The sequence below is a fragment of the Catenulispora sp. EB89 genome, from assembly GCF_041261445.1.
Classification (GTDB): domain Bacteria; phylum Actinomycetota; class Actinomycetes; order Streptomycetales; family Catenulisporaceae; genus Catenulispora.
In genome coordinates this window covers 400,218-500,865 of sequence record NZ_JBGCCU010000007.1, presented here as the reverse complement: position 1 = coordinate 500,865, position 100,648 = coordinate 400,218, and the positions used below count along the sequence as shown (strand labels likewise).

At 72.3% G+C, this 100,648-nt stretch carries 54 protein-coding genes and 3 pseudogenes; 32 read left to right on the top strand and 25 right to left on the bottom strand.

The window, feature by feature from the left end:
- Positions 1 to 67 precede the first annotated feature (67 nt).
- From ABH920_RS18690 to ABH920_RS18680, 3 genes are all read right to left on the bottom strand, one after another.
- Entirely contained in the window at positions 68 to 949 is an 882-nt protein-coding gene (locus ABH920_RS18690) for a substrate-binding domain-containing protein (protein WP_370350276.1), read from the bottom strand.
- 19 nt (positions 950 to 968) lie between these two features.
- A complete protein-coding gene (locus ABH920_RS18685) occupies positions 969 to 2,426 on the bottom strand; it encodes a benzaldehyde dehydrogenase (RefSeq protein ID WP_370350275.1) in 1,458 nt (485 codons plus the stop codon).
- A gap of 87 nt (positions 2,427 to 2,513) precedes the next feature.
- The gene (locus ABH920_RS18680) at positions 2,514 to 3,443 is read right to left on the bottom strand and encodes an integrase (RefSeq protein WP_370350274.1); all 930 of its coding nucleotides are present in this window, start codon (positions 3,441 to 3,443) and stop codon (positions 2,514 to 2,516) included.
- Between the two features lie 361 nt (positions 3,444 to 3,804).
- Between ABH920_RS18680 and ABH920_RS18675 the strand changes: the two genes are divergently transcribed.
- Together ABH920_RS18675 and ABH920_RS18670 are read left to right on the top strand one after the other, a co-directional pair.
- Positions 3,805 to 5,262 (top strand): hypothetical protein, encoded by a 1,458-nt coding sequence (locus ABH920_RS18675; RefSeq protein WP_370350273.1) that lies wholly within the window; start codon positions 3,805 to 3,807, stop codon positions 5,260 to 5,262.
- A 115-nt stretch (positions 5,263 to 5,377) separates the two neighbouring features.
- A complete protein-coding gene (locus ABH920_RS18670) occupies positions 5,378 to 6,076 on the top strand; it encodes a hypothetical protein (RefSeq protein ID WP_370350302.1) in 699 nt (232 codons plus the stop codon).
- Between the two features lie 11 nt (positions 6,077 to 6,087).
- Here ABH920_RS18670 and ABH920_RS18665 read toward each other — a convergent pair.
- A pseudogene (locus ABH920_RS18665) lies at positions 6,088 to 6,216 on the bottom strand (methylisocitrate lyase); the annotation flags it as partial.
- Between the two features lie 192 nt (positions 6,217 to 6,408).
- Between ABH920_RS18665 and ABH920_RS18660 the strand changes: the two are divergent.
- The 5 genes from ABH920_RS18660 (at position 6,409) to ABH920_RS18640 (ending at position 11,343) form a co-directional block, all read left to right on the top strand.
- Complete coding sequence (locus tag ABH920_RS18660) at positions 6,409 to 6,948, top strand: EF-hand domain-containing protein (RefSeq protein ID WP_370350272.1); 540 nt, start codon at positions 6,409 to 6,411, stop codon at positions 6,946 to 6,948.
- 90 nt (positions 6,949 to 7,038) lie between these two features.
- Complete coding sequence (locus ABH920_RS18655) at positions 7,039 to 7,791, top strand: (5-formylfuran-3-yl)methyl phosphate synthase (protein ID WP_370350271.1); 753 nt, start codon at positions 7,039 to 7,041, stop codon at positions 7,789 to 7,791.
- 36 nt (positions 7,792 to 7,827) lie between these two features.
- Positions 7,828 to 9,240: an aldehyde dehydrogenase family protein gene (locus ABH920_RS18650; protein ID WP_370350300.1), complete on the top strand. Its 1,413-nt coding sequence runs from the start codon at positions 7,828 to 7,830 to the stop codon at positions 9,238 to 9,240.
- Positions 9,241 to 9,247: 7 nt separating this feature from the next.
- The gene (locus tag ABH920_RS18645; RefSeq protein WP_370350299.1) at positions 9,248 to 10,354 is read left to right on the top strand and encodes an NAD(P)-dependent alcohol dehydrogenase; all 1,107 of its coding nucleotides are present in this window, start codon (positions 9,248 to 9,250) and stop codon (positions 10,352 to 10,354) included.
- A complete protein-coding gene (locus tag ABH920_RS18640; protein ID WP_370350270.1) occupies positions 10,351 to 11,343 on the top strand; it encodes a class I SAM-dependent methyltransferase in 993 nt (330 codons plus the stop codon). The genes ABH920_RS18645 and ABH920_RS18640 overlap by 4 nt, the downstream gene beginning before the upstream one ends.
- Here the strand turns inward: ABH920_RS18640 and ABH920_RS18635 are convergent.
- On the bottom strand, positions 11,315 to 12,148 hold the full coding sequence (locus ABH920_RS18635; RefSeq protein ID WP_370350269.1) for an SDR family oxidoreductase: 834 nt from the start codon (positions 12,146 to 12,148) through the stop codon (positions 11,315 to 11,317). The genes ABH920_RS18640 and ABH920_RS18635 overlap by 29 nt on opposite strands.
- A 102-nt stretch (positions 12,149 to 12,250) precedes the next feature.
- On the opposite strand from ABH920_RS18635, the gene ABH920_RS18630 reads away from it, so the two are divergent.
- A complete protein-coding gene (locus ABH920_RS18630) occupies positions 12,251 to 13,093 on the top strand; it encodes a helix-turn-helix transcriptional regulator (RefSeq protein WP_370350268.1) in 843 nt (280 codons plus the stop codon).
- A 128-nt stretch (positions 13,094 to 13,221) separates the two neighbouring features.
- Here the strand turns inward: ABH920_RS18630 and ABH920_RS18625 are convergent, their stop codons facing one another.
- Positions 13,222 to 13,602, bottom strand: a complete 381-nt coding sequence (locus ABH920_RS18625; RefSeq protein WP_370350267.1) for a hypothetical protein — start codon at positions 13,600 to 13,602, stop codon at positions 13,222 to 13,224.
- 237 nt (positions 13,603 to 13,839) lie between these two features.
- Here ABH920_RS18625 and ABH920_RS18620 point away from each other — a divergent pair, with 237 nt between their 5' ends.
- Both ABH920_RS18620 and ABH920_RS18615 read left to right on the top strand, forming a co-directional pair.
- Positions 13,840 to 14,364, top strand: coding sequence for an RNA polymerase sigma factor (locus tag ABH920_RS18620; protein ID WP_370350298.1), 525 nt, complete (start codon positions 13,840 to 13,842; stop codon positions 14,362 to 14,364).
- Positions 14,357 to 15,211 (top strand): DUF4232 domain-containing protein, encoded by an 855-nt coding sequence (locus ABH920_RS18615; protein ID WP_370350266.1) that lies wholly within the window; start codon positions 14,357 to 14,359, stop codon positions 15,209 to 15,211. The genes ABH920_RS18620 and ABH920_RS18615 overlap by 8 nt, the downstream gene beginning before the upstream one ends.
- Positions 15,212 to 15,238: 27 nt before the next feature.
- Here ABH920_RS18615 and ABH920_RS18610 read toward each other — a convergent pair whose 3' ends face one another.
- The 4 genes from ABH920_RS18610 to ABH920_RS18595 all read right to left on the bottom strand — a co-directional run bounded on the left by ABH920_RS18610 (position 15,239) and on the right by ABH920_RS18595 (position 18,360).
- A complete protein-coding gene (locus ABH920_RS18610) occupies positions 15,239 to 15,706 on the bottom strand; it encodes a histone-like nucleoid-structuring protein Lsr2 (protein WP_370350265.1) in 468 nt (155 codons plus the stop codon).
- Between the two features lie 32 nt (positions 15,707 to 15,738).
- Entirely contained in the window at positions 15,739 to 16,356 is a 618-nt protein-coding gene (locus ABH920_RS18605) for a hypothetical protein (RefSeq protein ID WP_370350264.1), read from the bottom strand.
- Entirely contained in the window at positions 16,353 to 17,756 is a 1,404-nt protein-coding gene (locus tag ABH920_RS18600; RefSeq protein WP_370350263.1) for an MFS transporter, read from the bottom strand. Before ABH920_RS18600 ends, ABH920_RS18605 begins: the two co-directional genes overlap by 4 nt.
- A 436-nt stretch (positions 17,757 to 18,192) precedes the next feature.
- Positions 18,193 to 18,360 carry a hypothetical protein gene (locus ABH920_RS18595; RefSeq protein ID WP_370350262.1) on the bottom strand — a complete coding sequence of 56 codons (168 nt, stop codon included), beginning with the start codon at positions 18,358 to 18,360 and terminating at the stop codon, positions 18,193 to 18,195.
- 291 nt (positions 18,361 to 18,651) lie between these two features.
- On the opposite strand from ABH920_RS18595, the gene ABH920_RS18590 reads away from it, so the two are divergent.
- From ABH920_RS18590 to ABH920_RS18575, 4 genes are read left to right on the top strand one after another with little or no spacing between them, the layout of a single operon-like run.
- Positions 18,652 to 25,842: a SpvB/TcaC N-terminal domain-containing protein gene (locus tag ABH920_RS18590; protein WP_370350261.1), complete on the top strand. Its 7,191-nt coding sequence runs from the start codon at positions 18,652 to 18,654 to the stop codon at positions 25,840 to 25,842.
- A 44-nt stretch (positions 25,843 to 25,886) separates the two neighbouring features.
- Positions 25,887 to 35,417, top strand: a complete 9,531-nt coding sequence (locus tag ABH920_RS18585; protein ID WP_370350260.1) for a neuraminidase-like domain-containing protein — start codon at positions 25,887 to 25,889, stop codon at positions 35,415 to 35,417.
- Positions 35,417 to 36,670, top strand: a complete 1,254-nt coding sequence (locus tag ABH920_RS18580; protein ID WP_370350259.1) for a Kelch repeat-containing protein — start codon at positions 35,417 to 35,419, stop codon at positions 36,668 to 36,670. The genes ABH920_RS18585 and ABH920_RS18580 overlap by 1 nt, the downstream gene beginning before the upstream one ends.
- 41 nt (positions 36,671 to 36,711) lie before the next feature.
- Complete coding sequence (locus tag ABH920_RS18575) at positions 36,712 to 37,959, top strand: Kelch repeat-containing protein (protein WP_370350258.1); 1,248 nt, start codon at positions 36,712 to 36,714, stop codon at positions 37,957 to 37,959.
- Between the two features lie 127 nt (positions 37,960 to 38,086).
- Here ABH920_RS18575 and ABH920_RS18570 read toward each other — a convergent pair whose 3' ends face one another.
- Both ABH920_RS18570 and ABH920_RS18565 read right to left on the bottom strand, forming a co-directional pair.
- Positions 38,087 to 40,339: a BTAD domain-containing putative transcriptional regulator gene (locus ABH920_RS18570; RefSeq protein WP_370350257.1), complete on the bottom strand. Its 2,253-nt coding sequence runs from the start codon at positions 40,337 to 40,339 to the stop codon at positions 38,087 to 38,089.
- Positions 40,340 to 40,483: 144 nt separating this feature from the next.
- On the bottom strand, positions 40,484 to 40,900 hold the full coding sequence (locus ABH920_RS18565; RefSeq protein WP_370350256.1) for a barstar family protein: 417 nt from the start codon (positions 40,898 to 40,900) through the stop codon (positions 40,484 to 40,486).
- A gap of 24 nt (positions 40,901 to 40,924) precedes the next feature.
- On the opposite strand from ABH920_RS18565, the gene ABH920_RS18560 reads away from it, so the two are divergent.
- Positions 40,925 to 41,263 (top strand): sortase domain-bontaining protein, encoded by a 339-nt coding sequence (locus tag ABH920_RS18560; protein WP_370350255.1) that lies wholly within the window; start codon positions 40,925 to 40,927, stop codon positions 41,261 to 41,263.
- A gap of 20 nt (positions 41,264 to 41,283) precedes the next feature.
- Here ABH920_RS18560 and ABH920_RS18555 read toward each other — a convergent pair whose 3' ends face one another.
- Together ABH920_RS18555 and tatA are read right to left on the bottom strand one after the other, a co-directional pair.
- Positions 41,284 to 41,748, bottom strand: coding sequence for an N-acetyltransferase family protein (locus ABH920_RS18555; protein ID WP_370350254.1), 465 nt, complete (start codon positions 41,746 to 41,748; stop codon positions 41,284 to 41,286).
- A gap of 6 nt (positions 41,749 to 41,754) precedes the next feature.
- A complete protein-coding gene (gene tatA, locus ABH920_RS18550) occupies positions 41,755 to 41,982 on the bottom strand; it encodes a Sec-independent protein translocase subunit TatA (RefSeq protein ID WP_370350253.1) in 228 nt (75 codons plus the stop codon).
- Between the two features lie 248 nt (positions 41,983 to 42,230).
- Between tatA and ABH920_RS18545 the strand changes: the two genes are divergently transcribed.
- The 8 genes from ABH920_RS18545 to ABH920_RS18510 all read left to right on the top strand — a co-directional run bounded on the left by ABH920_RS18545 (position 42,231) and on the right by ABH920_RS18510 (position 65,247).
- Positions 42,231 to 43,022, top strand: a complete 792-nt coding sequence (locus ABH920_RS18545; RefSeq protein ID WP_370350252.1) for a ferritin-like domain-containing protein — start codon at positions 42,231 to 42,233, stop codon at positions 43,020 to 43,022.
- Positions 43,019 to 43,912, top strand: coding sequence for a ferritin-like domain-containing protein (locus tag ABH920_RS18540; protein WP_370350251.1), 894 nt, complete (start codon positions 43,019 to 43,021; stop codon positions 43,910 to 43,912). Before ABH920_RS18545 ends, ABH920_RS18540 begins: the two co-directional genes overlap by 4 nt.
- Positions 43,913 to 44,067: 155 nt before the next feature.
- Positions 44,068 to 44,511, top strand: coding sequence for a cupredoxin domain-containing protein (locus ABH920_RS18535; protein WP_370350250.1), 444 nt, complete (start codon positions 44,068 to 44,070; stop codon positions 44,509 to 44,511).
- A 39-nt stretch (positions 44,512 to 44,550) separates the two neighbouring features.
- Positions 44,551 to 45,906, top strand: a complete 1,356-nt coding sequence (locus ABH920_RS18530) for a condensation domain-containing protein (RefSeq protein ID WP_370350249.1) — start codon at positions 44,551 to 44,553, stop codon at positions 45,904 to 45,906.
- Positions 45,907 to 46,068: 162 nt separating this feature from the next.
- Positions 46,069 to 49,932 (top strand): hypothetical protein, encoded by a 3,864-nt coding sequence (locus ABH920_RS18525; RefSeq protein WP_370350248.1) that lies wholly within the window; start codon positions 46,069 to 46,071, stop codon positions 49,930 to 49,932.
- Complete coding sequence (locus ABH920_RS18520; RefSeq protein WP_370350247.1) at positions 49,929 to 51,503, top strand: hypothetical protein; 1,575 nt, start codon at positions 49,929 to 49,931, stop codon at positions 51,501 to 51,503. The genes ABH920_RS18525 and ABH920_RS18520 overlap by 4 nt, the downstream gene beginning before the upstream one ends.
- The gene (locus ABH920_RS18515; protein WP_370350246.1) at positions 51,500 to 63,433 is read left to right on the top strand and encodes a hypothetical protein; all 11,934 of its coding nucleotides are present in this window, start codon (positions 51,500 to 51,502) and stop codon (positions 63,431 to 63,433) included. The genes ABH920_RS18520 and ABH920_RS18515 overlap by 4 nt, the downstream gene beginning before the upstream one ends.
- A gap of 65 nt (positions 63,434 to 63,498) precedes the next feature.
- Positions 63,499 to 65,247 (top strand): serine/threonine-protein kinase, encoded by a 1,749-nt coding sequence (locus ABH920_RS18510; protein WP_370350245.1) that lies wholly within the window; start codon positions 63,499 to 63,501, stop codon positions 65,245 to 65,247.
- Between the two features lie 9 nt (positions 65,248 to 65,256).
- Here the strand turns inward: ABH920_RS18510 and ABH920_RS18505 are convergent, their stop codons facing one another.
- Positions 65,257 to 66,159 carry a LysR family transcriptional regulator gene (locus ABH920_RS18505; protein WP_370350244.1) on the bottom strand — a complete coding sequence of 301 codons (903 nt, stop codon included), beginning with the start codon at positions 66,157 to 66,159 and terminating at the stop codon, positions 65,257 to 65,259.
- A gap of 76 nt (positions 66,160 to 66,235) precedes the next feature.
- On the opposite strand from ABH920_RS18505, the gene ABH920_RS18500 reads away from it, so the two are divergent.
- The 3 genes from ABH920_RS18500 (at position 66,236) to ABH920_RS18490 (ending at position 70,109) form a co-directional block, all read left to right on the top strand.
- Complete coding sequence (locus ABH920_RS18500) at positions 66,236 to 67,312, top strand: 1-aminocyclopropane-1-carboxylate deaminase/D-cysteine desulfhydrase (protein ID WP_370350243.1); 1,077 nt, start codon at positions 66,236 to 66,238, stop codon at positions 67,310 to 67,312.
- 42 nt (positions 67,313 to 67,354) lie between these two features.
- Positions 67,355 to 68,272 (top strand): NADP-dependent oxidoreductase, encoded by a 918-nt coding sequence (locus ABH920_RS18495; RefSeq protein WP_370350242.1) that lies wholly within the window; start codon positions 67,355 to 67,357, stop codon positions 68,270 to 68,272.
- 457 nt (positions 68,273 to 68,729) lie between these two features.
- Positions 68,730 to 70,109, top strand: coding sequence for a hypothetical protein (locus ABH920_RS18490; RefSeq protein WP_370350241.1), 1,380 nt, complete (start codon positions 68,730 to 68,732; stop codon positions 70,107 to 70,109).
- Positions 70,110 to 70,264: 155 nt separating this feature from the next.
- Here the strand turns inward: ABH920_RS18490 and ABH920_RS18485 are convergent, their stop codons facing one another.
- The 3 genes from ABH920_RS18485 to ABH920_RS18475 are packed head-to-tail and all read right to left on the bottom strand — an operon-like array spanning position 70,265 to position 73,384.
- A complete protein-coding gene (locus tag ABH920_RS18485; RefSeq protein WP_370350240.1) occupies positions 70,265 to 71,089 on the bottom strand; it encodes a MarR family transcriptional regulator in 825 nt (274 codons plus the stop codon).
- Positions 71,090 to 71,144: 55 nt separating this feature from the next.
- A complete protein-coding gene (locus ABH920_RS18480; RefSeq protein WP_370350297.1) occupies positions 71,145 to 72,770 on the bottom strand; it encodes an FAD-dependent monooxygenase in 1,626 nt (541 codons plus the stop codon).
- A complete protein-coding gene (locus tag ABH920_RS18475; RefSeq protein ID WP_370350239.1) occupies positions 72,770 to 73,384 on the bottom strand; it encodes a PadR family transcriptional regulator in 615 nt (204 codons plus the stop codon). The genes ABH920_RS18480 and ABH920_RS18475 overlap by 1 nt, the downstream gene beginning before the upstream one ends.
- 192 nt (positions 73,385 to 73,576) lie before the next feature.
- Between ABH920_RS18475 and ABH920_RS18470 the strand changes: the two genes are divergently transcribed.
- The gene (locus ABH920_RS18470; RefSeq protein ID WP_370350238.1) at positions 73,577 to 74,374 is read left to right on the top strand and encodes a hypothetical protein; all 798 of its coding nucleotides are present in this window, start codon (positions 73,577 to 73,579) and stop codon (positions 74,372 to 74,374) included.
- A 171-nt stretch (positions 74,375 to 74,545) separates the two neighbouring features.
- Here ABH920_RS18470 and ABH920_RS18465 read toward each other — a convergent pair whose 3' ends face one another.
- The 3 genes from ABH920_RS18465 to ABH920_RS18455 form a co-directional block, all read right to left on the bottom strand.
- Positions 74,546 to 75,217 carry a class I SAM-dependent methyltransferase gene (locus ABH920_RS18465; protein WP_370350237.1) on the bottom strand — a complete coding sequence of 224 codons (672 nt, stop codon included), beginning with the start codon at positions 75,215 to 75,217 and terminating at the stop codon, positions 74,546 to 74,548.
- Between the two features lie 148 nt (positions 75,218 to 75,365).
- Entirely contained in the window at positions 75,366 to 83,795 is an 8,430-nt protein-coding gene (locus ABH920_RS18460; RefSeq protein WP_370350236.1) for an RHS repeat-associated core domain-containing protein, read from the bottom strand.
- A gap of 19 nt (positions 83,796 to 83,814) precedes the next feature.
- Entirely contained in the window at positions 83,815 to 84,210 is a 396-nt protein-coding gene (locus ABH920_RS18455) for a hypothetical protein (RefSeq protein WP_370350235.1), read from the bottom strand.
- A 477-nt stretch (positions 84,211 to 84,687) separates the two neighbouring features.
- Between ABH920_RS18455 and ABH920_RS18450 the strand changes: the two genes are divergently transcribed.
- Positions 84,688 to 85,908, top strand: a complete 1,221-nt coding sequence (locus ABH920_RS18450; protein ID WP_370350234.1) for a hypothetical protein — start codon at positions 84,688 to 84,690, stop codon at positions 85,906 to 85,908.
- Between the two features lie 95 nt (positions 85,909 to 86,003).
- On the opposite strand, the gene ABH920_RS18445 is transcribed toward ABH920_RS18450, so the two are convergent.
- Positions 86,004 to 88,940, bottom strand: a complete 2,937-nt coding sequence (locus ABH920_RS18445; protein ID WP_370350233.1) for a BTAD domain-containing putative transcriptional regulator — start codon at positions 88,938 to 88,940, stop codon at positions 86,004 to 86,006.
- A 145-nt stretch (positions 88,941 to 89,085) separates the two neighbouring features.
- Between ABH920_RS18445 and ABH920_RS18440 the strand changes: the two genes are divergently transcribed.
- Positions 89,086 to 90,270, top strand: coding sequence for a hypothetical protein (locus ABH920_RS18440; RefSeq protein WP_370350232.1), 1,185 nt, complete (start codon positions 89,086 to 89,088; stop codon positions 90,268 to 90,270).
- Between the two features lie 59 nt (positions 90,271 to 90,329).
- Here the strand turns inward: ABH920_RS18440 and ABH920_RS18435 are convergent.
- Together ABH920_RS18435 and ABH920_RS18430 are read right to left on the bottom strand one after the other, a co-directional pair.
- Positions 90,330 to 91,602: pseudogene (locus ABH920_RS18435) on the bottom strand (ATP-binding protein).
- 714 nt (positions 91,603 to 92,316) lie between these two features.
- A pseudogene (locus tag ABH920_RS18430) lies at positions 92,317 to 93,246 on the bottom strand (endo-beta-N-acetylglucosaminidase H); the annotation flags it as partial.
- A gap of 390 nt (positions 93,247 to 93,636) precedes the next feature.
- On the opposite strand from ABH920_RS18430, the gene ABH920_RS18425 reads away from it, so the two are divergent.
- The 3 genes from ABH920_RS18425 (at position 93,637) to ABH920_RS18415 (ending at position 99,510) form a co-directional block, all read left to right on the top strand.
- Positions 93,637 to 94,890, top strand: coding sequence for a hypothetical protein (locus ABH920_RS18425; RefSeq protein WP_370350296.1), 1,254 nt, complete (start codon positions 93,637 to 93,639; stop codon positions 94,888 to 94,890).
- 237 nt (positions 94,891 to 95,127) lie between these two features.
- Complete coding sequence (locus ABH920_RS18420; RefSeq protein ID WP_370350295.1) at positions 95,128 to 96,525, top strand: glycoside hydrolase family 76 protein; 1,398 nt, start codon at positions 95,128 to 95,130, stop codon at positions 96,523 to 96,525.
- Between the two features lie 573 nt (positions 96,526 to 97,098).
- Entirely contained in the window at positions 97,099 to 99,510 is a 2,412-nt protein-coding gene (locus ABH920_RS18415; protein ID WP_370350231.1) for a ricin-type beta-trefoil lectin domain protein, read from the top strand.
- Between the two features lie 65 nt (positions 99,511 to 99,575).
- On the opposite strand, the gene ABH920_RS18410 is transcribed toward ABH920_RS18415, so the two are convergent.
- The gene (locus ABH920_RS18410; RefSeq protein WP_370350230.1) at positions 99,576 to 100,463 is read right to left on the bottom strand and encodes a hypothetical protein; all 888 of its coding nucleotides are present in this window, start codon (positions 100,461 to 100,463) and stop codon (positions 99,576 to 99,578) included.
- Positions 100,464 to 100,648 lie beyond the last annotated feature (185 nt).

Genomic DNA, 100,648 nt, shown 5'->3' with positions numbered 1-100,648 from the left:
TGGCGGAAAAGGTCGCGCACGTTGTCGCCGACGGTCATGTCGAACAGGAAGCCGTCCTGCGGCACCATCACCATGCGGGAGCGCAGCGTTTCGAAGACCCCATACCGATCGTCCGCACCAGCGACTCCACCGCCGCCGCCCCAATCGCCGCATGGTCCTGCGCCACCGTCGTCAGCCCCGGCCGCACCAGCGACGCGGCCTCGACGTCGTCGAAGCCGATCACCGACACCTCCCCCGGCACCGCCACGCCGAGGTCCGCCAGCGCCCGCAGCGCGCCGACCGCCATGCGGTCGTCGGCGGCGAACAGCGCGGTCGGCGGGTCGGCCAGGGCCATCAGGCGCCGCGTGCACTCGTAGCCGCTCGCCTCGGTGTACTCGCCGGAGACCACGTACTCCGGCCGCACCGGTGTGCCCGTCCTGGCCATCTCGAAGCGGTAGCCGACCAGCCGCTCGACGGCCGGCATCAGCGAGAGCGGCCCGGTGACCGTGGCGATGGCGCGGTGTCCGAGGCCGTGGAGGTAGCCGACCGCCGACGCGGCCCCGGCGCGGTGGTCGGAGGCGACGTACGTCGTACGATTGCGATACAGCGGCAGGTCCACCGCCACGCACGCCAGCCCGGAGGCGGTCAGCGCGGTGAGCGCCGGGTGCCCCTCGTCGACGCCCATGACGATCACGCCATCCAGACCATGCCGGTGCGCCGCGTCGACGTACGCGTCCACGCCATCCTGCGGACGCGCGGCAGCGAGCATCACCAGGTCGGTGCCCATGGCACTCAACCTCCGCCGGATGCCGGCGAAGACGTCGACGAGCAGCGGATCGCGCCGCCGCTCGGCAGCGCCGCCGCCTCCACCCCCGTGCGCGTCCGCGTCCGCGTCCCACACCATGCCGACAGCAACGCCCGCCGGCTCCGCGACGTGAGGGGTCTCGGTGGTCTCGGTGGTCTCGGTCATGCCCGGCACCGTACCCGGTTCAGAACGGATACCGAGCCTGACTGCCCCGCGCCGTGATCCACCGCGTCTCGGTGAACGCCTCGACATTCGCGCCACCACCGAACCGCACCCCGGTCCCGGAAGCCCCGAACCCCCCGAACGGCGCCACCGCCTCGTCATTGACGGTCTGGTCGTTGACGTGCACCAACCCGGTCGGAATCCGCTCGGCGAGCTCCAGCCCGCGCATGACGTCGGCGGTCAGGATGCCCAGCGCCAACCCGTAAGGCGACGCCGTGGCCAACGCGACGGCTTCGTCAAGGTCATCGAAAGCCCGCACCGGCGCCACCGGCCCGAAGACCTCCTCCGCATACGCAGGCGAGCTGTCGGTCACGTCCGCCAACACCGTCGGACGATAGAAGAGCTCTTCATAAGTCCCGCCGGCCGCCAACCGGGCACCACCGTCAACACTGGCCCGAACCAGCCCATGAATCTTGTCGCGCTGCCCGGCGTCGATGATCGGCCCCAGCGCCACCTCCTCCAGCGCCGGATCCCCGACCGGCAGGTGGTCAGCCTTCTCCGCGAGACGCGCGACATACTCGCCGGCGATGGAGCGGTGCACCAGGTGACGTCCGGTCGTCATGCAGACCTGCCCCTGATGGAAGAACGAACCCCACGCCGCCGTGGAGACGGCGAGGTCCAAGTCCGCATCCGGCAACACGATCAACGCCGAGTTGCCGCCCAACTCCAGATGAGCGCGCTTGAGATGCTCAGCCGCCGCAGCCCCGACCTTGCGGCCGGCCGCCGTGGAACCGGTGAACGAAATCACCCGCACCCGCGGCTCGACCACCAACGCCGCCCCGGTCTCGGCACCGCCCGGCAGCAAGCTGAGCACCCCCTCCGGCAGCCCGGCCTCCTCGAACACCCGCTGAATCGCCACACCGCCCGACACCGCAGTCCGCACGTCCGGCTTGAGAATCACCGCGTTGCCGAGCGCGAGCGCCGGCGCCACCGAGCGAATGCCGAGAATCAGCGGCACGTTGAACGGCGCGATGACCCCGACCACCCCGGCCGGCACCCGCCGCACCAGACTGAGCCGAGGCTCGGCCGACGGCAGCAACTCGCCCACCGGACGCGAGGCGAGCGCCGCGGCCTCGTAGCACTCCTGAGCCGCGGTGACCGTCTCGAAAGCGGCCTTGCCCGGGATGCTCCCGGCCTCCCGGATCAGCCAACCCTGGATCTCGTCGGCGTGCCGGCCGAACAGATCACCGGCCCGCCGCAGCACGGCGGCGCGCTCGGTATACGGCAGCCGCGCCCAGGCGATCTGGGCCTGCGCGGTACGCTCCGCCGCGACGGCGACGTCGTCAGGGCTCGCGATGCCGACGTGCTCCAAGACCGAACCGGTCGCGGGCTCGACGACGGACGCGGTACCGCCGGAAACGGCGGTCCACCCGCCGATGAACGCTTTCCCAGACCATATGGCGGGATCGAGAAGGGACATGCGGGGCTCCTGTTCTCGGGTTGACGAGAGTTTCGCAGAGCTCTGCCGTGTCGTCTACGCGGCGGACGCGCGCCGGATACACGCCGTCTACGCCCCGAGGGCGGCTCCGATACCGGCGCGCACGGCAGCGCGCGCCAGCAGCTCGCCGACGGCCGCCGGAGACAGGCCGTCGGCGAGAAGCCGACCGTGGCGGTCTATACGGCGGAACGCCGGGCCCTGCGTATCGGCCCCGAGACCCGCCGCCTCGTACCAGGAATGCCAGGCGGTCACAGCGCACGTGACCGGGTTGGATCCGCGGAAGACGGCCACGGTACGCGGGTTGGTCTTGGTCGCGCGGATGTCGACCAGGAGCCCGGCGGGGTCGGTGCTGACATCGCGGACGAGCAGCCCCGCGATCTCGGCACGGCGCCCGGTGACGGCGAAGTTCAGCAGCAGCAACGCGCGGTCACGCTTGCCGGCCAGCGTGTCGGGACAGGCGGCGCTCATCGCGCGCAAGTCGGCCGGCAGCAGCGGCACGGCCCGACCGCGGCCACGCTTCGGGGCCCGCGTGGAGCCGGCGGCACGGACCAGATCGCGGAGCAGCTCGCGCGCGGCGGTGACGTCAGCGGGATCGACCAGCACGCGGTGCTCGCGACGCAACGTGGCCACGGTGCCGGTCAGGCGCCGGTGCACCGTCGTCGGAGCGGCGGCCTTCTCCGTCCAGAGCCAGCGGACGAATCCCCGCAGCGTGCCGCGCCGGGCCGCCAGGACCGGGATGCCGCCGGCCGCCGCGTACTCGCACCAGGTGCGCCAGTCGTCGGCGTAGCCGCGGACGGTGTTCGGCGGACGCAGGGCCGCGGCGTGGGCGTCGCTCGCGGCGTCCAGCTCGGCCAGCATCGCCTCGGTCGTCACGTCGAAGACCGCGGCGGCCTCGCGGTCCGGTGCTCCGGGTGCGCCGGGCACATCGAGTGCGCCGGGCGCGCCGGGCGCCCCGAGCCCCCCGGACCCCCGGGGTGCGGCAGCGGCGTGGGCGTTCATCAGATGATCCTCCCCGGTCTCCGGTCACGGTTCTGACCCCTCAAGCCCGAGATATCGGTGGATTATCAGGGGTCAGAATCGGTCGGAGCGGGCTGCGGACGGGGTTTCCCTCGGACGGTTCTTCATCATCACCATCTGCGAATTCCCATTGCCACGCAACCGGAATCCACCCTGTTTCTCCGAGGCAATTCCGGCTCGAAAAGCTCTTACGAGTGCGCATGAATATGCTGCGTTACCCCGAACGGAGTCACCCCGGTCGCCGGGCACCTCAGAGCGACGAAGAGTGTTCGTGGTCGCACATACGACCACCCGGGCACCGCATAGCACGCCCGGGGCAGACCACTCCCATTGAGGAACCGCTATGAGCCAGTCAGATGTGCGGGCGCCAAGCGCCACGCCAGATCCCGGCGAACCCGAGCCGGTGGACTTCCTGCAAGGTTTCGAACTGGAGGAAGCCGCCGAAACACAGCATGTCTCGACGGACCCTCCGCCGGAGCCGGCCACGACGGAGATAGACGACGAATCCGTCGACAACTACGAGTTGCTCGGCGAGGAGGACAACAGCGCCGAGTTCGGCGTGACCGCCGTGATGACCGTCCAGGCGTGGTTGAGCCCGGTCTACGGTCTGGTCCAGCCGGGCCGGGTCTTCCTCTTCCCCGGCTCGTTCGACGCGACCGCCCGCTGGCGGGGGCGGCTGCCCAGGCTGAACGGACAGGAACACCAGCCGCTGCGCACCACCACCGGCGGCATCCCGCTGCATCGACAACTCATCGACCTGCTGGGCGGGGTCACCGAGAACTTCATCGGGTTCGCCATCGCGTACCCGTTGAGCCCCCGCGCGATGGGCTACAACAGCGGCACCTGCAACAGGTACTGGTTCAACGGCAGCCGGACGCTGCCGCAGAACTGGCAGGACATCGTCTGGAGGACCGCGCTGACGTACCTGGGCCGATCCGCCGCCCGGGCCTCGGCCTCCATCTCCACCCTCGAAAGGACCGCTCAGATGACCAGCGTCACCGAACTGCGATCGACCGACGTCGACGCCAACGCCAACGCCGACAGCGCCGAGGTCGGAGCCGGGGCCGCCCCCACCGACTACAGCATCAACATCGGCATGACGGACAGCACCGCGCAGAAGCTGAAGGACAACGGCTTCTACCTCTACGCGTTCAAGGCCGTCCAGTCCAGCATCACCAGCGGCCTGCCGGTCGTCTGGTTCCGCTCCTCGACGTACGGCCCGGACACCTCGGTGGACTGGCAGGAGCAGTACAAGGCGTACTGCTCGACCTCTGAGATCATCTCCGGCGGCCGGATCACCGCCAGCGGGTCCTACCCCATCGCCCTGGGCCAGACCCTGAAGGTGCTCACCGCCAACACCGGCGAGGTCACCGGGCAGCCCGACGGGCTGAAGCCGGTGTACGTGGAGAACACGACCACCACGCAGTACACCGCGGGCCTGTCGCAGATGCAGAACGGGACGTTCGTGCCGTTGTGCGCGCTGCCGCTGTTCGGCAAGAACACGCTCACCATCAAGCCCATCCAGAAGGTGCTGCTGATGTTCGCCAACGAACCGGTGAACACCGGAACGATCATCTCGCAGTCGTTCAGCGAAGGTGCGCTCATCGACCTCACCGACGACCCGAGTCGCGACGTGACCTTCGACATCAACAAGAGCTGGGGGCCGACCACGGCCGGGTGGCTGCGGATGGTGCCGTCCGGCACCGCTCTGCAGAACCTGCTGATCCAGCGGCCCTCCTCGCAGCTGAACGCGTCGTACATGCGATCGAAGCAGCGCGAGCTCCAGGCGGCCGGCCGGTAGTCGCGATAGCGCGCGGGGCCGTGCGAACGCGCGGCCCCGCGCCCCCGCACACCGACAGACCTACCGATCGATCTACCGATCGACCTACCGACAGGCAGAACAGAGGCTTCCCATCATGAACGCAGCACCCGAGGACACCGGCACGCTCACCGTGACCGCCACCGAGGAGACGGTCCGCGAACTGCACGCCGGGGGCTTCCGGCTCTACGGCTTCCGAGCCGTCAAGACCGCCATCCGCAGCGCCCTGCCGACGATCTGGTTCCAGCGCGCCGCCATCGGCACGTCCAACGAGATCCGCTGGCAGGACTCCTACCGCGCCTTCTCCTCGAACACGCCGGTGTCGCCGGGCAACCTGGTCCGCCCGCTGGCCTCGCTGCCGATCGCACCGGGGCAGATCTTCACCATCGAGCAGGGCGGCATCGGCCGGATCCAGGGCCCGCCGGTACCCGGGGCGCCGTTCCAGATCGAGAGCACGGCCACCCAGACGTACACCGCCGGCGTGTCGCAGTCGGTCGAGAACCAGGCCGGCCCGCTGTGCGCGCTGCCGCAGCACGGCCACATCGTGAACATGCTGACCCCCGCCGACAAGATCCTCTTGACCTTCACGCCGATGCTGCTCGAACCGGGCACGATGGTCGACGCGATCCCGGCGCCGGCCGCCCTGATCGTGCTGCCGCAGGAGGGCCAGCGTACGGTCTCCTTCGACATCAACACCGGTTGGGGGCCGACCTCCGCCTCCTGGCTGCGACCGGTACCGCCGCGCACTCCCCTGCCGCCGCTGCTGATCGAACTGCCCCGGTCCGACCAGCCATGACGCCTGTCAGGCCCCGGCGGCAGGGCGAAGTCGAAGACCGCTGAATCGAACGTCGAGTACACCGCGTAGTCCAACAGCTCGTAGAGCCGCGAGCGGGTCTGCATACGCGGGAGCAACGACAGCTGCACGGTACGCGCGGCGCCGGGGCGAGCCGTTCCCGGCTCCCGGCGCCCGCCCGCGCGCCAAGGAGCGCGCGCCGGCCCACGTGCGCCGTGGCGCGCCGGTGTGACGTCCACTGATCGGGTGAATTCGGGCCGCCGGGCGGGACGAATCAGTTCCCTGAGACGACAATCGGACAAGCAGGTCACCGCTCACGAGAGGCCGGAACCGCCATGGACCACCACCCCCAGGCCGCCGCGCGGGTCGAGCATGTCTTCGACCTCTTCGACACGGACGGCAACGGATTCATCGAGGCCGCCGACATCGAGCTCATGACGAACCGCGTGGTCGCCGCCGCGACCGGGTCCGGCGAGGACGCGAAGGACGGGATCCGGGCCGCCTTCGCCCGCTACTGGAGCACCATGGCCGCCGAGCTCGACGCGAACGGTGACGGGCGGATCAGCGTCGAGGAGTTCCGGTCCTTCGTGCTGAGCCCGGAGCGCTTCGGGGCGGCCGTCGAGCAGTTCGCCGAGGCCCTGTCCGCGCTCGGCGACCCGGACGGCGACGGGCTCATCGAGCGTCCCGTCTTCGAGGCGCTGATGAAGGCGATCGGCTTCGGGCACGAGAACCTGCACGCGCTCTTCGACTCCTTCGAGCCCGACGCGCAGGACCTGATCGAGGTGGAGGTGTGGCGGGCGGCGATCGTGGAGTTCTACGAGCCGGACAACGGCGACACCCGCGGCAACCACCTGATCCCCGCGCAGCAACGCTGAGCACCGCACGCGCACGACACAGCACAGCACAGCACTGGCACGACACAGCACCACCCGCACCACCCAGCACCACACCGAAAGGAGAGCGCGTTGCTGCTGCTCATATCCCCGGCCGACGTCGAAGAGGCCCGCGACTGCGCGAAGGCGGCCCGGTTCCTCGACATCGTCGACGTCAAGAAGCCGGACGAGGGCTCGCTCGGTGCGAACTACCCGTGGGTGATCAGGGAGATCCGCGACGCCGTCCCGGCGGACAAGCCGGTGTCGGCGACCGTCGGGGACGTCCCCTACAAGCCCGGCACGGTCGCCCAGGCGGCCCTCGGCGCGGCCGTCTCCGGCGCCACCTACATCAAGGTCGGCCTCTACGGCTGCACCACGCCCGACCAGGCGATCACCGTCATGCGAGGCGTCGTGCGAGCGGTGAAGGACCACCGCCCCGACGCCCTCGTCGTCGCCTCCGGCTACGCCGACGCCCACCGGATCGGCTGCGTCAACCCGCTCGCGCTCCCCGACATCGCCGCCCGCTCCGGCTCCGACGCGGCCATGCTCGACACCGCGGTCAAGGACGGCACCCGCCTGTTCGACCACGTGCCGCCCGAGCTCTGCGCGGAGTTCGTCCGGCGCGCCCACGGCGCCGGCCTGCTCGCCGCGCTCGCGGGCAGCGTCCGAGCGGACGACCTCGGCACGCTCACCGGCATCGGCACGGACATCGTCGGCGTGCGCGGAGCCGTGTGCGAGCGCGGCGACCGCACCACCGGACGGATCCAACCGCACCTCGTGGCGGCTTTCCGCGCCGAGATGGACCGGCACAGACAGGAACAGACGACCCTCGCCGCCGGGATCTGAGCCGCGGGCATGCCGACGATGCCGACGACGCCGCCGATGCCGACGACCCAGCCCAACCGCCGCCCGCACAAGGCCCGCGGCGGCAGCGGCAGCTTCGCAGTCCTCGATCCCGCGACCGGCGAACCCTTCGACGAGGCGCCGGATCAGTCCCCTGAGGAACTGGACGCGATCGTCGAGCGGGCCCATGAGGCCTGGCGCGAGTGGCGGGCCGACCCAGACGCCCGCGCGGCCGCCCTGCTCGCGGCAGCCGACGCCGTGGAGGACGCTGCGCCCGACCTCGCTCCGCTGCTCACCCGGGAGCAGGGCAAGCCGCTGCCCGAGTCGTACGCGGAAGTCGCCCGCACAGCGGCCCGCCTGCGCTACTTCGCCACGCTCCGCCCGGAGACCCAGCCGATCGCGGACGGCCGGCCGGTCCACAGCGAGGTCCGCTGGCGGCCGCTCGGACCGGTCGCCGCGATCGTCCCGTGGAACTTCCCGCTCCAACTCGCCTCAGCGAAGTTCGCCCCCGCGCTCGCCGCGGGCAACACCGTGGTGCTCAAACCCTCCCCGTTCACGCCGCTGGCCACCAGGATGCTGGGATCGGTCCTCGCCCAGGCCCTGCCCGAGGACGTGCTCACCATCGTCACCGGCCGCGAACCCCTCGGCGACCGCCTCGCCTCCCACCCGGGAATCCGCCACGTCACCTTCACCGGCTCGATTCCCACCGGCCGCGCCGTGGCGCGCGGCGCGGCCTCCGCACTCGCCCGGGTCACGCTGGAGCTGGGCGGTAACGACGCCGCGATCCTGCTCGACGACGTGGACGTGGAGCAGATCGCGGACCGCCTGTTCTGGGCGGCGTTCCGCAACTGCGGGCAGATCTGCATGGCGGTCAAGCGCGTCTACGCCCCGGCCCGGCGCTACGCCGAGGTCGTCGAAGCCCTCGCGCAGCGCGCCAAGAGCACCGTCGTGCGGCCGGGCCTGGAGGCCGGATCGCAGCTGGGCCCGATCAACAACGCCCTCCAGCTCGCCCGCGTCGAGCGCTACACGGCCCGAGCCCTGGCCGACGGCGCCCGCGCCGTGGCCGGCGGGCGCCGGATCGACCGGCCGGGCTATTTCTTCGCCCCGACCATCCTGGCCGACGTCCCAGCCGGGAGCCCGGTGGTGACCGAGGAGCAGTTCGGTCCGGTGCTGCCAGTGCTCGCATATCAGAGTATTGACGAGGCTGTCGAAGCGGCCAACGACACCGGCTTCGGGCTCGGCGGCTCGGTGTGGGGAACCGATCTCGACCGGGCCGAAGCGGTGGCCGAGCGGCTCGAATGCGGGACGGCCTGGATCAACCACCACGGCGAGCTCTCCCTCGCCCAACCGTTCGCGGGCATCAAGGACAGCGGCGTCGGGGTCGCGGGCGGGCCTTGGGGCTTCTACGGAAACCTCCGGCCGTTCGTCGTGCACCGGCCTCGGGAGGCGTGAGGTGTCGATCCGGTTCGGCGCGGCGGTACTGCGCTCGTATCAGGGCACGTTCACGCTGGAGGAGGTGGCCCTGAACGCGGGCCCGGCCGCCGACGAGGTCCTGGTGCGGATCGCGGGCTGCGGGATGTGCCGGACCGACCTCGCGGTTCGACGCTCGGCGGGCCGCTCGCCGCTACCGGCCGTGCTCGGCCACGAGGGGGCCGGGGTCGTGGTGGAGACCGGCGGCCCGGACCCGCGCTTGAGCGTCGGCGACCACGTCGTGCTGAGTTTCGACTCCTGCGGACACTGCCACACGTGTCTTGGCGGCGCCCCCGCCTACTGCGATTCCTTCGCGGACCTCAACCTGTTCGGAGGGCGCAAGGAGAACGCCGCGCGGTTCACCGACGCGTCCGGAATCCCTTTGGCGCCCCGGTGGTTCGGCCAGTCCTCGTTCGCCGAGTACGCGGTGGTCCCGGCCCGCAACGCCGTCCGGGTCGATCCCGCGCTGCCCCTCGAACTGCTCGGCCCGCTCGGCTGCGGCTTCCTCACCGGCGCCGGGGCCGTCTTCAACACCTTCCGCGCCGGTCCCGGCGATGCCATCTGCGTCCTCGGCGCCGGAGCCGTGGGGCTGGCCGCGGTCATGGCGGCGGCCGCTGCCGGGGCGGTCGTCGTGGCCGTCGACCAGCACCCGGAACGGCTGGCGCTGGCCGAGCGCTTCGGCGCCATCCCGCTGTACGGGACGGGCAGCCTTCCCGAGCGTATCAAGCAGCTGACGGACGGCGGGGTGCAGTACGCCCTGGACACCACGGCCTCGCCCGAGCTGATCAACGACGCGCTCAGGGCTCTGCGACCGACCGGCCATCTCGGGCTGGTGGCCCGCCTGCGCGCGATGCTGCCGTTGGAGCCCGGAACCCTCGACCGGGGCCGGAGGCTGTCCCACATCTGCGAGGGCGACGCGGTGCCCGGCCTGCTCATCCCGCGGCTGACAGAGCTCTGGCGGGCCGGTCGTTTCCCGTTCGACCAGCTGATCCGCACGTACCCCCTCGACGAGATCAACGAGGCCGAGCGCGACTGCGAGGCGGGGCGCGTCGTCAAACCCGTCCTGATACCTCGAACCGAGATGGAGCACGCATGACGACCGACGTGCCGCAGCGGAACACCAACGCAGAAGTCGCGGAGGGGGTGGAGGGCGCGGAAGTCGCGGAAGGTGCGGAAGGTGCGGAAGTCGCGGAAGGAGTCGACGGCGGCATCGGCGTGACCGCCCTCCTGGTCGCGGCAGCCCGCGCGATCGAGACCCACCGCCCCGACCGGCTCGCTCAGGACCCTTATGCCGAGCACTTCGTGCGCGCCGCGCCGGCGTCCGCAGGCTGGCCCGTCCGCATCCTGCAGGCCCCGGACGGCGACGCGAACCCGCTGTGGGGCCGCTTCGCACGCTACTTCGGCTTACGGACCAGGGTCCTCGACGACTTCCTCCTCCAGGCGGTACGCGCGGGCGCACGCCAGGTCGTCCTCCTCGGAGCCGGCCTCGACGCGCGGGCCTACCGACTCGACTGGCCCGACGGCTGCGTGATCTTCGAGATCGACAGAGGAGGCGTCCTGGCGTTCAAGCACCAGGTCCTCGACGGCTTGGCCGCCACCCCGACGGCGGCACGCGTCCCGATCCCGATCGACCTGCGTGCCGACTGGGTCAGAGCACTGACAGCCGCCGGCTTCGATCCGACGGCGCCGAGCGCCTGGCTGGCCGAGGGCCTGCTGTTCTACCTGCCCGCCGCTGCCGAGACGCAGCTCATCGACGCGGTCGACCGGCTAGCCGCGCCGGGAAGCGCGCTGGCCTTCGAGGTGAAACTCGAGAAGGACTTGATGGCGTACCGGGACAGCCCGCTGTACACCGCGACGAGGCAGCAGATCGGCATCGACCTGCTCGACCTGTTCGCGAAGGAGGCGCGGCCCGACTCCGCCGGCGCCCTGGCGCAAAAGGGCTGGTCCACAACGGTCCACACCCCCTTCGACTTCACCCACCGGCTCGGCCGCGGTCCGCTGCCCGAGCCGAACGACGCGTTGGCCGGCAACCGGTGGGTGTTCGCGCACAAGTCCCTCAGCGCTGCCGGGTCGGCTGCACGATGATCTCGGTGACGTCGACCCCGGCCGGCTGGCCCAGCGCGTAGGACACGGCCTGCGCGATGGCGTCGGGCTCGATGGAGTGCGCGCGGTAGGTCTGCATCATCTCCGCGGCACCGGCGTCGGTGATCGACTCGGCCAGCTCGGAGGCGACCACGCCGGGACAGATCGTCGTGACCCGGATCGAGGGATCGCTCTCCTGGCGCAGGCCCTCGGTGATGGCCCAGGCCGCGTACTTGGTCCCGGAGTACACCGCGCTGGTCGGCACCACCTGGTGCGCGCCGACGCTCGCCATGGTGACGAAGTGGCCGCCGCCCTGCTGCTGGAACCGCGGCAGGACCTCGGCGATGCCGTACAGCAGGCCGCGCACGTTCACGTCGAGCATCCGCTCCCACTCGTCGACCAGGAGCGAGTCCAGTCGGGACAGCGGCATCACGCCGGCGTTGCCGACCAGTACGTCCACGCGTCCGAACCGGTCGACCGCGGCTTGGACGAAGGCCGCGACGTCGGACCGGTCGGTGACGTCCAGGGCTGTCGGAACGATCTCGCCGATGGACTCGGCGCCGGACCCGCCGCCGGGGCGAGCCGTCGTCCGGACGGCGTCGGCCAAGGCTTCCAGCCGGTCGAGCCGCCGCGCTCCGGCGACGACGCGGTGTCCTTCCTCGGCGAGGCGCTGGGCGATGCCTCGGCCGATGCCGCTGCTGGCTCCGGTGACCAGGACGACCTTGGAGCCGTTCCGCGGGGCGTCCTGCGATGCGTTGTCGTTCTGCGCTGCGTTGCTGTTCTGCGCTGCGTTGTCGTTCGTTGTCATGGCAACGACTGTCGTTCGCCGCCCGGAACCGGACCAGTGTCCACCCCTCCTGGGAGTACCGCACCCACCCACGCCACCGCAGGCCCGACTTACGATGACGTCATGTCACCCTCCGAGCTGGGCACCTACCTGCGAGCCCGCCGGGCCCAGACCGGCCCAGCCGACGTCGGCCTGCCGATCCACGGCCCGCGCCGGGTGGCCGGCCTGCGGCGCGAGGAGGTGGCGCAGCTGGCCGGGATCAGCGTCGACTACTACATCCGGCTGGAGCAGGGCCGGGAGCGGACGCCGTCCGCGCCCGTCGTCGACGCCCTGGCGGCGGCGCTGGGGCTCGGCGAGGACGCCCGCCGGCACCTGTTCCGCCTGGCCGGCCTCGGCCCGCGCCCGCTGCCGCCGAGCGCGCCGGCCCGCGTCGACCCCGGCCTGCTGCAGCTGATGACGGCCTGGCCCCACAACCCGGCCATCGTCTACAACCGCGCCTTCGACGTCCTGGCCTCCAACGAACTCGCCGACGTCCTGTTCCACGACTGGTCGTACTCACGGAACCTCATGCACGTGGTGTTCCTCGACCCGACCGCCCGCACCTTCTACCGCGACTGGTGGGACGTCGCCCGCAACTCGGTCGCCGGCTTCCGCCACGGACACAGCGAGACCCCGAACGACCCCCGCGTCCGCAAGATCCTCGCCGAACTCCTCGAAAGCAGCCCGGAGTTCGCCGACCTGTGGACGCACTACGAGGTGCGCGGCAAGGGCATGGCGAGCAAACGCTTCGACCACCCCGACGTCGGCCACCTGACCCTGTCGATGCAGACCTTCGACGTCCGCTCCGCCCCCGGGCAAGAACTGGTGGTCTACCAGGCCGAGCCCGGATCGCCGAGCGCGCAGGCGCTGGCCCTGCTCGGGACCCTCGCCGCCACGACACGGCAGGCACGGCAGGTACGGCAGTAGCAGGCGAAGGTGCACGTGGCGGCTCGGCCGGTGAGGTCATCCGCCTTGGCCGGCGTGACCGGTGAGGAGTTCGTAGAAGATCGGCTGGCCGGTCGTCGTCGTCCGGTGCAGGAAGCGGGTTCGTTCCGTCACGACGAGGTCTCCATGGGCCACCAGCAGTTTGACGGCGGCGCCGAGGAGAACGGAAGTAGCGCTTCGCGCAATGCGTCACCGGCCGAGAAGTCACCCACCACGTAGTCGGCATAGACGTCTGGCCGGTCGCGAAGGCACGCAGTACGCGCCGCCGGCAGCGAATCCACCCCGACGATCCGGCCGACACCGCCGCGCCGCACAAGTTCACCGACCAATCCGGTGCCGGCGCCGACGTCGAGGACCGTCATCGAGCCCAGGCCGAGGTCCAGGTCACGCCGTGCGGCCGCCTTCGCGAAACCCTCGGCCACGACCTGCGGCGATCTGCATTGCAGCCGCTCCTGAACGACGTACTCGTAGAGGCCCGGCACGGCATACACCCGCTCATAATCATGCAAGTGCACTACATCGTGCTCGCTGAGCGCTATGTACTCGCCGTCGATCTCCGGCGGGCCGAGCAAGCGAACGCCCGCGAAAACATCTGCCATATCCACGACGCTACGGGACTGCCGTCGCACGCAGCAGCCAAACCCGCCGCAACCTTTCACCGCACCCGGCCGTGTCTGGTCGTGAATGCTTGGGTGAGTGGTGTGGTGGCACTGCGGAGAGGGGGCACAGTGGCGGACGCTGAAGGTTTCGACGAGTTCTACCGGGGGACATCGCCCCGGCTGATGCGGTACGCGTATGTGATGACCGGCGATATGTCGGCCGCTCAGGACTTGGTTCAGGAAGCTTACGTAAGAGCGTGGCAGCGCTGGGCGAAGCTGGAGCAGTACGACCATGCTGAGGGCTGGTTGCGGATGGTGGTCTCCAGGCTGGCCACGGATCGCTGGCGCAAGATCGGCGTCCGGCGCCACGCGGCGGCGGCCGCGCGGTCGCCGGATCCGGTTCCGCCACCGTCGGAGAACACTGTGCTGCTGGTGACGGCGTTGCGTACGCTGCCGGCGCCGCAACGCAGGGCACTGGCACTGCACTACCTGCTCGACCTTCCGATCGGTGACATCGCCGCGGAGACCGGCGCGAGCGTCGGCACGGTCAAGTCCTGGCTGTCCCGCGGCCGCGCCGCGCTGGCCGAAACCCTGGGTCTCCGGGAGCCGGCGGCCACCACCGAATGGGGCCCGAGAGGAGTCACCGATGCCTGAGTTCGACGAGATGCTGGCCGCCGTGCGCGCCGACTGCGCGACCCGGCCGCTGCCCGAGGCCGAGGAGCTGCGCCACATCGGCAGCCGGCGCACCCACCGGCGGCGGGTGCTGGTGACCGGGACGGTGGCCGTCGCCGTCACCGGCGTGGCGGTCGCCGCGGCGCTGGTCATCCCGGGCCGCGTGGCTTCGCAGCAGCCGGTCGGGCCGGCTACGACGTCTACGTCTACGTCGGCGTCCGCATCCGCGTCCGGCGGCCCGGCCCCGGTCGGCACGTCGGCGGGCGCCGGCGCACCAAGCTCGCCAAGCGCGCCGGGTTCCCTGACGTCAGCAGGTTCGTCGGACTCGTCGACCTCCCCAAGCTCCTCGAACTCACCGACACCGACCACCCCGACGGCGCCATCCACCACGCCACCCAGCATCAGCCAGATCGGCGGAACGCCCCCCACCTGCCAGGCCACCCAGCTCGGCCCGAACCCACTCATCCACCGCGGAGTCGCCGGCGGCAGCCTCGGGATCACGGTCACGTTCACCAACCAGAGCACCACGGCATGCCGCCTCGACAACTCCGTGGCCCTGTGGCACGCCGAACCCGGACAGGCCCCGGCCCTCGTCCCGACGACGTCCGGCGGGAACTACGTCCCCGTACTGGCGCCGGGAGGAAAGGGCACGGCGTTGATCCAGTGGGTCGACGGCTACGGCGGCTACTCGACGTCGGCCCCCGAGTGTGCCCACCCCACGCACTACCACGGGCTCTACCTTGTCGACGCCGGCGCCAAGTTCACGTTGCCGGGCATCACGCTCGACGTGTTGTGCGGCGGGGTATCCGCGGACTGGACACTGTCGTAGCCCTAACCCACTAGTCCACCGAGCCGCCTAAAGAGCGGCCACGATTCCGTCGGCGTCGGCTCGACCCGCAGCGACCGGCCGGGCTCGTCGATCAGGTCCACGGCGAGCACCGGCTGGCGCGGCGAGGCGGACCTCGTCGACGATGACGAGGAGTTTGCCCGCGTAGTCGTCCGGGATCCGGTTGAGTACCTGCAGCGTCGAGAGCCCGCTGAATGCCACGTCGTCCACGAGCGTGGCGTCCGTGCGGAAGCCCTCCTCGCAGGTGAAATCCCGCAGCGGCACCAGTCGTTCGAGTCCGAATGCTTCCCGATACGCATCCATGAGTTCCGCGGGTACCCGCCCACGAGGCGAGATGGCGATGCCCTGCTCGGCCGCCCACACTCTGATCGTGCGGGGGTCGGGGTCGTTGCGGCGACGCTGTTCCTCGGCGCCCTTTCGTGCGACGAAGCTCTCCAAGTCACCGCCGATGTCATGGAGATGCACGGTTCGCCTCACTGGGTATCACGATCACGCTCTGCCGAATCTGATCATGAACCAATATGCAGATCAGCCGCAAGGCGCTCCGTGACCGCCTTCGTCACAGCAGCGTCCACCTGCTTGTACAGTTGCTCGCGACTGCCGAGGTTTGTCAGGAGCATGCGCAGGTCGAGATCGTTGATCGTGCGGCGCAGGATGTCGTCGGTCGTCAGGGTCTTGTCGATGAGGGCATCGGGGACGGCGTCGATGGCGATCTTGCGAAAGCCGCTGAGGCCTGAGGCGGTGACCGCCTCGCGGACGAGTTGGGATGCCTTCGGCAGCTTGCCGGCTGCCTTCAGGGTGTCGACGGCGGTGAGTAGTCCGGCGTGTAGCGCGTTGACCTGCGCGTCGGTATGGGCGCCGGGTTGGGCGATCTGGAGGGCGAAGGCCTCGCGGGAGATGCCGAGTTGGCAGGCGGCGGCCGCCAGGCCGGTCACGACGACTTCCTCCGTCAGGCCGTCGATTCCCGTCGACACCGAGCTCGCCGGTTGGATGACGCACGTGGCGGCCGGGCGGAGCGGGCTGTAGTGGCCGCCGCCGTTGGCGAGTTGGACGGCCAGTACCCCGCCCACCAGCACGACGGACAGTGCGGGCAGCGACGCCGCCCGCAGGCGGTCCACGACGCTCATCGCGCGCCCCCTCCTCGGCGGAGCTGGATCAGGGACAGCATCGCTGCGAGGGCGAGCCCCGCGCCGATCAGGAAGGCGTTGCGGAACGCGTGGGTGGCCGCGCGTTCGAGCTGGGCGTTGAGATCGCGTTCAAGCTGCGCCGCGGCGGGCTTCTCCACCGGGGGCAGGTTCAGGTTCTGGAAGGCGGGGTCCAGGTCGGGCACCCGGCCGCCCTCCATCTTCAGCTGATCGGCCAGTCCGCGGGCGATCGTGATCTTGTCCTGGGGCGCCAGCGGAGCGTTCAGCACCAGTGCGGTGATGGCCTCCTCGGCGGGCGGCTGGGCGCTGCGGAGGTCCGCGACGAACACCGGCGTGAGAATCGCGAGTCCCAGGACGACCCCCATGTGCCGGGCCGCGATCGTCCAGCCGCCGTGGAGGGAATGCGGCGTGCGGCCGTCCATCGCCTGCAGGGTCAGGGGATCCAACGTCAACCCGAGCCCGAGCCCGACGAGCGCCTGGGGTGCGATCGTCCACGCCAGACCGGCCGACGGCAGCAGCGCCAGCCCGGCCAGGCCGCCCGCGATGAGCAGGCAGCCGGACATCGTCTGCGCCAGCGGTCCCGCGCGCAGCGTCCGGATCAGCGGCCGGGCAAAGAGCGCCGCGAGCGGGATCACCGAGACCGTGACGGCGGCGACCGCCGGCGACCGGCGCCAGCCGTCGACCAGGAGCAGCACGAACAGGAACAGCGCGGCGGTCAGTGCCGCTGAGAGCAACGCCAGCGCGATGTTGGGCCGGATCCGCACGGGGTGTTTCTCTACGACGACGTCGTCGGAGGCGGTATCGGTGGCAGCCTCGGAGGCGTCATCGGCGAGGCCCGGCCCGGTCCGGCTGCGGCGCCTGGCCAGCGCGGCAGGAACGGCCAGCACCGCGATCGGCACCTGGACGATGAAGATCGAACGCCAGGAGAAGGCATCGGTGAGCAGCCCGCCGGCCACCGGCCCGACAGCGGTGCCGAACACGCCGGCGGCGATCCACCACGCCGTCCCACGACGCTCGGACAGCTCGTCGACCAGCAGCTGAAGACTGCCGACCACCGCGAACGCGCCACCGACCGCCTGGATCGACCGGGCCGCGATCAGGACCCCCATGGAACCGGCGACCGCGCACATGGCCGAGGCCCCGGCGAACACCGCGATGCCAGCCGCACACCACAGGGCCGGATCCTGCTTCTTGAAGAACCACGCGGCGGGCCGCGCGACCACGGCGAGAACGAGGTTGAACGCGATCAGCACCCAGGCGACCTGCCCCACCGTGGTGTGCAGGCGCTGCAAGATCTCCGGCAGGGCCAGGGTGACCACGGCCGAGTCGGCCAGGACGCACCCCACGGTCACCGCGAGCAGGGCTGCTCCCGCCCGGCGCATCTAGAACCCCGGCTTCGGGTCGATGAGACGCTGCGCGACAGGCCGATGCCGGGCCGGCGCGGCGAGCAAACGCCGAGCCTGCCCAAACCTGCCGTTCGCGAGCCCGCTGTTCGCCGTCAGCATGCCGGCCGGCCTCGACCGCCGGCGCTGACGAACCGCCGTCCGGTCTGGTCAGAAACGGTGTACACGCAAGCTCCTCCCCTGTGGCAACAGCACTCTACGTGGGCGTGGCAGTGCATGGCTCGGTGGCTGAGCAAGGGAGCCGTTTGTTGTCGTCCAGTTTCCCCGGGCCCGCCCGGCCGGCGCTACTTGCCGCGCCGCGGACGCACCGCCGTCTCAGGCCCACGCGCGGGTTCAGTCATGTGACGGATCCGGGGGCAGCTTCGGTGCGGTGAAGATGCGCGCTCGCGGCACGCCTTGCGCGGCAAGGGGCCAGCTACGACAGCTGGGGCGACCACGGCGCGAAGGGCTGGGCCTTCGACGACTTGTCGCCGTACTTCCAGCGCAGCGAGACCGCGGCGTCCGGCGCGCCGACCGTGCGCTTGCGGACGATCTCGCCGGTGGCGAGCAGTTCGCGGCGGGCGCGTTCGGCAAACACGTCCATGCCCATCGTCGCCGCCGTTTCGTAGGCGGCGCGCAGCTCGGTGCGGGCTTCGCCGCGCCGGTTGCGGCGGCGGAGCCATTCGCCGAGCAGGAGTCGGGAGCGGGCTTGGACGCCGCGGTCAAAGAGGGCGATCGCTTCGCGGCGGACCGCCGCCTCGACGAACAGACGTCCCGCCGGCGCCCGGCCGGTCGCTGTCTGTGAACGGTCTCTGAACGTTCTCTGATCGGGTTCGGCAACGCTCGTGGCGACGCCGCGGAACCAACCGCTGCGGGAACGAGGAGAGCAGGTGCCATGGCGGACAAGGTCCCTGACGGCCCGATCGGCTCCGTGAGCACGCTCGCGCCGACACCGCCGCCGGCCGAGCGCGGCGGCGAGCGCGACCAGCCGTCGCTGTCCCTGCCGAAGCCCGGCGGGGCGTTGCGCGGCAGTGGTGAGAAGGCCGCGGCCAACCCGGCGACGGGTGCTGCGACCCTCTCGCTCCCGGTGCCGCTCACGCCCGGACGGGGCCCGGTCGCGCCCGCGCTGACGCTCGCCTACGACTCGGGCGCGGGGAACGGGCCGTTCGGGCTCGGCTGGAGCCTGAGCACGCCGTCGATCTCGCGGCGTACGGACAAGGGCCTGCCGCAGTATCGGGACACCGACGTCTACCAGCTCACCGGCGTCGAGGACTTGGTTCCGGCGCTCGCGCCCGGCGGCACCGGCGCCACCAGCGGCGACGGCAGCGACTGGACCGCGATCGTCCGAACGCAGGGCGGATTCGAGATCGCGCGCTACCGGCCGCGGACCGAGTCCTCCTACGCGCGGATCGAGCGGTGGCGCGACACCGCGTCCGGCGACACGTACTGGCAGGTGACTGGCCGGGACAACGTGACCGGCGTGTTCGGACGCAGCCCGGCGGCGCGCATCGTCGACCCCGACGATCCGACCCGCGTCTACCGCTGGCTGCTGGAGGAGTCGAGCGACGACCTGGGCAACGTCGTCCGCTACGAGTACAAGGCCGAGGACGGCGCCGGCGTCGACCCGAGCGTGATCTCCGAGGCGGGCCACGGCCCCCACGCCGCCCGCTACCTGAAGCGGATCACCTACGGCAACACCACGCCGGGCACGCCGGACGGGTTCTGCTTCGAGGCGGTGTTCGACTACGGCGACCACGACGTGCTCGTCCCCACTCCCTCGGAGAGCGGTCCCTGGAGCGTGCGCGCCGATCCCTTCTCGTCCCGCCGGCCCGGCTTCGAGCTGCGCACCTACCGCCTGTGCCGACGTGTCCTGATGTTCCACACGTTCGCCGAACTCGGGCCGGACCCGGTGCTGGTGCGCTCGCTCGACCTGCTCTACGACCAGACGCCGCTCGCCGCCTACCTGCAGACCGCGACCGAGCGCGGGTACACCCGAAGCGGAACCGGGTACTCGGCGGCGTCGCTGCCCGCGACCGAGTTCGGGTACAGCCAGCGGGTGGTGTCCTCCGATCTCAGGCCGCTGACCGCCGCGCCCTCGGACGCCCCGGTCCGGCTCGACGCCACCAGCCGGTGGTTCGACCTCGACGCCGAGGGGGTCGCAGGGATCCTCGCCGGGCAGGCCGGGACCTGGCACTACCGGCCGAACCTGGGCGAGGGTTCCTTCGGTCCGCCCGCGGAGCGCGACCCGGTGCCGGACGCCGCGAGCGCGAACGGCTGGCGCCTGCTCGATCTGGCCGGCGACGGACGACCGGTGCTCGCCAGCCTCGACGGGGGTGCGCGCGGGTTCTTCGGCAGGGCCGATGGCGTCGGCCCGGAGGAGTGGACCGCCTTCACAGCGTTCGACCACCTGCCGTCCGTCAACTGGGACGACCCGAACCTGCGCTTCGTCGACCTGACCGGCGACGGCCTGGCGGACGTGCTGATCACCGCGGACGACGCGCTCGTCTGGCACGCCTCGGAGGGCTTCGACGGGTTCGGCGAGGAGCAGCGCGTCGCCGTGCAGCCCCGCGAGCGGCTCGGCCCCCGGCTGGTCTTCGCCGACGCCGAGCAGAGCGTGTACCTCGCGGACATGACCGGCGACGGGCTGACGGACCTGGTGCGGGTCCGCAACGGCTCGGTCGACTACTGGCCCGCCCTGGGCTACGGCCGGTTCGGCGGCCGGATCTCGATGGCCGGCGCCCCGGTCTTCGACCAGCCCGACCGGTTCGACCAGCGCCGGGTGCGGCTGCACGACGTCGACGGCAGCGCCCCGACCGACCTGCTCTACCTCGGCGACGCGGCCGACGGCGGCGGCGTGCGGGTGTGGTTCAACGAGGCCGGCAACTCCTTCAGCGCCGCCGAGACGATCGCGGTGGCGCCGCCGACGAGCCAGGTCGCGGACGCGTCCGTCGCGGACGTCTTCGGCCGGGGCACCGCCTGCCTGGTGTTCACCGAGCCCCGGCCGGACGGCGAGCCGCAGGCCTGGGCGGTGGACCTGATGGCCCAGGGCAAGCCGCACCTGCTGGTCTCGGTCGACGACCGCCGCGGGTCCTCCACCACGTTCCAGTATCAGTCCTCGACGCAGTACTACCTCGCCGACAAGGCCGCCGGACAGCCGTGGGCGACCCGGCTGCCGTTCCCGGTGCAGGTGGTGGCACAGATCACGGTGAACGACCTGATCGCGGACACGACGCTGGTCAGTACGTACGCGTACCGGCACGGGTACTACGACGGGACCGAGCGCGAGTTCCGCGGTTTCGGCTACGTCGAGCAGCGCGACGCGCTCGCCGACGCCACGGGTGAGGCGGACCAGCCGCCCGCGGTGATCCGCCGCTGGCAGCACACCGGCTGGTACCGCGACAGCGCGCGCATCACGACCCAGTTCGCCCACGAATACTGGCAGGGCGGTGCCGGCGCCGCGCTCCCCGACACGGCGCTGCCCCCGGGCCTCACCCCGGACGAGGAGCGCGAGGCGGCGCGAGCGCTGCGGGGCCGGGTGCTGCGCGAAGAGGTGTACGCCGAAGACGGCGACGCCTCGGCGGCGAACCCGTACCAGATCACCGAGTCGAACTACGGGCTCGTCCTCCTCCAGCCCCAGGACGCGAACCCCTACTGCGTCGTCGCCGTGAATCCGGGGCAGAGCCTGTCCGCCCACAGCGAGCGGCAGCCCGACGACGCCCGCACCACGCACAGCGTGACCCTCGACGTCGACGAGTGGGGAAACGTCCTGCGCTCGGTCGAGGTCTGCTATCCCCGGAAGTCGCCGCTCGATCCGGCTCAGGGCCAGACCCGGATCGCAGTGACCGAACACACCGTGGTCAACGACGTCGAGACGCCGGACCGGTGGCGGATCGGCGTGCCGGTCGACACCCGCACCTACGAGGCCGCGGGCTTCGCGCCGCAGCCGGGAAAGGTGTTCGCCGCGGCCGACCTCGCCGCCGACCTGGCCACGGCCGCCAGCTCCGAGGTGCCGTACCAGGACGAGCTCTCCGGCCTCGCACCACAGCGCCGGATGATCGCCCGCTCGGTCCAGACCTACTCCTCCGACGACCTGTCCGCGGAGCTGCCGGACGGCCAGATCGGCGTTCGCGCGCTGCCATGGCGCAGCTACCGGCAGGCGTTCGCGGCCGGACACGTGACCGCGCTGTTCGGCACCCGCGTCACCGACGACATGATGCGCACGGCCGGCTACGTCCAGCGCGGCGGCGACACGACGTGGTGGACGCCGTCGGCCAGGCACACCCTGGATCCGGCGCGCTTCTACCAGCCAACCGGGTACCTCGACCCCTTCGGCTCCCAGTGGAGCCTGGACTACGACGCGCACACCCTGGCCCTGACACGGGTCACCGATCCGCTGGGCAACACGCTCCAAGCCCAGATCAACTATCGCGTCCTGCAGCCGTGGCTGCTCACCGACGCCAACGGCAACCGGGCCGGGGTGCGATTCGACGCTCTCGGCATGGTCATGGCGACAGCCGTCCTGGGAAAACCGGGCGCCGGCGAGGGCGACGTGCTCGACCTGTCCACTCCCGAGCCCTCCGCCCAGGACGACCCCACCGTCACGGTGGAGTACACCCTCGACCATCCGCCGACGAGCTTCCACACCTCCGCGCGGGAACAGCACGGCGCCGCCAACCCGCGATGGCAGGAGATCTGGACCTACGTCGACGGCAGCGGCCGCACGATCCTGACCAAGCACCAGGCCGCGCCGGCCGACCCGCAGGGACCGGTGCGCTGGATCGGCACCGGCCGGGTCGTCTTCAACAACAAGGGCAATCCGATCAAGCAGTACGAACCCTACTTCGCCGCCGACGGCGGCTTCGACACCGAGCCGCAGCTCGTGCAGCAGGGCGTCACGCAGATCCTGCGCTACGACCCGCTCAGCCGGGTGATCCGCACCGACCAGCCGGACGGGAGCTTCGCCCGGACCGAGTTCACCGCCTGGGAGAAGCAGGACTGGGACCGCAACGACACGGTGCTGTCCAGCCGTTGGTACGCCGACCGCGTCGCGCTGCCGGAGGACGACCCCCGGCGGCGGGCCGCGGAACTGGCCGCCGCGCACGCGGGCACGCCGACCGGCACCCGGTTCGACACCATGGGCCGCGCCTACGCCACGATCGCCGACAACGGAGGCGGCGAGTTCCTCGCGACCTTCGTGGAGCTGGACATCGAGGGCAATCACCGGGCCGTCACCGATCCCCGCGGCGTGCTGGTGGTGTCGCAGGACTTCGACATGCTCGGCCACCCCGCGCACACCCGCAGCCCCGACGCCGGGGAGCGCTGGAGCCTGCTCGACGTGACCGGGAAGACCGTGTTCGCCTGGGACGCGCGCGCGACGGCGTTCAGCTGGCGCTACGACGCGACGCACCGAGTGACCCACGCCTACGCCACGATGGCCGGCGGCCCCACGACGCTGCGCACCAGGACCTACTACGGCGAGTCCCTGGCGAACGCCGCCGACCACAACCTGCGCGGCCAGATCTGCGCGACCTTCGACGGCGCGGGGCTGTCCCGGACGACCGACATCGACTTCAAAGGCAATCCGCTCGGCGCCTACCGGCGCCTCACCGCAGACCCGCACGGAGAACCGGACTGGAGCGCCCTGGCCACCGTGGACGACCCCGACCAGGCGCTCGCGGCCGCGGCGGGGCTGCTCGAAGCCACGGCGTATCCGTCGTCGACACAGTACGACGCGCTGAACCGGGTGACGCTGACGACGTCGCCCGACGGCAGCGCCACCCGGCCCTCCTACGACCAGGCCAACCTGCTGATCGGGACGGACGTCCAGATCCGGGGCGCCGCCGACTGGACGCCCTTCGTCAGCGCGATCAGCCACAACGCGCGCGGCGACCGGCTCCAGGCCCGGCTCGGCTGCGGCGCGACCCTCGAGTACGGCTACGAACCGGACACCTTCCGCCTCGCGCAGGTCGACGCGCACGCCGGCGACGGCCGGACGCTGCAGTCGCTGGCGTACACCTACGACCCGGTCGGCAACGTCGTGGAAGTCGACGACGCCGCGCAGCAGACGCTCTACTTCGCCAACGCCGTGGTGTCCCCGAACCGGCTCTACACGTATCAGCCCACGTACAGACTCGCGACCGCCGAGGGACGTGAGCACATCGGCCAGACGGCCGTCGACCAGCCGGGGCCCTTCGAGCAGCCCCCGTTCGAGATCCCGCACGCCAACGACGCACAGGCGATGCGCCGCTACGTCGAGACCTACGTCTACGACCCGGCCGGCAATATCCAGTCCCTCGCGCACGCCGCGGGCGCGGGCAGCTGGACGCGGCTCCACGACAATCCCGCGGACGGCAACCGGCTGCGCGCGACCAGCCTTCCCGGCGACGCCCCGGGGACCTATTCCGCGCAGTACTCCTACGACGCCGCGGGCAACATGATCGCGATGCCGCACCTGCCGCGGCTGGACTGGGACGCCGGCAACCGGTTCTCCCGCGCCGATCTCGGCGGCGGCGGAGTCGTCTCCTACCAGTACGACGCCTCCGGCCAGCGGGTCCGGGCCACGATCGAGAACGGCGGCACCGTCGACGTCCGTGTCTACCTCGGGAACTGCGAGATCTACCGGCGTACCGTCGCCGGCACCGTCACGGTGGAGCGCGAGACGCTGCACGTCTCCGACGGCGCCAAGCGGATCGCCCTCGTCGAGACGATCACGGTCGACGGCGGGCCGGCTCCGATCCCCGCTCCGGTGCTGCGCTATCAGCTCGACGACCACCTGGGCAGCGCGGTCGTCGAAGTGGACCAGAACTGCGCGCTGCTCTCCTACGAGGAGTACCACCCCTACGGCACGACCTCGTTCCGGTCGGCCGCCGGCGCCGCGCAGACCAGTCTCAAGCGCTACCGCTTCACCGGACGCGAACGCGACGTCGAGACCGGCCTCTACCACCACGGCAACCGCTACTACGCCTGCTGGATCGGCCGCTGGACCAGCGCCGACCCGATCGGCATCGCGGACGGCACCAACACCTTCGCCTACGTGCACAACAATCCCGTCCGCCTGACCGACCCGACCGGGACGGCCTCGGAGGACGAGGACCGGGCGGCACACGTCCAGCAGGAGCTCGCCTCGCGCAAGCTGACGCCGGAGATGGTGCGCGACTTCGACAGCCTCAGCCACAGCGCGGTGATGGCGAAGTACGGGTTCTTCGAGTTCTTCCACATCTCCAGCGCCACCCGAAGCCTGCCCGGCGACGTCCTGGCCGCGGTCCTGCCCAAGCGGGACACCACGGTCTACATGTTCGCCAGCGGCCGGACCGGCACGGCCGACCAGGAGCAGGCGCACCGCGTGGCGGAGCTGAACGTCGGCACGCCCATCGGCGCGATCCCCCGCCTGATCGCGCGGGCCGCGGGCGCCTCGGAAGGGACGATCGAAGCCTACGGACGGCTGGGCGACTTCGTCGACTCCCTACTGCCCGTCGCCGGCGCCATCGGGACGGCCCGAGCGATACGAGGGGGCGGCGTCGCGCCGCCGCCGCCGGAACTCGCGCCGCTGGGCCAGGAGACCGCCGAGTCGGCACCGGCAGCTGCCGCTCCCGTACAGACACCCCGGTCCGGACCGTCCTCCGCCGCCGAGACGCCCACTGCCGGACCCGCCAGAGAGCCGACGATCGCCGAACTCGACGCCCATTTCGTGGCCACGGTGGGCGAGGAGAACTCCCGCCTCGCCGCGGCGGTCCGCGCGGACCCGCACCAGCTGAGCGCACTGGCCGAACACGCGCCGAGGCTGACCGCCGCGACGTTGAGAAGGGCGCAGAACAACGGCATGGGAGCGCTGAAGCTGTTCAACGTCGCCTACGGCCAAGTCCTGGAGAAGAGAGTCGCGCTGCGGCTCGCGGGCGGTCCCTACAGCCAGCACTTCCAGTACCTGGGCGGAGCCAACAGGCCCGACTTCCGCCTGACGCTGCCGAAGGTCGGCGCGAAGATCAACTACGACATCACGACACCGCGGGACGTGGACCGGCACCTGGCCCGCCCGTACGGGGAAAAAATGCGGATCGTCACCTACGACCGCCCCAGTTTCTTCAACTGACCAGCCCATTCGCACGGGGCCGCGGGCCCAGTAACGGAGCGATCGTGTCCCAGAACATTCTTTCTCAGAACCCTGTTCCACTGCCCGACCGCTCCCCCGCCGCAGCCGCCGCGGCCCCGCGGCGCCACACGATCGGCGGGCGGGTGACCCGCAGCGACGGGACGGCCGCGCCCGGCGTCGCGATCGGTGTCGCCGCCCGGCGGCTGCGCACCGAGACCCTGCTCGGCGAGACGGTCACCGACGCGACAGGTGTCTACCGGTTCGAATACGCCCCGCCGGACGGGCCGGCGGACATCGTCGTGCGGGCGGTGACGGCCGACGGCTCGCCCGCCGTCACCGTCGGGTCCGCCGCGCGGGCCGACCAGACGGCGGACCTGGTGCTGCCGGGCGACGCCCCAGCCGAGTACCCTCGCCTGCTCGCCCTGATCACCCCGCTGCTGGACGGCATCACGCCCGACCAGCTCCGCACCGACGAGGCCCATCAGGACATCGCGTTCCTGGCCCGGGCGACCGGGGAGGACGGCGCGAAACTCGCGGGCCTGGCCGCGGCGGCCCGTTTCGGCGGCACGACATCGCTGCCGGCGCAGTACTTCTACGGCCTGCTCCGCAAGGGGATGCCGCCGACGCTGAGCGTGCTGTCCACGCGGCCCGTCGCCGAACTGCGCGAGCGGCTGACCGAGGCCGCCGGTGCGCACCTGATCGAGCCGGTGTCCGCCGAGCAGGCCGCCGACTTCGCGGAGCAGGTGCGGCACTATGCGGTCGCCACGGCGTTCGATCCGGCCGTCGCGCCCCTCACACCGCTCGCTGAAGTCTTCACGGCCGCCGTCCCCGACGCGGCAATGCGCGAACAGCTGTACTCGGGGTATCTGGACCGCGGCACCGACGACGCCGCGCTGTGGGAGCGGCTCGGCGAGGATCCGCAGGCGGCCCCGCACGTGGCCCGGCTGCGGCTGGCCATCGAGCTCAGCACCCTGACCGGCGGAACGAATCCGGCCTTGACCGTCGCACTGCTGGCGCGGTTCGTCAGCGGAGAGCTGACGGCGCCGCGGGACCTGGTCCGGCTGGACGACCAGTGGCCGCAGCTGATCGCCCAGGCGGGCGGCGTGCCGGCCGCGCACACCTCGTCGGACGCCGGTTCGTCAGGCGCCGGTTCGGCGAGCGCCGGTTCAGCGAGCGCCGGTTCAGCGAGCGCCGAAGCGTCGAAGGCTGACGCATCCGCCACCGGCTCGTCGGGCACACAGTCCCCGGAAGCCGCGCTGAGCCGCTACGCGGAAGGCATCCGCACCCGCGTCGCGCAGTCCTACCTCAGCGCGCACGTCGCCCGCCGGCTCTCCGCGGACCCGGCCCACGCCGACCGTCCCGGGACCCGCTTCCTCGCCGCGCACCCCGACCTGGACCTGCTGGCAACCCCCGTCGACTCCCGGTCGGTGCCGGATCCGGACGCCCGCGCCGAACTCGCCGAGATCCAGCGCGTGCTCACGATCGCGCCGCGCTACGAGGCGATGCAGGTCCTGCGCGACGCCGGCTTCGGATCGGCGCAGTCGGTCGCGCGCATCGGGCCGGACATGTTGGCGAGCCGGATCGGGGCCTCGATCGACCGCGCGGAGTCCGACGCCGTCCACGCCCGCGCCACCCGGGTGCACGCCCGCGCCGTCAACCTCGTGACGGACGTGCGCACCGCCGGCCACTTCGACGTGCCCTGGCTGGCCAAGCCGGAGGCCGACATCGCGCAGATCCCCGATTGGCAGGACCTGTTCGGCTCCGAGGACTACGCCGCGGTGCCCGACTGCCGCACGCTGTACAGCGAGGCGGCGTACCTCGTCGATCTGCTCTACTACCTCAGGCTGCTCGGCGGCGGTGCGACCGATCCGGGGCGGGGCTCCACGGAGGGACCGGTCGCCGACGTCCTCTACGCGCGCCGTCCCGATCTGCTCGATCTGCTCCTGAACTGCGACAACACCGACCTGACCCTGCCGTACATCGACCTGGTCAACGAACACCTCGAAACGGCGGTGTCGCCCTCCACGGCGTTCGCACCGACGCAGCTGCAGAGCAGCGGTGACTCCGTTCAGCTGAGCATCCAGCCGCAGTTCGTGAACCAGGGTGCGTACGACACCCTGCGTACCGCGATCTACCCCTGGGACCTGCCTTTCGACCTGTGGGGCGAGCAGACCCGCAGCTACCTCGGCACGCTAGGCGTCACCCGGGTGCAACTGCTGAGCACCCTCGGAACGCACCCCGGATCCCTGGTCGCGCTCACCAACGAACAGCTCGGCCTGTCCACGGTCGCCGCCGAGATCATCACCGGCCAGGTCCTGTCGCCGGCGCGGACCCTCGCCGAGTTCTACGGCAGCCCGGCCGGTACCGACCCCGCCGCGCTCGTCACGGCGCTGAGCCAGGTCAGTGCCCTGCTGGCAGCGGCCGGCATGCGCTACGCCGACCTGACCGCCGTGCTTGACACCCGGTTCGTCAACCCGGGCGGCACGATGCGGATCCCGAACGACGGCGTCACCGTGGACACCACGAAGCTGACCGTCCAGAACCTCGACGCCGCCGCGCTGGACCGGCTCCACCGGTTCGAGCGGTTGCGGCGCGCCCTGGGCTGGAGCGCGCAGGCCCTGGACCGGGTCCTCGCCGCCTCGAACAACGCCGGTCTGCTGGACGTCGTGACGCTGCGCTGCATCGCCGCGCTGACGGATCTCGCGGCGCGGCTCGGCCTGGCGGTCGACGACGTGCTGTGTTTCTACGCACCGTTGGAAACCCATGTCTACGCGACCGATCCCGAGGCGCCGCGCTACGACCGGCTGTTCCTCGACCCGTCCGTGGTGATGCTGCCGCCGGGTGTCACGAACCCGTTCGCGTTGCGCGCGGACCGTACGGAGCTGGCGGTCATCGGGAGCCTGGCAGACCCCTTGGTCACGGCCGCGCTGCTCGCGGTGCTCCAGGTCACCGACGCGGAACTGGCCGGACTCGTCGGCGGCGCCCGAGCGGTCGTGCCGGACGGCCTGCTCAACCTGGCGAATCTCACCGCGCTGGTGCGGGCGACCACCCTGGCGCGGGCGCTCGGCCTGTCGATCCCCGACTACCTGCGCCTCGTCGAACTCGCCGGCGCCTCCGGCCCGTTCCCCGCGCTCGCCGCGGCCGCGGCCGGCCCCGGTACCGGCGGCGCCGAACCGGACCTGTCCGGCGGCGCGCCGGTCGAGCCGCCGGCCCACCCGCGGTTCCCGCAGCACGCCGGGGGCGGTGCGTCCGACCTCGCGGGCGGCACGCCGATCCTGCCGTCCGGCCGCCCCGAGCCGGCCGCGGCGCAGGCCGCCCAGGCGGCGAGCGACCAACTCGCGGCCGCCACCGACCGGTTCATCGCCGCCGCGCAGCGGATCACCGCCGCCGGGTTCGCCGTCGCCGACCTCGACGCGATCCTCGCCGACGACGTCCCCGCCCACGGCAGCCCGCTACCCGACGACAGCGGTTTGGCCACGGTCCTGACCACCCTGCGTTCGGCGCTGCAAGCGGTGTACAAGCAGACCGCCCAGGTCACCGACGACAAGGGCGACGTGACGGGCAAGGACCTGGCCCTGCTCGGCTGGGACTCCGGGCTCGTGCAGCAGGCGGTCGCCTCACTGCTCGGCACGGCCACCTACACCGCCGCGCTGACGGCGCTCCCGGCGGGCGTCTCGCTGCCGCCGGCCATCCCGATCCGTTTCGAGTCCGTCGATCCGAACACCGGACAGCTGGTGCTGGTCGGGCCGATGACGAACGACCAGCGCACGCAGCTCGACGCGGTGTCTGCCGACCCGGCTTACCAGAGCGCGGTGCAGGCTCTGTACAACGCACCGCGTTCGTTCGTCACGACGCAGATGAAGACCCTGCGCACGCCGGTGTACTCCGCGCCGCTCGCGGCCTGGCCCGCCGATATCCAGCTTCCGGCGTCGCTGTCCGGCCGGGTGTTCTTCGACGCGTCGCTCCGTGCGCTGTGTGCCCGCGGGTACCTGACCGCGGACGAACTCGCGCTGCTGGCCACCGCTTCGGCCGATCCCGCGTTCGGCCCGGCCGTGTCCGCGCTGGCCGCCGCGCAGGAGGCACCGCCGGCACCGGGCAACGCGCTCCTCACCGCGGCCGACGCCTCCGCCATGTTCGACGCGCCGGCCGCGCCCGCCGACCGGTTCCACCGGGTGCTGCTCGTCGTCGCGCCCTACCTGCGCACGTCCTTGAGTCAGGCCACGGTCAAGCAGCAGCTCGGCCAGGCCGCGGGACTGGACGCGGCCAGTGCCGAGGCCCTGCTGGGCCGGTGGCTGCGCTCGCCGTTCCGGCCGACCGCCCTGGAGGACTTCCTCGCCCCGGACTACGTCGGCAGCGACGCCTCGGTGGTCCTCACCCGTGGCGGCTTCCCCCAGCAGTTCACCACGCTCGGTCTGGTCTACCGCGTCGCCCTGCTGCTGAACCGGCTGCGGGTCAAGGCGGCCGACCTCCCGTTCGTGGTCGGATACGCGCCCGACCGCTGGCTCGATCCCACCGCGCTGCCGACCGCGCCGGTCACCGGGGCCTCGCCGCTGTTCGACGGCTTCGTCGCGCTGCTGGGCCTGATGCGGCTGGCCGCCACGATCCCCGGCGGCATGGCGACCCCGGCCGCGGTGTTCGCCGCCGCGACCGCCCCGGGTGCGACCGAGCAGGACGCCCTGACCGTGCTCGGCTCGCGAACCGGGTGGAACGGTGGCGATCTCAGCGTCCTGAGCACGCTGGTCCCGCTCGACGGGGCGCCGGGCCTGGCGGACGCGGACACCCTGCGTGTCCTGGCCGAGGCCGTCGGCATCCTGGGCCGGCTGGGCGTCTCCGCCGACCGGGCGAGCGCGTGGCTGAGCCCTGATCTGACCGCCGACGCCGGCCAGGCGGCCTGGCTGGCCGCGAAGGCCCGGTACTCCCCGACCGACTGGCCGGGCGTCGCCGTGCCGATGCAGAACACCCTGCGCGGGCGCCAGCGTGACTCGCTGGTGTCCTACCTGGTCGCCCACCCGCTCACGGACTCCACCGGGGCACCGCAGTGGACCGGCGTGGACCAGATGCACGACTACTTCCTGCTGGACGTGGAGACCGGGCCGGCGCAGCAGACCACCCGGATCGCGCAGGGCATCTACAGCGTGCAGCTGTTCGTCCAGCGCTGCCTGCTCAACCTCGAGACCGCCGTCCCGACCACCGTGGATCCCTTGCTGGTGGCGCAGTGGGACTGGATGAAGCAGTACCAGGTCTGGGTCGCCAACCAGAAGGTGTTCCTGTACCCGGAGAACTACTTCCAGCCGGACCTGCGCCTGGACAAAACCCCGCTGTTCACCGACTTCGAGAACGAGATCAGGCAGCAGGAGATGACCGCGGACGCCGCGGAAGGCGGGATGCGCGGCTACCTGCAGAAACTGGGCGACGTCTCCCGCCTGCACATGGGCGGGTTCTACCACGACGGCTGGACGTCGCTGGCGATCGACGGCGAGCACAACGACAAGACGGTGTACTTCTTCGGCCGCAGCCAGAACGCGCCACGCTCCTACTACTTCCGCACCTGGAACTGGCGCAGCGCGTGGACGCCGTGGCAGAAGGTGGACCTCGACATCGAAAGCGACGTCCTGGTCCCGACGGTGTTCAACGGGACGCTCTACGTGTTCTGGCCGACCTTCACCCAGAAGGCGCAGCCGACGCAGATCCAGATGCCCGAGCCCGGCGGCGACGTTCCGGACTCGGCCAAGTACTACGACATCGCGATCAACTGGAGCAAGTACGTCAACGGCCAGTGGGCGCCGAAACGCACCGGAGCCGACTCGCTGACCACCCAGAACATGACGATGGACACCGAGATCTTCTCCGGTCCCGCATCCTTCACCGACAAGATGGTCTTCAGCACCTGGCCCGGTGTCGACCCCTTCACCCTGGTCCTCACGTGCAGCTACAACTCGTGGTTCTCGCGGCCCGGCAACACCATGGGCTACTACACCGGCACCGCGACGCTGAACACGGCTCGCGAGGAACTCACCGTGGACGGCCTGAACTACGACACCGCCGACGCGGTGGGCTATCAGGAATATCCGCTCGACCCGCCCTTCCCGTCGCCGATCGGGACCAAGGTCGTCGACAACGAGATCTTCGGCCAGGGCATCGGGTACGGGTACCTGCCCGATCCGGCGGGCCCGATCATCCTGGGGGGCGGCACCCGCAACGCCAACAGCCAACTCGTCCTGTCGAACATGGCGGCGAACCAGCCGGCGTCGGAGCTGCCGAACATCCGGTTCTGGTTGGCGTACCCCAACAACTACGACTTCGGCCCCTGGTCGATGTACGTCCTCGTCTTCTCCGACCAGAAGCGCTCCTACATCATCCAGCCCTACACGTACTGGGACGCGACCGCCCAGGAGCACATCTCGTCCTACTACTTCTCAACCTTCTACCACCCGCACACCGAGACGCTCTCCGCGCGCCTGGACCAGGGCGGCCCCGCGGCCATGTACGCCCGCGACGTCCAGGTCAACCCCGACACGTACGCCCTCGAACAGTTCGACTTCACGCAGTACCAGCCGACCAGCGAGGTCAAGGGCACCCTGCCCGGCCCCGGCCAGCCGATCGAGTTCGACCTGCAGACGCCGTACGGCCTGTACAACTGGGAGCTGTTCTTCCACCTGCCGCTGCTCGCGGCGCAGCGCCTGAGCACGAACCAGGACTTCGTGCAGGCGCAGAACTGGTTTCACCTGATCTTCGACCCCACCGACCGCAGCTCCGACCCGGCGCCGCAGCGCTACTGGCGGACCAAGCCGTTCTTCCAGACCACCGCGAGCGACTACCTGAACGAACAGCTTTGGGCGATCGTCTCGGGGCTGTCGTCCGTCGACATCACCCTCAGCGCGATCGACCAGTGGCTCGCGAACCCGTTCCAGCCCGACGTCGTGGCCCAGACCCGCACCGTCGCCTACCAGAAGGCGATCGTGATGCGGTACCTGGACAACCTCATCGCCTGGGGCGACCAGCTCTTCCGGCAGGACACGCTGGAGTCGGTCAACGCGGCCACGCAGCTGTACATCCTCGCCGACGAACTGCTCGGCGCGCGCCCCGAAGAGGTGGCGCTCCCGGAGCCGGACCCGATGAGCTACCGCGAGCTCGAGTACGTGCACGTGGTTCCCACCGTCCGACCGGCGGCGACGCCGGTGACACCGCCGGCGACGCGGGCCGTCGTCGCCGCGGAGAACCTGCTCGGCGCCACGGACCGGGCCGCCGCCGCGCGGCCGCGGATCACCCCGGATCTGGTGCCCGGGCTCGGCATCAACTGGCTCTACTACTTCACGCTGCCACGCAACGAGAAGCTGCTGGGCTACTGGGACACCGTCGCCGACCGGCTGTACAAGGTCCGCAACGGGCTGACCCTGGACGGCGCGCCCAACCAGCCGTCCGCGTTCGGGCCGCCGATCGACCCGAACCTGCTCGTGCGCGCCACCGCCGCCGGCGTCGACTTGTCCGCCGTCCTGGACGACATCAGCGCCCCGCTGCCGCACTACCGGTTCTCCGAGATGGCGGCCAAGGCGCGGGAACTGGTCGGCGAGGTGCGCGCTTTCGGCACCGCGTTGCTGACCGCGCTGGAGAAGCGGGACGCCGAAGCGCTGGCGCGGCTGCGTTCCGGCAACGGGCTGTCCCTGCTCACGGCGGCCCGCGACGTCCGCGTCCAGCAGGTGAACGAGGCCCAGTACGCAGTGGCCGCGCTGCAGGAGTCGCTGCAGCTCGCCCAGCAGAAGCAGACCTATTACTCGACCCGGCCGTTCATGAACGACGGGGAGACCTCGCACGCGGCGTTCGTCGCCCTCGCCCTGGAGAACCAGCAGCTCGCCTGGGAGATCGACCTGGCGGCGAGCGTGCTCGGCTACCTCCCGGACATCAAGATCGGGTCGCCAACCACCATGGGCGCGACGCTGGGCAGCACCAACATCATCGCGGCGCTGCGCGGCATGTCGGGGGCGCTGAACACGGAAGCGGCCGTCTTCAACACGTCGGGGTCGATGGCCGCCACGGTCGGCGGCTACCAGCGCCGCGCCGACGACTGGTCCTTCCAGGCGCAACAGGCCGGCGGCGAGATCGTCCAGTACGAGGCGCAGATCGCGGCCGCGCAGATCCGGCAGCAGATGGCGACACAGGAACTGGCGAACCACGACCTGCAGCTGGCCAACGCCAAGTCCGAGGACGACTTCCTCTACACCAAGTACACCACCCAGGAGCTGTACGACTGGATGGCCGGGCAGCTGAGCACCACCTACTTCCAGGCGTATCAGCTGGCGTACGACGTGGCCAAGCGCGCCGAGCAAGCCTACCGGCGCGAGCTGGGTCTGGACGACTCGGCGTTCATCCAGTTCGGGTACTGGGACAGCCTGCGCTCCGGCCTGCTCGCCGGCGAGCTGCTGTCCACCGACCTGGCCCGCATGGAGGCCTCGTACCTGGAGCTGAACGCGCGGGAGTTCGAGCTGACCAAGCGGGTCTCGCTGGCGCAGCTCGACCCGAACGCCCTGCTGCGGCTCAAGGAGACCGGCACCTGCTTCGTCACCCTGCCCGAGGCCCTGTTCGACCTCGACGCGCCCGGCCACTACCTGCGGCGGCTCAAGGGCGTCGCGGTGACCGTGCCGTGCGTCGCCGGGCCCTACACCGGGGTGAACCTGACGCTCACCCTGCTGCGCAGCACGGTCCGGGCCGACGCGACGCTCACTGAGGGCAAGTACGCGCGGCAGCCTGGCGACACCCGGTTCCGGGACTACACCGGAGCGACCGAGTCCATCGTCACCAGCGGCGGCCTGGAGGACGCCGGCCTGTTCGAGACGAACCTGCGCGACGAGCGCTACCTGCCGTTCGAGGGTTCCGGAGCGGTCGGCGAATGGCGGCTCGCGCTGCCCGAGCAGTTCCGGCAGTTCGACTACGAGTCCATCACCGACGTCGTGCTGCACCTGCGCTACACCGCGCGGGACGGCGGCGGCGCGCTCGCCGGCGCGGCCGTGGCCGGACTGGGCTCGGCGCTGAACACCTGGGTGCACGGCGACGGCGCCAAGGCGCTCTACCGTGCGTTCAGCGCGCGCCGGGAGTTCGCCGACCAGTGGTACCGCTTCGTCAACCCGCCGGCCGGCACCGACCCGACGCTCACGTTCACCGTCTCGAAGAGCCGTTTCCCCTTCCCGTTCCAGGGATACGGGGTCACGGCGACGAAGCCGCAGGCCGTCCTGGTGTTCTCGACGGACCTCACCCCGGACGGCGGCCGTCGCTACCTGGACGCCTACGCGGCCGGGCAGCCGCTGCCGGCCGCGCTGGCCGGACCGGGCGGTACCACCGCCAGCGGCGCGCTCGCGCCCGACGCGGCGCTCGGCGGCCAGGCCCGGTGCGGCTACGACGACATCAGCACCCAGATTCAGGACGCGGGGCAGAACTGGACGGTCACCGTGCCCCGGGCGCAGATCGCGACCCTCGACCCGGCGCTGGTCGCCGCGGACGGGACGCTCAACCCGGACGCCGTCGTCGACCTGGTCCTGGTCTGGAGCTACACCCTCGGAACGACCGCTCAAGGAGGACAGTGATGACCATCATGCCCGCCGTGGACGACACGGCAGCCGCACGGACGCGCGGGAGGACTCCCGGACCGCCGTGGGCACCACGATCGCTAGCGGCGGTCCCGGACGCGGCACCCGCGGCCGCCTCGGGTACCTGGACGGCCGCCGGCGACCTGCCCTTCACCGGGTTCTGGGCGGCCCCGCACGACGCGGCGATCCTGCTCACCGACGGCCGGGTCCTGCTCGCCGGCGGAGAGGACGGACTGCGCGACGCCCTGGGCAACGCCGCGCTGTTCGACCCGACCGCCGACACCTGGTCCGCCGCCGCGAACCTGCTGACGCCCCGCCGGCTGCACACCTGCACCCGGTTGGCCGACGGCCGCGTCCTGGTCGTCGGAGGTGTGACCGGGGCGATGACCGACCCGGCCGCCCCGATCGCCGCCGCCGAGATCTTCGATCCGGCCACCGGGGCGTGGACCGCGACCGGCAGCCTGACCGAGGCGCGCTTCTCGCACAGCGCGACGCTGCTGGCCGACGGCCGAGTGCTGGTCGCCGGAGGCTGCTCGACCCGTTCGGCTGACTCAGGCCGGGCACTGTTCTCCGCGGAGACATACAACCCGGCGACCGGCACGTGGACCGCAACCGGGGCGATGAACGACGCGCGGTTCGGCCATCCGGCGGTCGCGCTGCACGACGGACGGGTGCTGGTCGCGGGCGGGGCGGTGACGCTCGGCCACGGGCTGTACGGCTCGCTCGGCTACTGCGAGCTCTACGACCCGGCGGCCGGCACGTGGACCGCGACCGGGACGATGGGCACCTCGCGCAAGGCCCATCAGGCCACGCTCATGCCGGACGGCGGGGTCCTGGCCACCGGCGGGGACGCGGCCGACGTCCTGGTGGACTGGTGGTACAGCCCGTACAGCCAGACCGCCGCTGAGCGCTTCGATCCGAACACCGGCGCCTGGAGCTCCGTCACCGACCTGCCGTGGGGCCGCAGCCACCACCGCGACGTGCTGCTCGCGTCCGGGAAGCTGCTGGCCACCGGCGGCACGGACAGCTCGACCTTCGACATCGGATATCAGAACGCGCACATCTTCGACCCCGCGGCGAACGCCTGGAGCGGCACGATCGGCACCGTCGCCGGCCGCTGGGCCTTCGCCGCCGTGCGCCTGGCGGACGGCCGGGTGCTCGCGGCCGGCGGGATCACATTGTCCGGGGCGGCAACGCCGATCCTCGGTCAGAGCACGACGACCGCCACCACGGAGGTGTACACACCATGACTTCGATGACCTCTATGGGTTCGACGGGTCCGATGACTTCGATGGGTTCGGCGGCTTTCGCGACCGCCCGCGGGGCTTCCGGGACCGCGCCGGGCCCGTCGCCCGCGGCTGCCACGTCGCCTGCGTCTGCCGCGGGCCCCGGCCCGGCGTCTGCTGCGGGCCAGTGGGCGACGGCGGGCACCCTTCCGGCGGCCGTCGCCTGGCGCAGCCAGCACGACACGGCGCTGCCGCTGAAGGACGGCCGCGTGCTGGTCGTCGGCGGCTCGACACCGACCCTAAACGCGCAGTCCGCCGCGACGCTCTACAACCCGGCCGCCAACACGTGGTCGGCGGCCGCACCGATGGGAACGAGCCGCCGGGACTTCGCCGCGGTCCGCCTCGCCGACGGCCGGGTGCTGGTCACCGGCGGGATCGGCGCGAGCCAGGGATTCCCGGCGCCGGGGCTGGCCTCCACGGAGATCTTCGACCCGGCCGCCGGGACCTGGACGGCCGCCGCCGACATGCACGAAGGCCGCTGGGACCACACGGCGACGCTGCTGCCCGACGGCCGGGTCCTGGTGGCCGGCGGAGGCTCGGTGCGCTCGCCGCAGTCCGTCCGGTCGCTGCGCTCGGCGGAGCTGTTCGACCCGGCCACCGGGACGTGGACGCCGGCCCCGCCGATGACCGACGCGCGTAGCGACCACGCGGCGGTGGCGCTGGCCGACGGCCGGGTGCTCCTCGTCGGCGGAATCCTGGCCGTCGGCCTCGACTGGCCCGCCTACCTCGCGTTCTGCGAGGTGTACGACCCCGCGGCGAACAGCTGGAGCCCGACCGGGAGCATGCACGTTCCCCGCGCCCTGCATCAGGCCACGCTCCTGCGGGACGGATCGGTCCTGGCGACCGGCGGAGGCAGCACGGCGGTGCAGCTCGACGGGGTCTACAACCCGTCGAGCACCTGGGCCGCCGAGCGGTACGACCCGGCCACCGGGCAGTGGGAGGACGTCCCGAGCATGCCGTTCGGCCGGGCCTTCCACCGGGCCGTCCCGCTCGCCTCGGGAGGCGTCCTGGTGATCGGCGGCACCGGCAGCTCCGGATACGACGTCGGATATCAGAACGCCGCGATCTACGATCCGGTAGCCCGCGCCTGGACCGCCACCGCGGGCCTGGCCGTCGGGCGCTGGGGCTTCGCCGCGGCGCCGCTGGCGGACGGCCGCGTCCTGGTGGCCGGCGGCGTGGTCGCGTCCGGCGTCGCGACCGCGAACCCCGGGCACGACGTGCTCACGGCGGCGGCGGAGGTGTACACGCCGTAGGGGCGCGGGGCTGGTACGCGCCGCCGGGGATCCGGCGGCGCGCTCGCCTCGATCGCTTCCTGTTCCTCGTTTCCGGCTCAGGCGCGTGGTCCCGAACCCGAAAGCGGCGCAGGGCGTCGGCGAGCAGTCATGCGCCCTGCGGCGGAACGCCCCCGGCCACGCCAGCTGGCGTGGTGGCGGCCGTGGTGCCAGCCGCGACTCCGGCCGTGCTGGCGGAGACCGGTGGCCGCGGCACGACCGGGTACAGCAGGTCGGCGGGCGCGAGCACGGCGGCGAGGTGGTGGTCGGCCAGCCGGTCCAGAGCGGCGGCCCGGTCGCGTGCGTCCTCCTCCGCGCCGGCCTGCTGCGCCGCGTATCGGCGCAGCAGGTCGTGCATGCCGTAGCGGCCGGGCCGGTGCTGGTCGACCAGGTGCACCGCGGCGAGGCGGTCGAGCAGGCGGGCCGCCTCGGCCGGCGGCACGTCGGCGAGCGCCGCGGCGGCCGGGGCCGTGATGTCGGCCCCGGGTACGAGCCCCATCAGGCGGAAGAGTCGGCGTGCCCCGGGTTTCAGGGCGGTGTAGGAGAAGTCGAACGCGGCGCCGACCGCGGTCTCGGTGTCCCCGTCGATCTCGAGCTGCCCGAGCAGATCGCCGCGTCCGAGATCGGCCAGGTGGTCGGCGAGGCGGCGGTCCGGGCGCGCCGCCAGGTGCGCCGCGGTGATGCGCAGCGCCAACGGCAGCCGGGCACAGGTGTGGACGAGCCCGGCGGCGGCCTCGGGTTCCGCGGCGACTCGCGCCGGTCCCGCCATCCGGCCCAGCAGGGCCAGCGCCTCGGGTTCGGGCAGCACATCCAGGGTGGCCCGCCGCGCCGAATCGCGGGCGACCAGACCGTCCAGGCGGTCCCGGCTGGTGACGACGACCAGGCAGCCGGGGCTGGCCGGCAGCAGGGGACGGACGTGCTCGGCGGCGTAGACGTCGTCGAGCAACAGGAGCACGCGCCGGTCGGCGAGCAGCGTCCGGAACATCCCGGCGGCTTCCACGACATCGACCGGGACCTGCTCGGCCGGAACGCCCGCCGCGCGCAGGAACCGGGAGAGCGCCTGCTGCGGACGTACCGGCTCGCCCGGGGTGTAGCCGTGCAGGTCGACGTAGAGCTGCCCGTCCGGGAAACGGTCGCGCACGCTGTGCGCCCAGCGCACCGCGAGCGCGGTCTTGCCCACTCCGGCGGTGCCCGCGATGACGGCGATCGGCATGGCCGCGGTCGGGGAGACCGCGGGGTCCGGGATCATGCCGTCGAGCCAGCGGAGGTGGGCGGCGCGGCCGGTGAAGTCGGAGATGCTCGCGGGGAGCATCGCGGGGACGGGGTGCGGCCGGTGCCGGGTGGCCGTCGGCGCGGCGGGCTCAGCGGGCAGGGCCGACACGGCGGGCACAGTGCGCAGTACGTTCTCGGCGGTCGCCGGTCTCTCCGCGGCCGCCGCTTTCTCGGCGACAGCTTCGCTCGCGGCGGGCACCATCGCCACGGCGGTCCGGATGGTCGTGGCGTTCGTGGAGTTCGTGGCAGTCGTTGCGATCGTGGCCGTCGGCGCGGTCCCGGCGGCCACCGGAGGGGCCGCCCCGACCACCGCAGCCGATCGCGATACCGACGCAGCCGGCGCGCGCACAGCCGGATCGTCACGCAGGATGCCCACCTCAAGACCCCGCAGCGCCGCACCGGGCTGGATCCCCAGTTCCTCCCGCAGATACTCCCGGGTGCGCCGATAGGCGTCGAGCGCCTGACCCGTCTGGCCGCTGCGGTGCAAAGCCAGCATCACCTGCCCGACCAGGCGCTCCCGGTCCGGCCGGGCACGAGCCAACGCCACCAGCTCCGCCGCGACGTCCCGGTGGCCGCCCAGCCGGAGCAGCGCGTCGAAGCGGTCCTCCATCGCGACCAGGCGGCTCTCCTCCAGCCCCGCACACAGTCGGTCCCTGACCCGGTCCTCCGCCGCGTCGGCCAACGCCGGGCCGCGCCACAGCCCCAGCGCCCGGTCGAGCAGCCCGACCGCGTCGGCGTCCTCGGCCGTGCGCGCCCGGTCGACCAGATCGCGGAACAGGTGGGCGTCGACCCGCACCGGATCGACCTCGAGGACGTAACCCGGCCCGCGCGCGGTGACCGCGACGTCCGAAGGATCCGCCCCGCCCGCCGCCAGGCTGGACCGCAGCCGGGAGACACAGACGCGGATCGCGTGCTCGGCCGTGCGCGGCGCGGAGACCGGCCACACCAGATCCACCAACCGCTCCACCGGAACCAGCCGGTCGGCCTCCAGCGCGAGCACCCCGAACACCAGCCGCTGCTGCCGGGGCCCGAGCTTGACCGCCACGCCGCCGACCTCGACGGCCACCGTCCCCAACACCCTGATTTCCATACGACACCCCCCGCACCGCAGTCGCCCGGTTCGGTGACCCGAGCATCTCCTACGCTAGAAATCGGGGGCGGTTCACGAACCCGTGGAACTACCTGAATCGCGGCTACGGCTACCAGTAATGCAGCAGATACGGCGGAGCCGGACTCAGGCGAGGACGACCGTCACGTTGTTCCGTTCCAGGATCCGGACCAACAGGTCGAAGTACGCCGCGCCGTCGAGGTCGCCGACCCGGTCGGCGGCCAGCGCCTGGCGGACCTTCGCCGAGCCCTGCCACACCAGGGTGAACGGTGGGCGGACGCCGAAGCCGCCGCCGAGGCAGTCGTCCAGCGCGTCGAGGCCCCAGCCGTAGTAGTGGCCCGGGCCCCGTAGGGCCTCGCCGAGGGCGCAGTGCAGGCCGCGGATGTTTGTGACGGCTTGGTGGCCGACGTTGGCGAGCGCGAGCATCAACCACTCCATGCGTCCGGCGGGGTCGTGGCGTGCCCAGGTTCCGGGGACGGCCGGGGCGCCGTCGTACCAGTCGTGCGGTGGGTCGGCGACGGCGTCGAGCAAGGTGACGTCCACGAAATCGGCTCCTGACTCCGAGGGTTGCATTTCCGCCGGACGCAGCAAAAGGCGGCGCCATGCCATCGGTCGGCCGGCCCGGTCGTCATCGCCGGACACGTCGACTCCCTCCACGGGCCGGCGATCTTCGCCCACCTGAAGAAGATCAAGGCCGGCGACCCGATCACGATCACGCTCAACAACGGCCGCCGGGTCGTGTACCTCGCCACCTCGGTCGTCGACTACGCGAAAGCCGAGTTCCCCTCCCAGAGCGTCTACGGCCCGCGCCCCGACTCCGAACTGCGGCTCATCACCTGCGGCGGCGCCTTCGTGAAGGGGCAGTACGTCGACAACGTCGTGGTGTTCGCGAAGCTGAGCAGTTAGCTGCGCAGGTAGGCAAGCAGCTAACTGACAGGCGACCAGACGAACCGGACGTCCGGTTCACGCTCCTCGTTGCCCGCGCCGTCGGTGCGCTCCACCTCGACGAAACCGTGCCGCCGGTAGAAGCGATGCGCTGGAGCGTTCACCTGGAACGTCCACAACTGCAACCCGTCCGGCCGCCGCTGCTTGGCCAGCTCCACGAACCGGTCGCCCAACCCACGGCCGCGCCAGGACGGGTCCAAGTAGAGCTGCTCCAACTCCTGGCCCTCGCCCAAGACCAGAAGCCCGACGACGACGCCTCCGTTGTCCGCCACCCAGGTCTCGTAGCGCGGCACGACGACGTCGGCGAAGAATTCGCGCACCGCCGCGTCGTCGTGCGCGCGTTGCACAGTCGGCAGCGCGGCGGCGAAGGAACGAAGCCACACGTCCGCGATTCCTGCGGCGTCCGAGTCGGTGGCACGCCGGAGGACCAGGTCATTACCGTGCACAGCCAATCAGGAAACCTCCACAGCCTCGGCCTCCGGCGTGGCGACATGGTCGGCCCGCTGAGACCCCGAAAGTTCTGCCTTCGTCTCCGCGACGCTCTGCCGCATCTCCGACTTGAAGATCCGCAGCGACTGGCCGACCGAGCGGGCCATGTCGGGCATCCGCTTCGCGCCGAACAGCAGGCAGGCGACGAGGACGATCAGGATAATGTGCCAGGGCTCCAGCGCACCGAACATTTCACGACTCCCGGGTTGTTCGAGGGGTGACATACGCGGCCGGCTCGGCCCGTCTGTACAAACTCCCCGTCTGTACAACGTCTTCGTATCAGATCGCCCGGCGGCTTGGTTCTATCAGCCAGCCCGCTGCTCAGCAGCCTGCCGTAATCCGAACGAGTGAATACCGGGTCCGGACCAATCCGCACGGGCCGCCGTGGCGAATGGCATCCAGACGTCCGTTTCCGTTCGGGCGCACGGAGAGATGGGGCATGATGGCTGAAGAGCTCATCGATACCCGGCTGCTTGAGGAGTTGACCGAGCAGTCGCAGGACTTGAACAGCGACGCGGTTCGGATCACCCGCGAGGCGCTTGCCGAGTACGCGCAGGGCGAACCCGAGCCGCGGCGTCGCCGGTGGCGCCGGGGTTCCGTGCTGGCCGGTGCCGCCGGCGGTGCCGTCCTGCTGGGCGCCGCCCGCGCCGCCGCCGCGAGTCCCAGCGACGACATCATGGCGCTGCAGACCGCCGCGTCGATCGAGAACCTGGCCGTCACGGTCTACACCACCGCGGCCGGGTTGCCGTTCATCAAGGGCGGCAACGCGACCGTGGCGGCGTTCATCGCCAAGACCACCACCCAGCACACCGCGCACGCGCAGGCGTTCAACGCCGCGGCCACCCAGGCCGGCGGCAAGGCCCAGACCGCGGCCAACCCGAAGTACGCCGCCGTGGTGCAGCAGATGCTGCCCTCGATCAAGACCCCGGCCGACGTGGTCAAGCTGGCCATCACGCTGGAGGACGTCGCCGCCGAGACCTACACCGCCAACGTCGCGCAGGTCAGCACCCCGGCGCTGCGCAAACTGTTCGGCTCGGTGGCACCAGTCGAAGCCCAGCACCGGGCCACGCTGCTGGCCGTGCAGGCGCTGCTGGCCGGCGGCGCCCCGCAGCTGATCACCATCCCGACCGACGCCTCGAAGCTGCCTTCGGCCGCCGGCAGCGTCGGGTTCCCCGACTCGTTCTACCCGACCAAGAACGCCTCGCCGATCAGCGAAGGGGCCGTGAAGTGAGCACCGTCAACGGTGGCTGGGAGCTGCCGATCAGCGAGGGCGAGCTGTCCCGCATGACCCGGGACCTGGACCAGGCGCACCGCGAGTACCTGCCGTCCATGTACGCCGCGGCCAACGACCTGAGCGAGCAGCTGCGCGACTCCGACGCCCTGGCTCAGGCCCAGGCTCAGGCCCAGGAGGAGCGGCAGCGCGTCGCCTCCCGCCGCCGGTTCCTCGTCGGGGCCGGCGGGGCCGCCGCCGCCCTGGCGCTCGCGGCCTGCTCCAGCAGCAAGTCGACGAAGGCGGCCGCGGCTCCCGGCAGCACCACCGGCGCCGCCTCCAGCGGCAGCTCCGGCAGCTCCGGCACGACGCCGTCGACATCCGCCTCGTCCTCCGGCGCCAGCGTCTACACCGGGGACCTCAAGGTCGTCGCGCTGGCCACCGCCCTGGAGAACCAGGCCGTCGGCGCCTACACCGCGGCGCTGGCCGCGGCGAAGGCCGGCAAGCTCGGCACGGTCCCGCCGGCGGTCGGCACGTTCGCCACCACCGCGATGAGCCAGCACGCCGACCACGCCAAGGCCTGGAACGCGGTCCTGACCGGCGCCAACGTGCCCGCGATCACCGGCGTGCCGCTGTCCAACCAGGCGGCGACGCTCAGCGCCCTGGGCGCGGTCACCGACGTCGGCGGCGTCGCCAAGCTCGCCCTGCAGCTGGAGGACCAGGCGGCGCAGACCTACCTGTTCGCGGCCGCCAACGTCACCAGCCCCGGCGGCATCGCCACCGCGGCCAGCATCGCCCCGGTGGAGGCCATGCACGCCGCCATCCTGAACTTCGTGATCGGCCAGTACCCGGTCCCGGACGACTTCCTGAGCACGACCATGGCCGCCAGCCCCACTCTTTTGACGGTCTGAACGAGCCGCCGCCGCGCCCCGGGCAGGAGCCGGCGGTAGAACGGTGGTGCGCGGTCCGACATTTCGGACGGCGCACCACCGCTGTGTCTTCTGCCTGTACGCCGCCTGAATGCCGACTCCGGGCTCCAGCCCCGATCACCAGTGAGGATGCCGCCGTGCTCCGTTTCCCCGGCAAGACCGCCGCCGCGACGCTTCTGGCGGCGGCCACCGCGCTGACTCTGACGGCGTGCTCCGGAAGCAGTTCTCACCCGGCCGCGACGCCGAGCACGCTCTCGACATCGACATCGATGCCCATGTCGACATCGAGTTCCAGTTCCAGCTCCGGTGCCACCGGCGCTCCGGTAGGCGCATCGCAGATCGTCATCAGCAACTTCGCCTTCAGCCCCGCGGCCCTGACCGTGACCGCCGGCCAAACGGTCACGGTGGTCAACAACGACTCCACCACCCACACCCTGACCGCCACCACCGGCAAGGCGTTCGACACCGGAGACCTCGCACCGGGCAAGACGGCGACGTTCACCGCTCCCACGACGCCCGGCACGTACTCCTACATCTGCACGATCCACCAGTTCATGCACGGCACGCTTACCGTCAAGTAGCTCTACCGCCAGCTCCCGACCCGCGACAGACTGGCTCCCGTGAAAGCTGGGCCAGACCGCATCGCAGTGCACTTCGACGGCGAAGGTGCGGGCGTCGGAGAACTGGCGTGGGGACAGCAGGAAGCGTGGATGTCGATCCGCAGACTCGGCTCCTGGATGCCGCTGGGCGGTGTGAAGCCGCTGGCACCGGGGACCACCGTCGAGGATGTCGCTGCGGAGCTGCGCTATCTGATGAGCCGGTTCCAGGTGTTGCGCTCCCAGGTACGCCTCAGCGCCGGGCAGCGTCCCGCCCAGGAGGTCTTCGCCCACGGCGAGATCGACCTCGACCTTGTCGACGCCGACGGAGAGGACCCGGCCGAGGCTGCCGCGCGGGTGCGGCGCCGCTATGCGGAGACTGCGCTGGACCTCGAAGCCGAGTGGCCGATCCGGATGGCCGTCGTCCTCGACCGAGGCCGGCCGACCCACATGATCGCGCTGATCAGCCACTTCGCCGTCGACGCGCACGGCGCTCAGGTGATGCTCGACGACGTCGCCGCCAGGACGACGACACCGGTTACCGGGACATCGCCGCTGGAGCAGGCCGCGTGGCAGCAGTCCGGGGCCGGCCAGCGGCAGAACGAATCCGCCCTCCGTTACTACGAGTCCGTGCTCCGCTCGATCGGCCCGAGCCGGTTCCCCGCTCAGCCTGCCCAGACCGAGCCCAAGATCTGGAACGGGGAGTTCACCTCGCGCGCGCTTCCGAAGGCGGTCGCGAGGATCACCGCGGGCACCGGATTCGACGCGGCGACCTCGTTGCTGGCCCTGTTCGCCGTCGCGCAGGCGCGGGTCACCCGCGTGAACCCGGTGGTCCTGAGGCCGATGGTGGGAAACCGCTTCCGCCGCGGCCTGGCCGACGTGGTGTGCAGCTTGACGCAGGCGGGCCTGTGCGTGCTGGACGTCGCCGACGCGCCGTTCGAGGACGTGCTCGCGCGGGTCAAGCGGACGACGATGACCGCGTACAAGCACGCCTACCACAATCCGTTCGACCTGGAGGAGCTGCTCACGCGGGTATCGCGGGAGCGGGGCGTCGACATCAACATCGCGTGCTTCTACAACAACCGGCGCGGCGAATCCCCGACGGCCAGCGCGGCTGCCGCGCCCGCCGCCACCACCGCGACCACCGAGGCCGCTCCGACCGTGGAACAGATGCGAAAGGTCCTGCCGGACAGCGTCTTCCGCGGGGCCGTGACCGGCCAGAAGCCGATGCGGCGGACCTTCGCGCGCGTCGAGCCCGACGTCGCCGACGCGATGCGGCTCAGCATCCTGCTGGACACCGGGCTCCTCTCCCCGGCTGACGGCCAGGCCTGGCTGCAGGAGATCGAGGCCGTCGCCGTGCAGGCCGCCGGCAGAGTGTGAGCACGGCCCGGACTCCGGGCGTCGCCCTTGTACATCAGGGTTCGTATTCTCTTGTCAGCCCCGGGGAAGGCTTATACGTTCTACCTGGCCCGCCGGTGGAACGCGACCCGGCCCGGTGCCACTCACGCGAGCCGAGGGGGGAACCCGGTGGACGGTCGACCCATGCCCGAACCGGATCGAGACGCCAGCCGGGACACTGACCGGGACGCCGACCGGGACACCTCGGCGGACGATGCCGGCGATCCAGCCGCGCCTCGGGCCGAGGCGTTCCTGGACCTGGTCCCCGGCTACGGCCTCTACGCCCTGAGCACCCGCGGCGACGCCGCCGTTCCCGGCTACTGGGCCGGGTTCCGGCCCGGGCTGGGCGGCCCGACGGCCGGCCGGATCAGTTTCCTCCAGGCCTGGAACGACCTGAACGGGCTGTTCCTGTTCTGCGGGAGCGACCCGACCAGCGGACCGGACGCCGACACCTCCGCGTTCCTGCGCGCCCTGCCCGGGAAGGCCGAGCCGGGGGTGCGGATGCTGTGGATCGACGATCCGAACCGGCCCGCCGAGGACTGGCTGGCCCACCCGCTGTACGCGGATCCGCTGGGCGGAACGACGTGGCGGACGACCCGCGACGCGGTGTTCGACCTCGGCGGCTACCGGATCGCGATCGCGCGGTTCACCGATATCGTCCCGCCCGCGGCGAACGACCCGAGGCCGGTGCTGCGGTTCGTGAACGGCGGCGGCCGGCCGCTGACGGTGACCGCGCCGAGCGGCCAGGTCTACGCCTCCCCCAGCCCCGCAGCCGTCGTGCCGCTGGCCGGTCCGGCCGTCGGGAGCTTCGACTCGTCCCTGGAGCTCGGCCCGTCCGACCGCCCGGGGGTGGACGGGTTCGCGCGGCTGGGCGTGGAACTGCGCTACGCGATGCCGGATCCGGACGACCCAACCGGCCGCGCGGTGCGCACCGTGCCGATGCCGGTCATGTATCAGGGTACGAACACCTTCAGCGTGGCCCTGACCGTGGACCCGGCGCTGCCTTTGGAGCCCGGCCGGACGTGGATCGGTCTGCTCGCCGCCACCGCGCCGCGCGGACCGGGCCAGGTCCTGGACTCGCCGCTGCGGACCGTTCTGGGCCATCCGGTCAGGATCGCGCCGACCAAACCGGCGGCCGGCCCGCTGCGCCCGGCCCGGCTGGTGTTCGGCCAGAACCCCACCCGCGCGGACCATCCGGACGCGCCGGCCTCGCCGTCGCTGCCGCGCAGCTACCACCTGAGCCCGGACGGCTGCTTCACCGTCTCGGTGGGCCAGAGCACTGACACCTCGCTGCCGCTGGGGCTGTCCGGCAGCGAGTACGTGGTCCTGCCGAGCAACCCGGCGGGACTGCTGCACTTCGCCGCGGGCAACCCGGCCTACGCTTTCGCGCCCCGGCCGTCCGCATCCGGAACCGGAACCGGAGCCGGAGCCGGAGCCGGAAACGTCGACGGCGAGCACCCGAACGAAGCCGCCCCGGTGTTGTCGGCCGCGGCGACCACCGCGTACGTCTCCGTCCTGCCGAGCGAGGCGAGCCCACAAGGCCTGATCTACTTCGCCGCGCCGCAGAACGCGCCCTGGTTCAGCGACACGCTGGTCCCCGCGAAGCCCTGGGCCCTGCCGGTGGCGATCCCGGCGCTCCGCCTGCCGGGGTATCCCCCGGCGGCCGGCCGGCTGCCGGCCGCGTTCCCGGTCGGCTGGTTCGGGGCGGTGGAGCCGGCCCTGGCCCGCTTCGCCCGGCAGATCGAGCAGGGTGCCCTCGCCCCGGCGCGGCAGGCGATCATCCACGCATCCGCCGGACGGCTGGACGCCGCAGCCGAACCCGAGCTCGGCGGACCGGCGGCGACCGTCACGGTCCTCACCCCGCAGGGCCTGTCCGCCACGATCGAGAACGCCCCGGCGCCCGAACAGACCCGCTGGCACAGCCTGGACTTCGCCGCTCTCCCCGGCACGACGGTGCCCCGGCTGACCCTCACCTCGATCGGTCCCCGGCTGCGCGCCGCCGTCCAGGCGCCGGAGCTGTTCTGCGTCATCGCCGACGCCGAGGAGTACCTGGCCGACAGCTCGGTCCGGTACGGCATCGACCCCACGATCCTGCGCGACCTGGAAGCCCTCGGCCTGCCGCCGGAGGCGCTGCGCGCGCTGAACCAAATGGATCCGGCCGGCTACGACGACGAGGACACGTTCCGCGCGGCGATCCCCGAAGCGGCCCGGGCCTACGAGGACACAGTCGTCGCCGCGGCGGGATTGCTGAAGGCCACCGTGGACGGCTGGACCGTCCAGCTCTCGCCGCGGGCCTGGCGCACCGGGGACGACGCGCCGACCATGCTCGTGGTCAAGTCGGCCGGCGGCTCCCTGGCCGAGCTCGCGGCCCGGCCCGGCGGCTGGGGCTGGCCGGAAGCCGCCGGGGATCCCGACGAGGCCTCGGAGCGGCTGGGCCGGATCATCGCCGCGGCGGCCGAGGCGCCGCCAGGCAGCCCCGAGGAGGCCTTCTCCCGCGAGATCGCCCACAACCCCGCGTGGAACGGCGTGCTGGTCTTCAACGCCCCGGTCATCGCCGCCGATCTGCCGCCGGAGCTGGGATTCGTCACCGCGGGCATCGACCCGGGCCGCTTCTACGCGCACCACCTGGCGTTCCCCCTGACCCAGCTGCTGCCGGGAGCCGGCGGCGCCCGCCCCGGGGCGACCCGCGTCCGGGGCCTGATCGACTACCGCGACACCGCCGCGCAGGCCCCGCCGGACGCGCCGCCGTTCGCGTTCCGGACCCGGGCCCTGGCCGTGCGGTTCGACGGCTCGGCGGTGTCCGGGCTCTCGGTCCGGGTCGCGCTGTTGGTCAACCGGTTGTTTGGGGACCAGGTCGCGATCGGCGGCGCCGTCCACGGCAACAACCTGATCCTCACCGGCGGCTACCAGCTGCGCGACGGGGCGCCCGGCTACGCCTTGACGCTGGACGGTCCGGCGCGGCTGGAGCTGGCCGCGTCCGCGTTGGAGAGCGTGGAGATCACCGCGGCCGGACTGCGCACCGCCATGGCGGGCGGCGGCGGTGACGGCAGCGGGAGTGACAGCGGCGGAACCGGCGACCAGGCGGTGGAGTTCTCGCTGTCCGGACTGCTGCGCTTCCGCTGGCTCGACGGCTTCGACGTGTTCTGCTACGGCACCCAGGGCGCGGTCGCCGAGGGCCGGGAGCCGCGTGACGGCTACCTGCGCTTCTCCGGGCTGACCGTCCGGATGGGCTACGACCCCGCCCGGATCGGCGAGCAGCACTTCACCGTCGACGAGGGCCGCGTCGCCCTCGACCCGGCCGGCAGCCTGCTGCGGCCCGGCGCGCTGGCCGAGCGCTTCCCGATCCGGGCGACCGGGCTGCTGGCCGTCCCCGCGCCGCCGGACGCCGCCGATCCGGACGCGCCCCCGGAGGGGTCCGGACGCCGTCCCGAAGACCTCGGCTTCCTCGGCGTGCTCGCGCCGATCGACCTGGCCGCGCCGCGGACCCCGTGGTACGGGCTCACCTTCGCCCTCGACCTCGGCTCGGTCGGCGCGCTGGCCGGCAGCGCGGGCCTGTCCGCCACGCTGCTGGCCGCCTGGTCCCCCGGGACCGTAACGGAGACACCGGCCGGGAACGCCACCGCGCGCACCGGCCCGGTCTACCTCGGCATCCGGTTCGGCGACGCCCCGGACCCCGGCGCCGGCCCGACCCTGCAGGGCGTGATCCGGCTGGGCTTCGGCGGCGCGGAGTTCCTGATCGTGCCGGCCGGCGCCGACGGCCCGGACACGCGCTTCGAATACCTGCTGCGGCTGAACCGGCTCGCGCTGTCCGTGCTGGGGCTGAACCTGCCGCCCGGCGGGGTGGACCTGGTCGTCTTCGGCGATCCGCACGGCGACCCGCAGGACGCCGCGTCGTCGCCGCCCGGGTGGTACGCGGCTTATCGGAAGCAGGGCTCGCAGACCCGGATCCCGCGCCCGGGAAACGCCGCGGTCGCCGGGTCGGACGGCGCTGAAGGGGGAACACGGTGACCACCACGCACGTGATCATCAACGCGATGGACGTGGGGCAGGGACTGGGCACCTTCGTCCAGCTCTTCGACCAGGACCCCGAGCCGGAGGTCGCGCCGACCAACACCATCCTGCTCGACTTCGGCAGCTACGGCGGCGACAGCGACGTGGCGGCCAAACCCCGGGTCGCCTGGCTGGTCGACCAGCTTAAGAGGATGCCCCAGCCGACCATCGACGCGGTCTACCTCTCCCACGGCGACCTGGACCACTTCAACCTGATGCCGCAGTTGCTGGCGAGGTTCACTCCCTACGACCCCTCAAAGCACCAGACAGGTCCCTCGACGCTGTGGATCCGCTACGCCCGATACGCGGGCGAGAGGGACCACTTCGTCATCAAAGAGGTCAACGTACTCGACAAGATCGCCACGTACATGGTGGCCAACGAGAACCCGCTGCGGACGACACCCACCGCGGGCGAATTCAACGGCACCTCGTTCAGAGGGCTCAGAACGGATCCCGACTTCTCGGTGGACAACCTCAGTTGCTACATCGTCGCCGAAAACCTCGGTTCCGGCGTGCTCAGCCCCATCCGCCGCAAAGGAAAGTATCTGACCCACGCATACGGCAAGAACACCCGCTCCATCGTGCTCCTGCTGGCCATCACGGACTGGGAGTACCAGTTCGTCAGCACCGGCGACGCGACCGGGCGGACGCTGCTGGAATGCAACCGGGCCTACGCGAAGCTGATCCCCGACGGCTGGCTGAACAACGTCGTGGGCATGACCGTTCCGCACCACGGGGCGAGAAGGACCCTCGACATCAAGCCGGCGGGCTCCAACCCGACCCCTGAGCAAGTGGTCTCGGCCTTCGCCGACTGGGTCAAGCCCCGCGCGCTCTTCGGCAGCGCCTCACTCGCGCAGCACCACCACCATCCGGATGCCGAGGTGCTGCGGTATCTCTGGGATCGGATACCGCCGGGCGACGCGATCTACAACGACCCCGGCCTGGGCGGCCGGCATTTCTACAACGCCTACTTCGAAGCCCGGAAATACGACGCCACGGTCCCTGATCCGCAGACCGGCACTCCCCTACAGGTCAAGTGGCCCCCGGCGACGAACTTCTACTCGGTGAAGACGTCCCGGCCGGTCTACACCAACATCTACTACTCCAGCAGCTACAGGAGCGAACGCGACATGGTCTTCCCGCCCGCTCCGGCGGTGAAGGTGCCACTGGCGGTCGGGAAGCAGCCCGTGGGGGTGACCTGGGTGATGAAGCTCCAGAAGGGCGTGACTCCCACCATGGACCGGCTTTCCTCGCGGACCGGCGCCTACGCGGCGGACTTCCGCGAGCCGTCCGCGCCGGGCGTCGCGGTCCGCCGCCCGGACCGGCCGTCCCCGCGGCCGACATACCGCGCCACGCCGGTCACCCGGCCGGCCGGACCGACGCCGGACCGGCCGGGTAGTGCCCGGCGGCCCGCTCCCGGACCCGGCCCCGGACCCGGCCGTGACCACGGCGCGGGACGCCTCGCCGCCCCGCGGACGCTTGCCCCGCGCGATGCGCACGACCTGCGCCGCATGGCGGTGATCCTGTGACGACGAACCCTGAGGGCGGGCCCGGCGACGGCGCCGCCGCGTCCCCGGACCTGGTGGCGGCGTCCCTGAAGCAGGAGTTCGCCACCGGCTCCGGAAACCTGGCCGCTGCCGTGGGCCGGCCGGGGCTCGGCGGGATCGGCCCGGCTTTGGACCAGCTGCGCCTCGGGACCGGCTTCCAGTTGACCGACGTCGAGGTCCCCGACCCGGAGCAGGGTCTGGTCACCCTGCACGGCAACGGCCGGTTCGGCCTGCCGCGCGCCGCCCTGCCGAACACGGTGGACGTCGCGGTGCTCCTGCAGTACACGGCGCCGGGCGGCCGGGACCGGTTCTCCCTGCGCCTGACCGTCAAGACTCCGGGCTGGACGTTCGGCACCACCTTCCCGGCGCTGCCGCCGACCGCCATCGGTGACGACGCCGGCCGGGTCGACGACCACCCCTCATTCCTCAGCACCCTGGAACTGCCCGGCGCGGCGTTCACCGCGGTCGCCGAGACCGGCCGCGATCCCGGGCTCACGCTGTCCGGCACGCTGGCGGCGGCACCGGTGCTGGAGCCGTACGCGGCGTTCTTCGGGCCCTTCCCGCTCACCGTTTCGGGCCCGGTGGAACTGCCCGCCGACGTCACCGGACATCCGAGCCTGGACCTGACCGCGCTGTCGCCGCACGCGCCGCTGGGCCTCGGCCCGGCCGCGCTGGCCGGGATCGGGCTGCTGCTGCGGTGCCGGCCGGCCGTGCCGCCCGAGACGCCGGACGACCTGCCCACCGAGGCGTACTCCCAGCTGTACGGCCGCGCCGAGGTGCGGCTCGGGGGCTCCGAGGCCGCCTCCGGCGTCGCGGTCACCCCGCTGCTGAACACCAGACGGCTGTGGATCATGGAGGCGGACCTGCGGGACGCCGCGCCCGGCGTGCCGCCGGGACCGGGCGCGATCGCCGGCCTGATCGGGCTGGACGCCTCGGACGTGGTGGCCGCACCGGGCCTGGACGCGATGGCCGGCTTCCGGATCGCGGAGTTCGAGGCCGGCATCGTCCCGCCGGGGCAGCCCGGCGGCCCGGCCATCGACCACGCCGCCGTGACCCTGGTCTCGGACCGGCCGTGGCCCACGCCGCTGCCGTTCCTGAGCATCCGCGAGGCCGGCACCCGGTGGCTGGCGCAGTGGGTCGGCCAGGACCGGCCGGGCTACATCTCCGGGTCCTTCTTCGGCACGGCCGACATCACCGTCGGCGACCTGCGCGCGGCCGCCGGACGCGGCGGGGACCCCGGGGCGCCCGCGGCGCTGGAGCGCTCGCTCGCCGCCGCCGGCGAGAGCGCGCAGGACCCGGACGCCACGGTCCTCACGTTCAGCCTGACCGCGGGCTACCCCGGCTGGGGCGTGCAGGGCCTGCTGCTCGCCGACGAGATCCCCCTGGACGACGTCCTGATCCTGTTCTTCGGCACCACCGGACCGGTCCGCGACCTCAGGATCGTCAACCTGCTGATCGGCGGCGACCTCGACACCCAGACCCTGGTCGCGGGCGCCGACATCGTCGGCCGCCTCGACATCCCGATCGGCGGCCGCCTCACCCTGGCCCTGACCGACGTCGGCCTGACCATGGCGGCCGGCCGGGGCGGCCTGACCGGCGGCATCGTCGCAGGGTTCGAACTCGCCGGGGCCGGTCCCGGCGGGGGCTCGGACCCCCGGTTCTCCGTCGGCGCCGAGTACACCGGCGCCGTCCGCGCCGCCCGCCTGGGCACCGCCGAAGGCTGGGTCTTCACCGGCCGGCTGGACGCCGACAGCACCGTCGACCTGGCCCGCCTGCTGGCCGGCCTGCTCGACCGCGAGCCCCCGGCCTGGGTGCCGCGGCTGCTGATCGACGAGCTGGAGACCCGCTTCACCACCGGCACCGGCGCCGCCGAATTCCGCGGGGCCGTCTCCGGCAACTGGACCCCGGCCCTGTTCCCGGGCCTGCCGGAGATCTCGGTGGCGGCCGAGGCCGAGCTGGTCCGCGCGGGCCGCGGCGAGCCGCTGGACGCCGAGCTCCGCGGCACCCTGACGATCGGCCGGCTCGTCGTCGAGGCCGCGCTCGCCCTGGCGGCCGGCGTGGAGACGTACGAGTTCTCCGTCGACTTCTGCGGCTTGACCTTCTCGGCCGTGTCCGGCTGGCGCGCCGATCCCGACCCGGACCGGCCGAAGCGCCGGGTGATCGTCTTCCAGGCCGGCGGCGTGTCGCTGGGCACCGTGCTGGAGTACCTGGTCTCGCAGGTGGCACCGACGTCGGCGTTCCACCTGGAGGCGCCCTGGGACGTGCTGAACCGGATCGAGCTGTCCCGGTTCACGGTCACCGTCGACCCCGGCGACGACGGCAGCGTGGAGGTGGCCTACCGCGCCGACGCCGCCCTGCCGATGATGCGGCTGGACACCGTCGGCATCCGCTCCCGGCGGCAGGACGGCCGGCCCACGGTCGAGCTGTTGCTGACCGGAGAGTTCCTCGGCACCGAATACCGGGACGGCAAGCCTCTGGCCTGGGACGTGCTGCGCGAGCCCGCACCGACCGTACCGGGCCGGGGCTCCGGGACGCTGGACCTGCGCTATCTCGGCCTGGGCCAGCGGATCGCGCTGAGCGACCCGCAGCCGGACACCGTCCGGGACGCCGTACGAAGGCTGTCCGGAGCGATGTTGCCGGCCCCGGCCGACCGCAACCCTCTGCGCACGCCGCAGGGCTCGGCGATGCGGTTCGCCGCCGACGCCGAGTGGCTGCTCGGCCTGGAGGCGACCATCGCCGAGGTGCTGGACCTGGCCGTGGTGTTCGGCGACCCGCGGCTGTACGGCCTGGCCGTCGGGCTCAGCGGCGAGCGCGCCGGCGCGCTGGCCGGGCTGGCGTTCGAGGTGCTGTACAAGAAGGTCTCCGACGACGCCGGCGTGTTCCGGATCGAGCTGAAGGTGCCGGACGCGTTCCGGCGTATCGAGCTCGGCGCGGTGGCGGTCACCCTCGGGCTGATCGTCGTCGAGGTCGGCACCGACGGCTCGTTCCTGGTCGACCTCGGCTTCCCGCACGGGATGGACTTCGGGCGCTCCTTCAGCGTCGAAGTGGCCCCGTTCCTCGGCCGCGGCGGCCTGTACTTCGGCGTGCTGGACAAGGCCGCGGGTGCGCTGGTGCCCGCCGTGACCGACGGGGTCTTCAGCCCGGTGATCGCGCTCGGCGTGGGCATCGCCGCGGGCGTGGGCCGGGAGGTGCGCAGCGGACCGCTGTCCGGCGGGGCGTACGTCGAGCTGATCGCGGTGTTCGAGGGCGTGTTCGCCTGGTACACCCCGGCCGGGGCGAACGCCTCCACGGCGCAGTACCACTGGGTCGAGGCGACGGTGTCGGTGCACGGCAAGGTGTACGCGACCGTGGACCTGGCGATCCTGCACGTCTCGGTCACCATCGAGGCCTGGGCCACCGCGTCGGTGACGCTGGAGTCCTACCGGGCCACGCGGGTCGCGCTGTCGGCGTCGGTGACGGTGCACGCCTCGCTGGAGATCCTGTTCATCCGGCTGTCCTTCGAGTTCTCCGCCGAGGTCGACCTCGGCTTCACCCTGGGCACCGACCAGCCGACGCCGTGGACCCTGGCCGCGGCGCCCCAGGGCGACACGTTCCGCCGCAGGTCCGCGCTCCCGCCGGCGCGGCGGCGTCCCGAACGCACTGCCCGGCTGCTCCAGGCCCGGCACGTCGCGCAGCTCGCGGCCGCGCAGGAGGCCGGCGCGGACGTCCCGGACTGGGACCCGACCACTCGGGTGTTCCCGGACTCGCCCCGCACGGTGAACCTCTATCTGCTCCCGGTCTTCGCCGTGGACGGCGTCCAGGTCCACTGGTCGCCGACGGCGGACCAGGCCGCTGCGGGCAGCACGCCGGAAGCCGCGCCGAGGCACCGGATCGCCTTCACCCTGCTCGGTTCGGACGGCGGCACCCCCACCGCGGCCGGCGCGCGCCGGACCCCGGCGAGCGCCGAGCTCGACGCGCAGGCGCCGACCGCGCGCGACCTGCCGGCCCAGCGCTTCGTCGAGGCCTTCCTGCGCTGGGGCCTGTCCGCGGTGACCGGCCACGCGTACGGCGAGGGCCGCCTGGTCACCGCCGGGCAGATGGCCGCGCTCGTCGAGGACCTGGCCCGGCCGGACCTCGCCTCGACCGCGTTCGGGCGCACCGGCCTGCCGGCGTTCTTCCGCACCAACCTGCACCTGGTGCTCTCCGGGGTTCCGACGGGGACCCCGGCGCCACGGGACGGGACCGCCGTGCCGCTGCCGCCGGTGCTCAGCTGGACCTCCGGGCAGCTGCCGCCCCGGGACTTCGCGACCCACAACCAGGTCGGCGACCGGTACGCCGCACAGGTCGCGCGGCGCGCCGCGCAGTTCTCGCCGACGCCTCCGCCGCCGGACGCGCCGCTGCCGCCGGACGGTACCCCGGAGGCGTTCGCCTCACGCCTGTACCGGGACTGGTGCCTGATGGTCGCGCGGACCGCGGCGCAGGCCGCCGCCGACGCGATGGCCTCGTGGCAGCTGACGCTGGTCCTAGACGAGCCGTCGAACCTCGACGCCGTCGCCCGGATGTTCCCGCTCGCCGTCCTGGACCACCGGGTCCGGCCCAGCGAGACCGTGGAGAGCGCGGCGGACGCGCTCGGTGCCACGCCCGACCAGCTGCTGTTCTGGAACCCGGACCTGGCCTACGACCTCGCGGAGACGCCGGCCGGCGAGGACCTGGAGGTCCGGGTCGGCGTGTCGCCGGAGACCGTCGCCGCGGACGTCGCGGACCACGTCGTGCCGAACCTGCTCATGGATCTGGGCACGGTCGACTACCCGGTCGCCGAGACGGACACGCTCCAGACGGTCGCCGAGCGCTTCGGCCTGGGCAGCGCGGGCCGGCTGTTCCTGGACCCGGAGCGGGACCTGGCCGGCGACCCGCGGCTGCTCCGGGCCGGCGCGGAGGTCGAGGTCCCCGGCGGCCGGCGGCCCTGGACCGGCAGCACGCTGATGGCCGCCGCGCTGTACTTCGCCCGCTACGCCGCCCCGGCCGACCTGCCGGGCTCGGCCTGGTACGCCGAGCGGATCTTCGCCCTGAACAGCGCCCTGATCGAAGGCGGCCCGGCGGCGGTCATCCCCGCGGGCACCGGGCTCAAGTTGCCGACCGCGCTGCACAGTGCGGACACGGTGGACTACGCCGCGACCGCCGGCGACACCGTGCCGCTGCTGGCCGCCTGCCTCGCCCTGGCGCACGGCTTCCCGGGCGGCGGCGACGGCCCGGCGGGCTGGCCGGCCTTCCGGACCGGCACGACGCCGGCGCCCGGCGGCGTGGACATCCCGGACGCGACGGTCGCCGTGCTGCCCGGCGAGTCGCTGCGCCGCTTCGCGCTGCGCACCGTCGTCCACGCCGCCGACCCGTCCGGCGTGACCGCCTGGCTCGGCGCGAGCCCGGTGCTGACGCCGCTGTTCGTGCTGCCCGTGCCCGGCGCGCGGATCCGCACCGACGGCGGCGAGACCCTGGCCGAAGTGGCCCGGCGCAGCGGCCTGGCGCTGCCGGACTTCGCCCGCCGGATCGCCGCGGAGCCGATCTTCCGCGGCACCGTCGAGCTGGCGATCGCCCGGCTGCCGGCCCAGGAGATCGACCGGCTCGTCGAGGCGGTCGCGGACCAGGCCGCCGGGACCGTGGCGGCGAATTCCGCCCGGCAGCTCATGTCCGGCCAGCGCCTGCCGCTGCCCGGCAGTACCTTCCCCACGACCCCGGACGGCGCTCCGGCCGCCGAACCGCTCGCGCCGCTGTACGAGCTGACCGGGCAGCTGGTCGACGGCCCCGCCCCGGACGGCGGCGATCCGAGCCGGGTGGCGCTCGACGTCGCGGTCTCGGTGAATCAGAGCCCGGAGAATACGTGGGTGCGCTTGTCCGGCTCCACGGTCGCCGACGCGGACGTGGTCCAGGCGTTCGCCGACAGCGGGATCCTGCCGGCGGACGCGGCGGCGCACAATCCGGCGCTCGCCGCCGATCCGGCCCGGCTGCGGCCCGGCATGATCCTGCTGACCGGACCGACCGACGCGCTGACTTATCAGTACACGAACTCTCAACTCAGGGCCCTGTATCCGCCGTTCGGCATGACCGCGAGGACGCCGTTCACCGTCGAGGCGCTGCCGACCTCCGAACGGGTCCCGACCGTGTACGGGCTCAGCCGCAAGACGGCGCTGCAGACCCCTGTCATGCTGCGGCTGCCGTGGCGGCCGGACGACCGGGACGCCCCGCTGACCGGCACCGCGACGCTCTGGCCGTTCCCGGCCCCGCTGCGGCGGCGGGCTCTGGCCGCCGACGGCGCCGCCTACGACGTGTGGAGCGCCGACCCCACCACCGGGCAGGGCGGCGCCGCTCCCCTGCCGGGCACCACCTTCGGCACCCTGATCGACTTCACCGTCCGGCGTTCCGGGACGGCCGGCGGCTACGACCTGATCGGCGCGGACCCGGCCGGCCGCGCGCTCGCCCTGGCCGTGCACCGCCACCTCGCCTCGCTGCCGGAGCCGGACGGCACCGTGGCGTATGTGACCGCACTCCCAGCACCCGACGCTTCCGACACCGCCGGGCGGGCGGTCCTGGACGCCGACGCGCGTCGGACGTACCTGTTGCGCACGAACCAGAGCACGCGCAGCCTGCCGCCCGACGGCTCCGGTCCGGCCGGGGCCGGTCCGGCCGCCGCCGAACCGCCGGCCCACGCCCTGCTCGACGACGTGTCAGGCTTCTGTCTCGTGCTGTGGCTGGCCAGCGTGACCGGCGGGACCGGCGCGCGCCTGGGCTTCGCCACCTCCGGGGGCGGGGACCTGCCGCCGGGCATCTTCGACGAGCGCGGCCTGGCCCGGCTGGGCCTGCTGGTGGTGACCGGGGCGCGCCAGGTGGCCGCTCCGGGGCGGACGCTGCTGCCGATCGACACCTGCGTGGTCGCTTCACCGCGGCTCGATCCGGGGACGCCGGCGGTGTACGCCGTGGCCCGGAACGACGTGGACGCGACCGTGCGCCCGGTGCTGCGGCCGGGCACCGCGGGGTTCCGGCTCGGCTTCCCCGAGCCGGACGGCGCCGGGGACGTGCCGCGGATGCGCCGGTTGTTCAGCCTGATGACCGCGGCGGTGACGCCCGGCGCCGGCGGGACGTTCGCCATGCCGCCCTCGGGGATGCCGACGGGTCCGCAGAACAAGGCGGACCCGGGGCTGCCGCTGTCGGAGCGGGCGCGGCTGCGCCGGCTCGTCCGCGCCGGGGATCCCGAGGGTCTGGCCGCGCTGGCCGGGACGTGGTGGTTCGAGCAGGCGCTGCCGGTCACCCGGTTCGGTCCGGCCTCGCCGGCACCGCAGGCCGAGGGGCTGCCCGCGGCGTATCTGGACCCTTACCGCGGGATCGCCGGGACCTCGACGCCGCTCGCGAAGATCGCCGTCGGTTTCGCCGACGTGCTCGGCGACACCGCGGCGCCGGGCCAGGCGGGTGGCGAGCTGGTCCTGGACGCGCCGGTCGGGTACACGGACGCGCTGCTCGGGGTCTCGGCGTGGCCCGCGGTGACGCTGTCCTACGCCCTGGTGCCGCCGTCCGCGCCCGGCCGGGACGTCACGCTCGCGGCGACCTTGGCGCCGCAGCCGGCCGCCCTCGCGCCCGGCGCGGACCCGGCTGCCGCCGCGCAGGCCGCGCTGCGCGCCGCCGAGCGGTACGCGGAGGTCTACTACCAGCTGGCCGGAGGCCGGGTTTCGGCACACCTGCTCAGCGCCCTGCGACAGGTGCCCGGCAGCGGCGGCGAGCCCGACGCGCTGCCGGTCGACGCCGCGCCGCTGCTGCGGTTCGCGACCGCCGGCCACCTGGCGGCGCGCGCCGCCGCCGCACTGGTGCCGGCGACCGCGGGCGGACCGCTGCGCGCCGTCCTGGACGTGTTCGGCGTGGACGTGGTCCGGCTGGCCGAGGCGAACGCCGGCCGGCCGTTCGCCGCGGTCTTCGGGGCCGGTGCGGACCGGCGGCCGGAGGTCCCGGCGGTCACGGCCGTGGCGGCCGGCGACAGCGCGGACTCTTTGGCCGCCGCGCCCCGACCGCCAGGCTGGCCCCGCCCGGACGGCGGCACCGCGCTGCTTCTGCTGCCGGACAACGCCACCGGCTTGCCGCTGCGGCCCGGCGCCGTGCTCGAAACGCCGGCGCGCGAAGTGGTGCTGCCCGGGCCGGACCCGGTGTCCCTGGCGCTCGCGGCCGGGATCGCGCGGACCGAGCCGGGCCTGCTGGCCGAGGACAACGCCGACCGCGGCGACATCCTGCGGGCCGGGTTCGTGTTCGCCTTCGGCGGCCTGGAGGTCGAGGTGCCCGAGGGTGTCTTCAGCTTCGCCGACCTGCGCGCCGCGTTCGCCGACGGCGGGGCGACGGCGTCGGTCGCGGCGCTGGCCGAGGAGTCGGCGGAGCAGCCGGGGATGCTGCGCGGCGGCGTCCGGCTGGCCAGTCGGCACTACGTGGTCGGTAGCGCGGCGGCCGGCGACGCTGGTCGGGATTCGGCCGCAGCCGACGCCGGTCGGAACTCGGCGGCCGGCGACGCCGACCCGGCTGCTGCGGCTGCGGCTGCGGCGGCGGCTGCCGAAACGGCCGAGACGCTGGCCGCCAACGGCAGCGGCTTCGGCGCGGCCGATCTGGCGCCGCTCAACCACGCCGCACCGGATCTGTTCGAGCAGGGCGCGCTGGTCCGCCTCGGCATGTTCGGCACCGGCCGTCCGCAGCCCGGCGTCGCCGAGACCCTGGCCGAGTACGCCGGCCGGTTCGGCTGCCCGCCGGCGGTGCTGCTGGCGGCGAACCTGGTCCGGACGCCGCCGGCCGACGCGGCGGTGGCGGTGCCGGGCGCGGCGCTGGTCCCCGAGGGCGAGGACGCTCCGCTCGTGCCCTACCCGGTCGCGCCGGGCGAGCGGCTGGCCGCGATCGCCGCGAAGTTCGCGGCCACGGCCGGCCGGCTGGCCGCCGGCAACGCGGCGCTGCCGGTGCTGACCGCAGGGCACCGGCTCGTGGTGGCCGGGGCGGCGACGCTCACCGTCGCCGGGGACAGCTTCGCCGCCGTCCTCGGCCGGCTCCGGGCGCAGAATCCGGCCGTGACGCTGGACCAGCTCGCCGGGACGGTGGCCGGGATGGCGGGCCTGCTGGCCGCGGACGCGGTCCTGATCTGCCCGCCCGCCGTGCCGGTCGGCGCGCCGGGCAGCCTGGTCACGCCGCGGGCGCTGGCCGCCGAGTACCGGGTGGATGTACGGGCCCTGCTGGAGGCGAACGCGGGGACGCTCGGCGTGCTCGGCGCCGACGTGCCGCTCCGGCACCCGGATTCGGGCCCGCCGGTCCGCACGGCGCCGTCGGACACCGTCAATGCCCTGATCTGGCGGCTGGCGGCGGCGGGCCGCCCGGCGGACATCGCCGGGATCGCGGCGTCGAACCTGGACACCCCCTGTGTGCGGGCCGGCGCGGCGCTCCTGCTGCCGCCGGCGCCGGTCACCCTGACCGCGCCGCTGGGCGCCCGGCTCGGTTCCTTCGCCGAGCCGGTGTTCCCGCTCACCACGACGCTGCGGCTGAGCCGGCCGGGCGAACTGGTCGACGCGGCCTTCCGAACTCCGGGCGGGGACGGGCCGGTGCAGCGGGCGGACACGCCGGTCCCGGCACCCGCGGCGGCGTCCGGGGCGGGCGGCGACGGCGGCCTGACGCTCGCGGCGTTCGCCGAGGCCTTCCACGGCACGTTCCCCGACCTGCGGCTGGGCACCGCGCGGACCGGCTCGGCCGAGGGAGGCGACTCCGGCGGGGACGCCGCAGCGGACCTGTGGGTGGTTGACTTCCGCAAGCCCGAAGGCGTGGCCTCCGTCCGGATCGCCCCGCTGCTCCCGCTCCCCCACCGGCGCGAGGAAAGCCCGCGGATCCTGGCCCTGCGCCCGCTCTACGAGTCGCCGGTCAACCGGCGGATCGAGGTGGCGACCCTGCGTCCGGACGGCACGCTGGCCCCGGCCACCGCACCCACCGACTTCCAGGGCGTGGACGTCGAGGTGCCGGCCCGCCGCCTGCTCGCCGACGTCGACCTGTTCCTCGGCCCGGCCTACGCCCCGGCCGTGTTCGACGACCCCGCGGTGCGCGCCGAGCTGGACGGCCTGCTCGCCGCCAAGCGGCAACTGGCCGAGGCCGTCGCCCGCGGCCTGGATCCGGTGCTGGACCTGCCCGACAGCGGGGCGGCGCGCGGCCGGCGGGACGCCATCGACACCCTGCGCCAGGAGCTCGGCGCGAGCTTGTCGCGGGCCTACGACACGGCGGCCGTCGCGCAGTACCGGGCGAGCGTCGACTCGCCGTGGGTGGAGAACCCCGCGCTGCCGGCGGCCCGGCTGGTGGGCCCGGTACGGCACACGGCCGCCTCCCGCGCGACCGGCGCCGCGGGTAGCGTCCCGGTGTCGATCGGCTCCGGCGTCGTTCCGCTGGACCAGGCGGTGTCGAACATCAGCCTGCTGCTGCGGGTCGCCGACCCGGCGCGGCACGCCTCAGTACCGGTGGACCTGGTCTACGACGTCCTCGACCTGCAGTTCGGCGTCACCCCGGTGCCCGCGGCGCAGGGCTTCGAGGACTCCTCGTGGCTGGCCTTCTACCCGCCGCTGACCGGGACGGACAAGCCCGCGGCGCTGCGGGAGACGGTGCTCGGCGCCTCCGACATCCCGATCCCGCTGCGCACCTACCCCGGCCAGCCGGTCCTGCTCGGGCACACCGCCCGGCCGACGTCGACCTCGACACATCCGACCCTTGAGCAGTCGCAGCTGTGGACGTACGCGGTGACGTACGTCCACGAACACGCCGAACAGGACGAGGTGCTCATCAACGTCCTGTACAACGTCGAGCCCACCGTCGAGACCGGCATCTCCGACGCCGACGACGTGGCCGCCGCGCTGATCGGGTACCAGGCCGTGGCGGACGACCTGTGGACGCTGCTGGGCCACTACGCCGGGGCGCCGGGCATCGACCCGACCGCCGCGGCCAACGCCGTACGCACCTTCCGGAGCCTGGTCGCCGCCGTCTCCGTGCAGTGGTTCCAACGCTGGCCGGCCCCCGACGCCGACCCGCTGGCCGCCGCCGCGCCGGCGGCCCGGGGACGCGCCCGACCCGCGTCGGCGCCCGGCGCGCCCGCCCTCATCGAGCACGACTTCATGGTCCGGGCCGAATACGCCGCGGGGCCGGACGAGCAGGCGTATCTGAGCACCCTGACCATGACCTGGCTCGGCGACGGCGTGCCGCACCCGGCCACCTGGCCGGCCATCGTGTGCCGCCTCGCCGACGGCACCGAGGTGCCCCTGGACGCCCGCACCCCGGACGGAACGCAGGCGGTCTACGAGGTGCCCGAAGGTGCGCGGGTCCCGGCGACGCCGGCCCCGGAACTGACCCTCAGCTGGGGAGCTCTGCCCTCGCAGCTGTACCAGAACGCGACCGTGCAGCTCTCCGTGCGCCGCAACCAGCGGCTGCTCGGCCCCGACGGTCCGCCGACCCGCGCACCGTTCGTGTTCCGCACCGCGCCGACCGAGGCGCCGGCCCCGGTCGCCCCACTGCTGGAATGGCCGCACCCGATCGACATCACGAACCTGGGCCCCACGCTCGGGGCGGCCGTCGAGGCAGCGTTGCGCCTGATCGCGTTTCCCGTCATCGTGCTCCAGGGCGCCATCGTCCTGTCCTACGGCACGCCGGTCGTCCCGGACGCCGATCCGATCAGGGATCTGTCCTGGCGCGTCCCGGTCGCGTTGCTGCCGGGCACCGCGCTGAGCACCGTGGCCGCTGACGTCACCGGAGCGGCTGCCGCCTGGTTCGCCGGGAACCCCGGCCTGCCGGTCCTGACCGGCCGGTCGTGGGCCGTCGGTCTGAGCGTGCCGAGCCGCATCGACAGCGGCTCGCCGCAGCCGCTGCTGGTGTACGGGGCGCTCGTGTACCGGATTCTGTGACAGGCCACGTCGAACGCCACCCGAGTGATCGCTATCCTTACTCCGCCCCGACGGAGGAGGGATCTTTGGAACCGCTGCTGCCCGCCGACCCCCGCATGATCGCCCGGTTCCAGCTGCTGGCCAGGCTGGGCTCGGGCGGCATGGGAGAGGTCTTCCTCGCGCTGACCCCCGACGGCCGGCAGGTCGCGGTCAAGATCGTGCGGGGCGGTTTCGACGGCGGCGAGGCGATGGCCCGCTTCCGGCACGAGGTGGAGGCCGTCGGCAGGCTGCGCAGCCGGTGGACCGCCGCGCTGGAGGACGCCGACCTGACCGGCAGGCCGATCTGGCTGGCCACCGAATACGTGCCCGGCCCGACCCTGGCCGCGGCGGTGGCGCGGTTCGGCGCGATGCCGCCGGGGGCGGTGCGGCACCTGGCCGCCGGGCTCGCCGCGGCGGTCGCCGACGTGCACGCGCAGGGCGTCCTGCACCGTGACCTGAAGCCGAACAACATCGTCCTGTCACCGTCCGGCCCGCGGCTGATCGACTTCGGCATAGCCCGGACCGGCGACCAGACCGCGCTGACCCGCACCGGCAGCGCGGTCGGCACGCCCGGTTACCTGGCGCCGGAGATCGTGCGCGGCGGCGCGCCGAGCCCGGCGGCCGACGTCTTCGCCCTCGGCGCGATGCTCGCCTACGCCGCGACCGGCCGTCCCCCGTTCGGGACCGGCGACCCGCACGCGATCATGTTCCGCAGCGTCGAGGACCCCGCCGACACCGAAGGCGTCGAGCCGGCCCTCGCCGCCCTGATCACCCGGTACACGGCCAAGGACCCGGCGGCGCGGCCGACCGCCGCCGAGCTGCTGGCCGAGGCGGACGAGCAGGTGTCGGCGGACGACGCCCCGATCGTCGCAGGCTTCTACGAAGGCCTGGCGGCGATCGCCGACACCGTGCCGCAGGACGTGGCGACCGCCACCGAGCTGGGCCTGCTTCCGGCGACCGGGCCTGACGGGCCCGACGCCGCAGCGGCTCCGCGGCGGAATCGCAGGCGTGCGGCGGTCCTCGTCTCGGCGGTCTCGGCCGCCGCGGTCGTCGCGATCGCGCTGGCGGTGGAGTACCCGCCGAGCGGGACCGACCATGCCGGACCCGGCGCGAGCGGCCTGCCGTCGACTGCGGCGGGCGGCGGTTCGCCGGTGGCGGCGGCTGTCAGCGGCGCGACCGGGAGTGCGAACGGCGCTACGACCGGCACCACGGCCGCCTCGACCGGCGCGAGTGGCGCAAGTGGAACCGGCACCGGCACCGGCACGACCGGCACATCGTCCGCCGCGACCCCGTCGTCGACGAGCACCGCACCGCCGACCACGTTCCTGCGCGACCGCCCCGGCACCCAGGGCGTCGAAACCTCGATCCTGTGGAATCCGCAGACGCACGAGTGCGAGAACAGCCCGGCCCGCGAAGAAACCCTGCCGAACGAGTTCGCCTTCCAAAGCTCCGCCGACCGCCAACCGGTCGCGTCCGGCACCCCGGTCACCATCGGCTTCCGCAGCAAGAACCCGAACTCCGGCGCCCCGTACTACATGGCGGCCGAAGTCCTGCCCCCGCCGAGCTACAACGGCAACGCCGTGCTCTACCGCTGGAACGACAAACCCCAGCCGTTGAGCACCGACTGGGCCTACACCACCTTCCCCAAGGACTTCACCCCCACGCTCAGCGCACCCGGCGCCGGCAACCTCCCGGCGGAGACCGACTTCCCGGGCGACTACGTCGTCCTGTGGTTCCACGTCCACAGCGACGGCGAGGCCTACTACGTCGCCTGCGATGGTTTCTCCGTCTCCTGACGCGTCGCCTCAGAGCTCCGCTGCGGCTTCCCGCAGGTACGCCTCAAGCCGTCTGATCGGCGCGGTCACGCCTTTCGTGTCGAGGCGGCAGGTGTAGAGACGACGAACCAGCGTGGGCTTCCGCATCGGGAGGACCACCACGCTCAGGGGAGCGTCCAGCAGCAACAACCGCGGCAGCAGCGCGACGCCGAGGCCGGCCGCGACGAGGTTGAGCGCGGTGCGGAAGTCCATGCCGTCGAAGTCCAGGCGCTGTCCGCTCCCCCGGTCGCCGACGACGGGGGCCGCCGCCAGGTCGCGGACGTCGACCGGGGTGTTGATCCACGCGTCCGACGGCAGGTCGGCCGGGGTGACGCCGTCAGCTCCCGCCAGCGGGTGTCCGACGGGAACGACGACCATGATCGGATCGTCCATGAGGTGCTCCTGCCGCAGCCCGGCGGGCACCGGCACGGGAGCGTGTTCGTAGTCGAAGGTGATGGCCAGGTCGATCTCGCCCCGGATCAGCAGCGCATGTGTTTCGCGCTGTTCGAGTTCGCGCAGTGCGATGTGAACGCCCGGGCAGGCGGCACGCAGGCGTGCCAGCGCCGGCGGGACGATGGACGCCGCCGCCGAGATGAACGCGCCGAGCCGCACCTCGCCGACCGTGCCCGCCGCGAGCGCCGCGAGCTCGGTGGCAGCGCGGCTCATCGCCATGCTGATCGCGGCTTCGGTGTCGAGCAGGACCTGCCCGGCCTCGGTCGCGCGGACCGGACGCCGGACCACGACTCGCGCGCCGACCCGGCGTTCCAGCTCGGCGATCTGCTGCGAGACCGCGGACTGGGTATAGCCCAGCTCTTCCGCGGCGGCGGCGAACGAACCGAGCCGCCCGACGGCGGCGAGCGTCACCAGGTGCCGCGGATCGAACTGCCAGGACATGAACTTAAGCCTAGCTTATCGGTCGAGAAGAGATCATCGCTTGTGCTAATCCGGAGGCGTGGCTGACGCTGAACGCATGGACTTCACGCGATTCGACGCCGCCATCGACGAACTCCCCCGACGCCGGGTCGGGTTCTACCCCACCCCGTTCCACGCCTTGCCCAACCTGTCGGCCGCGTACGGGATCAACTTCTTCATGAAGCGCGAGGACCTGGCGGGCCCCAGCGCCATCAGCGGCAGCAAGCTGCGTCTGGCCGAGTTCATCCTGGGTCGGGCCGTCCAGGACGGGGTGACGCACGTGATCACCCAGGGCGCCTACCTGACCAACTCGGGGCTGCAGTTCGCCGCCGCCTGCCTGAGCGCCCGGATCACGCCGATCCTGGTCCTGACCCGGAACGTGTCCCGGCACGGCGAGCTCGGCGAGTTCCGCGGCAACTACCTGCTCACCCGGACGATGGGGGTCGAGACCCACGTCGTCAACGTCACCGGCAGCACCTGGGACACGCCGCGGGTCGCCGCGCGGATCGCCGACACCATCGCGGACCGCAAGGCCGAGCTGGAGGCGCAGGGGCACAAGGTTCTCGTCGTCGGAGCCGGCGGCGCGCACCCCGACGGCTTCGTCGCGCACGCCCTGACGTTCCGGGAGATGCTGGAGCAGTCCGCGGCCGCCGGAGTCGATCTCGACTTCGTCTACCACACGATCGGTACCGGGACCGCGCTGCCGGGGATGCTCGCGGCCAAGCTGAGCCTGGGCCACCCGGTACGGTTCCGGTCGATCTCCATCCTGGGATACGACGACGGAGACTGGATGAACCCCGGCGTGATCGTCGAACGGACCAAGGCGGTGCTGGCCACCCTGGGCGCGCCGGTCCCCGACGACGCGACGATCCGGGCCGAGATCGACGTCGACCAGCGCTTCATCGGCGAGGAGTACGCCGTCGCCACTCCCGAGAGCTCGGCGGCGATCCGCGAGCTGGCGCGGGCCGAGGGCGTCTTCGTCGGCCCCGTCTACACGGGCAAGGGGCTGGCCGGTTTGCTGGAGCACGCCCGCAGCGGACGGATCCCCGCCGGCAGCAACGTCGCGTTCCTGCACACCGGGGACACCGGCAACTTGTTCGAGATCCCCCAAGTCGTCGGCCCCATCGCCGAATAAGACCGAATAAGACCACAGATTCCCGGATTCTCGGAGGCACCCATGAAGGCGATCATCGCGACGGATCAGAACGCGGAAGCAGCCGGCATCACCCTCGCGGAGCGGCGCGAGCCGGCACCGGCCATCAACGACGTCGTCGTCCGAGTCCACGCCTCGGGCTTCGCCCCGGCCGAGTGGGAGTGGCCCTCGACGTGGGTCGACCGCGCCGGCCATGAGCGAACCGAGGCCGTCATCGGCCACGAGTTCGCCGGCGTGGTCTCCTCCCTCGGCTACGGGACGACCGGGCTCTCGCTGGGCCAGCGGGTGTTCGGGATCACCGACTGGCACCGCGACGGAACCCTGGCCGAGTACACGGCCGTGGAGGCACGCAACCTCGCGCCGCTGCCCGGCGACGTCGACTTCACGGTCGGCGCGAGCCTGCCGATCTCCGGCCTGACCGCGTGGCAGGGCCTGTTCCAGCACGGCCGCCTCCGGGCCGGCCAGAGCGTCCTCGCCCACGGCGCCGCCGGCGCGGTCGGCTCCGTGGTGACGCAGCTGGCCCGGGAGTTCGGCGCCTACGTCATCGGCACCGGCCGGGCCGCCGACCGCCAGGCGGCACTCGACTTCGGCGCGAACGACTTCCTCGACCTCGACCGCGACGACCTCACCGACACCGGCGGCGTCGACGTGGTCTTCGACGTCATCGGCGGCGACGTCCAACGGCGCTCGGCGAGCGTCGTCCGCCCCGGCGGGACCCTGGTGTCGGTGGTCGGGCCCGTCGAGTACCGTCCTGCCGACGGCCTCGCGATCGACTTCGTCGTCGAGTCGGTGCCCGGTCAGCTGACCGAGATCGTCGACCGGGTGCGCGACGGACGCCTGCGCACGCACATCGGAACCGTCGCAACCCTCGACGACGCCCTCCCCGCCCTGAACCCGACCCGGCGGCGCAGGGGCAAGACCGTCATCCAGGTGCGCCACTGAGCGGCACGGCGCGGGCCGAATCCGACGATCCGCGACTCGCTGTCATCACAGCCCTGTCGTCGCACCCCTATCAGCCACGTTCAGGCAGGTCGTACTCGCGTCGGTACCGCTCGAGGTGCTCCAAGACCTCGGCCAGCTCCTCCTGCGACCGTCCCCCGAACTGGGCATAGCCCCAGTCCGTATAGATGTCGGCAACCTCGTGTCGCTCCTGAGCCGACGCGGCGACCACTGTTCTCGGGTCTGTGCGTCCATTTCGGCCTCCGGTCGGGTCAGCCTGCTCCCGGCGGCTGCCCATCTCACTGTCGAGCGCGGATGGCGCCCGCCCGCCGGATGATCATAAGGCAACCGGTTTCAGCGACGTTTCAGCCCCACGTCAGCGCACCGGGAGACCGTGAAGACGAGGCCGCGGCGAAACCCGCCGCGGCTCGAACCGGAACTCCCGAGGAGAACCAGACCCATGAGCAAGTCTCGAACCGCCCGCACCGGCTCCCGCACCGGCTCCCGCCTGGCCGGGGCAGCCGCCGTGCTGGCCCTGGCGCTGGGCGGCCTGGCCGCCACGGCCGGGCCCGCCGGTGCGGCGACGACCGCCGGGGGGACCGCGGTGACACCCGCCGACTCCCCCTGCGACCCGGTCGGCAACATCAACCTGGCTCCGACGACCATCACCCTCGGCGGTCAGATCACCGTCCAGTGGACCACCCGGGGCCTCACCGGCTGCAATCCGGCCATTCTCAGCGTGCTGATGAGCGGCCCGGGCTTCGACAGCCCCGAGCAGGTCAGCACGTCCGGCAGCCGCGTGGTCACCCCCACGCAGGCCGGCGTCGCGGCGTGGACCCTCAGCGTCGCCAGCAGCCTCGGCCAGACCCAGCTGGACCGGCAGACGGCCACCGTGAACCCGCCGCCGCCCCTGGTCAACGGCCTGGCCGGGGGCGCGGTCGGGTTCGCCGACAGTTCGGCTGTGGAGACGAAGGCGGAGACGAACAGCATCACCCCGAGCACCGGCCTGCACGTGATGAGCGGGACGAACCCGAGCCTGTACAACGTCGGCGGCGACTACGAGGGGGCTTATCAGGGCACGAACGGCGACCTGTGGGTCGTCGACGCCTCGGGCACCGCGACCGACCTCGGCCTGGGCATGGCCGCCGGGACCAGCCCGAGCATCACCACGGCCGGCAGCGCGGGCTTCGCCGTCGCCTTCCAGGCGAACACCGGCCAGCTGTGGGTCTACCGCTCGCAGACCGGCGCGGCGAGCCTCAAGCTGCCGATGGCGCCGCGCACCAGCCCGTCGGCGACCCTCACCAGATCCGGCGTCGCCATCGCCTACGTCGGCCAGAACGGCGATCTCGCCGCCTTCGACCCGGTCCTCGGCTTCGGCGGCTACACCGCCCCGGTGGCGCCGGGGACCAGCCCGGCGATCACCTTCGTCGTCGGCGGCGACTCCTACCGCATCGCCTACCAGGCGCCCGACCACACCCTGCGCACCACCGACTCGACCACGGCGCAGACCTTCGCGACCGGACAGACCATGGCGACCGGCACCAGCCCGGCGCTGACCACCCTGCCCGGCAACCAGACCGTCATCGCCTTCGGCGGCTCCGACGGCACGATCCGGACCCTGTCCTCGACCGGCGCCCTCACCGGCACCAACGCCCAGTTCCTGGCCGGCACGAGCCCCTCGATCGCCCCGGCGTCCGGCGGCGGCGTGGTGGCGGTCTGGGACGACATCAACAGCCACCTGGGCACGTTCGTCACCGGCACCGGGGTGACGCCGACACCCCTGGTCCTGGCCGGCGGGAGCAGCCCGTCCATGGCGCAGATCGACAACGGGGCGCGGTGACGGCCCGGGCCGGCGACCGACTCCGAGACCGAACCCGAACCCGAGCCCGACTCCGAGACCGACTCCGACTCCGACTCCGATAAGGACGCTCAGCCCGGACACCGGGCTGAGCCTGTCGGTGTCTCGCTCCCGCCGGCGATCTCGCGCTCAGTCGCTCAGTCCCCTGCGGCCCGCACCGCGGCGGCGATCGGCTCCAGCCCCGCGATCAGTTCGTCGAGTTCGTCCGCGCTGAGCACGTCGTACGCCGACGCCGCCAACTCGTCGGTGAGCGCTTCGATCCGCTCCCGGGTCGTCCGGCCGACGTCGGTGAACCCGCCATCAGCAGTCACCAGGCCGCGTGCGCGAAGGCCGTCGACCACGGCGGCCAGTTGCGCCTCGGGCAGGTGGTGCACCCGACCGAACTCCTCGGCCCGCATCCCGAGGGAGAGAGCCATCAGGACGTGGGCCTCCGTGCCGCCGATGCCGTGCGCGAGCAGGGCCGCGTTGTGCCCGTCGCCGCGGTGCTCGCGCAGCAGCGTCGCGGTGTGCCAGAGCCTGGCCACCGGCTCCGCGGGCACGGCGAGCGCCCGGAGTCCGGCGTACAGCGGCCGGCCCTCGGTCGGTGCGCTGACCGCGGCCCGGTACGCCAGGTCGGTGACCCGTCGCAGGTCGGGGGTGTCGGCGAGGGGCCCGATCCGCTGCCGCAGCGCGGCGGTGCTGCCCCGCTCGCGCACGGCGATCGCCTCCTGCGGGGTGGTCTTCCCCCAGACCCACGGGATGTGGCGTGCCACCTCGCCGTCGGCGAAGTTGTAGAAGACCGCGTGCACCACCTCGGCCGGGGCCAACCCCAGTGGCGCGGCGCGGCCGGCGAAGTATCCGTCCCAGTAGTTGCGCATGCCCAGGGCCAGGAAGCCCTCGTTCGGGATCTCGGAGAAGGTGACCGCGCCGATCGGCTCGATCAGCTCGGACATGCGGTGGACCTTGGCCTGTGGATGCGGCATCGTCGTCATCTCCTGTCGTCGTGGCCGCGCCCTCGCGGACGGCCTCTCACCGAAGCTACGAACGGTGCGGCCCGGATCCGACAGCTCGCTCGATCCCGAACCAGCGACCGAGGGCATCGTGCAGCTCCTTCGCCGCCACCTCCGCGGTCGTTGACGGTGCGCCGATCCACGCGGCGTGGCCGTCGGGACGGACGAGGATCGCGCGGGCGCCCTCCAGGGCAGGTGGGACGGCGTAGGCAGTCGTCACGCGGTCCGCCCACGGGGTGACGGCGGCGGCGAGTACAGGCGAGTCGGCGGAGCCGTCGAGCAGCAGCACACCGCCGACCACTCGGGCCAGGAGTGCTGTCAGGCTGTCTGGATCGGCCAGAACCGCCGGACCAGCCGGACCAGCCGGAGAATCCGTCCCGCCCTGGCGCAGAACGACGTCAGGCACCATCCGCCCCGCCCACGGATGCCCGACGTCCCCGGACGCCGGGTACCGGGTCCCGACCCCCGTGATCGCCTCGGCCAGCGGCCCGGCGGTGGCCTCGCACTCGGCCAGCTCGCCGAGCAGGTCGCGCACCGGACCCAGCCGGTCGTCCCCGTCCGCCTGACCGAGCACCGCCTGCGCGCGGGTGTTGCGCAGCAGGCGCGCACCGGCCGCGTGACGCTCTTCGTGGTAGCCGTCGAGCAGTGAATCAGGAGCCTGACCGTGCGCCACCAGGGCCAGCCTCCACCCCAGGCCGAACGCGTCGTCGATGGCCGCGTTGACGCCGATGGCACCGGCGGGAGGGTGGATGTGCGCGGCGTCCCCGGCGAGCAGCACCCGGCCTGCCCGGAGCCGTTCGGCCAGGCGCGCGGCGTCCCCGAACCGGGTGAGCCACAGCGTTTCGGCGATCTCAGCCCGGTGTCCCAGCGCAGCGTCGATCACGCGCTGGAAGGCGTCCGGCGTCACCGGCGCGTGCGGGTCGGCGTGCAGGTCGGCGGACGGGGCCGGATCGGCGGTGAGGAGCCGGACGTAGCCGGGACGCGGTATCGCGAACACCGTCGCGCCGTCGGGCCCGGTGTTCGGGCCGAACGCCACGGCCCGCGGATCGGCCAGCACCACGTCCCCGAGCAGCGTGAACCTCCGCGCCGCCGTGCCAGGGAAGCCGATCCCGGCCGCCGCGCGGACCGTACTGCGTCCGCCGTCGCAGCCGACCAGCCACCCGCAGCGAACCGTGGACGGACCGCCGGGACCTTCCACCCGCGCGATCACCCCGCCACCAGTCTGGGACAGGCCGGACAGGCGCCGACCGCGGTGGATGCGCGCGCCTGATTCCAGCGCCCACTCGGCGAGAAGTTCCTCCACGCGGGTCTGGGGGATGCCCAGGACGTAAGGGTGCTTCGTACGCATGGCGGCCAGGTCCAGGCGCGAGGCGCCGACGAACGCGGTCGTCGCGACGGTCGGCCCTTCGGCCAGGAACCGGGAGGCGAGGCCTCGGCGGTCGAGCAGCTCCAGGCTGCGGGCGTTGAGGTTGAAGCCGCGGCAGAAGCCCGGTGGCTCGGGCTCGCGTTCCAGGACGAGCGCGGGGACCTTCGCGCGTGCCAACTCCCCCGCGAGCGCCAGGCCTGCGGGGCCGGCACCGACGATCAGGACGTCGACGGTCTCCTCCGGCGATCCGCTTGAGCCGGTTGATCCGGTCGATCCGGTGTCCGTCATCATCGTCCGTCCCCTTCCGGCCAGGCCAACGTCCCCTGCTCGATCTCGGCGGCGGTACGCTCCACCCACTCCAGTTCGGCCTGCGCCAACGCCGCGGCGTATTCGGCCTCGATGACGAACAACCGAGGCACGCCGTGCTCCTCACGGGCCGCGCGATAAGCCTCGGCACCCTGCGCGATCCGCTCCCGCAACGCCGCAGCCCGCTCGCGCAGCGCCTCCGCGGCGCGCGGGCGCCCCAACGCGCCGAGGTAGGCGACAGCGGACAGGAACCTCGGATATTCCGGAGCGGGCTCTCGGATGAGCTCGTCGAGCCAGTCGGTGAAGCCATCCCGGCCGGCAGCCGTGTGGCGGTAGACGGTGCGGACCGGACGGTTGCCGGCCTGCTCGGTACCGTCCACCTCGATCCACCCGTCCCGAACGAGCGCACGAACGGTGTCGTAGAGCGACCCGGTCGTCAGCTTGAACGCGGCGTCCATACCCCGCTCGCGAAGCGCACCGACCATGGCGTGGGGGTGCATCGGCTGTTCGAGCAGCAGCCCGAGGACAGCCAGAGCGAGGGGGTTGGCGGGACGTTTCGGAGGCGGCGGGACGGCGGCGGGTCGACGGGTGGGCATGGACGCTCCCCTGCGCGTGCTCGATGAATTACTTGGAACCTAGTACTTGGATCCGAGTATTCATGACGCCAGGCCGGCAAGCAAGGCCGGGCAGCAAGACCGGGCCCGAGCATCCGGAAACCTCGTGTCAGCGCCCGCAGATAATGTGCGCCCCGCGCCACGACCGACGCGGCGCGGGGAGGCGAGGGACCCATGGGAGCCAAAACCGGCCTGCTGGCCTACACAACCGGTGGTATCGCCGACGCGCTGCGAAACCGGCCCGCCGAGCACAGCCAAGAGGCAGCCGAGGCGTTCGTCCGGCGACTGAACCCGGGCTGGCGGGTCTCCGGCCGCGAGGACCCTTACGCCAACCTGTGCGAGATGACCTACCCGCCCGACGACATCGCCTACGCCGCGAGCCTCCCGGGCGCGGACATCCTCTGCAGCCGGACCGTGATGCTCGACCGCCCCTCCGAGCTGCCGACGCGCTACCTCGAAGCCGCCGAGGGCCGCACCGTGATCCTGCACGCCATGCACAGCGTGGTCGACTTCCTCGCCTTCGCGATCTGGAAGGACGGGGTCCTCATCCGCTCGCTGAGCCTGTCGCCCGACAGCGGGATCATCGAGGACATCGGCGAGCGCCTGCCGTTCGAGGGGCCGTACTGGTCCGGGGAGCACCCCGTCGAACCATTCGACTTCGAACCGCTCCCCGGGCGGCCGGGCCCGGACGCGGAGCCCTACCCGCTGCCGTTCCATCCGCTGGAGCTCGGCGAGCAGGCCCTGCGTGCGCTGTTCGGGTTCGTCATCGAGGGCTACCCCGCCCCGGACGACATCGACGCCTTCGAGGTCCCGATGTACGGATTCGACCTCATCGATCCGGCCGGCCAGACCCCCGAGGAGCGCCAGGCCGAGCGCGACGCGCTGGCGGCCACCATGGGTCCGCCACGGATGCTCCAGATGCGGGGCGGGACGTTGGTCGAGGTCGAGATCGGCGAACTGGGGATTGCGTGACGGGGACGAGCCCAGGAGTCGGGTCTGGCGACGATCACGTGCCGCGTGCCGGTCGGCGTGCCGCGCGGTGTCTGTCGGATCTGTCGGATCTGTCGGCCCGGATGATCCGAGTGCAGGAGTCTGCGCGCAACGGCGTGCGCGGGTGCCCGCCGCCCGAGCCGCTACACGTGCCTAAACCCGCCTGCACAGCGTGAAGAGCTGAATCTCCGGCGGCGCCGCCAGCTCCGGAACGTACGTCCGCGAGTCCTCCCACTCCACAACGAACCCCGCCTCCGCCAGGACCGCGCGCCAAGCGGCGCGGGTGTAGGCCGTGACGCGCAGCCAGTGGCCGAGGAAGGGGATCGGCATGTCGTCGACGTCCGCCTCGACCATGGCCAGCGCCAGGCGGCCGCCGGGGGTCAGGATGCGGTGGAAGAGTCGCAGGGTGGTGTCGATCTGTGCGCGGGGCAGCATCAGGAGCGAGAAGAACGCCGTGACCGCCTCGTACTGTCCCGGGTCGTCCGGCAGGTCGAGGATGTCGGCGTGGATGAAGGTGGCCTCCGGGACGTTCGTGCGCGCCAGGTTCAGCATCTCGGCGGAGAAGTCCACGCAGGTCACCGTACAGCCGACGTCGAGCAGGCACCGTGCGGTGGGCAGTCCGGTGCCGGCGCCGGCGTCCAGGACGCGGGCCCCGGCCGGCAGCGTCTCGAGCAGGCGGTCGGTGCAGGCGACCTGGCCGTCCTTGTGCGGGAAGCTCTCGTCGTAGCGGGCGCCGATGGCGTCGAAGCCGCCGGCCTGCGCGGCCTGGCGTGCGGCCCATTCGTCGGCGCGCACCGCGGGGGCCGACGGCGTCATCTCGGACATACTCGCCTCCTCGTCGCAGACCGGCTGTGCGGCTCGATTATCAGACCTCTGGTGTGGTGGTGGAGGGGGAAACGCCGGAAAGGAACCCGAATCGGGGACGCGCCACGGCGGCGCCGGGGCGCGTCCCATTGACCGTGGACGGCAGCGCTCAGTACCCGAACAACCGGTACACCGCGGTGATCCGCGGGTCAGGATGGAACACCAGCATCCGGTGCGAGGGGAACGGGATGACCCACTTCCCGCCCTCGACGACGTCCGTCAGCGCCGTGCTCGCGCGGGTCAGGGTCCTGCTCGTCGTCGCGAACCGCTGGGCGAACGAGCCGTTGCCCAGATCGCAGCAGACCAGGTCGATCGTCTTCCACCGCGCCACCCCCACCTGGCGGGCCAGTTGATCCGGATTGAGGTTCTCCACGTTCCCGGGAGCGTAGGACCACTCAGCGAACCGGCCGTTGCGCATCGTCACGCCGTGGGTGACGAGTTCCAGCCGGGTGTCGCGGTCGTGGAGCCCCGCGACGTTCGCGTCGTGGTCGAGCCACGCGCTGCTCTGGGTGGTCGGATGGCCGGCGCCCTGGTGCCCGACGCCACGCCGTGCGCCCTTGGGGATGGCGAAGACCGGGTCCTCCACGCCGGTGAGCACGGTGGTCCGGGTGGCGGCGCGCTGCGCCGCGATCCGCGACCCGGTGACGCCCGACCCGATGCCCATCATCCCGGCCCCGACCACCGCGCCGATCCACGCCGCCTCGTCGGCGCCGTCCAGGGCCGCCGAGCCGGTCTTGCCGTCGATGACGTTGCCGAGGATCGCGCCGAGCGCGCCGGACGCCGAGCCCTCCGCGGCGCCCGTCAACAGCGCGATGCCGACGCCGCGCACGATGAAGCCGAGACCGGACGCGCCGGCCGTGCTCGACACCTGGAACGCGGTCGCCGCCAGCCCGGCGGACAGGCCGCCGACGATCCCGAAGCTGACCGCGCCGGTCACGCCGCCGATCGCGGCGCCGATCCCGACCTGCTTGAGCGCCTCGGTGGCCGAGGCCCCGTTCACCGCCGCGGTCACCCCCGCGACCGCGCCCCCGATCACCGCGCCGGCCGCGAAGGCGATCAGCAGCGGGACGAAGAACAGGTCGCCGCCGGGGTCGACGAGGTTCACCGGATCGCCGCCCGCGTAGACGTAAGGGTTCGTCCCCGCGCCGGCCGGATCGGTGTTGTAGAAGCGGCACAGACGCGGGTTGTACAGCCGCGCGCCGAGGTTCACCAGACCGGTCTCGGCGTCCCACTCCTGGCCCAGGAACCGGTACTCCAGCAGATCCGGACGCTTGCCGCCGGGCTCCCCCATCAGGTCGCCGTACGGACGGTAGTCGTAGCGGCCGAGCACCGCGCCGTCGGATCCGACGACCAGCCGCGAGGAGCCCAGGCGGTCGCGGAACACCGCCGCCTGCCCTCCGTCGCTGTCGAGGACGGCGACCAGCCCGCCGAGGCCGTACACGTAGTGGGTGACGCGCCAGTCCTGCTCACCGCCGACCCGCGTGTGCTCCGTCAGCAGTCCGGCTCCGGCGCCGCACAGGTAGCGGCGCTCGCTGCGGATCGCGCCGTCCGGGCCCCGGTGGACCTTGGACCAGCGCCGTACGCCCGAACCGCCGACAACCAGATCCGTCCGGCCGCCGTCTTCGTGCTCGACGAAGGTCGGGAACCCGGTGACGCGGTCGGTCCCCAGGGCCCGGACGAGCCGGTCCGGGGTCTCGACGGTCCGGCCGGCGGCGTCGTAGCCGAAGCCAGACGCTCCGTCGGCGCGAACCAGCCGGTTGCCGTGCGGGTCGTAGCCGAAGACCCGCTCCGTCCCGGCGTCCCGGACGTGCAGGAGGTTGCTGTTCGCGTCGTACTGCGCCGGTCCGCCGACGCCGAAGTCGCTGGCGGCGTCGGCGTTGTTGCGAGCGGTACGCAGCCTTCCGCAGGCGTCGTACGAGTACTGCCACGTGTACGCGAACGGGACGGCGCCGCCGTCGTCGGGCGCTTCGTAGGACGCCCTGGACGCCTTGCCACCGTAGTAGTGCGCGCCGTCCTCGCCGGATTCCTCCCAGTACGCCACCCGTTCGGTGAACAGCGGGCTCTCGGCGGCGGTGAGGAGTCCGAGCGAGTTGTAGCGGAACCGGCGCATCGTGGCTCCGGGCCCGGCCAGGGTCAGGGTCTCGCGCTCGACGGCGCCGGCGGTGTCGTAGGCGTACGCCGCGTAGGCCTCGGGGTCGGACGGCGTGCCGACGGCCACCAGGCGGCCGAGGACGTCATAGCCCTGACACACCACCGGGATGTCGGCATCGTCGGTCTGCTGCGCCGGACGCGGATAGACGACGCGTTCGAGCAGTCCGCCGGCCTGGTAGACGTACCGGGTCTGCCACGCGGGCTCGGACCCGCGCCGCTCGGCACAGCTGACCACCCGGCCGGCATCGTCGTAGTCGAGGACCGTCTCCACGGCGGGCTCGCCGGGCGCCGGGTTGCGCAACCAGATCCAGCCGCGGCCGACGGTGTTCGGCTGCGAGCCGTCGCCGTCGTAGCGCAGCCGCTCGCGCCAGCCAGCGTCGTCGAGCGGCCAGCTGGTCGCGGCCAGCGTCTGCAGCTCGTCGCGGTTCCAGGCGCGGTCGATCTCGCCGCTCTCCACGCGGCGGCCGAGCCGGTCGTAGGTGTGATAGACGATCCGGTCCAGTCCGGCCGGTCCCGTGCCGCGTCCGTCGGCGTAGCGCGCGAACCGCAACAGCCCCCGGTCGTCGTACACGCAGTCGCTCACGCCGGTATCGGCCGCCGCGTCCTCGACGACCCGGCCGAGCCCGTCCACCTGGTGCAAGATCACCCCGGCCGCGGGGTCCTGATCCGGGCGCGGGGCGAACCGGTCCGGCCCCAGGATGCGGACGAGGTCGCCGCGGTGGTCGTACTCCTGCGCCGTCCGGACGTCGGCCGACTCCGGCACCTGGCGCACGCCGAGCGTGGCCTCGGCCGGATCGAAGACGGTGACCTCGACCCGGCCGTCCGGGTCGGTGGTGGTCCGGGTCGGGTAGCGGCCGGCGGGCAGGTGGTCGAGGAAGCCGTCGTCCGTCTTGAGCCCGTACGCGACGCGGGAGGTGTGCCTCGCGCCGGGAGCGATCGCGTGGACCGCACCGGGCTGGCCGCTCTCCAGCAGGCGCCCGGTGACGGCCATCTCCAGCCGCTGCCGCGAATACGGGTAGCCCTGGTCGTCGGAGCGGCCCTCGGACCCGTCGTAGTACTCGGCGACGTCGCCGGTCAGCTTGCCGGTCGCCGGGTCCGTGCCGGTGACGTACGTGCTCGAGTACCCCGGCACCGCCCCGGTGTAGGCCATCGCCTTGACCTGCATCGTGGGCCGGCCCAGTGCGTCGAACAGGACGCCGCTGACGTTCACCCCGTCCGCGCCCAGGGACTGCGACTGGCGCTCCAGGCCGACGCCGTCGCTGTACGAGACGCCGACCGAGGGCTGGTGGAAGACCATGATCCGGCTGAAGCCCGCGACGGCCTCGCCGGCGGTCAGCACCAGCGCGCCGGCGACCGGATCGGCGAAGCGGTGCGCGAGGATCTGGCGGCCGTCGACCAGGAACAGCACGGTGTGCGGCTGTGCGATCAGCATCCAGTCGTCGGTGGTGGCCGGCGACGGGCCCGCGGCGCGCGCCGCGACGGCGCCGTCGCGGAGCAGCAGCCACTCCCCCGACGGGTCCCATTCCGCGCTGACGCCGCCGATCGCGGCGCCGACGCGCGACGTGCCCGCGCCAAGGCGCGACGTCCCGGCGACGGCCGGTGCGGCTGCGGCCTGGACGTCGACGCGCACGCCGTACCAGGCGAAGCCGTCCGATCCGCGCAGCGTCAGCGTTCCGGGGCCGGTACCGACGTGCCGGAGCACGCGGTCCACGACGGCCCACTCGTCGGCCGGCTCCGGAGCCCAGCGGACGCGCCAGTCTCCGCGGCCGGGGAACTGCTCGACGAAGCCGCCGCGCGCCGGCGAAACCTCGATCCGGGCGTTCGGCCGCATCGCGTCGAACGTGTCGTCGACGCTGGCAGTGGCGCGCGGATCGGCGTCGGAGCCCCGCGCGTAAGCGAAGCCGGTCAGCCCGTCCAGCGCCTCCGGACCGGGCCCGGAGATCGCCGCGATCCGCAGGGAACTGTCGTAGTGGTAGCCCGTCGGCACGTTGGTGACGTCGATGGTCGCGGTCGGCAGCGAGGTGCCCCCGGCGTAGACGGTCGAGCTGACGCCGCCCTCCAGCGGCACGAGCCGCAGGTCGTCCACGTAGCACGCGATGTCCGGCCGCGCGTTGACCACGCGACACGTCACAGTGGTGGCCGACCCGGGATCCGGATGCTCCAGACCGATCTGGATCCGCTGCCAGCCGCCCTCGGTCACCGGGAACGGCAGCTTGACCAGGCTCGCCTGCTTCCCACCGACCGGCCGCAGGTCGAAGAACCAGGCGTCGGTCTCGCCGGGGACGAATCCGGGGTCGGTCCGCATCCAGCACGAGAAGTACGCCCGGCCGCTGCCCCGCGCGAGCTCGAAGTCCGCCGTCACCTCGACGCGCCCGGCCAGCCGCAGGCAGCGGGTCCCCGTGTGCGGGTAGTCGGTCGTCATCAGCGCTTCCAGCTCCTGGCCGTCCGCGCGCTTCCAGCCCTGCGTCCGCTCGTACGGCTCGAACCCCAGACAGCAGCCGGCCGGGACCGGCGCGGTGAGGTCGAGGTTGACGAACGTCGCGACGACACGGTCGTCCTGGCGGTCGAACAACGAGGACGTCGCGAGGCCGCGGGCGTCCACCGACACGACCGGCGAGCCGAAGCGGTTGCGCGCGGTGAACCGCTCGCCGAGCACCCACGCCGACCGGTCGCCGACCGGGGCGTGGTCGAACGCCGGCGGCAGCGCCGTGCCCGCGCGCCAGGTCCACGACTCGTACTGCGACCAGCACTGCGGGGCGGGCGCGGGCCAGTCGGCACGGTAGGTGGTCCGGCTCGCGGAGATCCCGAGGCCGACCGTCGTGTCGACGATCTGCTCGGCGGCGATCGCCGTGAACATCCCGGCGTCGCGCATCCCGGCGTACTCCGGGACACGCCAGGCCGGCGTCAGCGTACGGACCGTGGTGTGCTGCGTGCCGTCGGAGGAGAACTCCGTCGCCCGCTGTTCGAGCAGCAGGCCGGTCGCGTCGTCGTAGGCGTTGGTGTAGGACTTGCTGGTCTCGCCGTAGACGTGCAGGACCGGGTCCGGGGCGCCGAAGGCGTCGTGGTCGCGGCCCACGGGATACCCCGAGGCCCCGTCCACGATCTCCCAGCGCGTGCCGGTGGTCAGCACGATGACGGCCGCCCGCGGGCTCAGCGGCAGACCGGCCGAGACGAAGGCCTCGACGATCGGAGCCGAGACGGCGCCGGTGTCCAGGAACGGGATCTGGTCGAGCGGGAGCTCGAACAGGTGCAGGCGGCCGGCCGAGGCCTCGCTGCGCACCAGCACCGGCAGCGTCACGTCGAGCAGCACACCGACCGGGGACGTGTCGCCGGACCGGAGCCGCAGACCGCTCCAGGCCATCCGGGTCGCAGCGACCTGATAGCCGTCGCCGTCCAGCGTCCGGGACTGCCGGACCCGGCCGGTGAACAGGCTGAACGGCTCGCCGGCCGCGGCGGACCGGCCCACGGCCGCCGGCTGGTCCCACCGGGTCAGGTCCACGGCGGCCTGGTCCGGCAGGCCGTTGTGGAACGCGTACTCCGCCCGGCCGCCGATCCCGCCGGGCCCCATGATCCGGGTCGCCTCGGGGAACAGCACGGACACCCCCGAAGGGTCGAACACGGCGCGCGCCGTGTCGTACTCGTAGGCCGTCACGACGGCCTGCATCCCGCTGTCGACGGTCACCTCGTCCACGACCGGGACGACGACGCGCGCGGTGAGCGAGCGGTCGATGATCCGGTGCAGCGTCAGCTCCGGCGTGGAGGCGAAGGGGTACACGGCCGGGTAGGTCACGAAGATGCGCGGGCCGGCCATCTGGGCCGCGGCGAACTTCGGGTCGTCCACGGCGATCCGGCGGCCGGCCAGCGCCGTCTTCTCGGCGAACCCGCCGTTGTCGACGAGCTGGACGGTGGTCACGGCCTTCGAGCGGTCGCCGGGATCGTCCTGGTAGATCAGGTGCGACCCGGCGATGTTGTGCAGGGAGCCGAGCGCCCCGTTGATCGGCAGGGCGCCGATGGTGCTCAGCGCGCCGTTCGGCGCGCGCCAGCGCACGGTGCTGCCGGTCGTCACCAGGCGTCCGCCGCTCGTCGGCGGCCAGGGCGCGACGGCGAGCGCAGCCTCGAGCGCGGCGTAGGGCACGGCGTCCGGCGCGGCCTCGGGCGCCCCGGACCCGGCACCATCATGCTCCGGTGGTTCCTCGGCCGGCGCCGAGAGAACCGTCCACGTCCCCGTCGCCGCCGAGTATCCGACGACGGTGTTCTGGGTCGTCGTCCCCGCGACCACGCTGCGGATCGCGAGGTCCTCGCCGTAGGCGTACTTGACGTCGGCGGCCGTGGCCGCGAACTCGAAGTCCCGCCACTGGACGCCGTCATAGCGGGTGAGCAGCGGACCGTTGCCGACCAGCGCGCCGACGACCGTGGTGCGGGCGGCACGGCCGTTGCGGGTCGTGTCGCGGGCGACGGCGAAGTCCGCCTCCCATTGCAGGGTTCGAAGCCGCGCCTGGCCGGACGTCAGGGTGTAGGTGGCGACGGCGAAGCTGTCGCCGAGCGCCCAGAAGTCCGCGGCGTAGCGGGAGACCCAGTCGAACGGATCGCCGGCCGAGCCGAGCGGACCGATCTCCCAGGCGCCGTTCGCGGCGAGGTGGAACAGCTGGTATCGCACGCGTCCCTGGAGGTACCAGCCGACGATGTAGTACTCGCCGCGCGCCGCGATCGCGATCTGCCTGGTGCCGTTGCTCGCCGAGGAGGCGGACCAGGACGAGGTGAACGGGTTCCACCAGTAGCGGTGGACGGGGAGCTCGCCGCCGAGGTGCAGCACCGCGAACCCGGTGCCGGCGGCGAGGGTCGTCTCGGCCGGGGCCTCCGTCACCGAGCGGTCGACGGCGACCTGCGTCCTGGTCCAGTTCCCGAAGCGGTAGGGCTCCTTGCGGAACAGGTGCAGGGCCGCGGGGCCGGTGCCGGTCTTGTTCGCCAGGTAGAGCGCGAAGAAGTCGCCCGACGCGGCGAACCGGACGTACTCGGTGCGCACGGCGCCCGGGATCCGGACGGTCCATGGTTCGGACCACCGGCCGCCGACCGTGTAGACCTGCACCTCGGTGGTCGAGGACGACTCCGCGTACCAGGCGATGACCACGTAGTCGGGGCCCTGGAACACCAGCGGCACGGCGCCCGTGAGCGGCCGGGGCACGGTGATCGAATTCCGGAACACATCATCGGCGTCGGCGTGCCCGGCCGTCGTCGCGGACGGGCCGGACGGTCCGAGGGCGACCGGCTCGTAGCCGATCGAGGCCGTCCCGCCCTCGGGGTACAGGATCGACGTCAGGGCTCCGGGGTTGGGCGCGCCGGCGTCCATCGCATAGCCGAAGCGCGTCGTCGGCACCTGGAGGTGGCCGCGGCGCTCCTCGCGGATGCCGGTCAGGAAGCGCTTGGTGAAGGCGCTCGACGGGGTGTCCGAGACATCGGCGAGTTCGTACTCGAACCGCAGCGTGTACCGGACGTCCTCGGGGTCGGCCCCGGCGGCGCGCACCGTCAGGTCGGCCAGGTACCGGTCTTCGTAACGGTCCTGGTACGACGGGTCGGCCTGTCCGTCGGGCGTCTGGTGCGGGGCCGTGTACTCGGCGGGCTCCTTGGGCGCGTAGCGGAGTTCCACCGAGGCGCCGTCCGGTCCGACCACCCGGTCGAGGTAGGCGGCGCGGGTGTAGCCGAGGCCGCCGGCCAGCGGCACCTCGTCGTTCGTGTAGTGCCAGGTCATCACCGAGCCGCCGGGCGAGCGGACCTCGGCGAGGTTCCAGCCGACCGGGTAGCGGTGCAGCGCGGGGCTCGCGGCCCGGCTGGCGCCGAGCCAGTTGCCCCACATCACGCCGTACATCACCGCACCGGAGCCGCCGGCCGGACGGCCGTAGACCCCGGTGCTCCCATCCTCCCGCAGCACGGTCCACATCTCGGCGGCGCTGTCGTACCGGATGCGCCACAACGGGTGCAGCGCGCACTGGAACAGCAGCGTCGAGCCGTCGGACCCGGACCAGATCAGCGGATCCAGGACGCCGCCGGACTGCAGCAGGAACCGGCCGTCGAGCGGGTTCCGGCTGGTCTTGCCGTCGACGACGATCCGGTCCGCGCTCAGCGACCAGCCCAGGCCCAGCACCCCGGTCGGGGCGTCCAGGTTCCAGACCGACGACGAGCGCGCCGCGTCGCTGCCGTACAGCGCTGTGACGTCCAGGTCCAGGCCGTCCCGGCCCGGGACCGAGGCCAGGGTCACCGGCAGCGTGAGCGTGCCGGTGAACAGGCTGACGCTCGCCGCGACGTCGCCGAACGCGCCCGCGTCCAGCTGGGACGCCCGCGGCGCGGCCTGCGGCCCGGGCGCGGGATCGATGGAGGTGATGTCGGCACTCATGGTCTCCCCCCGAAGACTCTCAGGCCTCGTCGGCGACGTCGACGTCCGGCAGCCGGTGCTCCTCGGCCTCCCACGCGGCCAGCGCGGCCCCGCTGAGGCCGACGCCCGTCGCGATGAACGTGAAGTCGCGGTCCTCCGGGTCGCCGTTGCCGTTGCCGACCTTCACCCGGAACTGGCGCTCGGTGATGCCGACGACGACGGCGTTGTCGCGCGTGCTGCCGCCCTGGTTGTTCACGTCGTTCGGAAAGACCTGGGTGGCCACGACGACCGGCGTGACCGCGAACGGCGGCCGGAAGACGATGTTGTACAGGCCCCGGTTGGCCTTGACGACGTCGTAGTCGCCCTCACCGCTGATCTTGGACCCGTCGCGCGCGATGAACCCGGTGACGATGGTCAATGCGAGCTGGTCTGCCATGGTGTGAACCCCTCCGGTCCGATCGGCCGGAATCCGGCCGCTGTGAACGAGGGGTCGACACGCTCAGCGGGCATGCCGACGGCACTTCGCTGTGCGGTGTTGAGCATGATGCGCGGCGTCTGCGCGTGGTGCGCGGTGCTGCGCGGTGAAGTGCCGCGGACGCGGGCAAGCGTCGTCGACCGACTGCCCGCGTTCGGCGCTGAGTGAAGATCGGTGGTGTGGCGAGATGTGTCCCCACACCGGATCTAGCGTCGCCCCCCCTAGGCGTGTACCTGCGGCGAGTATGGCACGCGGCGGTATGACTGTCAGTACTCTGTAAAGGTTTCCGGCACAGGGGTTTCTCCTTCACGACGGGTGCACCGTCCAGTCGCCGGGGCCGATCGCGCTGCCGTTCACCCGTCATCCAGACCGCGTCCAGAGCCCCTGGAGAACGCTCGGCGAGCATCGCCTCGACGGCTTCATTCCAAGGGGGAATCCATGATCAACCTGCTTTCGTCGACCCGCGTGCCACGGTGCCGGGCGGCGGCGATCGCGACCGCCGGCGCCGTGACGTTCCTGGGCGCGCTGCCGTTTGCGCAGCCCGCGCATGCCGCGTCGGGGTTTCAGCGCGCCGCGTACTACGTCGGGGCGGATGGAGGTCTCGACGTCTTCGGCAGCAACAGCGACGGGGTCTGGTCCCGGGTGCCGACGGCCCTGACGCCGGCCAAGAGCGCGCCGGCCGGGGCGCCGGTGGCCGCGGTGCGCGGGCCCTCGGGGCGGCTGCTCGCCTACTACGTGGGCGGCAACGGGGCCGTGTACGAGTCCTGCGGTGCGGTCGCGGGGTCGTACGCGGCCGTCACGGGATCCGGGTTCGCGCCGGCGGGCTCCCCGGTGTCGGCCGCGCTCATCGGGCGAGAGGTCGTCCTGACCGTCGAGTCCGCCGGGGGCTTCAGCTCCGCCACGGACGACGACGCCCCGATGTGCGGCACCGGCCTGCACTGGTGGGGCCCCGGGCCGCACCCGAAGTGGTGGACCGTCGGGGGCGACTTCGCGACGGTCGGTTACACCGACGGCGAGGTCGGCGTCTTCCAGGCCGGCAACGACGGCGCGGTCCACGCGCTGTGGGGCACGGCCGCCGGGGCGTGGCAGGAGGCCACGCTGACGGGTACCGGGGTCGCGAGCCCCGGCGAAGGCCTCGCCGCGACGGTGAACTCGGCGGCCGGTGCGGGAATTCGCGGCGCGGGCGTCCGCAGTGCCGCCGCGAGCCCGAACGCCGCGTCGCCGACGCCGGGCGCCACGTCCATCTTCTACGCCGGGCTCGACGGGTACGTCCACACCGAGCACCCGGCGGCCAACGGCCAGTCCGACGCGGCGGTGGCGCTGCCCGGCGACCCTCAGCCGCAACCGTGGAAGTCCCACATCGCAGCCCTGGCGGCCGCCGACGGCACGACTCAGGTCACTGACATATCGTCGACGGGCGCCTTGCTCGTCGCCGGCACCGTGAACGGGCAATGGCAGGCTCCCAAGCAGGTCAGCCGCACCGGGTTCGGCATCCCGGGAAGCTCGGTCGGCGTGGCCGGCCTCGGCGGCGGCGACATCGACGTCATCTACTGCGGGACCCCGCCCGGCCACATCCACATCGGGCCCAACGGACCCGTCTACACCCAGCCGGCCCTCGGATCGGTGGTCGCGGGCACAGTCACCGCAGTGGCCCAGTAGCGGTCCCGGGCCGATACCAGGCCGACATCCGTCAGCTCCGCCCCTACGTCGGCGGGATCGGGCGCCCGCCGACGACCTGGCCGGGAACGGGACGCCTACCCGTTCCTGGCCAGGCCCGCGAGCTGCGCACGAATGTCCGCGGCGGCCGGCGCGTCGAGCTCGTCGAACAGGTCCAGAGCCCGGCTCCACTGCCGCCGCGCCTCGACCGTCCTGCCGATGGCCTGATGAATGTGTCCGAGACAGTCAAGAGTCTCGGCCTCGCCATAGCGATCCGCAGTATCGCGCCGCGCGGCCAGCGCCTCCTCGCAGCGTTGCAGCGCCTCCTCGTAGCGGCCCATGGACTGGTAGGTGCGGGCCAGGTTGTCCAGCACGTTGCCCTCCATCCCCCGGCTGTCGAGATCCTGGAAGATCTCCAGGGCCTGCCGCTGACACGCGATGCTCTCCTCGAACCGGCCCGCGTCCCGGTAGCGCTCCCCCAGGTTCGCCAGCGCGATCCCGGTACCCGCCCGGTCGCCGGACTCCCGGAAGATCTCCAGCGACTGCTCCTGGCAGGCGATGCTCTCCTGCATCTCCCCCAGCCGCCGGTAGCTGTTGCCCAGGTTGGTCAGCACTCCGGCCTCCCCGCTGCGGAAGCCGATCTGGCGCATCAGATCCAGAGCCCTGCGATAGTGGCCGATCGCCTCGGCGTACTCGCGCAGATCGTGGCGGCAGGCGCCCAGGCCGACGAGGATCCTGGCCTCGGCCAACGGATCCCCGGCCCGGCGCGCGCACGGCAGGGCCAGCTCGTAGCAGGCGGCCCAGTCGGCCCACAGGCGCCTGGTCTCGAAGAAGCCCCACAGGTAGCGGGCTATCTGCCAACCCTGATGATCGAGCCCGTATTCGCCCGCGGCGCGCACCAGCGGGACCAGGCCGGCGCGCTCCGCGTCGAGCCAGGCCAGCGCCGCGGCGCGGTCGTCGAACCGGTGGGCCGAGCGGTCGTCGGACGGCCGGTCGGCCCGGTCGGCCCGGTCGGCCCGGTCCAGGCGGTGCGGCCGGATCAGTTCCTCGGCGTTGTCCACGGTGAGCACGTAGAAGTCGAGCAGCCGCGCCATCGCGTCCCGCCGGGCCGACTCGGTCTCCTCCGCACGGCACTGCCGGGCCGCGAAGACGCCGAGCAGGTCGTGGAAGCGATAGCGGCCGGCCCGGGACTGGTCGAGCAGATGGGCGTCGACGAGGTCTTCGAGGGCTTCGTCGGCGTCCCGGACGTCCGTCCCGGCGAGCGCCGCGGCGGCCCGCACCGTGAACTCCGGGCCCGGGAACAGGCCGAGCAGGCGGAAGATCCGCTGCCGATCAGGGGTCTGCGACCGGTAGGACAGGCCGAACGCCGCGGCGACGCTCCGGTCCTCGACCCGCAGCTCCGCCAGCCGCCGGTCCTCGTCGCCGAGCCGGTCGAGCAGGTGCGCGATGCTCCAGGCCGCGCGGTGGCGCAGCCTGGCGCCGGCGATCTGGACGGCCAGCGGCAGGTTGCCGCAGATCCGCACGACGGCCGCGGTCGCCTCCGGCTCGGCCGCCGGCCGCACGTCGCCGGCGGCGAGCGCGAACAAGGTCGCGGCCTCGGCGGCGGGCAGCACGTCCAGGCTCAGGAACTCGCAGTCCTGCAGGCCGGGCAGCCGCCGCCGGGCCGTGACCAGGACCAGCGACCCGGCCGACCCCGGCAGCAGCGGCCGCACCTGGGCGGCGCCGGCGGCGTTGTCGAGCACCAGCAGCATCCGGCGATCGGCGAGCTCGGCCCGCCACATCGCGGCCCGCTCCTCCGTCTCGACCGGTATCCGGTCCCCGGGAACGCCGACCGCGCGCAGCAGTCTGTCGAGCGCGGTCGCGGCGGTCAGCGGCTCCTGGCCGACGGTGTGGGCGTGCAGATCGAGGTAGAGCTGGCCGTCGGGATAGTCGTCGGCCAGGCGGTGCGCCAGCCGGACAGCGAGGGAGGTCTTGCCCACGCCCGCCATGCCGTCGATCGCGAAGACCCGCAGGGGCGGAACCGCCTGCGCGGCCGGCCCCGGCCCCGGAACCTGCCCCCGGACCTGCTCCGGGACCTGCTCCGGGACCGTCCCGGGCCCCGGGCCCCGGTCCGATCGGCCGCCGGGACGGTCGATCGAACCCATGACCCTGATCATCTCCTGGTCCCGCCCGATGAAGCCGTCGATGTCCCGGGGGAGGTCGCGCCGCGCGGCCGCGGGCGCTCGCACGGTCGCTTCAGCGCGTGTCCCGAGCGTCAGCGCGGGGTCGGCGACGACGATCCGCTGCCGCAGCTCCCGCAGCGCCGGTCCGGGGTCGAGCCCGAGATCGCGCGCGCAGGCCTCGCGGGCCCGGTCGAAGGCCGCGAGGGCGTCGGCCTGGCGGCCCGCGCGGTAGAAGGCGAGCATGAGCTGCGACCAGGCGCGCTCGCGCAGCGGGTGCTCCCTGGTCATGGTCCGCAGGTCGCCGATCACCGCCGCGTGCCGGCCGCGCGCCAGGATCACGTCGATCCGGTCCTCGACCACGCCGAGCCGCACCTCGGCGAGCCGGTCCCGCTGGGTGGCGGCGAACGGCCCGGGCACGCCGCCGAGCGCGGCGCCGTCGAAGAGCCCGAGCGCTTCGTCGTAGCGGCGTTCCGCTTCCGCGAGATCACCGGTGCCCACGGCGGTCCGGGCCGTCTCGACGCACCGCTCGAAGCGCACCAGGTCGATCGCGTCGGACGCGGTCCGCAGCAGGTAGCCGGATCCGCGCGACTCGATGACCCGGCCGGGCGAGCGATGCCCGCGTCCGGGTTCGAAGGCCCGGCGCAGCCCTGCGACGTAGGTGTGGACTCCGCCCTCGGGCCGGCTGGGCAGCTCCTCGCCCCACAGCGCGTCGATGAGCTCGGCGCGATAGACGACATGGTTGCTGCGCAGAGCGAGCACGGCGAACAAGGCACGCTGCAACGGCGGTCCGAGCTCGATCTCGCGGTCCCCGGCGAACGCCCGCAGCGGTCCGAGCACTTTGACGGCGAGTTCCTGGTCTGTTGCCGCGTCCACGGCTGTCACCCCGAAACGCGACGATACCGACGCCGGTACCGACGCTTCAACCAGCGGTGGCAAAGGCATCCAGAGGTTATGCAGAGCGCGGTGCCACCATGGCCCGGCTCGCGGTATCAGAGGTCTTTCAAGGGGGAGCAGCACAGTGACCGGGGGAACATCGAAGGACCGCCAGCGATGGCGGATCAGGGCGGCGGCGTTGCTCGCAGCCCTCGGAATCACAGCGGGACCGCTGTCGGCGGCGGCAGCGGAACCGGCAGCGGCGGCAACAGCGGCGAGGCCACCGGCGAACGCCTATTTCGTGGCGTCGAACGGCACGGTCTACGGCTACGGCCGCAACGTCGACGGGACCTGGCTCCCGGCCGCCCCGGTGGGCACCAGGATGACGGCCCCGCCCGGGGCACCGATCACCTCGACCCGGCTGTCGGACGGAACGCTGGTCGCCTTCTTCGTCGGGAACGACGGTGCGATCTGGGGCGGCTGCAAAACCCTGTGGCCGATGACCACGGCGAATCTCCTGAAGCCCGCCACTCCCCTGACGGTGGCGGTCACCCCGAACGCCACGATGCTCCTGTTCTCCGACGGCAAGGGCCAATGGTCCGACATCCACGTCGAGTCGGAGATCCACCACCCCTGCGACGTCCCCACGGGCCCGCCCCCGCCGATCAACGCCGAGCCCCTGCCGGGCACCGGTCACGTCCCCGGCGGCGGCATCGCCGCGGCCGGCCTGGCGGACGGCGAGACCGGCGTGTTCGCGGTCGACGTCAACGGCGCCGTCCACGCCACCTGGCGCGCCCCCGACGGCGACTGGAGCGACACGACCCTCACCGCGGACGGGGCCTCGCTCCCCGGCGGCGGCATCGCGGCGACCGTGTCGGCGACCGACGGCAGCGTGACCCTCTTCTATTCGAACCGCGCCGGCCAAGTGGTCCTGGCCCAAGTCGCCGAGGGCGCGGGCCTGCGGGCCGACCCGACGCCGGTCCCCTGGGCGGTGGCGAAGATCCCCGAGGGCGCGGCGCTCGCGGCGACGAGCAGCAGCCTGGGCAATGACATCGCTTACATCGCGCAGGGCGGCACAGCCGTCGACCTCCAGACCGACACGCTCGACCAATGGACGAACGCTGTGACGCTGAGCCCGGCCGGCTTCGCGAAGGACGGCAGTCCGGTCGCGGTGACGGCGAGCGCCGCCGAGGTCGACGTCTACTGCGCGACCGCTCCGGGCGTCCCCGGGCACTTCGGCCTCCCGCCGCACATCCGCGGCGACGTCAGCTGGCGGCCGGCCGGCGCCGCCGGGCTGGTCCCGCCGATGGGAGGGATCACCGCCTCGTGACCGGGCCTTCATAACAGGGCACTGAGACGCCGGTGCGAACGTGCGAGGGCATCGCTTCCTCACAGCCTCGCGTGAGTGGCGATGTCCTCGCTGAACGCCTTCAGCAGGTCCGGCGTCGCCGTCGGGCGGCACTGCGCGAGAGCTTTGAGGTAGTCGCGGGTGGAGGCGCCGGGCAGGCCGTCGTCCCCGGCGAAGACGGCCCGTTCGAACGCGGTCTGCGCGGCGATGCGCGCGGCGTGGCCGATGTCGGCGGGGCTGAACCCGTCGCTGGCCGCGACCAGCGCGGGCAGGTCGACGGTGTGCTGGGAGGAGCCGGCGTGGTGCCCCCACATCGCCTCGCGGGCCGCGGCGTCCGGCGGGCCGATGGGGATGACGTAGTCGAACCGCCCCGGACGCAGGAACGCCGGGTCCAGGGCCCGCACCGAATTGGTCGCGCACACCAGCAGCCGACCGGAGTGCTCGCGGAAGGCCGGGATCAGTTTCAGCAACTCGTTGGTGACCCCGTGCGCCCCGGAGGTCGGCACGCCGTCGCGCACCGCGGCGATCTCCTCGACCTCGTCGATGAAGACCACGACCTGTTCCAGCTCGGCGATCCCGGCGAACGCCGCGCGCAGCGCCGCGGCCAGGTTCCCGCCGTCGGCCAGCCGGGACGGCAGCAGCTCGACGAACGGCCAGCCCAGGCGCGAGGCGATGGCCCGGGCGAACGTCGTCTTGCCAGTGCCCGGCGGCCCGAACAGCGCGATCGCGCGCGGCGGCGCGACCCCGTGCCGGGCCGCGAGCTCGGGTTCGGCCAGCGGCAGCACCACGCAGCGCTCGATCAGACTGCGCTCGGCGGCCATCCCCGCCAGCTTGGTCCACAGATCGCTCGGCAGCGTCCGCCCGCCCAGCCGCTCCAGCGCGTCGGCGCCGGCCACGGCGACCGGCTCGACCCGTTCGAAGTAGGCCACCGCGGAACGGCGCTGGTAGCCGGCGTTGCGCAGCCCGTCCCCGAGCAGTTCCTCCTCGGGCAGGATGTAGGCGATGCGGCGGACGCGGCTTTCCACGAGCCGCCGCTCCAGCTCGAACAGCAGCCCGCTGACAAGCCCCCGGCCCCGCAACGCCGGCTCCACGGCGATCCGCATGATCCACGCCCGGTCGCCGGTGACGGTGGCGAGCGCCGCGCCGATCACCGTCCCGCCGCGTGACGACGGCGGCGGGCTGCCGGGTGGTCAGGGCATTGATGCACTCGCCCAGCGAGAACACGGACTCCTGACCCAGCGGCGCGGTGGTGTCCATCAGATGCACGACGGCCGCGAGGTCCTCTTCGCGGTACTCACGGATCAGCCAGTTCACGGATATCGGGCTCCTGCCGCCGCACTCATGGTCTCTGTACGCAGAACGTAGGGGACACCATGAGAGCGGCGGAACCAGACGGAGTGACAAGCGACGTGGCCTAACGACAACAAGGTGTACGGCCACGCCGCGCGTTCACGCGGTGATCGCGAACACGTGCAGCTGGCCCTGGTTGGCGGAGCTCGGCAAGGTGACGCTGGCGACCATCTTTCCCGCCGTCAGGGAGATGGCGCTGGTGGCGAACACCTTGGTGGCGACGCCGTCGCGGCCGCCGGAGGAGGTGTCGCGGTACGCGGAGGTGACGGCGACCGTGTTGCCCGACTGGACCGAAGCGCTCCCGCCGTTGAGCGTCCAGTCCGAGAACGACAGCGTCACGTTCTGGCTGGTGCCGTCGGTGAAGTTCACCTTCGCGGTCCCGGTGGAGGGTCCGTTGGTGGCGGCGCCCAGGAAGGCGATGCTGCCGGAGTTGCCCGCTCCCGATATCGCGACCGTCTGGCCCGCGGCCTGGTAGTTGTCCGGGCTCCCGGCAGCCACGTTGGGCCAGGTGAAGGTCTTTCCCGACGCGGTGATCCGCGAGCCCGGGCTGACGCCGGCGGTCGCGAGGGCCTGCGCCGAGTAGGCCCAGCCGACGCCGTCGAAGTTCGGCCCGCTCGAGCCGTCGCTGGCGATGCCGGTGTTGTTGAACGTCGCCGTGCCGCCGCCCGAGCCGCTGTTCTTGTAGAGGGTGCTGCTGCCGTACAGCGCCTGGGTGAAGGACGAGATGTAGGCGCTGGCGTCGGTGTCGGGCATGTTGTAGGTGTTGAAGACGCCGTAGCCGTTGCTCACGGTCTGCTGCGCCAGGCTGGTCGCGGTCGACGAGTCCGTGTTCTGGATGTCGATCGCCGCCGGGGCGAGCTGCGCCTTCGTCAGGCCGGGCACCCCCGGCACGCCCCACGTGCCGTAGTAGGGGTTCCAGCTGTAGTTGATCAGGCTGCCGACGTTGATCCCGCCGTAGGACAGCGAGGTGGAGGCCGGGCCGATGTAGTACAGGGAGATGATCTTGTTCGGCATGTCGTTGCGCAGCGCCTGGACCAGGTACGGGAACGACCACGCGTTCGGCTGTCCGGTGCCGTTCGTGCCGTAGTCGGCGTACTCGTCGTCGAAGTCGATGCCGTCGAGGCCGTAGGTGGTCACCGCGTTGGACAGCAGCGTGGCGAACGCGGCCGCGCTCGCCTGGTCGGGGAAGTTGGCGAAGCCCGCGCCCTGGTGGTTCCCGAGGATCGACAGCAGGACCTTGATTCCCTTGGCCTGCAGCGGCCGGATCTGGGTCGTGGCGTTGTCCAGCACGGCCTGCACCTGCGGATTGAAGTACAGAGTCGCCTTGGTGCCGTCGTAGTTGATGTTCGCGGCGAAGATGATGGCGATGTCGAACACGTTGGCCCCGTTCGAGGCCAGGGTGTAGTTGCCGACGCTGGTGATGCTGTTGGTGTTGACCTCGACGTAGGCGGTCGCGATCGGACCGGACTTGGTGGCGGCCGGGGCCGCGGCACCCGCGGCCGCGGCGGCCGGGGTGCCCGCCTGGGCCCGGACCACGGCCGAGGACGTCCCGAGGACGGCGGCGGCCAGGCCGGCGTCGCGCAGCAGGCGGCGGCGGGTGATGTGCATCGACGAACTGGTCGAACTAGTCGGACTGTCCTTCATTGACTATCTCCTCTGATCCAGTCTGCTCATTGCCTGTACGAGTGCCGGGTCATGCCGCCGAGGGGAGATAAACCGCTCAAGCAAGGGCACTATCCTCCCGGTGGCGGACTCGGTCAAGAGCCTGATCCGGCTGGGATTCCGCGTCGTTCACGGCCGAAGACCGGCGAGGTGCGCCACGGCTGGTTCGGGTAGCGTGCCTCCGTGACGACACCCGAGAACCCGCTCGACCGCCCGGCCGGCGGTGAGCCGGAAGGGCCGGTCGGCCCACCGCGCACTCAGCGTGCTCAGCGTGCTCAGCGGGCCCAGCGGGCCCAGCGCACGCAGCGTCCCCAGCCCCCCGACCGCGCCCAGCAGATCGTCACCGCGGGCGTCCTGGGTGCCCTCGCCGGCGCAGCCCTCGGCAGCCACCGGGGCCGGCGCGGCACCGTGCTCGGCGCCCTCGCCGGGGCGGCCGGCCTCGGCACGGTCGAAGCGGTGGCCCGGGCCCGGCAGCAACCCGGGCAGATCCCGGCCTGGTGGGCGCGCGTCGCCGCCAGCGGCGCGGTCGCGGCCCCGGTCGGCTGGGCCGCCGGCCGGGCGACGGGCGCCGGACCCGTGGTGGTCGGCACCGCCGCGGGGGCCGTCGCCGGAGGCCTCGGCCTGCGTCCGCAGAAGGTCGCGCTCGGGCCGGTGCTGGGCGCCGCGATCGGCCGCGGGCTGGCCACCCGGCCCGCGCTCAGGGCGCCGGCGGTGGTGGCCGCGGCGGCCGTGGTCGGTTTCCGCGCGGTGTCCGCACTGGTGTTCCGCGATCCGCAGGTCAGCCTTCTGGCGGAGCATGCCACCGCGCGCGACCTGCCGTTCGTCGTACCGCTGGAGTCGCGGACGCGCTACGTCGGCACCGGATACGTACGCGATCTCGCGAAGGTCCTCGGCGGCGTCTACGTCCCCGACACGAAAGACGTCGGCATCGTCGCTTCCCTGGACGAACTGGAGGGCCCGGACTTCGACCCGTCGCAGGCCGACCCGCTGGTGCGCGAGTTCTACGAGCACACCACCCGGTTCACGCTGGACATCGTCCCGGAGTGGCGCACGTGGGTCCGGCCGGGCTACCTGCTCTACCGCACCCTGCTGGCACGCCCGCTCGGCCAGGCGAACGTGCCGATGAACCAGCGCGAAACGCTGCGCGGGATCCGCAGCCGAATCGACACGATCGTGCACCCGGACGACGACGTCGTGGCGGTCCGCGGCTGGATCCGCTCCTTCGCGGACAACGACGAGCCGATCTACATGGGCATCTACACCACGTACCGGAACGCCGGCCGCGGCTACGTCAGCGTCGGGTTCCCACTGCCGCAGGCCAGCTTCACCGCGACGCTCCTGCCGAAGGCCCGACCGGACGGCGGCCTGGTACTGACCAGCCGCAGCGACGTGGACCAGCCCGGCCACTACCTGACCTACATCGACTCGGAGTCCCGCGAGCTGACCAGCGCCGCGGTGCACGGCTTCGCCGAGCAGCTGGACGTGTACGTGCGGGACGGCGAGCTGCGCGCGGAGCACGCTTTCTGGGTGTTCGGGCTGCCGTTCCTGGTCCTGCACTACCGGATCCAGCGCAAGCCCAAGGCCGGGTAGCCCACGCCCTCGCCATCACCGACGACGAGGGCCCGCCCGCTCGGTCCCGCAAAGACGGCACGGCACGCCACAAACCGTCGTCATCGGCGACTTGGACGTGCAGGTCAGGGATCGGCCCGGACGTGAGGCCTGAAAGCGTTCGCTGAACGCTGTGGTCTGCACCTGTTGACGCTTCCCTGACGCCTTGGTTACGTCTTCACCGTGAAGCGCTCCCTAATGCTCATCCTCAGCGTCCTGATGACCTTCGTCCCGCTGGCGGTGGCGGCGCCCGCACGAGCCGCGACCATCTGCGACAAATACTGTGACGCGCGGGACCCCGCGCTCTCCCCGGTGGACCGGCAGCCGGTCAGCACCAGTATCTACTCGCGCAGTATCGTGCTGCACTCCGACGACGGTGACGACATGATGTGGGCCAGCATCGACAACGGGAACCCCGGTGACGAGGTGTGGCTGGACCGGTCCTTCGACGGCGGGCAGACGTGGTCCTCCGGCAGCAAGCTCGGCGACACCACCGTTCCCAGCGGTGACCGGGGCTGGCGGACCCTGATGTACAACAACGACGACTGGAACAACCTCGGCGTCGGCGCGATGCGCGCCTGCGGGAAGGCCGGCGACCGCGCTGAGATCGCCTGCACGCCCTGGGCCCGCACCACCTGGAACGCCGCCGATCGGCGCCGTGCCGGGGCCACCGCGGAGATGATGTTCTACAACACCTCCACCGGTCTGTTCAACACCACCGGCTGGTGGAACTCGGCGAACGCGCTCACCGCCGTCATCGACAACATCCGGGCCACCGGCATGGCCAGCTACGAATACGCGGTGTCCACCACCTACGACAAGAACATCAACGCGCAGGGCGGCAACTTCACCAACTCCTACATCGACGACACCGGTTGGTGGGGCCTGGCCTGGGTGGACGCCTACGACCTGACCCACGACTCGCGCTACCTGACCACCGCCGAAGCCGACGCCGACTACATGGCCCGGTACTGGGACTCCACCTGCGGCGGCGGGGTGTGGTGGAGTACTGCGAAGACGTACAAGAACGCCATCCCCAACGAGCTCTACCTGCGGCTCACCGCCGCGCTGCACAACCGCATCGCCGGCGACACCGTCTACCTGCAGCGGGCCCAGGCCGAGTGGAGCTGGTTCCAGTCCAGCGGCATGATCAACGGCTCCCACCTCATCAACGACGGCCTGACCTCCGGCTGCGCCAACAACGGCCAGCCCACCTACACCTACAACCAGGGCGTGATCCTGGGCGGCCTGGCCGAACTGTACGGGGCGACCGGCAACAGCTCGCTGCTCACCAGCGCCACCGCCCTGGCCAACGCCTCCACCACCAGCACCGCCCTCAACCCCAACGGCGTGCTCACCGATCCGGGCGAGCCGGGCACCAACGGCGGCGGCGACGGGCCGTCCTTCAAGGGCGCCTACGTCCGCGGCCTGTCCTACCTGAACGCCACGCTCTCCAACCATCCGTACAGCGCCTACCTGACCCGCCAGATGAACAGCGCCTACCAGAACGACCGGGACGCACTCGACCAGTACGGCTACCACTGGGCCGGCCCCCTCGACAGCATCGACGCCGCCCGCCAGCAAAGCGCACTCGACCTGCTCAACGCCGCGGGCTGACAAGTACGGGCACACCTGGTGAGCACAGTCAGGGGGACATCGTCCGACCTGGCTGTGCTCGCTGCGATGATCGCACCGTCGACGCCCTGCCCGCGCCATGTGAACGTTCCCACTTCAGCTGTCGAGGTGAGTATCCGAGTGACTCAAACCTCTGTCAAGGTAGCGGACCGTGCCGATCATGGACGAATCGGCTGCCGGCCCGGCTCGAGGTGGTGGATCACGTTGAAATCTCGGAAATCGGTTCCGGACTATTGACAGAACCGCGCAGAAGTAATCACGATGCAACACGGTGACTCACCGGCTGCCGGTCGACCGCCCGCCTCCGGCACGGCGCGAGTATCCAAGCACCCTGCGACGGAGCGGCACGTGTCGATCTGCCGGCTGACAGGACCCTGATCCACCCCGGGGCCGGCAGCCGATCCGCCGTGCCACCGATACACCGTGTCACCGATCCACCGTGCCACCGTGCGCCGCGCGCTCCGTCGCCTCACGTCTGCCGTTCGGCAGCGCGTCACCGTGGTCGACGATCGTCGGCGAGAGCCGGCCGACCCGTCCGGAAAGGAAGATCGATCGATGAGCGCAACCCGCACCCGACGATTCAGACAGCTCTGGTGTCTCGCCCTTGCCGCACTGCTCGCCGCGATGTTCTTCGTCGCCGGCAGTCCCAGTCCCGCGCACGCCGCGACGTCCACCACGATCTCCGCGAACGGTGCCAGCGGTGGACGGACCTTCGACGGCATCGGTGCCATCAGCGGCGGCGGTGGAAACTCGCGGCTGTTGCGGGACTATCCGGCGGCCCAGCAGGCGCAGATCCTGGACTACCTGTTCAAGCCCGGCTATGGCGCCGACCTGCAGATGTTGAAGCTGGAGATCGGCGGCGACGCCAACTCCACCGACGGCTCGGAGCCGTCGATCGAGCACACGCGCGGCGTGATCAACTGCAACGCCGGGTACGAGTTCTGGCTCGCGCAGCAGGCCAAGGCGCGCAATCCCAACATCGCCTTCTACGGCCTGGCGTGGGCCGCGCCGGGCTGGATCAACGGCGGGTTCTGGTCCACCGACACCATCAACTACCTCATCAGCTGGCTCGGCTGCGCCAAGGCCGACGGCGTCCCGGTGTCCTACCTCGGCGGCTGGAACGAGCGCGGCTTCGACGCGAACTGGTACATCAGCCTGCGCACCGCGCTGAACAACGCCGGCTACGGCTCGGTGAAGATCGTCGCCGACGACAGCGGCTGGGACGCCGCGGACGCCGCCGCCTCCAACTCGGCGTTCAACAACGCCGTGTCCATCTGGGGCGCGCACTACCCCTGCGCCGGGGGTGACGGCGGCAGCGCCGACACCTGCTCCAGCGATCCGGCCGCGCAGCAGAACGGCAAGCCGCTGTGGGCCAGTGAGAACGGATCGCAGGACATGAACACCGGCGCGCCCGCGCTGATCCGCTCCATCACCCGCGGCTACGTCGACGCCAAGATGACCAGCTACTTCAACTGGCCGCTGATCGCCGCGATCTACCCGAACCTCCCCTACGCCACCGTGGGTCTGATGACCGCCGGCTCGCCGTGGTCCGGTGCCTACTCGGTCGGCGCCAACACCTGGGCCACCGCGCAGGTCACCCAGTTCACGCAGCCCGGCTGGCAGTTCCTGGACGCCGGGTCCGGCTACCTGGGCGGCGCGGAGTCCAACGGGTCCTACGTCACCCTGAAGTCGACGAACAACAGCGACTACACCTCGATCATCGAGACGACGACGGCAAGCGCCGCGCAGACCGTCACCATCAACGTCAGCGGCGGCCTGTCCACCGGTCCGGTGCACGTCTGGTCGACCGACGTCAACAACCCGAGCAGCGCCTCGGCCCTGGTCCACGCCCAGGACATCACGCCGTCGAACGGCAGCTACTCGCTGACCGTCCAGCCGGGGTACGTGTACTCGATCACGACGACGACCGGCCAGGGCAAGGGCACCGCGACGGCTCCGGCGAACGCCGCCCTCCCCCTGCCGTACAGCGACAACTTCGAGTCCACCGCGACGAACACCGAGGCCCGCTACTTCTCGGACATGCAAGGCTCGTTCGAGGCCCGGCCGTGCACCGACGGCCGTTCCGGGCAGTGCCTGCAGCAGGTCACCCCGGTCATGCCGATCGAGTGGCAGAACGACTCCGACGCCTTCTCCCTGCTCGGCGACCAGACCTGGTCCAACTACACCGTGCAGGCCGACGTCGACCTGCAGCAGGCCGGCACCGCCGAGCTCCTGGGCCGGGCCGGTACGCAGTCGCGGCCGCAGGGAAACCAGGACCTGTACAAGTTCCGGGTGTCGGACACCGGCGCCTGGTCGATCGTCAAGAACTACGCCAGCGGCGCGGCGACCACCCTGGCCAGCGGCACGACCACGGCGCTGGGCACCGACCGCTGGCACACCGTGTCGCTGGGCTTCCAGGGGACGCAGATCACCGCCACGATCGACGGCGGCACCGTGAGCACCGTCAACGACGGCACGTTCCTGTCCGGGCAGGTCGGCATCGGCGTCGTCGGCTACCAGACCGACGAGTTCGACAACCTCACCGTCATCCCGGGCAGCGGCACGGCCCAGCCCCCGACCGGCCCGGTCACCTCCGGCATCGCCGGCAAGTGCCTGGACGACAACACCGGCTCGGCCGTCAACGGCACCAAGGTCCAGATCTGGGACTGCAACAACAGCGGCGCACAGCAGTGGACGTACACCGGCGGGACGCTCCAGATCAACGGCAAGTGCCTCGACATCACCGGGGCCGGGACCGCCAACGGCACCCTGGCCGAGATCTGGGACTGCAACAACGGCGGCAACCAGCAGTGGGAGGCCGTCGGCAGCACGCTGGTCAATCCCTCCTCCGGCCGCTGCCTCGACGACCCGGCATCCAACACCACCAACGGCACCCAACTGGAGATCTGGGACTGCAACGGCGGTCTGAACCAGCAATGGACGCTGCCTTCGACGCCTTCGAGCTGAGGCAGACAGACCCGTGAACCACGGTGCCGCGCGTCCTCCCCCAGGGGCGGACGCGCGGCACCGCCTCAGGTCGGAAGGTGCCAGCTGATGCCCTGCACGCCGGTCAGCAACGAAGTCCCGATGAGGTGGACCGTGTGGTGGCTGTTGACCTCAAGGGCTGTCGTGGGGCGGATCGGCTTGTACAGATCGCTTTGGACGAAGGCGTGGCACGCCACCGGCAGTGCGGCCCGGTCGAAGACGATCTCCATGATGTACTGCTCGGTGCGGTGACGTACCGCGTGGGCGAGCAAAGAGCTGGGCTCTCCGGTGGGATTGGTCCAGCGGTATTCCAGCAGCCAGGTCTCGTTCGCCTTCAGGCGCTGGCCGAATCGGAGTTCGGCGACCATCACCGGTTCGTGCGCGTGCCACCGAACCTGCCCGACCGTGCAGTTGGCGACAGCTTCGATGTCGATGCGGTTCAGGGCCGAGCCCGGGTCGGCGAAGTGCCGCAGAACATAGCGGTCGACGCCGTCGCGCCGGGCTCTCACCACCATCCGTGACGCGATCCGCCAGACCTGCCCGATCTCGTTGACCCAGGCGCGATCGTGGTGCGACAGCACGTCGACGGTGCGCTCACGGGCTCCTGGCCACTCGTCGAGCAGTTCGCCCAGTGCTCCGTGACGCTCGCTGAGCTCAGTGCGTGGAATGAGGTCGGTCAGCGCTTGATGCGGCAGCCCGAGTACCTCCTCCAAAGCCTGGACGGCGGGTACTGAGGCGGGCCGAGCCTTGCCGTGCTGCCAGTCGCCCAGGGTGGACACCCCGATCGGGTATCCGCGCGCTGCGAGACGTTTGCAGACCACCTGCAGAGTCAGCCTTCGATGCCGAATCGCCATCCGGAGCAGGTCGTGGAAGCTCACCAAAGTCTGGTCCGGAAATCCGGACCCGACGCGGACGGTCCCCTGGGGGCTAGGCATAGGTCGATCCCTGGTATGCGTGACTCGATCACACAGGAAGCACGAAATTCGAACAATTATAAGCGTGCGTCCGAACGGGAGCAAACGCAACCGCACCAGGGGCGTCAAACATCTCCGGGCTTGACCTTCCGGCGCTACGCCGGCCGGAGCGGGAAGTCTAGACAGTCGCGCAGCGACCGTCCATA

Coding starts and splice junctions, on each gene's coding strand:
- ABH920_RS18690 (WP_370350276.1), bottom strand. CDS start 949: ATGACCGAGACCACCGAGACCACCGAGACCCCTCACGTCGCGGAGCCG.
- ABH920_RS18685 (WP_370350275.1), bottom strand. CDS start 2,426: ATGTCCCTTCTCGATCCCGCCATATGGTCTGGGAAAGCGTTCATCGGC.
- ABH920_RS18680 (WP_370350274.1), bottom strand. CDS start 3,443: ATGAACGCCCACGCCGCTGCCGCACCCCGGGGGTCCGGGGGGCTCGGG.
- ABH920_RS18675 (WP_370350273.1), top strand. CDS start 3,805: ATGAGCCAGTCAGATGTGCGGGCGCCAAGCGCCACGCCAGATCCCGGC.
- ABH920_RS18670 (WP_370350302.1), top strand. CDS start 5,378: ATGAACGCAGCACCCGAGGACACCGGCACGCTCACCGTGACCGCCACC.
- ABH920_RS18660 (WP_370350272.1), top strand. CDS start 6,409: ATGGACCACCACCCCCAGGCCGCCGCGCGGGTCGAGCATGTCTTCGAC.
- ABH920_RS18650 (WP_370350300.1), top strand. CDS start 7,828: ATGCCGACGACCCAGCCCAACCGCCGCCCGCACAAGGCCCGCGGCGGC.
- ABH920_RS18640 (WP_370350270.1), top strand. CDS start 10,351: ATGACGACCGACGTGCCGCAGCGGAACACCAACGCAGAAGTCGCGGAG.
- ABH920_RS18635 (WP_370350269.1), bottom strand. CDS start 12,148: ATGACAACGAACGACAACGCAGCGCAGAACAGCAACGCAGCGCAGAAC.
- ABH920_RS18630 (WP_370350268.1), top strand. CDS start 12,251: ATGTCACCCTCCGAGCTGGGCACCTACCTGCGAGCCCGCCGGGCCCAG.
- ABH920_RS18615 (WP_370350266.1), top strand. CDS start 14,357: ATGCCTGAGTTCGACGAGATGCTGGCCGCCGTGCGCGCCGACTGCGCG.
- ABH920_RS18605 (WP_370350264.1), bottom strand. CDS start 16,356: ATGAGCGTCGTGGACCGCCTGCGGGCGGCGTCGCTGCCCGCACTGTCC.
- ABH920_RS18600 (WP_370350263.1), bottom strand. CDS start 17,756: ATGCGCCGGGCGGGAGCAGCCCTGCTCGCGGTGACCGTGGGGTGCGTC.
- ABH920_RS18595 (WP_370350262.1), bottom strand. CDS start 18,360: ATGGACGTGTTTGCCGAACGCGCCCGCCGCGAACTGCTCGCCACCGGC.
- ABH920_RS18590 (WP_370350261.1), top strand. CDS start 18,652: ATGGCGGACAAGGTCCCTGACGGCCCGATCGGCTCCGTGAGCACGCTC.
- ABH920_RS18580 (WP_370350259.1), top strand. CDS start 35,417: ATGACCATCATGCCCGCCGTGGACGACACGGCAGCCGCACGGACGCGC.
- ABH920_RS18575 (WP_370350258.1), top strand. CDS start 36,712: ATGGGTTCGGCGGCTTTCGCGACCGCCCGCGGGGCTTCCGGGACCGCG.
- ABH920_RS18570 (WP_370350257.1), bottom strand. CDS start 40,339: ATGGAAATCAGGGTGTTGGGGACGGTGGCCGTCGAGGTCGGCGGCGTG.
- tatA (WP_370350253.1), bottom strand. CDS start 41,982: ATGTTCGGTGCGCTGGAGCCCTGGCACATTATCCTGATCGTCCTCGTC.
- ABH920_RS18545 (WP_370350252.1), top strand. CDS start 42,231: ATGATGGCTGAAGAGCTCATCGATACCCGGCTGCTTGAGGAGTTGACC.
- ABH920_RS18525 (WP_370350248.1), top strand. CDS start 46,069: ATGCCCGAACCGGATCGAGACGCCAGCCGGGACACTGACCGGGACGCC.
- ABH920_RS18505 (WP_370350244.1), bottom strand. CDS start 66,159: ATGTCCTGGCAGTTCGATCCGCGGCACCTGGTGACGCTCGCCGCCGTC.
- ABH920_RS18500 (WP_370350243.1), top strand. CDS start 66,236: ATGGACTTCACGCGATTCGACGCCGCCATCGACGAACTCCCCCGACGC.
- ABH920_RS18495 (WP_370350242.1), top strand. CDS start 67,355: ATGAAGGCGATCATCGCGACGGATCAGAACGCGGAAGCAGCCGGCATC.
- ABH920_RS18490 (WP_370350241.1), top strand. CDS start 68,730: ATGAGCAAGTCTCGAACCGCCCGCACCGGCTCCCGCACCGGCTCCCGC.
- ABH920_RS18485 (WP_370350240.1), bottom strand. CDS start 71,089: ATGCCGCATCCACAGGCCAAGGTCCACCGCATGTCCGAGCTGATCGAG.
- ABH920_RS18480 (WP_370350297.1), bottom strand. CDS start 72,770: ATGACGGACACCGGATCGACCGGATCAACCGGCTCAAGCGGATCGCCG.
- ABH920_RS18475 (WP_370350239.1), bottom strand. CDS start 73,384: ATGCCCACCCGTCGACCCGCCGCCGTCCCGCCGCCTCCGAAACGTCCC.
- ABH920_RS18470 (WP_370350238.1), top strand. CDS start 73,577: ATGGGAGCCAAAACCGGCCTGCTGGCCTACACAACCGGTGGTATCGCC.
- ABH920_RS18465 (WP_370350237.1), bottom strand. CDS start 75,217: ATGTCCGAGATGACGCCGTCGGCCCCCGCGGTGCGCGCCGACGAATGG.
- ABH920_RS18460 (WP_370350236.1), bottom strand. CDS start 83,795: ATGAGTGCCGACATCACCTCCATCGATCCCGCGCCCGGGCCGCAGGCC.
- ABH920_RS18455 (WP_370350235.1), bottom strand. CDS start 84,210: ATGGCAGACCAGCTCGCATTGACCATCGTCACCGGGTTCATCGCGCGC.
- ABH920_RS18450 (WP_370350234.1), top strand. CDS start 84,688: ATGATCAACCTGCTTTCGTCGACCCGCGTGCCACGGTGCCGGGCGGCG.
- ABH920_RS18420 (WP_370350295.1), top strand. CDS start 95,128: ATGACCTTCGTCCCGCTGGCGGTGGCGGCGCCCGCACGAGCCGCGACC.
- ABH920_RS18415 (WP_370350231.1), top strand. CDS start 97,099: ATGAGCGCAACCCGCACCCGACGATTCAGACAGCTCTGGTGTCTCGCC.
- ABH920_RS18410 (WP_370350230.1), bottom strand. CDS start 100,463: ATGCCTAGCCCCCAGGGGACCGTCCGCGTCGGGTCCGGATTTCCGGAC.